Origin of the sequence: Mesorhizobium sp. LjNodule214 (assembly GCF_964252735.1) — a bacterium.
Taxonomy (GTDB): domain Bacteria; phylum Pseudomonadota; class Alphaproteobacteria; order Rhizobiales; family Rhizobiaceae; genus Mesorhizobium.
Window position 1 is genome coordinate 657285 of sequence record NZ_CAXUPE020000003.1, and the last position, 110547, is coordinate 767831.

Here is a 110547-nt window from a genome sequence, read left to right on the forward strand (position 1 = left end):
CGTAAGTCAACGACCATAAACGGCAGCGCCTTCGTTGACTGCATTCGTGATCTCTTCGGAAAGGACTAACCGATGCCAATTCTGAACAAAATGAAGCGCGCCGTTGCCGACGTTCGTCCTGTCGCTAGGGTCGCAACCCGCAAACTCAGCTTTACGGCCCTGTCGCCGCGAGAGGCGTTACCCGATCTGGCTGAGGATGAAGACCGTCGCGAAGCCATTGTCAAAGACCGCGCCGCGTACGTCGCCGAACGCAAGGCGCTGCAGGCGAAAATTGAGGCGGACACGTCTCTAGACATCGCTCCGGAAGTCTCAGCCCTCATTGGCGAGCAGCCGTCTGCCAAGGCGCATATGCGCCAGCGGGTTGCTGAGTTGCGTCGCATGGAGGCTGTAGCCGGCCAGGCAATCGAATTGATCGAAAAGCGCATTGCCGCCGCGAAGCCAGCCGCCGAACGCGCCGTTTGCGCTGCGGCTCGACCAGAGGCTGAGAAACGAGTTGCCGCCCTTGTTGCCGCCCTGCAGGCCACTGACGTCGCGCACGCCGAGTTGAACGACCTATTGCTGGCCATCGAGGCACAGGGCGCGTCGACCGATGGGCTGGGCCAGATTCGACCTCACTTCCTTGGCGCCCGGGATCCGCAACGGCGTATTGCAGGGTATCTGCGCGAGGTGCGGGAGGCTGGTTATGCAATCTGAACGGCGCGAGTACGAGAAGGCGCAGGACAAAGGCCGACCATCTCAGAGGATGGTGAAGCTGCCAGGCGAAACGCTGCATGCAAAGCGTGGTGATACAGCCAAGGTGATTGCTCGCCGCATTGCCTTAGACAAGGCAGAGAAGCGGCTGCAGAGGCTCACGAATGGCTGAGCCTTTCATATCGGGATACGCTCTCCAATGGGGGCAGCCCGCAACCATCGCAGGGCTGTTTGTTGAGCGGTTCGCGCGTGGCTCGCTGGACAAGAGCCTGCGCGATTACCCCGACGTTTGCGCGTTGTGGTCTCATGATGAATCCCGGCCGCTAGGCCGTGTCTCCAACGGTTCGCTGGAGATTCGCTCGGACGCCATCGGGTTGTTTTATGCTCTGACTCCAAACCCGGATTCACCCAACGGCCAGGAGGCTCTTGCTACTGTCGGTAGGTCAGACGTCGGCCAGGTGTCGGTCGGCTTCTGGGCTGAAGTCGAAGAGTGGGACGATAGGCAGGACATGCCTCAACGACTGATCACTCAGGCTAGGCTGTCGGAGATCAGCCTGGTGCTGCACGGAGCCTACGGTGACTCAACCTCGGCCGCACTGTCCAGAGCCTCGGAGAACGCAGCAGCGGCCGTAAGGCGCAAAGCAGAAGCGGCACACCGATTGCGTGGCATCCGATAGCCTCGCGCGTTTGCGCGCACGCGAGGCAAAACCTGTATTAGCGCTATCGCTGGGCGGGCCGACCGGTCCTATGGCAACCGCCGCCAAGTCGATCATGCCCCTCCGGGGGTGTCGAAGGACTCGCCACAATCGTTTTTGCCACACCGGTCTGGCCCCGTTATGCGCAGTGCCGACTCCCCCGTTCAATCCATATTTCCATAGGTGAAACGATGGCCGAAAAAGCCCAAAAGCCGCCCGCGCATCTGTCGCCAGCGGCGAAGAAATGGTTTCGATCTGTCATCCAGAATTTCGATTTGGACGAGCATCACGTGCTTCTCTTGGTGCTTGCCTGCGAAGCGCTGGACCGCGGCGAACAAGCGCGCATCACGCTTGCTGCGGAGGGTGTCACGTTCATAGACCGCTTCGGGTCTCCTCGCGCGCATCCGTGCGTAGCCATCGAGCGAGATTCGCGGACGGCATATGCGCGGCTGCTGCGCGAGCTTTCGTTAGATTTTGAAGACGACGATGCAGGAACACGGCCACCCGCTCTTGCCGACAATAGGGGCTATTAATGCCAAGAAAATTCCGCAAATCGAAGCGAAAACAGACCGTTTCCGATGCCTGGATTATATGGGCTTGCGATGGCGATATTCTGCCTGAGCCTGACCCTCGTCGCGGCGATTGGCTCGAGTTCGAATATTTCGCGAGTGATAAGGAACTAGAGGAGTGCTGGCGCCAGGACGGCGAGCGAGCCATCAGGGAGTGGTTGAAGACGAACCCTACCGGCACGCGCCCTGCCAATTGGTGGCGCTATGCTCTGCCCTATGCCGGGGAGCGCCGTTATGGCGCGCCCCTGGCATCTCCATTCTTGGAGGACGAGAGCGAGGCTGAGTACCTAACGCGGCATGGGTTGTTGTTGAAGGGAGAGCGGGTGTGATGCCAACGACTCAGCAAATTGAGATCACTTCCGGGATGATTTCCGCTGGAGCTCGCGCCCTCGTTGCTTCCGGGAGAGTTCACTGGAATCTGCCTGATTGGGAAGCAGCAGTAGTTTCCCGTGACATTCTTGAAGCCGCGCTTTCCGCTCCTTTGGAGCGATCTTCCCTCGGGTCAGTAGCCAAGCCTTCCGATTGATCCTGCCTAGATTGGCATAATTATCGCAGATGATTGCGAGGTGAGCCCCCAAGATCGGAGTGCCCGAAAGGAAGGGGTAAGTTCCACCTTCGTGTAGTTCAACGATATGAGATTGATCACTGCTCGCGTTGATCACGGGAACGCGATGTGCAACTCGGTTACGAACCTGGCTATAAGCGATGCTTTTATTCAGGGAATCGCGAACGAATTCCGAAACCCAAGGCTTTCCATTTGGCACATCGAGCAATGCTGATAGCATATCAGCGCGCGCGGCAAAGCCTCGAGCCGAGAAGAATACTGCCCGCGCTTGTGGTGGTTTCATTCCAGAAATGTAGTGGAACCACTCGCACAAACAGTCCTCAATATTTGACCAGTTGAGCATAGCCTGTCCATACAAAGGATAGAGCCGTTCGAGCGCTTCATTGGTAAGACGCTCGTGCTTTTCTGACGATGATTCACTCATTTCGATCCCCCGCTGAGACAAGACATGGACAGTAAGTCGCCACCGTGTCCCCGTCGACTCTGCGATTAGAAATTTGACCGCAAACCTTTTTAAGGATCCCCCCAACATGACCACCACCCAACGCGCTCCGGCGCGCCCGCGAAGCCGTGCTCGATGCCAGGCGACGTCGTCGCAAAACCAGATTACGGTCAAGGAGCAGTAAGAATGGCCATCAATTTCGCTGGCGGGACGGACGGGATCAGCTATGGCGCAGGTTTTTCCTGGCCACAGGTCGGATGTTTCTCTTTCAGGATGAAGACCACGCAGACGACGGCCAACGCCACTCCGGCATCTATTTGGAATTCGAGTTCGCGTTGGGGTTTCGGCTTCACCATGAACGGCGTCGCGAACAAAATTCGAGCGATGGGTGTCGGGGTCGATGCCTCGGCAATTGCCTTCCAACTCTACAGCACAACCGACATCAACGACGGCAGCTGGCACACCCTCGGTTTCAATTACAACACGAACAGCGGTGGCGCGAACTCGTTCTATGTCGATGGCGTCTCGGAGGCATCCGACAACTCGGCGGTTACTTGGACGATTGGGTCAGGCTCGCCGCCGCTGCTTCTCGGATCGCAACCGTCATTTTGGCCATCTTATGTAGGCGATCTTGCAGAGGTCGCGGTGTGGAATAGGCAGTTGGACGTGGCCGAGCATGCCGTCATCGGCAAGGATTTGTCACCCAGCAAGGTCGCTGGCAACGTCCTGAAGTTCCATGCCCCTCTTGTCCGGCCGGCACGCGATCGGTATGGCGCCACCATGACCGGCCCAACCGGAACAACAGTCACTCAACACGGTCGGGTCGTGTACCCGGCGTTCTAGCCGGCCAATGCCAGCCCAATGGCAATTCCCAGCCCGATAGCAAGGCCGCCAGCAAGCTTTCCGGCCCTGGTGCGGCCAGCCACGCAATGGGTCAAGCCGGGGTTGATCGTCCGTGTGAAGCACCTGCGGGGCGAAGGAAGACCTGCGCCATGCATCGCTGCAGGATTTCAGGGAGACAAACTGACCGCGTTTCCTATGCCGCCGGGCTATGGGGGCTGAAGCACAAATTGGAGCTAAGCGCCCGATTGTGTTATGATTCGCGCCGTGGGCAAGAAGGCAAAGAAAAGCCGTGAAGAGCCAATCGACCGCGAAAGGGTGGCCGAGGCTGCTTACTACGCCCGCAAGTTCGGCCTCACCAAAGAGGAGGCTCTGCGAATTCTCAAGGATGCTTACACCCCGAAGCCTCTCGCCAGTTCCCGAGATCATTCAAAGCGCCGCTAGGGCGTCAGATTTCACTACCTTGGGACCTTGCCTGCAATGCAAGTCCTTGCCATATAGCTGCCTTGGGAATGGTGTCTCCCCCAAAACCGCGCTGATGCTGATGACGCCTACTGACGAACGCCTTAGGGGCGCGCAGGAGGCTGTCATGGGGTTCTTTCTCGTGTTCATCGGATCGGGTATCGGAGGCGCTTTTCGCTACGGCGTCGGGCTTCTGTCGCTCAGGCTGCTTGGCCCCAACTTCCCCTTCGGAACGCTTGCCATCAACATTGTCGGATCGGGCTTGATGGGTCTTGTAGTCGCCCTGTTCGCACTATTCGATGCCAGCGGGCAGGACGCCAGGCTGTTCCTGACGACAGGTATCATCGGCGGCTTTACGACCTTCTCGACGTTCTCTCTCGACGCCGTGACGCTATGGGAGCGAGGCCAGCACTGGGCAGCCATCAGCTATGTATTCGCGAGCGTGGCACTGTCGTTGACCGCTTTGGTGGCAATTCTCCTGCTCATGCGCCGGTGACAGTCCTTCACCGTCTTCCACACAGGGCTAAAAGGTGTTTGTCGCTTCCTTTGTTGCGCCAGTGATTGGTGAGCAAGTCAACAGCTTGTGAAGCGCTAGAAAGATTCAGGATTTCGCCGGTTATGCCGGTGGCGACGGATACCGGCTTCAAAAACCGCGCCTCGTACATGGCAGTGCCTCGGGGACGACGCTTCGGACGGCCCAGCGGCTTGGGTAAGAGAGACTGGCAGCCAGGGCCGCTGGGCCTTGACCAGATGGCTTGATGAGACGCCGTGCTGACGGACGAAAGCATGCGCTCACGCTAATTTGGACGCAATCGGCATCGCCGCGTACATTCGCTTTCCAGCCTCAGCCAATAGGCTTAGATCTGACCAACGCATTCAGTGTTCGCCGGCATCCTCTAAACGCAAGCTTCGCCCCCGCAAGGGCGCGCTTGGCGGCGTCAGCCGAAAGAGAAAGCCGGCGCTGCTCCGGTTGGTCAGGCGGAAATGAGCACCCGCTCCGCCCTGAGGTCCGTCAATGGTCGATAATGTGAGGTGGCCGTTCTCCGAATCCGCGCAGGTCGATATAGCGCGCAGGCTTGACCACAAAGGCCCGCTATCGACATTCACAAGAGGGATGCGCGCGCTAGCGCGAGCGATATGACGTTATCCTCGACTATGTCCGGCAAATCGAAGAGCATCGGCAGTTGCCGCGACGTGGCCATCTCAACAACCAGCTCTTCAATGGATTCTACCGGCATCTCGGTCTTGACAATATGCCCGATCATCGAGGCAAGCTTATGAACCGGTACCGGTGTCAACTTCGGACGGTCATCTAGGCATCTGCTGATTTCGATTACAAGGTCTGCGTCAATGCTTTTGGACAGTTTGCGCATTAGCATTCTCCCTGCCTGCATCTTGCGCGCGAGAGCTAGCAGTCCGGCGGTCGAGGGCGGGGGGCGCTTGGTCGGCCGCCGGGCCTAACCGGCGGGCAACATTCGCCGACTGGGGCAGCAGCATAGCCTCTGCATGCATCACTGCTAATTTAGTAAAATGGTCATGATCCGTTCCCCTAGCCATCTATCCGGCGGACCTTAGAGTCGAATTGTGCGTAGAAAGGTTCTGAAATCGCTGAAAGGCCCGACGCGCCGGCAGCAACAAGGCGCGCCGGTTTCCCCCCCCCAATTGGCTGCGCAGCCTGTGACCGCTGATACTTGCGCGACTGCTAAAATAGTGAAACTTTCGCCTGGAGCCCGTTGGAGAATGGGAAGCGGATTGGGGCGATGTATTTTCCGCAGTTTCTGGTGGGAATGGCGGCGACGTCGGGCGTCGTCGGGGCTTGGGCCTATGTGGCCACGGGATCTATCTGGAAGGCTGTTGCCTGGGGCATCATCGCCGCGGCTTTGTTGCAGGTCGGGTATTTCGCGCTTGTGTTAAGGCTTGTCTATGGGCGGCGACACACTGAGCAGGCGGAGGAGGAGACTATTCCGGACGCCAGCAAACAACCGGTCGTTCCGCATCAGCCACTTCACAGAGACGGTCGCTAAAGAGGCTGACTTAGGTGTGTCAGGAAGGCTTCACGATATCGGCCAGCCGATGCATTGCGCGGCGCATCGGCGGCGTAGGACAGCGGCCAGCCAGAACGCGTGCTGGCAGGGCGCTATCGCTGCACGCGTCATCCCACGTAAATTACCTTCCGCCGGCCGCCTTCCTCAGATTATTTTTCCGGCATGCATCCGATGGAATTCGAAGGCGAACGGGCACATAGACGAAAGCTGGCTTCGGCGGTAGCACGCCGGCTTCCGCAGCATGAATTCGCAATCCATGAACTCATGGAGAGGAGCGAGTGCTTTCGTGACATGTGCGAAGAACTGTTAGCCGCAGAGTTGGCGCTCTCGAAAGTCGACGACGCTCCACCCCTCCAACGCGAGGCGAGAAGATCCGAGTGGCAGGCATGCGTTGAGCGGTCGCTGGGCGAGATAGAAGCCGAGGTTCGGAAGCGCTAGGAACCTCTAGCCGCCACCGTCTATCCCGCCACCCTTCCGCAGCCTGACCCCGGCGCCGCCATTCTCAGGTGCAAGGCAGCAGCTAGCCGAAACGCGCGTTGGCGGGGATCCTCCTGTGGAACCTAATGCCTACCGTCGGCTTAATGGCGGAATGAGCACGCGCGGCATTGACTTCATCCATCTGTGGATCACCAACAACGTGCCGGAGGCCGGCGGTGCCGATGTCATCTCGGTAAGCGAAATGACCCACAAGCTATTTGCCGACGCTGAAGCGTTGGGAATCGATAGCTTCGAGATCGAGGAAGACGCTGACAGCGCCTATGAAGATAATCCTCGACGCGATCGTGCACCACGACGCCGGCTTGGCTGACTGACCGACGTCGCGCTCCTACGGGCAAGACAAAGGATAGGCGATGACCGACAAACCGGGGATGACCTACGTCGTGAGCGTGTTTGAGAAGCCAAATTGGCGCACGGTGATTACCACGAAGGACAAGGCCGAGGCGGAAGCGATGGCGGAAGCGATCGGCAAGGGCGCCCGGATCGAAGAAATCAGGCCGAAGCCGAAATGGCGGTGATTAAGTCGAAGAGGCCCCGTCCTGTTCCTTGCCCAATGTAACCGCGAGTACCATGAAGACGGAGACCATCGCGTCGTCGAGCAAAGGATCGTGAAAGGCCTTCTTTCCAAGCTCCGAGATCAATTCAAAATTGCCGTCCGCCTTATTGTACAAGTCTTCGATCTCCAGCGCGGTATCGCGGGCCTGAGTAAGGTTCAGGCCGTGTTTATGAATTAGACGATGTATGATGTGGACAAGAATTCTGCTGAAGCCATTAGTCGCAAATTTCTCAGTCTGAACGTATTCGTGAAAAAAGCCCCATAGGAATTGCAGTTCGAACCATTGAAAGGTGTCCCGCAATCCATCGCCTTGGTCGTCAACGAATTTCCCGAGGATTTCGTTGGTTGTCGCTATTGGCACGAAAGTCGCAAGCTGTCGTTTATATGCCTCGTCGGCAAGGCGAGCGCCTTCTTCTAGGAATTCCTTTGCGACCTCAGCCTCCTGCGACTTCTTCCTCCGAAAGATCGACAACATGACAGGGCCTCATCCTTATAGGATGAATATAGCCGCAATTACGGAACCAGAGAAGATCGGATGCCGGGCGCCAACTCGTTCTGGAGGGCCGCTCTTTAGGCCGACAAAACCGTCACCCAGCCAACGCCAGGCCGATAGCGAAACCTATGCCCATCACCAGCCCTGCGGTGAGCTTGCCGCCATACTCGATGGCAATGGCGAACGCCATCCGGCGCCAGTCTCTCCGCGGCCCTGCAATGAGTTTGGAAATGTCATCGAAGATCAGCGCGTCATGCATGGGTCCAGCCCCCGTGTGTTTGCTGCTGGTATGGATTCCATAAAATAAACAGGGAGTCCAGTTGTAAAATTACGGCAGATTGAAAAGGCGCGTTTGCATATATCGTCAATATGAAAAAGGTAAACGTGCATATATTGCAAATGTCTTATAGGCGCTTTCGCCTTACAGCTATTGACTTGCTAGGCGAAAACGCCTTGCGACTGCAGGCAGCAAAAATAAAATGTTGAAGATACTTGCAGCCGCCCCGATTCTCGGCCATGTTTTGCGGCAAGGGTTTAAGGGGTTTTTCCTGCAAATAGGTCGACGCGGCGGCGGACCAAGGTCTCTTGGCCGGGGTGGCACAGCTATGTCCAAGGCTAACGCCCAAAAGCTTGCCGGCGATCTCCAGTCGCCTCTCATCCCCCGGCTGCCGGGCCTATCCGGCATGGCATGAGAAGCCTAACTGGAGAGACTAAAATGGGCATTCCAATAGTGGTTGATGTCGCGTTGGCAGCGCTAGCGACTGCCGAATCCTGGCAGTTCAAACTAGGGCAGTGCATATCGCATAAAGACCAGTCAATGCCATCGCTGGTTATGACGAGGCAGAAGGCGGGACGACTAGGAGAGGTTTACGGTGTGCGATCATTCGCCGTAGAGGATCCGAACCGGGATAGGATGATACTAGGCGATAGCCTGGTGCATGTCGTAGTGGGCAGCACGCCGTGCGGGGAGTGTCTGCTGTTTAGGACGAGTATGTGTGTGGGCGCGTTGACGGACGGCTAAGCTTTTCCGCACCGCCACGACAGAAGCCCGCTTCGTGCGGGCTTTTTGTTGCAAGGTTGCCAGGCACGGAATTTTCAGCGGGCTCACCTAAGATGGTTCGACGCAGCGCTCAACATGGCGCTGCCCGTTTCGAGAAGGGAAGCTTCAATGATGACTTCGACATTGCCCCTCCATGGTGGGCTAGCGGAAATTGCGGGACAAATCGCAGTGACGCCAGATCGGCAGCGACGTCTTGCTACCTGCGAGTCGGTAAGAGATGGGCACGCCTGGTGCCCGAAGTGCCACATTCAAGGCGCCACAAAACCATCGAAACTCATGGCCGTTGAAGACGACGACCCCGCCGAAACACGCAGCTATGTTTGCTCCGTGTGCGGCCAAGGGTATCGAGTTGGTACGTGATTGACCGCGGTGCTCGCTACAGGCTTAGGCTGGCTACAGGGAGGCTATTTTCCGTATAGCCAGTTTGGGGGATGCTGGCTAAGCCTTTGTTTTAAATGGTCGGAGTGGCCGGATTCGAACCGACGACCCCTTGACCCCCAGTCAAGTGCGCTACCGGGCTGCGCTACACTCCGGACCGGGTCGCGATGTATCGTGATAACCCGGTGCGGGTCAACCGAATTCGGCGGCTATCCTATCGATGAAGTCGGCACTGCCGCGGCGGGTGCCGGCGCTTGTCGTAACTCTTTCTGATGCCGGTATTCGAGCGCAATCGCCCCCCAGATCAGGCCGAGCAGCAGATAGACGTGGCGCCAGTGGTCGATGTCGATGAAGGTGCCGAGCCCGATATTGCCGATGAAGGCGACATAGGCGCACAAGAGATAAGGTTGCCATGGCCGGTCGCGCAAAAGGATGCGGAAGCCGGCGACGATGGTCCACACGGTCAGCGCCAGGAACGAGACGAAGCCCAGCCAGCCATAGTCCATCAGCAACTTCAGCCAGATATCGTGCGTGTCCTCGCCGAAGATCGTGCCGAAGACCAGCGGGCCGATGCCGAACGGATGCTCCAGCGCCATCTGGAAGCCGATCGCATAGCGCGCGAATCGGCCGAGGCGGGCGGTGTCGTAGCTCTGTTCCAACTGGGCGCGGCTGGAAAACATCTCCGCCACGCCCGGCAGTTGCAGGATGATGATCATCGCGATGACCAGGAGCGCAATGGCCGCGATGGTCATGACCACGACCCGCAGCCGGAACATGCCGCTGGCGCTTTGCAGGAACAGGCAGCCGGTGAGCAGTACCGCCGAGACGGCGAACATGCCCCAGGCGCCGCGCGAGAAGGAGAAGAAGATGCCGGCGGTGATGATCAGCAGCGGCACGGACAGCAGCGGCATGCGCGCGATCGATCCCGTCAGCAGGAGATAGAGCAGGTAGATGCCGGGCAGCACCAGGAACGGGCCGAACACGTTCGGATCCTGGAAGGCGCCGGCGGCGCGGTCGTATTTGGTGAAGATCTCCGCGCCTGGGAAGGCGTGAAAATAGCCGGCGATGCCGAGCAGCGAGGTCAGCACCGCCGACACGACATAGGCGATGAAGATCAGCCTGTAGAGGCTGGGCTGGACTGCGGTCACCGAGGCGAAGAACACCGCGGTGAAGGCGAGGAACATCGAGACGGCGAGATAGAGCGGCGTGCTTGCCAGGTCCGACATCTGCGTCATCGCAATCATGCCGCCGATGTTCATCGTCACCAGCAGCACCAGCAACGGCGTTGCCGCGCGCGAGATGCGCAGGCCGAACAGCGCCCACACCGCGATCAGCCCGACCATGAAGAGATCGTAGGGCGCCGGCTCGTCAATGACGAAGCCGGACAGGAAAATGCCGAAGAACACCGCGCTGGACGCAATCAGCGCGATCAGCTTGGCGTTGACCGCGCCCGGCGGCAACTCATGGGCGACGGCGCTCAATAGGCGTTTTCCGTGTTGAGCAGGCGCACCGGTGTCAGGAACAGGATCCGCAAGTCGAACAGCAGCGACCAGTTCTCGATGTAATAGAGGTCGTATTCCGTCCGCATGCGGATCTTCTCATTGGTGTCCATCTCGCCGCGCCAGCCGTTGATTTGCGCCCAGCCGGTGACGCCGGGCTTGACCTTGTGGCGGGCGAAATAGCCGTCGACCACCTCATTGTAGAGAAGGTTGTGCGACTGGGCGGCGATGGCATGCGGACGCGGGCCGATCAGCGACAGCGAGCCGAACAGCGAGTTGAAGAACTGCGGCAGTTCGTCGATCGATGTCTTGCGGATGAAGCGGCCGACGCGGGTGACGCGCGGATCGTTCTTGGTGACCGTCTGCTTGGCGGTCGGGTCCGACCGGTCGGTGTCCATCGAACGGAACTTGTAGACCTCGATGGTCTCGTTGTTGAAGCCGTGCCGTTTCTGCTTGAACAGCACCGGCCCCTTGCTGTCGAGCTTGATGGCGATGGCCGTCACCAGCATGACCGGCGAGAAGACGATGATGCCGATGATCGAGAAGATGATGTCGAAGGCGCGCTTGGCAACCGAATCCCAGTCGTTGATCGGCTTGTCGAAAATGTCGAGCATCGGCACCGAGCCGATGTAGGAATAGGCGCGCGGGCGAAACTGCAGCGCGTTCGAATGCGCCGATAGCCGGATATCCACCGGCAGCACCCACAGCTTCTTCAACAACTGCAGCACGCGCGATTCGGCGGTCAGCGGCAGCGACACGATCAGCATGTCGATGCGGGCGATTCGGGCGAACTCGATCAGCTCGGAAATCGTGCCGAGCTTGGGGTAGCCGGCAACGATGGGCGGCGAACGCTTGTCGCCGCGGTCGTCGAAGATGCCGCAAATGCGGATGTCGTTGTAGGGCTGCTTCTCGACCGAGCGGATCAGCACCTCGGCTGCCTTGCCGCCGCCGACGATGACGGCGCGGCGTTCCATGCGCCCGTCGCGCGCCCAGCGCCGGATCAGGTTCGACATCACCAGCCTCAGGCCGAACTGCAGCAGGAACCCGACGACGAACCAGGTGCCGAACAGGAGGCGCGAATAATCTTCCGACATCTTCATGGCGAAGGCGGTCAGTGCCATCAGCGCGAAGGCGCCGGCCCAGACCAGCAGCATGCGGCCGAAATTGGCGATCGGCCGCATCAGCGCCGATATCTGGTAGCAGTCGCAGACGTCGAGCAGCACCACCGCGAGGAACGAGGCCGAGGCGATCGCCAGCGGGTACTGCCAGGGGAGATAGGTGAAGAAGCCGACATAGTGGAAATAGAGGTAGAGGCCCGACAGGAACAGCAGCGCGAATTCGACCATGCGCAGCACGCCGCTGACCATGATCGGCGACATCGTATCGCGCCGGTACTGCGAGGCGACCTGGCGCGCGACCTCACTCATGCCGCCAGCCGTTTGGCTCGCGGCCGCACCGTCGAAATTGCGCACCGCATCCAGGGAAAAGCGGCGCGCGGGATCGATTTCGTTCATGGGATTGTCCGCAGCTTCGCTCAGGCGAATAGCAAAAGAGAGCTAAGAAACCCTTGAAACAACGGGTGGCTTTGAAGCGGTCTGCGGTTTGACTGGCGCAATCGGTGCTACCGCCGCAGCGCGGCGAAATAGGCCTTCTCGATCTCGGCGGCCATGACGTCGGCGCCGAAGCGCGCCTTCAGGTCGGCGGTCCCTGGCATCAGGTTTCTGTAGGCGCCGGGGTCGGCCAGCGCCTCGCTCACCTTGTCGCCGAGCTGGTTCGGGTCGGGGCGGATCAGGGCAGGCGACGTCTCGCCAAAGATTTCGGGGATGCCGCCGACGGCGGTGGCGATCATCGGCTTGCCGGCGGCCAGTGTCTCCAGCACGATGTAGGGCATTGCCTCCGCGCGGGACGGAACAACGACCAACCGCGCCAGCGCAAAGGCATCTCTGGCCGGCATGGGTGGCAGGAAGCGGACATGGCCGTCGAGCCCAAGCCGCTTCACCTGCGCATGGTAGCGCGGCAGGTCGTCGCCATCGCCGACCATCACGGCGCTCAAGCGACGGCCAAGCCTTGCGCCGGCCAGCACGAGCGCATCGATGAAGATATCGGGACCCTTGAGGTCGCGCATCATGCCGATATAGAGCAGGTCGGCCGCTCCCGGCGCGGTCGGCACCATCTCGAATTCGGCAGCGCGCAGGCCGTTATAGACCACCGTGTTCGGGATCGGCGGCTCGCCGACCTTCCTGCGGTAGGTCTTCCTCTCATAGTCCGAAACGAACAGCAGGCAGTCGGTGAAACGGCCCATGAAACGTTCGAGGGCGAAGAACAGCTTCCCGGTGGCCGTCGTTTCGTCATAGTGGAGGGAGCCGCCATGCGGCGAATAAAGGCGGGCTACGCGAGACCTTGATACCCGCAACAATGAGCCGAACAGACGGGCATAGGCGCCTCCCTTGGCGCCGTGCCCGTGCAGCACGTCCGGCCGCAATTCCTTGATGATCCTGTAGGTGCGCCAGGCCGAGGCGAGATCGCCCGGTCCGACATGACGCTGCATCGGCGTGCGATGGATGCCGAGCGCCAGGCTGTCCTTCATCTGCCTGAACAGGCGTTCCTCGAACTCGCCGCCGGTGGTCGAATCGCAGACAATGCCGACGGAATGACCGGCGGCGAGCTGTGCCTCGGTCAGGTCGCGCACATGCCGGAATATCCCTCCGACGGGTGAGCGAAAGCAGTGGACGATCCTGAGTCGGTCCGCCACGTTGATTGTCAGAACAGGCGTTCGCGGACGTAGACGGTGTCGCCGGGCAGCAGCGGGTCCGAGGTGACCACCCGACCGGTCATCACCTTGCCGTTGATGTCGCGGGTGATGTCGACGCTCTCCTGGTTGGCGCGCGGCGTAAAGCCGCCGGCAATGGCGATGGCCTTCTGCACGGTGAGGCCCGGCACATAGGAATATTGGCCGGCGGCGCCCACTTCGCCCATGACGAAGATCGGCCGGTAGCGGTCGATCTCGACCGATACGTCGGGATCGCGCAAATAACCTTGCCGCAGTTTGTCGGCGATCTCTTTCTCCAGCTGCTGGGCCGTGTGGCCGCGCGCCGGCACCGAGCCGACCAGGGGGAAGGAGAGATAGCCGGACTGGTCGACGCTGTAGGTGTTGGTCAGTCCGTCCTGCTCGAACACGGTGACGCGGACGCGGTCGCCGGCGCCGAGTCGGTAGGGCTGGTCGAGCACTTCATGGAAAGCCGCCGGCGTTGGCCGGTAGCTGGAGCAGCCGGCAAGCATCGATACGGCAAGCAGAGCACGAAAGAGGGAAGCAGTGCTTTTCATGACCGGATACGAACCTTCATCGCTCTGGCCGCCAGGTGCTGCGGCAAACCCCAGGGAACGGACCCGTTATCATCCTGTTAGGGTTAATGGCCGGTAAAGGACTGCAACCCAAGGCGGCGGCAAATGGCAAAAGCCATACTGTTTTATATGGTTTTACAGCCTCTGTTTGCGGCGGCGCAGTAAACCCTAACGGTTGCTTACCGCGATCTTAACGGCTGAGTTACCATAGTTGTTTACGGTGCGGCGGACTCAAGTACCGGAGCAGAAATGCATGTCCGTCCAGTCCGCGGCCGCAGATGTCGATGTCGATCTCAGGCAGCTCTTCGCCAGCCTGGCGAGGCACTGGTTGCGCATCCTTGTCGTAGCACTTGCCGTCACCGGCCTGGCGTTCGCATTCGCTTCGCTCGCCACGCCGCATTACAAGGCGCAGACGAAACTGCTGATCGAAACGCGCGAATCGGTCTTCACCAGGCCTGATGGCACCGCCGACAACGACAAGCCGATTTTGGACGAGGAGGGCGTTGCCAGCCAGGTCGAGGTCATTTCCTCGACCGACATCCTCAAGCAGGTGGCTTCCAAGCTCAACCTGTCGCGGCTGCCCGAGTTTGATGAAGCGGCCAACATGTCGGCGCTCGGCCGGCTGCTCGTCATCGTCGGCCTGAAAAGCGATCCCAACGAAATTGCGCCGGAAGAGCGCGTGCTGAAAAAGATGCGCGAGAAGCTCAACGTCTACAGCGTTGAAAAATCACGCGTTATCGTCATCGAGTTCTCGTCGGAGGATCCCAGGCTCGCTGCCGACATCCCGAACGCCATCGCCGACACCTACATATCCGTCCAGGGCAACGCCAAGCAAGAATCGAACGCGGCCGCCACCGACTGGCTGGCGCCCGAGATTGCCGACCTGTCGAAGCGCGTCAAGGATGCCGAGGCCAAGGTCGCCGACTTCCGTGCCCAGTCCGACCTGCTGATGGGCGGCAACAATTCGGTCCTGCCCACCCAGCAGCTTTCCGAACTGTCGAGTGAACTGTCGAAGGTGCGCGCCAACCGCGCTGCCGCGGAGGCGACCGCCGACGGCGTGCGCAAGGCGCTGCAGAATGGCGGCTCGCTCGATGCCGTGCCGGAAGTGCTGTCGTCGGATCTGATTCAGCGCTTGCGCGAGCGGCAGGTGGAGCTCAGGACCAACATTGCCGACCTCTCCACCACTCTGCTCGGCAACCATCCGCGCATCCGGGCGCTGAAGTCGCAGCTTGCGGATATGGACGGGCAGATCCGCAACGAAGCGGAAAAGATCATGAAGGGGCTGATGACGCAGGCGCAGACGGCACAGGCGCGCGAAAACCAGCTCGTCGCCGACGTCAACACGATGAAGGCCGCATCGGCCCGTGCCGGCGAGCAGCAGGTCGAACTGGACGCGTTGCAGCGCGACGCGAACGCCCAGCGCCAATTGCTTGAATCCTATATGACCCGCTACCGCGAGGCCTCCTCGCGCAACGACCGCAACTACCTGCCCGTCGACGCCCGTGTCTTTTCCCGCGCCGTCGTGCCATCGGAACCCTATTTCCCGAAGATCGTGCCGATCGTCAGCGCTGCCTTCGTCGGTGCGCTGCTGCTGATGGCGATCGCGACGCTGTTGGGCGAACTGTTTTCGGGCCGTGCCATGCGTCCGGCCACCGGCGCCCGGTTCGGGCGAATCGAACAGGTTGCGATGCCGATTGCCCGGCAGGAGCCTTTGGCTGCCGAGACGAGGGCTGTGGTGCCCGCGGCTGAACAATCGCAAGCCGAACCGGACGCCGCGACGGTAGCGGATGCGCCGGCGGAGGAGGCCGAACCGGCCCGCTCGACGCTCGGCGAGGTCGACGTCGACAAGGCGGCTGAAAAACTGATCGCATCGGGTGCGGCGCGCGCCATATTCGTGTCGCCGGAAGGCGACGAGGCGGCCGCCTCGGCGGTGCTGGTGGCTCGCGAGGTTTCCGACGCCGGCCTGCGCGTGCTGCTCCTCGATCTCACCGCTTCGGGTGCTGCCTCGCGGCCGATGCTGGACAGCGGGCTTTTCCCGGGCATCACCGACCTGCTGGCCTCCGAGGCGCAGTTCAGCGATGTCATCCATGCCGACCTCTATTCCGACTGCCACGTCATTCCCGTCGGTACCGCCGATCCAGCGCGCGCCATGCGGGCCGCCGATCGGCTGCCGATCATCATGCAGTCGCTGACCACCGCCTACGACCTCGTCGTGGTCGAATGCGGCCCGGCCGACGCGCAAGGCATCGGCAGGTTGGTCGGCGAGGCCACGGAAGTCTTTCTCTCGATGCTCGAGGCGGACGACGAGGTGACGCAGGCGGCGGTCAAGCTGATCGAGAACGGCTATCCCGAACTGACGCTGGTGACGCCGCTCGGCCACGAGACGCCGGGTAACCCGGTGCCAGGACGGCGCAGCGCCGCCTGAGGCGGAATCGGTCCGCGCAACGGTGCAGGATTTTCGCCGCTGGATCGGGTGAGGGCAGTTCGTCAGCGGTCGTCGCCGGTGGCGGCAGGCGCCGCCTGGCCCACTGCCTTGCGGCGGAGCTTCTTGGTCAGCTTCCAGACGAGCGGGCTGTTCTTGATGAAGGCCTTCGCCCGCGCGCCCTGCCGCATCACGACGGCCAGCGCGCGGCCCTTCAGCGTCAGCGGCAGAAGAACCTCGAAATGCTGGGTTTCGATATCGCACCACAGCCTTTTGTAGGGCTCGTCGCCGACCGAGAAATCATAGAGGCCGAAGCCGGTCTCGCAGGCTTCCTGGATGTTGTCGAAAAACAGGAAGTCGCCGGGGCTGGAGTGGGCGAGGTCGTCCTCGGCGATCGCCCCGAACTCGCAGATCAGCCGCTTACCCGAGCGGCTCGATCCGGTGACCGCGCGCAGCTTGCCGGCGACCTCGAGACCATGCAGCATGAAGGATGGCTTTTCCTCCGTCAGCGCCTCGCTGAACAAGGCGCGGAAGAAAGCGCGAACCTCCGGCTCGCCGAAGACATTGGCGATGCCCATCTTGCGGAAGCGGAATTCCTTCATTTCGAAGAAGGCGTCGAGCAGCCGGTTCACCTCTTGCGCCGTCTTCGCCTCGATGCGGCGGTGGCTGCCGACCACCTCGAACTTGCGCGTCTGCGAGCGGTGCTTCTTGCGCTTGCGCTTGCCGCTCGCGCGCGACAGCAGCGCATCGAAGCCACCGTCGAGATCGACAGCGAGCGACAGGTTCGGGCTCGGAAAACCGGGCAGCGCCGCGAACGGGTTGGCGACGCCGTCGAGGTCAGGCAGCAGCCGCTCCAGCGCGATGAGGTCGATGTCCGGCCGCGCCTTGGCGATGGCCGTCACCATCGTGCGAATGGCCGAAGCGTCGGCCCTCGGCAGCCAGTCCTGCGCGGCGACGGCGAAATTGCCGTTGGCATGGCGGTCGCCGATGAAGCGGGCGACACGAAATGGTCCACGGCGGGCAGTTTCGAGGGCCAGCGAAAGCACCGGCGCGCCTTGAGCGCTCAGCGTCGCCACGACAATGTCGGTGTGAACCTCGTTCGCCCAGTTGCGGATCCAGGTGGCGCTTTGCGCCGGCGCAAACAGTGCTGAGCCGCAGAATTCCGCGTAGGAGGCAAGTGCCTCGCCGTCGGCCACCGCGACCGACAGGCTGGCCTGATTGTCCGGCAACGCGCGCGGCGATGCCGTGCTCGCGGCGAGCCGATTGCCGTCAAATGACGCGGTGGCGTCAACCATACCTCAATCCTTAAGGCGTATTCATCCCCATTGGGGGTACGCGTAGGCGCATTCCGTGCTTGGATGAGCCTAGGCGCAAAAGGTGAAGGAATGATCGACGGGGGCGAGGCAATCCGGAAACTGGCGCTCAACGTCGCCCGCTACACCGGCCTGGCACCGCTGGCAAAGCCGTTTGTCGGCGGCATCGGCGCCATCCTGATGCTGCACCGGGTCACCGCGACGCCGGAGAAGCCCGATGGCGTCAACCGGCATCTCAACATCGCCCCCGGCTTCCTCGACGCCGTCATCGCCGACATGAAGGCGGACGGTTACGCCTTCGTCTCTCTTGAAGAGGCGATCGAGCGCATCAAGGCCGGCGGCAAGGGCGGCCAGTTCGCCACCATCACCGCCGACGACGCCTATCGCGACAACATGACCGAGGCGCTGCCGGTGTTGGAAAAGCACGGCGCGCCGATCACCATCTATGTCGCGCCGGGGCTGATCGACGGCGCCGCCGATCTGTGGTGGGACGTGGTCGAGGATATCGTCAATGCGCGTGATCGGCTGACTCTGGCGACGCCGGATGGCCCGGTGACGATCGACTGTTCGACGCGAGGAAAGAAGCTGCAGGCCAACAACCGCCTGCATACCTGGCTGACGCTGGAGGTCCGCGAGGAGGACCTGCGCGCGGCGCTGCACGAATTCGCGCGCATGAACGGCATCAGGCTGGACGGCCAGCAACCGAGCACGCTCATGAACTGGGACGAGATCCGCACCATGGCCGCTCATCCACTGGTGACCATCGGCGCCCATACCATCAACCACGTCAACCTGAAGCGGCTTTCGGAGGCCGATGCGCGCCACGAGATCGGCGACGTCAGGCGAATCCTGCAGGCGCGACTGGGCGAGGAGCCGCGCCATCTCGCTTATCCCTATGGCTATGCCAGCGCCGTCGGCTGCCGCGAGGTCGGCTTTGCCCGCGATGCCGGCTATGTCTCGGCGGTGACGACGCGCCATGGCGTGCTGCGTGCCGAGCATTCCGGCTTCCTGCTCGCGCTGCCGCGCATTTCGGTCAATGGCCGCTACCAGAGCGTGGCCCATATCCGCACTATGCTGTCGGGCGTGACGACGCCGCTGGCCAATGCCGGCAAGATGGTCGTCACCATCTGAGGCGACAGCCCTTCGGAACCGGACGGCCCCGAGACGTCAGCATTTGTGGAAGTAGCGCGTCAGCCCTTCGGCCGCGGCTCCAGGATCAGCCATTTGATGATGCCCATCGCCGGCAGCACCCAGAGCAGGCCGCTGAACAGGAAGAACAGGAAATGCACGAGAGGGCCCGACTCCGACAGTTGGGCGACCGCCACGATCGACGCCACTAGCGCATAGATGATGACCAGCGCCACCAACAGGAAGGTTCCGATCAGCTTTTTCAGGCGAATGGGCATTTCGCGCTCTCGTTGACCGCTATCGCTTAGGACGATTGAGGGATGCGCGCAACCTTGCAGCCTGGCGCGACGGCGTGCCGCGCCGCCCTGTCTTGCCAGCAAGCATGCTATGGTTCACCAATCCGCGACTTCAACCGGGACGAGCCCATGGCTGCCATAACCGCTGCGGCACCTTACGCCACCCGCGACCGCGACCTGCTCAACCGGGCACTGGTGCGCGGCTGGCTCTATGTCGTGCTGCTGGTGCTGTTTGCGCTGGTGCTGGTCGGCGGTGCCACCAGGCTTACCGAGTCCGGCCTGTCGATCACCGAATGGCAGCCGATCCACGGCGTCATCCCGCCGCTCAACGACGCCGAGTGGCAGGAAGAATTCCAGCGCTACCAGCAGATCCCGCAATACACCGAGCTCAACAAGGGCATGAGCATCGAGGCGTTCAAGTCGATCTTCTGGTGGGAATGGGTGCATCGCATCCTGGCGCGCAGCGTCGGTGTGGTCTTTGCCTTGCCGCTGCTGTTCTTATGGGCGACACGCCGCATCGAGAGCGGCCTGGGGCCGAAGCTGGTCGGCATTCTGCTGCTTGGCGGGCTGCAGGGCGCGATCGGCTGGTGGATGGTGGCGTCCGGTCTGGTCGACCGCGTCTCGGTCAGCCAGTACCGGCTGGCGACGCATCTGACGCTGGCGGCACTGATCTTCACTGCCACCATGGTGGTCGCGCGCGGGCTCGCTCCCCATTCCGAACCGGCCGCCGACCGTTCGACGCAACGGCTGGCCGGCGTCATCGTGCTGCTGGCGCTGGTGCAGATCTATCTCGGCGGGCTGGTCGCCGGGCTTGACGCCGGCCTCAGCTACAACACCTGGCCGCTGATGGACGGCAAGGTGATCCCCGGTGATCTCTTGCTGCTCGAGCCGGCCTGGCGCAATTTCTTCGAGAACCCGAAGGCGGTGCAGTTCGTCCACCGGCTCGGCGCCTACACGATCTTCGCGGTCGCGCTCTGGCACATGATCGCCACGCGCATCCGCCTGCGAGGCACGACGCATGCCCGCCGCGCGACACTGCTGTTCCTGATTGTCCTGGTGCAGGCCTCGATCGGCATCGGCACGCTGTTGATGCAGGTGCCGCTGCACATGGCGCTGACGCATCAGGGGTTTGCGCTGATCCTGCTGGGCTTTGCCGCCGCGCACTGGCGCGGCACCAAGGGCGCGTATCCGCTACCCCACGAGATAGCCGTCGGAACCTGACGCCTATTATCCGGGAAGGTTACATCCAGAATTCGTTCGATGTGGTCTTGGTATCGCCATCGAATTCGGCCTGACGGACGACAGCGTCGGACGGTGCCGACTGCTCCTGCTGTGCGGCCTTGTCGGCAGCCTTGAGCGCGGCGAGCTTGGCCTTCAGCGCGGCGATCTCCTGCTGCAGCTTGGCGGCCTGAACCTGGTCCTGGACCGTCTTGGCCTCTTCTTCCTTGGCCTGGATCTGCTTTTCGAGCGCGGCCTCCTGCGATGCGTTGCTGGATGCGCTGGACGAAGAAATCTGCGTCGCCTGAGATGAACCTGAAACCGCGCTGACCATGCCCCGAATCCCTTGTGGTTGCCGGATTCGTCTGTAGGCGATCATGGTGAACAGTTAGCGAGGCGGAAGACCGTCGTCAAAGGCCAAGCATCAGATCCATGTTCTGCACGGCCGCGCCCGAGGCGCCCTTGCCGAGATTGTCATAGACGGCGATGAGCAGCGCCTGCGCTCGCTCGTCATTGGCGAAGACATAGACCTTCATCCGGTTGGTGCCGTTGTACACTTCCGGGTCGATCTCCGGCATGCGCTCCAGATGGGCGTAGGGGGCCACCTCGACAACGCCGCCCTCGATTGCGGCGTAATGGTCGGCGATCGCGGCGTGAAGTTCGGCACCCGTCGGCACGCGGTCGAGGCCGCCGAGCTGCAGCGGCACCACCGTGATCATGCCTTGCGCGAAATTGCCGACCGCGGGCTGCATGATCGGGTCATGCGACAGCTTCGCATAGGTCCTGAGCTCGGGTACATGCTTGTGCTGGAGGGTCAGCCCATAGGGCAGGAACTCGGAGGCATCCTCGCCCTTGGCGACGTAGTCCTCGATCATCGGCCGGCCGCCGCCCGAATAGCCCGAAATGCCGTTGACGGTGACCGGGAAATCCGGCGGCAGCAGGCCTGCCGACACCAGTGGCCGCAGCGTCGCGATCGGCCCTTGCGGCCAGCAGCCGGGATTGGCGACGCGCTTTGCCGAAGCAATCTTCTTCGCCTGATCCTTGTCCATCTCGGCAAAGCCGTATTGCCAGCCCTCGGCGACGCGAAACGCGGTCGAGGCGTCGATCACCCTGGTGGTGTCGTTCTCGATCAGCGAAACGCTCTCTTTGGCGGCAGCATCCGGCAGGCACAGGATCGCGACATCGGCGGCGTTGAGAAATTCGGCGCGGGCCGCCGTTTCCTTGCGGCGCTCGGTGGGGATCGAAATGATCTCGAGGTCTCTGCGCTCGGCAAGCAGAGCCCTGATCTGCAGACCAGTCGTGCCGTGCTCGCCGTCGATGGAGATTTTCGGTTTCATTGCCTGATCAAATTCCCTGATATTTCAAAGCTATATGCCGTGACCGTGATTCGCTGCGCCAGGATTGCCGTTGCTCAGCTCTTCCTGACGGGCCTTCCGTTCCGCCACCAGGCCGAGATAGTGCATGGCGACCATCGAACCCGCGATTGCCGTTATATCGGCGTGATCATAGGCCGGCGCAACCTCGACGACATCGGCGCCGACAATATCGACCTGGCCGAGCTGGCGCAGCGTCGACAGGATCTTGGCCGAGGATGGGCCACCGGCGACCGGCGTGCCGGTGCCGGGCGCGAAGGCCGGGTCCAGGCAGTCGATGTCGAAGGTGAGATAGGTCTTCCTGCCGCCGGTGCGGTCGACAATGGCATAGGCGATGTCGGACGCCCGCATTTCCTCGATCTCGTGGCCGTATAGGATCTTGATGCCGAACGTATCGGGCGCATGCGTGCGGATGCCGATCTGGATCGAACGGTCGGGGTCGATGATGCCTTCCTTGACCGCGCGGCCGACGAACGAACCATGGTCGATGCGCTTGCCGTCATCAGGCCAGGTGTCCTGATGGGCGTCGAACTGCACAAGCGCCAGCGGGCCGTGGATGGCGGCATGCGCCTTGAGCAATGGCCAGGTGACAAAATGGTCGCCGCCCAGCGACAAGAGGAAGGCGCCTGATTTCAGGATCTTCATCGCTTCGCGCTCGATCGTGCCGGGCGTCTTCTGGTGGTTGCCGCTGTCGAGCAGGCAATCGCCATGGTCGACCACCGCCAGATGCTCGAAAAGGTCGCGCGAGAACGGATATTGCGGGTCGTTGTCGAGGATGGCCGAAGCGCGGCGGATCGCCTGCGGCCCGAAGCGCGCGCCGGGCCGATTGGTGACGGCGGCGTCAAAGGGAATGCCCCACACCACAGCGTCCGCGCCCTTCACGTCCTTCGTGTATTTGCGTCGCATGAACGACAGCGCGCCGGCATAGGTCGGCTCGAAGGATGCGCCCGTCTTGGAGCGGGCGGTGAAGGCGTGGTCGATGTTCTGGTTCGCCATTATGGGTCCTCGGTTTGTCGGGCTGCCACAACTACAGAACCGGCACGCAACATGCCAGTCACAGCTTGGGGAGACGCATTGGCGCTCGGTGAGTGCCGGGGCAACACAGGATTTGTCTCATCATGACGCAGATCGCCTTTCTCAATCCAGCTGATGTTCCCGTGGCGACCCGGGGTGGCACGAAAGCGGGCGAGCGCTTCCTGGTGCTCGATTCCTGGCGCGGCATCTGCGCGCTGCTGGTGGCGCTGTTCCACTTCCCGACCAGCTTGATGATCTCGCAGAGCGCTTTCGTCGGCGGCTCCTATCTTTTCGTCGATTTCTTCTTCGTACTGTCGGGCTTCGTTATCGCCAGTTCCTACGCCAGCCGGCTGAACGAGCCGGACGAGGTCGCTCGCTTTGCTATCGTCCGCTTCGGTCGCCTCTATCCGCTGCATCTTGCGATGCTCCTGGCTTTCGCTGCCTTCGAGATGCTGCGGCTGCTGCTTCCGCAGTTGCACGGCGCGGGTGCCGCGCCCTTCACCGGTGGATTCGACGCCAAAAGCCTCGTGACCAACATCTTCCTGCTGCAAGGCATCGGGCTCGAGGATCATCTCTCCTGGAACGCGCCGAGCTGGAGCATTTCGGCCGAGTTCTTCGCCTACCTCATGTTTGCCGGCGTCGTCTTCACCTCCGGCCGACGCGCGTGGATCTGGTTCGTCACCGCGGCCGTCACCGCTCCATTGTTCCTGCTTGCCTTCTCCAACAGGCATATGGACGTATCCTTCGATTTCGGCTTCATTCGCTGCCTCTACGGCTTTTCGCTAGGCGCACTTCTGGCATGGTTTCAGCACGATTCCATTGCAGAGGCGCGACAGTCGCTGGCCGGCGGCCGTGCTCGGCTGGCGTGGACGGTTGCCGAAATCGTCATGATCGCGGTGATCGGCCTGTTTGTCTCGTTGGCGGGAAACAATGACGCCGACATCGCGGCGCCTTTCGTCTTTGCGCTGGCGCTCCATCTCTTTGCTCATGAACGCGGGCTGATCAGCGCCTTGCTGCGCAGCCGGCCGATGCTGACGCTGGGTGCGCGCTCCTATTCGATCTACATGGTCCACATCTTCGTGCAGGCGCGCATGATCAATGTCGCCGGGCTGATCGAGCGCAAGCTTGGTCTTGGGCTGGTCGGTGATATCACCTTGCGTGACGAGGCCGCGATCGGCTTCGGCGCCGCCTCGCCATGGCTCGGCTTTGCCGCGATCGTTGCCATGCTCGTCGCCACGATCGCCGCCTCCTGGTTCACTTGGCGTTTCGTGGAAATGCCGGCCTTGGCGTGGTTCCGCCGGCTCGCAAAGCGCATCTGACGCGCTGTCGCGGCCGATCCGCTAGCCGGCTTCGTTCACCGGCCTGTCATGGGCATCGCCTATCCGGGGTCCGATCCGGAACGGAGCGATTCTCGATGCAGGCTATTTGCCGAAGCCTTCTTCTGCTTACCGTGGCGCTTGCGGTCTCGGTCGGCCACGCCTCGGCCGGCGAAACGCGCGCCAGGCAGATCCTCGACCGCTTCGAGCACGCCAACCAGTGGCGCGACCATGTGATGGTGGCCGCGCACCGCGCCGGCAGCATGCAGGCCGGCAAGACGCTTTACCCGGAAAATTCGATCGCTGCCGTGGAAGGCTCGATCGCCCTTGGCGCCGAAATCGTCGAGGTCGACATAAGGCGCTCGAAGGACGGCGCGTTCGTCGTCATGCATGACAGCTGGCTCGACCGCACGACGAACTGCAAGGGCGAAGTGGTCAACTACACCGTTGCGGAACTCAAGCGCTGCAGGCTCGTCATCGAAGGCACTGGCGCCGTCACCAAAGAGACGGTCTCGACGCTGCGCGAAATGCTGATGGCGACCAGGGACAGGATCCTGATCAACCTCGACAACAAGCTCGATGTCCAGGCTCTGCCGGGCATGATCGCGGCCGCCCGCGAACTCGGCATGGCCGAGCAGGTGATCGTCAAGGAAAACCTCTGGAGCCAGCAGCGGCTAGACAGTGTCAAGGTGACCATGGCCCAGACCGGCGGCGGCTTCCAGTTCATGCCGATCATCGCCGACGATGCAGTGCATGACGCAGCCTTCGCCGAGAAGGTCGGCAAGGCCTTTTCGCCCGATGCGATCGAGCTGATCAACTGGCGGGCAGGGGCCGAGACGCTGACCGAGACCGGCGGTCCGTTGTTCAGCACCCGCATGCGCGCCGTGTCGGTGCGGGGTGGCTGGCACATCTGGGCCGACACCTACGCCATCGTCAACAAGCCGGGCGGTTTTCTCTCCGGCGGCCGTGGCGACGAGCTGGCGGTGCAGGCCAGCCTGCCAGCCGAGACCTATGGCTTCTGGGCCGAGCGCGGCGCCACCATCATCCAGACCGACGAGCCAAAGGCGGCGATCGGCTGGCTGGCGGCGAATGGTTTTCGCGTGCCCTACGCCGGGGCGGGCGAACGCATCGAACCCGCTGACACCGCCAGCATCAACTGATAAAGCCAGTCTGAAAAGAAGAAAGCCGCCCGGAGGAGGCTTCTTTTTTGTCATGCGAAGATGCGCAGCGTTTAACGCTTGGAGAACTGGACGAAGCGTCTACCATGTCCTCTGTTTCGTAGAGAAGTCTGGATGTGGGTAGGGATGGGATAGGCCGAATTGTCTGTCTTTTCCTATGACAGCGGGAAATCATATGTTTGAAGCCAATACAATGATGGTGGTTGGTGCCGGAGCAAGCAAAGAGGCTAGCTTGCCTACAGGGGCCGAATTAAAAGAAAAAATAATAGAGCTTCTCGACATGAAGTTTTCAGACACAGGTCAGCAAACAAGCGGTGATACTGTTATATTTCAAACGTTCCGTAAGATAGCCCGTGAGGATGGCGAAGAGTCTGCGGTGAACTATTTTATCTCCGCGGCGCGCAACATGAGTGACGCACTGCCTGTGGCGCGTTCAATCGACAACTTCCTTGATTCACACAAAGGAAATAGACGAATGGAAATGTGTGGAAAGCTTGCCATCGTAAGGGCGATCCTCACAGCCGAAAGAAGCAGTAATCTTTATGTTTCTGGCACAAACATATATAATAAGTTACACTTGGATAGGTTAAAAAATACGTGGTACCTAAAACTTGGAGAGCTTCTATTCTCATGCCAGAAGGATGAACTTCCTGAGCGTCTGGCGCAGATTTCCTTTATTGTTTTTAACTATGACAGATGTGTGGAGCAGTTTCTATATTGGGGTATAAGAATTTATTTTGGGCTGGAGAGCGAAGAGGCGGGGCAACTAGTCGAGCGAGTCAGAATCTATCATCCTTATGGCACGATTGGCCGATTGCCTTGGCAGGACGATGGAAAAGGCTCCGTTGAATTCGGGGCAGAAGATTCCTTCGACCTTCTAGCTCTGTCCAAGCAGATAAAAACTTTTACGGAGGGCACAGACCCCGAGTCTAGTGAAATTGTGGCTCTACGCAGAGACTTAGACGAAGCTGAAACCGTTGTTTTTCTGGGATTTGGCTTTGACACGCTGAATATGCAACTCATTGAACCGAAAAGAGGCGTAGCCGGCGAACAGGTGGTGAAAGCATACTATGCAACAGCGGTAGGACTGTCCGAGAGTGATGTGGAAATCGTAAAGGGCGAATTGGCTCACCTTTGCACGGCGCATGCCACCGCCCTCAATATCCGGAATGACCTGTATTGCTACAAACTTTTTGAGGAATTCCGGCTTAGCTTGGAGCAAAGGTAATTTCAAAGATAAAAATCCTTGAGGCTCTTCTTAAGGAATTGGTTTGCCACCAAGGGTCGAGCGTGGTGCCACCATCATCCAGACCGACGAGCCAAAGGCGGCGATCGGCTGGCTGGCGGCCAATGGCTACCGCGGGCCTATACCGAATACAGCAAGCATCAACTAGGCTGGTTTACAGCGGGCGAGGGACCCGCTTACCTTGGATGGCTGCTGGCCCACCTTCATGCGGCCATCGCCACACCATCCAGTTCCCGCAGCACTTCCTGTGGCAGTTCGAGATCGCCTGCCGCGAGGTTCTCCCTGAGATGCTGGACAGACGACGTGCCGGGGATCAGCAGGATGTTGGCTGCGCGACGCAGCAGCCATGCGAGCGCAACCTGCATCGGCGTAGCGCCGAGGCGCGCGGCGACGTTCGACAAGGTCGACGATTGCAGCGGGTTGAAACCGCCAAGCGGGAAGAACGGCACATAGGCGATGCCCTCGCGGGCAAGGTCGTCGATCAGGGCGTCGTCACCGCGATGTGCCAGATTGTACTGGTTCTGCACGCAGACGATCGCGGCGATCCGGCGTCCTTCAGCGATCTGCGCCGACGTCACGTTGCTCAGTCCGATGTGCCTCACCAGGCCCCGCCGCTGCAGCTCGGCCAGGACGGCTAGCGGCGCCTCGATCGAGCCTTCGGCAGGGCCATGCGTATCGAGCATGATCCGCAGGTTGACCACATCCAGCACATCCAGCCCGAGATTGCGCAGGTTGTCGTGTACGGCTTCGGTCAGCGCTTCCGGCGAGAACGCCGGTAGCCACGAGCCATCCGCGCCGCGGCGGGCGCCGATCTTGGTGACGATGACGAGGTCGTCGGGGTAGGGCGCCAGCGTTTCGCGGATCAGCTGGTTGGTGACGTGCGGACCGTAGAAGTCGCTGGTGTCGATGTGGTCGACGCCGGATGCCACGGCCTCGCGCAGCACGGCCAATGCCGCGTCGCGATCCCTGGGCGGGCCGAAGACGCCGGGGCCTGCGAGCTGCATGGCGCCATAGCCAAGCCGTTTCACGGAGTGGTCGCCGAGAGCAAATCTAACGGACTGGTCGATGCGGGACATGATCGATCTCCTTTTCAAGTGAAGCAGAGATAGGCGTTGGTCCGTGCCGCGATAATACGGTACAATCCGCACAGCTTGTGCAGGAATACGAACAGTGAATATCGAACTGGGTGATCTCAATGCCTTCCTGGCAGTGGCGCGTGCCGGTGGTTTTCGTGAGGGTGCGCGTACCAGCGGCGGCAGCGCGTCGGGTCTCAGCGAGGCGGTCCGTCGTCTGGAGGCACAGCTCGGCGTCAGATTGTTCAATCGCACAACGCGCAGCGTCGCGTTGACCGACGCCGGTGCCGGTTTGCTGGCGCGGCTTGGCCCAGCCCTGAACGAGGTAGAGGCGGCACTCGATGTGGTGAACGGTTTTCGCGACCGGCCGGCCGGCACGTTGCGCCTCAACGTGCCGGTCAGTGCAGCGCGCCTAGTGCTGCCCGCAATCGTTCCGCAATTTCTCGCTGCCTTTCCCGGTATCCGGCTGGAGGTGATCGCCGAAGAGGGCTTTGTCGACGTGCTGGCCGCCGGCAGCGACGCCGGCATCCGCTATGACGAGCGGCTGGAGCAGGACATGATAGCGGTACCGATCGGCCCGCGCGTGCAGCGCTTCGCTGCAGCCGCCAACTCGGCCTACCTTGATCGCCATGGGCGGCCCGAGCATCCAAGTGACCTGCTCGGCCACGCTTGCCTGCGCGGCCGCTTCGCCAGCGGCGCGATGCCGCCGTGGGAGTTCGAGCGCGACGGCGAGGTGGTGCTGGTCGATCCAACGGGGCCGCTTCTCGTAACCCTCGGCGGGGCGGCCGATCTCGCCGTCGATGCAGCGATCGCCGGGACCGGCATTGTCTGCCTCTTCGAGGACTGGCTTCGCCCTTACTTCGACAGCGGCGCGCTCGAACCCGTGCTCGAACCCTGGTGGCAGAACTTTTCGGGACCGTTCCTCTACTATCCCGGCCGGCGCCTCGTGCCGGCGCCGCTGCGCGCGTTCATAGACTTTATCAAGGATGGCGGGGCCTGAGAGGCACGCCAAAAGGAAAGGCCGCCCGGAGGCGGCCTTTGGATAGCCCGAAACGTCGTAGCGCTTAGCGCTTCGAGAACTGGAAGGAGCGGCGGGCTTTCGCCTTGCCGTACTTCTTGCGCTCGACGACGCGGCTGTCGCGGGTCAGGAAGCCGCCCTTCTTGAGCACGGAGCGCAGCGTCGGCTCGTAGTAGGTCAGCGCCTTGGAGATGCCGTGGCGCACGGCGCCGGCCTGGCCGGACAGACCGCCGCCGACAACGGTGGCGACGATGTCGTACTGGCCGGCGCGGTTGGCCGCGATGATCGGCTGGTTGAGGATCATCTGCAGGACCGGACGCGCGAAATAGGTCGCGAATTCCTTGTCGTTGACGACGATCTTGCCGGAACCCGGCTTCACCCAGACACGCGCGATGGCGTTCTTGCGCTTGCCGGTGGCATAGGCGCGGCCCGACTTGTCGAGCTTCTGGACATGGACGGGTGCTGCGGCTTGCGTGTTGGTGTTGCCGGTAGCAGTTCCGAGTTCTGCGAGCGAGGAAAGCTCAGCCATCTTACGAAGCCTTCTTGTTCTTGGCGTTCAGCGCGCCGACGTCGAGGGTGACGGGCTGCTGGGCGACATGCGGATGTTCCGTGCCTGCATAGACGCGGAGATTCTTCATCTGGCGACGGCCGAGCGGGCCACGCGGGATCATGCGTTCGACGGCCTTCTCGACGACACGCTCGGGGAAACGGCCCTCGAGCAGCTGGCGCGCGGTGCGCTCCTTGATGCCGCCGGGGTGGCCGGTGTGCCAGTAATAGACCTTGTCGGTGAACTTCTTGCCGGTGAACACCACCTTGTCGGCGTTGATGACGATGACATTGTCGCCGTCGTCGACATGCGGGGTGAAGGTGGGCTTGTGCTTGCCGCGAAGATGGTTGGCGATGACAGTGGCGAGGCGGCCGACGACGAGACCTTCGGCGTCGATCAGCACCCACTTCTTCACCACATCCGCAGGCTTCTGCGAAAAGGTTGGCATGGATTTATCGCTTTCGGTTTGACCTTCCCCATACACGAACGACGAGGAAAGGCGTTTCTTGTTGCTTGGATTGGCGACAGGCACGTGCCCGCGGCCAATAACAAAACGGCGGCCTTTGCGGGCCGCTGCTTCGGGAGGGCTTATAGGCGAGGGTGCTTCGCGCGTCAAGGCGATCGGAAAACGAGATATCGTGCAAAATATAGCAAAAACAACATCTTAAGAAAAAGGTATTATTTTACCACATCGCCTGCCCGCTTCGGCGGGATCGAATAGGTGCCCGTGGCATGCGCGACCGTCTGTCCGTCCGGTCCGGCGACGATGTCGATGTCGAACACCATCAGGCTCTTGCCCAGCTTCAGGATACGGCAGTGGCCGTCGATCGGCCCGGCCTCGGCCTTGCGGACGAAATTGATGTTGAGGTTGGTGGTCACCGACAGCGCGTCCGGCCCGGCATGCGAGAGCACGCAGACATAGCCGCCAATGTCGGCCAGCGTGAACAGCGACGGGCCTGACACGGTGCCGCCGGGGCGCAGATGCCGCGCGTCGGCATTGAGCCGCACCGTGCAGCCGCCGGGAAACACCTCGAGCGCCTGGTAGAACGCAAACTGGTCGTTGAGTTGCGGGTAGACGGTTCCCATCAGCGCATTGACTTCCACCGCCGTCAGCACCGGTTTGAGATTGTCTTGGGCGGGCATCGGCGGTTTCCTATATGGAGCCGGTATGGGCTCAATCTGTGCAACTGGGCCAATTGTCGGGTTCGAGAAAACACGTCTCGTGGCTTTTCTTCAATCGGCAGCATGCTAGTTCTTTTGTTCCATGGCTCGCGAATCCACCGAGCGGACAAACAGAGCAGGCAGACAGAGAGGTTTGGACCCATGGCCGAAATCGTTGCCATCAAGCCGGTCGTCGCCGAGGGGCCGGTCGTCCCACACTTGGACAAGGGCGTGCTGCGGCTGACGCTCGCCAGCCCACCGGCCAATGCCTTGTCGCTTGCGGTGATGGCGGCTTTGACGGCGGAGCTCGACCGCGCGAAAGCGGACAAATCCATCCGCGTCATTGTCCTGGCGGCCGCCGGAAAAGTGTTTTGCGCCGGGCACGATCTCAAGGAACTGACCTTGCATCGCGCCGACGCCGACAAGGGCAAGGCGTTCTTCGCGCAGACGTTCGCCGCTTGCGCGGCGCTGATGCAGACGATCGTGCGTCACCCCAGGCCTGTGATCGCCGAGGTCGACGGCCTGGCCACGGCGGCCGGGCTGCAACTGGTCGCCAGTTGCGACCTGGCGATCGCCTCGCATGAGGCGACCTTCTGCACGCCGGGCGTCAATATCGGCCTGTTCTGCTCGACGCCGATGGTGGCGCTGTCGCGCAACGTATCGCGCAAGCGCGCCATGGAGATGCTTCTGACCGGCGAGACCATCGACGCGGCGACGGCCAAGGAATTCGGCCTCGTCAACCGAATTGTGCCGCGCGAATACCTGAATCAGATTGTCACCAAATACGCGCAAACCATTGCTTCCAAATCATCTTTGGTCGTGAAGACCGGTAAAGAAGCCTTCTACGCGCAGGCCGAGATGGGGTTGGCGGATGCCTATGCCTACACCGGCCGCGTCATGGTGGAAAACATGCTGGCCCGCGACGCCGAGGAAGGCATCGGCGCCTTCATGGGCAAGCGCAAGCCGGAATGGAAGGAGGACTAGACGTGGAACCGCGCATCTCCATCATCACCGTCGCCACCGACGATCTTGAGCGGGCCGCGCGCTTTTACGAAGCGATGGGGCTCAAACGCCATGCCGGGATCACCGAGGGCGTGGCGTTCTTCCAGATGGGCGGCGCCATCCTCGGCCTGTTCCCACGCGCCAGCGCAGAGGAGGATTCGGGCGTCACCTTCGCCGGGGCGCCGTCGGCGGTGTACCTTGCCTACAACACCCGCTCCGACGCCGAGGTCGACGAGGTGCTTGCCACGGCCGAGAAGGCCGGCGGCCGTGTCGTCAAGGCCGCAAGCCGCGCCTTCTGGGGCGGTTGGTACGGCTATTTCGCCGATGCCGACGGTCATGTCTGGGAAGTGGCGCACAATCCGGCCTTTCCGATCGCGGAAGACGGATCGATTTCCCTGCCGGCCTGACCGCTTCCGCATGGCGCCTCGCAAGCAACTGACGCGGCTGAAGGCGCCTTACCTCAAGCGCATCCTGCTCGAGCCGGCGCGGGTAGAGGACTGGGAAAAATACCCCTGGAACCTGCCAATCTTCCGCGGCCAGGAATTCCAGCTCGAATTCACCACGCCGATCACCATCATCGTTGGCGAGAACGGGACCGGCAAATCGACGCTGCTCGAGGCGATCGGCGCGCTCGCCGGCTATGACGAGGCAGGCGGCGGCAAGGGCTACAGGCCGGTTGACCACTCCGCCGCCATCGACAAGAGCGGCGCCGCACTGGCCGATACGCTGCGCGGCCACTGGCTGCCCAAGGTCACCGCCGGCTGGTTTTTTCGCGCCGAATCCTTCTACTCCGTCGCCCGCTATCTCGATCAGGCAGCGCTCGATTCTGGCGGGGCGCCACCGGATTTCCTGTCCTGGTCGCATGGTGAGGGTTTCATCCGCTTCTTCGAGGAGCGCTGCCGCCGGCAAGGCATCTACATCCTCGACGAGCCCGAAAGCGCCTTGTCGCCGACGCGCCAGATCGAACTCCTCAAGCTGCTCAGGCGGATGGATCGGTCGGGCACGGCGCAGGTGATCATGGCGACGCATTCGCCGCTGCTGATGGCTTGTCCCGGCGCGCGTCTCTTCCGCATCAGCCGCTTCGGGCTGGATCCGGTCGATTTTCAGGATACCGATCATTTCCGCATGATGCGCAATTTCTGCAGCGATCCTGATGGTTTTCTCACCGAGGCATTGTATGAGGACGAGGCATGAATCACGACAGCTACGACAATGCCTACATCGGCGGCATCCTCAATTCGGTGAAGACCATCGCCATGGTCGGTGCGTCGCCCAATGACGTGCGGCCGAGCTATTTCGTGCTGAAATACCTGCTCGCCAAGGGGTATTCGGTGTTCCCGATCAATCCGGGACACGCCGGCAAGGAGATCCTCGGCCGGACGGTCTATGCCAGGCTTGCCGATCTCCCTGAGCCTGTCGACATGATCGACATCTTTCGCGGCTCGGCGTCCGTGCCTGGCGTTATCGAAGAGGTTTTGCGGCTCGACCCCTTGCCGAAAGTCCTCTGGATGCAGCTCGGCGTGCGCCATGACGAGGCCGCCGCCCGCTGCGAGGCCGCCGGCATGAAGGTGGTGATGAACCGTTGCCCCAAGATCGAATACGGCAAGCTGTCCGGCGAGATCGGCTGGACCGGCGTCAACTCGGGTGTACTGTCGTCGAAGAAGCCGCTGATGCGCCCGGGATTCCAGAGTTTTGGCGTCCGGCAAAAATAGAAGGAAAATTATTCCGTAGACTGGCGCATTTTCTCGCTCACGCGGCGCCGATCATTCGCCGAAAGGCATTTTCTTCTTTGCATTCGCACGCGCGCTTCGCCAAGAATGCCCGGCGATTTTGAGAGATTTCAAAGGGAGGTTTTCGATGACTCGTGCGCCCGGTTTCAACACGCTCGCCGTCCATGCCGGCGCCAAGCCCGATCCGGCAACGGGGGCACGGGCGACCCCGATCTATCAGACCACCTCCTATGTCTTCGATGACGCCGATCATGCCGCCTCGCTGTTTGGGCTGAAGGCCTTCGGCAACATCTACACCCGGATCATGAACCCGACACAGGCGGTGCTCGAGGAACGCGTCGCAGCACTCGAGGGTGGCACGGCAGCACTTGCGGTCGCATCGGGTCATGCCGCGCAGATCCTGGTGTTCCACAACCTGATGCAGCCAGGTGACAATTTCGTCGCCGCGACAAGGCTTTACGGCGGCTCGATCAACCAGTTCGGTCACGCCTTCAAGAACTACGGCTGGCAGGTGCGCTGGGCCGATACCGACGACGTCTCGACCTTCGAGAGCCAGATTGACGACAGAACCAAGGCGATCTTCATCGAGAGCCTGGCCAATCCGGGCGGCGTCTTCGTCGACATCGAGAAGATCGGCGATATCGCCCGCAAGCACGGCCTGCCGCTGATCGTCGACAACACTTTAGCCTCGCCCTATCTGGTGCGGCCGATCGAGCATGGCGCCGACATCGTCGTGCATTCGCTGACCAAGTTCATTGGCGGCCACGGCAATTCGATCGGTGGCGCCATCGTCGACGGCGGCACCTTCGACTGGTCGAAGTCGGGCAAATATCCGATGCTGTCGGAGCCGCGCCCCGAATATGGCGGCATTGTCCTGCACGAAACCTTCGGCAATTTCGCCTTCGCCATCGCCGCGCGCGTGCTCGGCCTGCGCGACATCGGCCCGGCGATCTCGCCCTTCAACGCCTTCCTGATCCTGACCGGACTGGAAACCTTGCCGCTGCGCATGCAGCGCCACTGCGACAACGCGGTGACCGTCGCCGGCTGGCTGTCCAACCACCCCAAGGTCGCCTGGGTGAACTATCCCGGCCTGCCCAGCGACAAGAACAACGCGCTGCAGAAGAAGTACTCGCCGCTCGGCGCCGGCGCGGTGTTCACCTTCGGCCTCAAGGGCGGCTATGCGGCGGGCGTCAAGTTCGTCGAGGCGCTCGAACTGTTCTCGCACCTTGCCAATGTCGGTGACACCAAGTCGCTTGTCATTCATCCGGCCTCGACCACGCATCGCCAGCTTTCCGACGAGCAGAAGGTCAAGGCAGGCGCTGGGCCTGACACGGTCAGGCTTTCCATCGGCATCGAGGATGTCAACGACATCGTCGTCGACCTGGAACAGGCGCTGGACAAGGTCTGAGATCATGACCGCGCCGAACTTTCTGTCCGTCGATATCGACAGCGTCGAGCCGGAAGCCGGCGCGCCGGCGTCGGATCGCCTGATTTCGGGCGCTCCTCGATTCCGCACCTGGAATGTCGAGGAACGCGATGGCGGCCTTTATGCCGGCATCTGGGAATCGACCCCGGGCAAATGGCGCATCGTCTATGACGAGTGGGAGTTCTGCCACATCCTGTCAGGCGTCTCGGTGATCTCCGAGGAGGGCGGCGAGGCGCGCACCGTCAGGGCCGGCGACAGCTTCGTGCTCCGGCCCGGCTTCAAGGGCAGTTGGGAAGTGCTTGAAACCACTCGCAAGGAATATGTGATCAAGCTTTAGACCATGATCCCGAAAAGTGGAGATCGGTTTTCGGTAAAGATCATGGTCAAACAACAAGGTCGGCCGGATCACAGGCGATCGATGTCGGCATCGGAAAATCCGTATTCGCTCATCATCTCCCGATGCCATGTGCTTCCCAGCAGATGGCCAAGACAGGAATCAATGCCTTGAAGCAGCGCCGCATTGCCCTTGGCCAGCGCGAAAGCGCCGGTCGCCGGTTGCTTCTCCACTGCCGGAACGTCGATGACCGCGAGAGCTGCCTCGGGGTGCCTGCCCAGATAGCCGCGATGTGCCATGGCGACGCTGGCATAGGCATGCACCACACCGGCCGCCACCGCGTCAGCCGCTTCGGCCTGCGTGGCAAAGATCCTGATACGCTCGGGCGGAACACCGTTTTGCAGGGCTGTTTGATGCTGGATCTGGCCTGATATGACGCCGATCAGAGTGGCCTGGTCTGCGGCAACGGATCGATAGCCGTCGAATGCGCGCGGATTGCCCTTGGCGACCAGAAGCCCGTCCGACAGCGTCCAGATCGGCCGAGTGAAGTCGACGAGCTTCAACCGTTCGTCCGAAATGAGCAGGCCGGTCGTCATGTCCCACCGGTCCCGGGCCAATCCGGGCAGCAATTCAGCGAATTCGGTCTCGACGGGCGAAAAGGTCTCCAACTCCAACAGCTGGCAAACCCTCTCGGCGAGCATGGCGTCGCAGCCGCGCAGGTTTCCAGAAGTGTCTGTGAAGCAGAAGGGCGGTTCCTGCAGGAACGCGAATCTCATTGTCTCAATCATCTGGTCCTGTCGCTGGTCAGAAAGCCACCGCGAGCCTGTCCAGGCCATGGAAATGAAAGGTGTCGCGGAAGCGCGGCTCCTCCGCAAGATGGAGTTGCGGCTGTCGCTCGAACAGGGTTCTCAGCGACACCTGCAATTCCAACCTCGCCAGAGGTGCACCGATGCAGAAATGGATGCCGGCGCCGAACGAGACGTTCTTCTGGTCCCTGCGTCCGGGCCGGAAAGCAGCGGGTTCGGCAAAGGCCAGGGGATCGTGATTGGCCATGCCGAGCAGCAGCGCGATTTTGTCCCCGGGCTTGAGCACGATCCCGGGTCCGGCCTCGATCTCCTCATAGGCATAGCGCAGGAACATGTGCAGCGGCGCGTCGAAGCGCAGGCATTCCTCGACTGTTGCCGCAGTCGCCTCCGGCGACGGGAAGAAACGGCTGGGGTCACCGCCTTGCGCCAGGATCGAACGCACGGCATTGCCGGTCTGGTGTACGGTCGCCTCATGGCCGGCATTGAGCAGCAGGATGGCCGAGGACACCAGTTCGTCCTCCGAAAGTTTCTGGCCATCCTCCTGCGCCGCGATCAGCAGCGACAACAGGTCATCGCCCGGCTGCTTGCGCCGCTCGGCGACATAGCCGCGCAGGAAGTCGGAAAAGTCGCGCGCGGCGCGATTGGCCGTCTCCTCGATCTCGCGCGTGCGGCCATGCATGTACATGGCGACCATCTGGTGCGACCAGTCGAGCAGCTGCGGCCCCATCGCGACCGGCACGCCGAGCATTTCGGCAATGATGGTGATCGGCAAGGGCGAAGCGAAGGACGGCAGCAGGTCGACCCCATCAGGCTCGAACCGGTCGATCAATTCGTTGGCTAAAGCCTCGACGCGCGGCCTGAGCCGCTCGACCTGGCGCGAGACGAAAGCGCGGTTGACCAGTGTCCGCAGCCTGGTGTGGACCGGCGGCTCCAGCTCCAGCATCGAATTGGCCTCGATGCCGTCGAAGGCGGCGAGATGCGAGCGGTCCGCGCCGACACCGCGGCTGTCGGGAATGCCGGCCGGGTTCTGGCGGCCAAACCGGCGGTCGCGCAGCAGCCGGTTGACGTCGTCGAAACCGCCGAAGCACCAGAAGCCGTAATCCTCCCAGAAGAAGGCGCTCGATGCGCCATGCAGGAAGCCATAGGCCTCGTAAGGATTCTGGAAGAACGCCGGCTCATGCGGGTCGAGCCGCAACCGGCGGCTGGCTGGATCAAACACGAGATAGGAAGGCATCAATTCGGTCATGCCAGATGATTAGCGCGCCTTGCCTGCCCGCTGCCAGACCGTATGTTGGCGCCCGGCAACCCAATGTATTGAGCCAGAAGAAGCGGCTGCGGAAGGATGGTCTCGATGAACGTGATTGTGGTCGGTGCGGGCATTGCCGGGCTTTCGACGGCATGGTCGCTGGTCAAGGCCGGCCACAGCGTCTCGATCGTCGAGCAGGGGCCGATCCCCAATCCGCTCGCCGCATCCGGCGATCACCACCGCGTCATTCGTCGCGCCTACCGTGCCGGAACCGGCTATGGCCGGCTGATCACCGAAGCCTATGAGGCCTGGGACGAGATGTGGGCCGATCTCGGCGAAAACCATCTCGATCCCAGAGGCTTTCTCTGCATCTCGCGCGCGCCGGGCGACGAGGCCGAAGAATATCGCGAAGGGCTGGAAGAGGGGAATTTTCCGTTCGAATTGTTCGAGCCCGACGCTGCGGTCGAGCGCTGGCCGTTCCTCGAACCCGGCACGTTCCGCTACGCCTATTTCTCGACCGAAGGCGGCGCCTTGCATTGTCGCAGGATCGCTTCCGGTCTCGCCAAGTGGCTGCGCGAGAACGGCGCCAATGTGTATGAACACAGCAAGGTGACGGAGGTCGACGCCGAGGCCGGCCGCATCGTGCTGGCTTCAGGCGAGACGATGCGGGCCGACCGCGTCGTCGTCACGGCCGGTGCCTGGGTGCTGAAACTGTTTCCGGAACTCGGCGGCGAACTGAAGACGTACCGCAACGCACTCGCCTATGTCGAACCGCCGGCGGATCTGAAGGCTGCCTGGGAGGCGGCCCCCGTCGTCCTCGATGTCGGCGGCACGACCGACGGCTACATGATCCCGCCCAGCCGCGGCGCCGGGATGAAATTCGGCTCCGGCCTGCACAAGGTGCCGACCAGCGACGCCGACTGGAACCGTGAGCCGGTGCCGGGCGAAGGGGAGGCGATCCGCAACCTGTTTTCGCCGCCGATCGCCCGCATCGAGGAATACGAGGTGACCGAAGTCGTCACTTGCGCCTACACCTTCACCGCCGACGAGAAGTTTCTGGCACATGAAAAGGGCAAATGCCTGATCGTCTCGGCCTGCTCAGGGCATGGCTACAAATTCGGCGCCGCGGTTGGCCGGCGCGTTGCGGCGGCAGTCGGCGATGGCGACATTGCCGGCCTGAAACGCTGGCTGCGGGCGGAGGTGGCCTAATCCTGGCAGTGCCGCGCAATATGCACGCGCCGCCATTTGGTGGAGCCTTCTTGCACCAGCACCCGGCGCGCTACCCTCTGGTATGAAGGTGCAATCTCGGTGATGCGGCGTCGTTCCGGCCGCACCAGTACTTCTCGGGCGACACTTTCATATTCAGCCGGAAGGACCACGCGCCGCGTGCTCTCGGGCTCGACGACCACCGTTTCGGCAACGTGCGCATATCGCGCCTTGCGCCAGACCTTGCACAGCACCTTGCGGCCGTGGATGACGCGCCACTCCCAGGCATAGCCGCCATCGTCGACCTTGACCGTGTGGTAGATGGTACGCGTGATGGCCGGCACGACCTCATAGGTGACGCGAGGCGGCGCGATCTGCTCCACGCTCTCGCGCGTGCCGTAGATTGGCGGATCGTAGTCAACCAGCTGCCCGCCCGGGCTCACCATCACGTCCTCATAGACGGTGTCGTAAAGGGCCGGCCTGTGCACCGGTTCATAACACTCAAGCGCGCGGCCGCCGGCCGCGGTTTCGGACGCGGTGGCAAGAATTGCGAGGCCGGCAACGGCGAGCGATGCAGGGCTTTTCTGGATCATGACACTCCCCCTTCGCGAACTCGTGGTACAGTTCAACGCAGAAGTGTATCGGAAGGCGCATCGCGGGGAAGTGTTTTTGCCGCGTTTCGTTAAGCGGCGCGGTTAAGGAATTGCTACCGGGCGCCGGCCGCAATTCCTTGCGCTCAACGCTTGATTCGACTTAACCAGATGGTTAGGAGGGGCGGCCTTGCGCTAGGGTGAGCCGGCATCCTATTTACAATGTAACCGTCAAGAACCGATTCTGCCCGACTTGCTCATCTCCCGGCGCCGGAATCCCATCTCCAAAAAGGGATAGTCATGAAGAACCCCGTCGAAACCTACATGAACCTCGTTCCGATGGTGGTCGAACAGACCAATCGCGGCGAGCGGGCCTACGACATTTTCTCGCGCCTGCTGAAGGAGCGCATCATCTTCATCACCGGCCCGGTCGAGGACGGCATGGCGACGCTGGTTTGTGCACAGCTTTTGTTCCTCGAGGCCGAGAACCCGAAGAAGGAAATCAACCTCTACATCAATTCGCCGGGCGGCGTCGTCACCTCGGGCATGGCGATCTACGACACCATGCAGTTCATCAAGCCGGCGGTGTCGACGCTGTGCATCGGCCAGGCTGCTTCGATGGGCTCGCTGCTGCTCTGCGCCGGCCACAAGGACATGCGCTTTGCCACACCGAACGCCCGCATCATGGTTCATCAGCCTTCCGGCGGCTTCCAGGGCCAGGCGTCCGACATCGAGCGCCACGCCCAGGACATCATCAAGCTGAAGCGCCGCCTCAACGAGGTCTATGTCAAGCACACCGGCAAGAGCTACGACGAGATTGAAAAGACGCTCGACCGCGACCATTTCATGACCGCCGACGAGGCCAAGGATTTCGGTCTCATCGACAAGGTCATTTCGTCGCGCGAACCGGTCGAAGGCGTTGCCGCATAAGCCGCAATGGCAGCTGGATGGCGGGGATAACGCGCTTTTGGCGCGGTTTGCGGCATTTCGGCCACAATTGGCTGTTCCCTCGACGGTTGGGATTGCCTACGTTAAGGCTATGTTGATTTTCGACGGCTTAGCTTTGCGTGGGGTTTGTGCGAATCATTGCGACGTTTTCTGATTTGTGTTTCGTTCGGAATACGTTGTGTGAGCTGGGACACTGGCGGCGGCGAATTCCCGCGATAGATTGAATATGCGCCCTTTCAGCCAGACCATCGGCGGGCGGCCATGAAAGGACTGGAAAATGAGCAAGGTCGGCAGCAACGGCGGCGATTCCAAGAACACGCTCTATTGCTCGTTTTGCGGCAAAAGCCAGCACGAAGTGCGCAAGCTGATCGCCGGTCCGACGGTCTTCATCTGCGACGAGTGCGTCGAACTCTGCATGGACATCATCCGCGAGGAGAACAAGACCTCGATGGTGAAGTCGCGCGAGGGCGTGCCGACACCGCAGGAGATCCTCAAGGTTCTCGATGACTATGTCATCGGCCAGCCCTACGCCAAGCGCGTGCTGTCGGTGGCCGTCCACAACCACTACAAACGCCTCGCGCATGCCGGCAAGAACAACGACGTCGAGTTGGCGAAGTCCAACATCCTTTTGATCGGCCCGACCGGTTGCGGCAAGACGCTGCTGGCGCAGACGCTGGCCCGCATCATCGACGTGCCCTTCACCATGGCCGATGCCACGACGCTGACCGAGGCCGGCTACGTCGGCGAGGACGTCGAGAACATCATCCTGAAGCTGTTGCAGTCGGCCGACTACAATGTCGAGCGCGCCCAGCGCGGCATCGTCTATATCGACGAGATCGACAAGATCTCACGCAAGTCCGACAACCCCTCGATCACCCGCGACGTGTCGGGCGAGGGCGTGCAGCAGGCGCTGCTGAAGATCATGGAAGGCACCGTCGCCTCCGTGCCGCCGCAGGGCGGCAGGAAGCATCCGCAGCAGGAATTCCTGCAGGTCGACACCGCCAACATCCTGTTCATCTGCGGCGGCGCCTTCGCCGGGCTGGACAAGATCATCTCGGATCGCGGCAGAAAAACCTCGATCGGCTTCGGGGCCATCGTCGCTTCGCCCGAGGATCGCCGCACCGGCGACGTTTTCCGCCTGGTCGAGCCCGAGGATCTGCTGAAGTTCGGTCTCATTCCCGAGTTTGTCGGCCGTCTGCCGGTCCTGGCGACGCTGGAAGACCTCGACGAGCCGGCGCTGATCCAGATCCTGACCGAGCCGAAGAACGCGCTGGTCAAGCAGTACCAGCGCCTGTTCGAGATGGAGAATGTCGACCTGACCTTCCACGAGAACGCACTGTCGGCGATCGCCAAGCGCGCCATCGAGCGCAAGACCGGCGCGCGTGGCCTGCGCTCGATCATGGAAGCCATCCTGCTCGACACCATGTTCGAGCTGCCGGCGCTGGAAGGCGTGCGCGAAGTGGTTATTTCGGAAGAGGTGGTGTCCGGCAATGCCAGGCCGCTCTACATCTATTCCGAACAGAAGGAAAAGAAGGGCAACGTCAGCGCCTGACGTGAGCCTTGGACAGGATTTTGAAACGGCGCCCGCGAGGCGCCGTTTTGCTGTGGCGGCCGTTTCATGCCGCGCAACGAGGGATCGGATGGACCAGCCGGTGTTAACCCTTGATCTTTGCCCCTCGGGCATCCAACTAACAGCAGAAGGCCGTGGTGCCGAATTCTGTGCTGTAAAACTCCCGTCACAAACGGTGGTAGGCGGAACGATCCCCGGTCGTTAATATGAGATTCGCGGTTGGCCGATCGGTGGCCGCGACATGAAAGGTTGGACAATGGCCAAATTATCAAAGGCTCCCAGCGACGGCGTCTTCGCGGTTCTCCCGCTGCGCGACATCGTGGTGTTCCCGCACATGATCGTTCCGCTCTTTGTCGGGCGCGAAAAGTCGATCAAGGCGCTGGAAGAGGTGATGGGTCAGGAAAAGCAGATCCTGCTTGCGACCCAGATGAATGCCGCAGACGACGATCCCGAGCCCGATGCCATCTTCGACATCGGCACGCTCGCCAACGTGCTGCAATTGCTGAAGCTTCCCGACGGCACCGTGAAGGTGCTGGTCGAAGGCGCCTCGCGCGCGAAAATCGTGTCGTTCACCGACCGTCCCGACTTCCATGAGGCCCGTGCTTCGGCGCTGGTCGAGCCGGAAGAGGAAGAGGTCGAGATCGAGGCGCTGGCCCGCTCGGTCGTCACCGACTTCGAGAACTACGTCAAGCTGAACAAGAAGATCTCGCCCGAAGTGGTTGGCGCCGCCAGCCAGATCGACGATTATTCCAAGCTCGCCGATACCGTCGCCTCGCATCTCGCCATCAAGATCCCCGAGAAGCAGGAGATGCTGGCCACGCTTTCCGTCAAGGAGCGGCTGGAAAAGGCGATGGGCTTCATGGAAGCCGAAATCTCCGTCCTGCAGGTGGAGAAGCGCATCCGCTCGCGCGTCAAGCGCCAGATGGAGAAGACCCAGCGCGAGTACTACCTCAACGAGCAGATGAAGGCGATCCAGAAGGAACTCGGCGAAGGCGAGGACGGCCGCGACGAGGCCGCCGAGATCGAGGCGCGCATCAAGAAAACCAAGCTCTCCAAGGAAGCCCGCGAGAAGGCGGAAGCCGAATTGAAGAAGCTGCGGACGATGTCGCCGATGTCGGCTGAATCGACCGTCGTGCGCAACTATCTCGACTGGATCCTGTCGATCCCGTGGGGCAAGAACTCCAAGGTCAGGCATGACCTGGCCTTCGCGCAGAACGTGCTCGACACCGACCATTTCGGCCTCGACAAGGTCAAGGACCGCATCGTCGAATACCTCGCCGTGCAGAGCCGCCAGAAGAAGCTGAAGGGGCCGATCCTGTGCCTCGTCGGCCCTCCCGGCGTCGGCAAGACCTCGCTCGGCAAGTCGATCGCCAAGGCGACCGGCCGCGAGTTCATCCGCATGGCGCTGGGCGGCGTGCGTGACGAAGCCGAGATCCGTGGCCACCGGCGCACCTATATCGGCTCGATGCCCGGCAAGGTCATCCAGTCGATGAAGAAGGCGAAGAAGTCCAATCCGCTCTTCCTCCTCGACGAGATCGACAAGATGGGCCAGGATTTCCGTGGCGATCCGTCGTCGGCCTTGCTCGAAGTGCTCGATCCCGAGCAGAACTCGACGTTCATGGACCATTACCTCGAGGTCGAATACGACCTGTCGAGCGTGATGTTCGTGACGACGGCGAACACGCTGAACATCCCTGCGCCCCTGATGGACCGCATGGAGATCATCCGTATCGCCGGCTACACCGAGGACGAGAAGATCGAAATCGCCAAGCGGCACCTGATGCCGAAGGTGATCCGCGATCACGCGCTGCAGCCGAAGGAGTTCTCCGTCAGTGAGGACGCGATCCGCGGCATCATCCAGACCTACACCCGCGAAGCGGGCGTCAGGAGCCTGGAACGCGAGCTGATGAAGCTCGGGCGCAAGGCGGTGACCGAGATCCTGAAGACGAAGAAGAAGACGGTGAAGATCACGGCGGACAATCTCGCCGACTATCTCGGTGTTCCGCGCTTCCGCTTCGGCCAGGTCGAGGCAGACGATCAGGTCGGTGTCGTCACCGGTCTTGCCTGGACGGAGGTCGGCGGCGAGCTGCTGACGGTCGAAGGCGTCATGATGCCTGGCAAGGGCCGCATGACGGTGACCGGCAATTTGCGCGACGTGATGAAGGAATCGATCTCGGCGGCGGCCTCTTATGTCCGCTCGCGGGCCATCGATTTCGGCATCGAGCCGCCGCTGTTCGACAAGCGCGACATCCACGTCCACGTGCCGGAGGGGGCAACCCCGAAGGACGGGCCGTCGGCCGGCGTGGCGATGGCGACTGCGATCATCTCCGTCCTGACCGGCATTCCGATCAAGGCCGATGTCGCGATGACCGGCGAGATCACGCTGCGCGGCAGGGTGCTGCCGATCGGTGGCCTGAAGGAGAAGCTGCTGGCCGCGCTGCGCGGCGGCATCAAGAAGGTGCTGATCCCGGAAGACAACGCCAAGGATCTGGCGGAGATACCGGACAATGTGAAGAACGGCATGGAAATCATTCCGGTCGCACGCGTCGGCGAGGTGCTGCGTCATGCGCTGGTGCGCATGCCGGAGCCGATCGAGTGGGTCGAACCGGTCAATCCTCCGGCCGCCGCCGATACGACGGACGACGCCGGAAAGTCGCTTGCGCATTAGTTTCAGCTAAAGTTGCAACGCACAAAACGAAAGCCGGGCCTCGCGCCCGGCTTTTTCATGTGAAAAACCCCGGAATTCCGGGCTTTTTTCGACCTTTTGCTGCTTTTTCGACTTGGTTGCAGGAACGCTTCTTTCTAAAGTCCGTTTCCTGCCGGATGAGTCGAGTGTTCCGGTTTTCTCATGGAAGGGAATTTTGATGAACAAGAACGAACTGGTGTCCGCTGTCGCCGACGCTGCAAGCATTTCGAAGGGTGACGCACAGTCTGCCGTCGATGCGGTGTTTTCCGTGATCACTGGCGAACTGAAGAAGGGCGGCGATGTCCGGCTTGTCGGCTTCGGAAATTTCACCGTGTCAAAACGCGCTGCTTCGACCGGCCGCAACCCGCAGACCGGCGCGGAAGTGAAGATTCCGGCGCGCACCGTGCCGAAGTTTTCGGCCGGCAAGGGCCTCAAGGACGCGGTCAACTAAGACCTTTTTCTTTAGAGATCAGAAGAGCCGGGCTTGCCCGGCTTTTCTTTTGCCTTTTGATAAGGCCGCCTCTGCCGAGAGGAAAGCCGCCCTATGCGGTTGGCGCATCCGCGCGCATCAGCCCTTCCTGCTTGAGATCGGCCCACAGCGCTGCTGGTAGCGTGGCATCGAGCAGCGAGCGGTTGCTTTCGACCTCGCTCGGCCGCTGGCCGCCCGGGATCACCGAGACGACGGAGGGATGCAGCAGCGGGAACTGCAGCGCCGCCTCGATCAGGCGCACGCCGTGGCGTGTGCACACGGCTTCGATGCGGGCGACGCGGTCCATGACATCCTGCGGCGCCTCTGAGTAGTTGTAATAGGCGCCGGGCTTCGGGCCCGTCGCCAGTATGCCGGAATTGTAGGGGCCTCCGAGAACGATGCCGATGCCGCGTTTCTGGCAGAGCGGCAGGAAGGAGGCCAGCGCCTCCTGTTCCAGCAGCGTATAGCGCCCGGCAAGCAGGAACAGGTCGAAGTCGCCACGCTCGGCCAGCGTCTGGCAGACCTGCCATTCGTTGATGCCGCCGCCGAACGCCTTGATCGCGCCCTGGTCGCGCAGCGAAAGCAGCCCGTAATAGCCGGAGGTCATGAACTCCTCGATGCGCTGGTCCGCGGCTGCCTTGCTGCCATGGGTGAAGATGTCGACATCGTGCACGAAGAGGATGTCGACGCGGTCGACGCCGAGCCGCTCCAGCGAGGTCTCGAAAGAGCGCATGACGCCGTCATAGCTGTAATCGTAGACCTCCTGGCGCGACGGCGTGTCGAAGAACTTGCCGATGCCGGTGCGCTGTTCGGGCGGACAGGCACGCATCAGGCGCCCGACCTTGCTCGACAGCACATAGTCGTCGCGCTTCTTGCCGCGCAGGAACGGATTGAGCCGCGTTTCCGACAGGCCGAGCCCATAGAGCGGGGCGGTGTCGAAGTAGCGGCAGCCGGTCTGCCATGCCGCTTCCAGCGTGGCGTTGGCATCCTCGTCGGAGACTGCGCGGTAGAGGTTACCGAGCGGCGCCGTGCCGAAGCCGAGTTCGGTGAAGGCGATGCCGCCATTGCCGATGCGGTCGAAATGCCGTGTCTTCATGTCCTGCCATTTTCCCGGGCTGATTTGTCTGACATGACACTATCATGCCGGTGGCACAGCAAAAGCACCGAGGGCCGTTGGACACGCATTTTCACGGTGATAGCATGAACAAAAACAAGCTGTTCGGGGGAAACGTGAAGAAGAGATCGCGATTGCTTTTCGGGTCCCTCGAGCAGGTGGAATGCGTATGACCGGCACCGGCACGAACCTGTTCGACACCGCACTGGGTGAACTCGGCAAGGTGCTTGCGCCGGTCGACGAGAGCCAGATCGATGCCGCTTGCGCCATGCTTGCTGGCGCCGGAAAAATCGCTGTCTATGGCTGTGGCCGCGAGGCGCTACAGGTCAAGGGTTTCGCCATGCGGCTCTATCACCTTGGCCTGCCGGTGTCGGTGGTCGGCGACATGACCACGCCGCCGCTGGGTGAGGGCGATGTCTTCCTGGTCAGCTCCGGGCCGGGCGAGACGACGACCGTGCTGACCCTGATGCAGGTCGCCCGCGATGCGGGCGCCACGGTGCTGCTGCTCACCGCCGAGGCGGCAAGCAGCGCGACCAGGCGCGCCGACTTCACTTTGCTCATCCCGGCGCAGACCATGGCCAGCGATCAGGGCACGGCAAGGACCTCGGTGCTTCCCATGGGTTCGCTGTTCGAAGGTGCGCTGTTCCTGCTCTTCGAAGTGATGGTGCTGAAGCTCAAGGATCTGACTGGCGCCTCGCCCGAAGCGATGCGCGCCCGCCACACCAATTTGGAGTAGGGGCATGCGCTATGAGTTGATGCTGCCGCACCAGATCCGCAGAGCGATCGAAGAGAACTGGCCGGTGGTGCTGCCGCTCGGCGTGCTCGAATACCATGGCGAGCACATGGCCGTCGGCATGGACACGCTGGCCGTCGTCAAGACGCTGGAACTGCTCGAGAAGGAAGCCGACATCGTCATCCTGCCGCCTTTCTATTATGGCGCGGCGAGCTATGCCGTGGCGCCGCCGGAAGGCAACGGTTCGGTGCAGGTCGGCGGCAACACGCTGGCGCCGTTCGCGGAGGAACTGTTCTACAGCCTGCTGCGCGTCGGCTTTCGCAACATCCACGCCATCATCCATCACCAGACCGAGAATTTCGCCGCCGGCATGCCGACCGATCTCGCTTTCAAGAGTGCCGGCCGGCAGGCGCTCTTCCGCTTCCTCGAAAGAGAGCGCGGCGAGGGCTGGTGGGGATCCGAGGCGATGGCCGGCTACTATGCCGAACACGCCGAAGGCGGCAACTTCTTCAACTGGGTGCAAGTGCATCCGCTGATGCCGGCGGTGATGAACGGAAAATACCCGTTCGACCATGCCGGCATCGGCGAGACCTCGCTGATGTTGGCGCTCTGCTCCGAAGCGGTCGACGCCGGCCATTTCGCCGACAACACCCGCTGGTACACGGCAAGCGCGCCGGCCGCTTCTGCGGAACTGGGGCAGAAGGGTGTTGCGATGATCCTTGATCATCTGCGGGCGATACTGTCGGCCTAGCCTGGTCTAGCGCGGCTTCTCCCACAGGCGGAGAAGGAAAACAGCGCCGCCTACTTCACCGCACCCGCCGTCATGCCCATGATCAGGTAGCGCTCGAGCGCAATGCCGATGACGGCAAGCGGCGTGATGGCAGCGGTGGCGAGCGCCGCCATCGACCACCAGTTGATGCCTTGCGAGCCGGTCTGGCTGGCCACCATGACCGGAATGGTCTTGGCGTCGGTCGAGGTCAAAAGGGCGGCGAAGAAATACTCGTTCCAGCACAGCACCATCGCCAGGATGAAGGCGGCGACCATGCCGGGCAGCGCTATCGGCATGACGATGCGGAAGAAGGCGCCCCAGATCGTCAGGCCGTCGACGAGTGCGGCTTCCTCCAACTCGACCGGGATCGAGTTGAACTGGTCGCGCATGATCCAGATGACGATTGGCAGCACCATCAGCGTGTAGAGCAGGATCAGCCCGACGCGCGTGTCGAGCAGGCCGACTTCGCGGTAGAGCACGAGGAAGGGGAGCGCGAGCACGACCGGCGGCAGGATCAGTTGCGACAGGAAGAAGAACGAGATGTCCTCGTTCTTGAACCAGGCGAAGTGATAGCGATAGCGGGTCAGCCCATAGGCGGCGAGGCTGCCGATGATGATGGCCAGGCTCGACGCGCCGACCGAGGTGATGACCGAATTCATGAAGCGCTTGAGGAATTCGTCGCGCACCGTCGAGGTTCGGAAGATCGAGTCCGGCGACAGGCCGAGCGAACGCCAGCCCTTCCAGTCGGGCTGGAAGTCGACGAAGGGGATCAGATGGCCCTGGGTGACGTCGACCGCGGTCTTGAACGAGGTGGTGATCGTCCAGTAGATCGGGAACAGGCAGATGAAGGCCCAGAACACCAGTGCGCCATAGATGAAGACGCGGTTGGCGATAAAGCCCGCCGGGGAGCGGATTTCGGAAGCGGCATAGTCGGTGGTCTGGACGCTCATGGTACCTGCCGGCTCAGTTTACATTGCGCACGAAGCGGTTGGCGAACTTCAACAGCCAGGTCACGAACACGACGATGATGATGAGATAGGCCATGGCCAGCATGGTGCCGTAGCCGACATTCGAACGGTCGCGGTACTCGCGGTAGATGAAGCTCGACACTGAATCGGTGGCGCCGCCGGGACCGCCCGAGGTGACGGTGATGATGATGTCGGCCAGCTTCAGCTTGAAGATGATGCGCAGGATCACCGCCGTCACCGACACCGGCAGCATCAGCGGGAAGGTGACCTGCCAGAAGGTCTGCCAGGGCGTGGCGCCGTCGACGCGCGCCGCCTCCAGCACCTCGCGCGACATTGCCTGCAGGCCGGCCAGCAGCATGATCATCATGAACGGGATGAAGGTCCAGGCATCCAGCACCATGATCGAGATGCGGGCGGTGATCGGGTTGGAGAAGAAGGCAGGATTGTCCCAGCCGAGAGTGCGCGCCAGCGTTGCGGCCGGCCCGAACCGGTATTCCATCAGTGACTTGCCGATCATCCACGACACTGCGACCGGCGACAGCATCAGTGGCATCAGGAAGACAACGCGGAAGAATTTTCGCGCCCGGATCTGGGCACTGAGGAGCAGTGCCAGGCCGAAGGCGATGACGTACTCGACCAGCACGGCGAGCACATAGAATACCATGTTGAGCAACGCATTGCGGTAGTAGGGATCGCCCAGCATCTGCCAGAAATTGTCGAGCCCGTTGAATTTCCGGCCGGCGAAGGAACTGAGGTTCCAGTCGGTCAGCGCGATGTAGAAACCGAACAGCGTTGGGAAGATCACCATGGCGATGGTGAACAAAAGCGCCGGCAGCAGGAACAGCGCGCGCTGGCCGTCTTCGCCGCGCGTCAGCACCTGGCCGGCGCCGAGCGCCACGCCCCACAACACATAGGCATAGACAATGGGGCGCCAGGTTTCGAAACCGAGCGTGGTGACTTCCGTCTTGTAAAGGATCTGCAGCGCGATCACGGCCATCAGGCCGAGTGTCGCCGCGGCCATCAAGGCAAAGCCGAGCCGTTTGCGGCCCGGCGCGATCAGATCGGATGGAACGCCGTTTGCCGGCCAAGCATTGGTGGGCAAGGTCTGTTCAGCCACGCGTCCCGTCCGTTTACAAAAAAACTCCCTGACCGGCCTAAGGCCGGTCAGGGTTCACTATAGTATCAGGCTACATGCCAAGCGAGGCCTTGTAGAGCTTGATCTGGTTCTCGCGACCGATCTGGTCGGTCAGCTTCTCCCAGGCGGCGGCAATCGCGTCGGCGCCTTCCTGCGCCTTCATCTTGCCGGCAAAGGTGTTGGCCAGGATATCCTCGGCGGCGCTGTAATACTGGAAGATGCCGGGAATGCGTGGCTCGATGGCGGCGTTCGGATGGTTGTAGCTGTCGGCTTCCGACTTGAGGTACGAGGTGATGAACGCCTCGTCGTAGCCCGCCGCCACCCATTCCGGAATGTTGAAATGGCTGTTGCGGTAGGGCTGGAAGCCCGACGGATACGCCGCGCACCAGAGCGACAGATCCTTGCCGCCGAGATGGGCTGCCGCGGACCAGGCGGCCTTCTTCTTCTTTTCGTCGCTGTCGACGCGGGCCATGACATAGACGCCCCAGCCGAGATAGGCGCAGTTCGGCGAAAAGTTCGGGCCGCTCGCAAGCTTGTCCCAGGCGCCCGTCTTGGAATTGTAGACATCGTCCGAGCCGGGCAGGATCGAGAAGCCGACCGTATCTCCGATGACCGAAGAATCGTTGGTCTTGGCGTTGGAGCCGATGTCGCCCCACCACGGGATCATAGAGCCGGTGCCGGCGAGGAACTGGCTGAAGCCCGTTGTGTTGGGATCGGCGTTGATCTGGTCCGGCGGCTCCGACGGCAGCGCATCGATCACGTCCTGGATGGCGCGCACCCAGGCCGGATTGTTGATGCGAGGCTTCATTGTGTCGGCGTCGAACAGCCAGGCTTTGTCGTCCGGATGCTTGGCATAGGCGGTGGCGCGGCTGCCGAGGAAGTAGAAGCCGAAGCCACCCCAGCCCTTGGGCGCGTCGAGATAACCGTAGACGTCCTGGCCGTTGAACTTCTTGCCCTTGAGGAACTTGGTCACGGCCTGCACCTGCTGCCAGGTGGTCGGCACGCCCCAAGGGGTTGTATTGCCGGCGGCCTTCCACTCATCGGCGAGACCCTTGTCGGCGAAGACATCGGTGCGATAGTTGAAATTGTGCGCGTCGCCGTCGACGGTCACGCGGTACTGCTTGCCATCCCAAGTGCCGACCGGCGGCTGCAGATAGGCCACGACATCTTTCATGTCGATCTGTTCTTTGACCCAGTCCGGCATCTCGGAGGCCAGCCCCTTGCCGCAAACGTCGCCTTCGAAGGGCGCCCCCATCTCGATGACGTCGAAGTCGACGGTACCGGTGGCGATCGACTGTTGCAGACGGGCGCCGTAATCGGCCTGTGCCAGGTCGATCCAGGTGAATTTGGCGCCGGTATAGTCTTCCCACGCCTTCAGGAAGCCGCGGTACAGCACATTGTGCAGGTTCTGGTTGTTGAGGCCCATGAAGGTGAGCTCGACACCGGCGAACTCTCCTTGCTTGACACTGGCCTTGGTGGCGCCAAGGCACATCTCGCCGACCTTCTGGAAGTCGGCGTCGGTCGGTTGACCCTTGCCGACGCCGGGCACCTGCAGGATCTGCGCGCGCAGATCATCGGCGGCGAAAGCCGGACGCGTCAATGCGCCGAGACCCACGCCCGATGCCGCTGACAGCGCAGCCATGCCGGCCGCTCCCTTCAGCACATCGCGGCGACTGGCACCCGCGCGCATAAGTTGGTTGAAAAGGCTGACTCTCATCTCGTTCCTCCCAGAAGATCAATGGTGACAGTTTTCGGATAGTGGAGCGCTGACGGTGTTCCCCAACGACGCGACTCCCGGAAATTATGGCCCCAGCTTCCTCCCGTAACGCGTCGACTTCCGATGTCCGGACAAGCGTGCCGACGCGCGGAAGAGGGCCATGAACCCTGACGCCTTCACTATTCGCACAACCGATTGCCGTGTCAACGACAATAGGTTTTTTATCTATAAGAGACTGACTTGCCCTTGCCGTCAGCGTTGGTTAGCTTCACGGCAAACGAAGGGCCTGCAGGTCCAAAACCCCAGGGGGGATGATGGCTCAAGTCGCGATCAGCAATGTGGCCAAGGCGTTCGGAACCGTCAAGGTCCTGCACGACGTCAGCGTCGATATCGCCGACGGCCAGTTCGTCGTGCTGGTCGGTCCCTCGGGGTGCGGCAAGTCCACGCTGCTCAGGATGGTGGCGGGGCTGGAGACCGTTTCCGGCGGCACGATCGCCATCGGCGAGCGCGTCGTCAACAATTTGCCGCCGGCCAAGCGCGACATCGCCATGGTGTTCCAGAACTACGCACTCTATCCGCACAAGACGGTCGAGCAAAACATGGCCTTCGCGCTTAAGCTGCGCAAAACAGATCCGGCCGTCGTCGCCGAACGGGTCAAGCGGGCGGCCGACATCCTTGACCTCAATCCCTATCTCAAGCGCTACCCGCGCCAACTTTCGGGCGGCCAGCGCCAGCGTGTCGCCATGGGCCGCGCCATCGTGCGCAACCCGCAGGTGTTCCTGTTCGACGAGCCGCTGTCCAACCTCGACGCCAAGCTGCGCGTCCAGATGCGCACCGAGATCAAGGAACTGCACCAGCGGCTGAAGACCACCACCATCTATGTCACGCACGACCAGATCGAGGCCATGACCATGGCCGACAAGATCGTGGTGATGCGCGATGGCCGCATCGAGCAGATCGGCGCGCCGCTGGAGTTGTTCGACCGGCCGGCCAATCTCTTCGTCGCCGGCTTCATCGGCTCGCCCTCGATGAACCTTCTGAAGGGCATCGTGAAGAAGGGCGACAGGCCGGTGGTCGACATATCGGGCGCGCCGTTCCCGATCTCCGCGAACAGCGCCGCGCAGGACGGGCAAGCCGTCGTCTACGGCGTACGGCCCGAACACCTTGAAATCCATCCCGACGGCGTTGCCGCCAAGATTTCCGTGGTCGAGCCGACCGGCTCGGAAACCCTGGTCTTCGTGCGCTTCGGCGAGGGCGAGATGGTGGCGCTGTTTCGCGAGCGCCACGACTTCAAGCCGGGCGACACGCTGCACCTGCGGCCGCGCCTCGACCAGGTCCACCTCTTCGACGCAGAGACCGGCAAGCGGCTCTGATTTCCAACCGACTTTCCACGAGGAATACCATGCTCAAAGGGATCAATCCGCTGCTCAATGCCGATGTGCTTCAGGCGTTGCGGGCGATGGGCCACGGCGACGACCTGATCGTCTGCGACACCAATTTTCCGGCCGATTCCGTGGCCCGCCAGACAGCACTTGGGCGGCTGCTGCGCATCGATGCTTCGGCTGCCGACGTGGCCAAAGCGGTGCTGTCGGTCTATCCGTTGGACACCTTCGTCGATGACGCCGCCGCGCGCATGGAGATCGTCGGCAAGCCGGACGAGGTCCCGCCCGTCCAGAAGGAAGTGCAAAAGGAGATCGACGCTGCCGAGGGCAAGGCGTGGCCGATGATCTCGGTCGAGCGCTATGCCTTCTACGAACGCGCCAAGAAAGCCTATTGCGTCATCCAGTCCGGCGAGCGCCGCTTCTATGGCTGCTTTGCCTTCCGCAAGGGCGTCGTTCCGCCGGATGCGGAGTAGCGACATGGCGGCCGGCAAGCCTGTCGTCATCCTTGGTGTCTTCGTCGCCGACACCGCCTATCGCGCCGATCGCCAGCCGCGCATGGGCGAGACGATCCTCGGCAACTCGTTCAAGCTCGGCCCCGGCGGCAAGGGTTCGAACCAGGCAGTCGCGGCCGGCCGGCTCGGCGCCGACATAACCTTCCTGACGCGCCTCGGCGTCGATGCTTTTGCCGACATGGCCAAAGGGACCTGGAAAGAGGCCGGTGTGAAGAGCGCCGTCATCGATACGCCCGACAGCTATACCGGTGCCGCCTACATCTTCGTCGAGGAAACGACCGGCAACAATGCCATCATCGTCAGCCCCGGCGCGGCCATGCTGATCTCGCCCGACGACATCGAGGCCCATGCCGATCTGATCGGCTCGGCGGGCGTTTTCGTCACCCAACTCGAACAGCCGATCGAGGCGGCGCTGAGCGCACTCGAGATTGCGCGCGGGGCAGGGGTGACGACGATCCTCAACCCGGCGCCGGCAGCAAGCCTGCCTGACCGCATCTACGCGCTCTGCGACTATGTCACGCCCAACGAGACCGAGGCCGAGGAACTGACCGGCATCAAGGTCTTGTCGGTCGACGATGCCCGCCGTGCCGCCGACAGCTTGCTGAAAAAGGGAGTCGGCGCGGTAATCATCACGCTTGGCGAAAAAGGCGCGCTGCTGCACACGGCCAGCCGTTCCGACCATGTCGGCGCGGTCAATGCCGGCCCGGTGGTAGAAACCACAGGTGCCGGCGATGCCTTCAATGGCGGCCTCGCCGCCGCACTGGCGAAGGGCGTCGAGCCGCTGCAGGCGGTGCGCTTCGCCTGCGCCGTCGCCGGCATTTCCGTGACCCGACCCGGCACCGCCCCGTCGATGCCGACGCTGCGAGAGGTCGAGGCGCTGCTGGCGAGGGGTTGAGCTCGACAGCGTCGCTTCAGCCTTACCAGTCCGGATTGTCGTCGAGCCAATAGGCATCGAGGCAGCCGAGCTGGCGCGGGATGCCTTGCCGCTCGACCAGGGTGGCATATTAGCCACAGGTAATGTTAATCGGCAGTCTGGTCTTGCGCCATTGCCATAGGTGTCCCGTAATGGGCCACTGGGTCTGGCGCGGCAATTGCACTGACAGCAATGCCGGGCTCACTCATCAGCCCGGCAATCCGGGGGGCAAATTGGGGGCCCCGCCGCTCCGCTAATGGAGCGGCGGGTCTTTAGCGGCTGAAAGGCGCTGAACCGCCAAAAAATGGGAGCTGGGTGTCATGTATTTTCCGCAGTTTCTGGTGGGCATGTTCGCGACGTCGTTGATCGTGGCGATCTGGGCTGAGATGGAAACCGGCTCCGTCTGGAAAGCCCTCGGTTGGGCTGTTCTTGCTCTGATCATTCTTCAGGTCGGATACATCGGCGTGATCCTCGGCCTGATCTATGGACGGGGGTCGAAGGGCGCCGAGGCGGACCTGGCATCGGCAAATTCCATGCCCGCGCTCCGTGGGGAGTTGGGTAAACTTCTGCAGCGATGGAATCGAGCGCGTCCGCGGTAATTGGTTCGCGCGCCGTCCGTCCATAGCGACCTCTGTTTGAGAACGTCGCCCCACTAGGACAATATTTCCTTGCGTCGGTCGGCAGAGTCAACGGCACGAGTTTAGCCGGCAGGCATGCGCGCCAGATTCATCGCTTTGCGGCGTTCGATTTTTTGCCAGACTTCATGCTCGGAGCAGGCGGAGACTGTGCCGACATCGGGATCGAATACGATGATTGTTCCTTCATGCGTCCAGATGGCGACGCATTTGCGTAGAGCACGAAACATCACAGCGCCCCCCGGCGCAAGGCTCTCAGTCGCATCCGATAGAAAGATGCGCCCATGCCAGATGGTCCCGCAAGGCGGACCCATGGCCCCATTGCCGCGGCCACTTGCGCATGCCGATTTGGACTTCAGTCGGACGAAACAGTTGGTCATTGACCGCTCCCCACCGCAACCTTGCCTTACGCCAGCCATCCGAAGACGCCAGACCGCAATGGCGCTGAGCGGAGCGGCCCGGCACTCGCGAGCGGGGTAGGCCAGCAAATACCGGGCCTAGCCGGCGGGGCTCTGTTGGGGGGCGGCGCCGGCTGCCCTAATATATGCGCAAATGCTAATGTGCGTGAGGCGTGCAAATGAGGTAGGCGGACCCACTGAAATCCGGGGGCTTGGCCGATGGGAGATGGCCGGCGCCCATTGGGCGGGGGGCTTTGGGGTAAAGGCGCCGGCCAGGCGGGCAATCAAGTCCGCCGCCTGAGCAAGCTAGCAGATGGGCCGCCGCTGCGTATGGCGTGATCGCGGAAGCTAGTGCACGGGCGGCAGCGCCAGCCTCACCACCGCGGCAACGGCCATCAGCAGACAAGCGCACCTTCCGGCGGCAAGGTAGAGATGGTTCACCAAGCGTTGGACTTTTCGGCGGCGAGGCCAAAATATCCGTACTGAGCCTTAAGTTTTTGCCGCGCCTCACGGTGGCGGGCTTTTTCATGCCCGCTGCTTACATGACGCCTACATGGCGGGAAATGATCTGACATTCGTCGGCATCAACCTCTAAAAAGATAAGACTTTTCAGAGAGTTAATGGCGCGAGTGACGGGGCTCGAACCCGCGACCTCCGGCGTGACAGGCCGGCACTCTGCCTTTCAATTACGCGAATAGTTTCAACTTTTCTTGTGCCTTAACGGGCGCCAACAACGGCGAAAGTTGAAACCGAATACCGGGACAACCGGCCGACTTTTCGTGACTAAGAAACTCCCGGAAAAGGAAAACCAGTGCAAATTCTATCAATCCGGCCGGAAGCGGGCGGACGAACCCTTGCGCGATTCGACCTTCAGTTGGTCGACGGCGTGCGCATGTACAATTTGAAGCTCGCGGAAAAGCCAGACGGCTCGCGGCGTGTTTTTGCGCCAAACGCCTTCGGCGGTCCCGCCGCCACCTTTACGACCGAAATTGCCGAACAGATCGTGCGCGCGGCTAGCGACGCACTGGGAGAGAATCCGAGTGAACAATCCGCAGCCTGAAGTAGACAACCCATACAAAGTTGGCGACCGCGTGCATCACGCCACCTGGCAAGCCGGGACCGTCGAGCAGATCAAGGGAAACCGCATTTACGTCGGTTTCGACAGGGGCGTCGGGAAATTCATCCATTGGGAATTTCTTCGCTCCGGGCCGCCGAAGGCCAGCAACGATAATGACCTCCCTCTCATCAACCCGGCAGATTGGCACGGCATGCCGGTTCCGCCGCGAGAATGGTGGGCAGAGGGTTTGGTACCAATGCGGCAGGTGACGTTGCTGTCTGGTGACGGTGGCGTCGGCAAATCATTGCTGGCGTTGCAGTTTGCCGCGGCCGGGGCGCTTCAGTGCGAAACGCTTGGCCTTTGCCCGCTACCTGGCCGCGTCATATATCTTGGCGCGGAGGACTAATCTGCCGAATTCCATCGACGCCTCGCCGACATCGTGTGGGCGCAGCAACGGAAGCTTTCCGACCTTGCTGATTTCCGCCTGCTACCGATGGCGGATGCCGATGCTCTGCTCTCCGTTCCGAACAGAACCGGTCAGTTGGAGCCAACTCCGCTTTGGCATGCCTTCGCCGCGGAAGCGCTTGCTTTCCGACCGCGGCTTATTGTGCTCGATACTGCAGCCGACTTGTATGGCGGCGATGAAATAAAACGCGGCCAGGTTCGGCAATTCATCGGTATGCTGCGGAAGCTCGCGATTGAGATTGACTGCGCAATCGTGCTGCTAGCGCATCCGTCAATCCAAGGCATGCAATCAGGAACCGGCCTTTCCGGCTCCACCGGCTGGGGCAATTCCGTGCGCTCTAGATTGTATCTCACCGCCGACAGGGACGATGCAAACCTACGCGTCCTGACCAACAAAAAGGCGAACTATGGAAAGGTCGGTGGCGAGCTTCGTTTCCGCTATCTCGATGGCGCCTTTGTGCTCGATGACGGCAAACCCTCACCAGTCGCTTGGCTGCTGAATAAGCAAGCGGATGAAATCTATGTGGATCTGTTGTCCAAGCTCAACCATCAGGGACAGCGCCTGAGTCCTAGTCCTAGCCAAACTTACGCTCCGAAGATCATGGCTGCGCACGCGGAAGCCAACGGACTGACAAAGCGCCAACTTGCCGATGCGCAGCAGCGCCTCCTCGACAAAGGATCCGTCAAAATAGTTGAGGAGGGCTCGCCGTCACGTCGATACCGTCGCCTTTTGGTGGCGTCGGAAATCTATGGGGAGGCGCCTTCGAACTAGGCTTCGAACTACCTTCGAACTGCTTCGAACTATGTGCTTCGCACACCCCCTTATACCCCTTGCGAGTGCGAAGGTTCGCACACGGGTTCGAACCCGTGCGAATCTTCGTCACTCAAAAACAAAAGAAACCAGAGGAGAGAACACTAATGGAAGAAATCGAAATGATCCCTTTATCTAACCCGATCGACGCCATCCATCCTGACAACGGCAAGAGCGTCAAAGTCGTGGGCGTCGATCTCTCAAGCGCGTTCGGGCCGAAGATGATTGTCTTGGTGACCGACGTCCATGGCACACACGTCGATGTAGTCGACCACGTCAAGAATCGTCGGCCGAGCGCCTAAACGATGGGAGGCGCTGATGGATCTGGCTCGCTCTACAAGCACCACCACCAACGAGTCCGCCAAGCCATTCAGGGGCAGGCGGATGAATTGGGAGGAGTTCTATCAACTGCGGCCAGATCTGCGACCGACGGCCGTAGCCACGACTCTCCACCTAGGAAAAGCCGTGGCCACTGCGCCCCCGCATTCTCTATCCGTCTAGACAGCTAGGCGACTCTGAGTTCCTTGACCGCCTTCTCGAAAGCCGTCTTCATCGGCTTAGAGACGTCTTCAACGGCCTTCGTCGTGACGGCCTGGAAGTCTTTTGCCTGCTCGACGGCCTGTTCAACCTGGCTGCGGACGAAGGCGGTCTGCAGTTCAACGAATTCGGAAGGCGACTTAACGGCGATCAGTGCTTCAAAGTGCGAGAAGGCGGCGTCGGCGTTGGCGCGCAGAACGGCGATGGTCTTGAGCGACAAGTCGCTGGAAACGGTCTTGGCGGTCTTGTAGGTCGACTCCAGAACCTTCTGGGTTTCCTCGGACCCTGCCTTGAATTTGGCGAGAACTTCTTTCGACTGCTCGACGCCTTTTTCGGTAAAAGCACTGACCTGCTCAATGGCCTTGGACGCATCAAAGGCGGCGTTGTCGATAAATTCTGCGGTCTTTTCGGTGGTCTTGGACATCGTTACCCATCCTTGGTTTGGGGGGGGCAGCTTTAAGAAGCCCCTTCGCATTTGCATTAGCATTACCTAACGGAAGTTTTTGTGCAATGCAACATATTTGTTGCACTGCACCAAGGAATGTCACTGAACGACGTGACACACATACGACGGTGGGTCACATTTTTCCGCCGAACCGAATCCTTGACGCACGCAAACCAGCCGCCTTTCATAGGCCATACAGTCTGCATGTCGGGGTTGATAAAATCGCCCTCCAAACCTAATTTAGTGTTTGCAGGTAGGTTCGACGCTAGATACTGCCGAATGAGACCTTCGCCGCGTTGGTGATGATGACGACCGGCCCCGCCGGAACCGCGCCTCGAGCGCCCAAACAAACCTAGATAGTGCATACCCGCTCGAGGGAGCGGCATTACGGCCTTCGGGTCGCCACCACCTGGGGAAACTTCAAAAATGACCATCGATAAATCGCCGGCTTCGCTGGCGGATGCGCTTGATGCGTGGACCCGGCCCACCTGTCTTAGGAAGGGTTTTCGCTTCTATTCGTCAGTGAATTGGTTTCGCTGGTTTCGCGACGAACCGGACCCAATCGGGAAATACCAGCAGGAACAACAATCCCTCCTGCCGGAAATGCCAAGCCAGTTCTATGTGCTTGACCTTGAGACCGATACGCATGAGTCGCTCACAGCCCGCTTGCAGCGTTATTTGGATATCAAAGGGGCACGGTTCCACAGCCGCCGCCCGCGCCCTGTAGGCATGCCCCACAGGCGGGAAACCGACTGTCCGCCTATCGGGTGGCTCGAAAAGGCTGCCGCTATCTGGGCTGCCTTGCCTGGCAATGACAGTGACATCTTTCCGCGCGCGGCCAGCACGGAAAGTCCGAAGCACAGAAAACTGTCAACGCGCCTTGCACCACTTCTCAAATGGGTAGGAGGGCGAGTGGGGTTGTCGCTGGACGCCACAAATTGGTTGCAGGCTGACAACGACTCATACTTCGACGGAGAGGAAGCCACACCGCCACCAGCGTCAAACCGGGAGCGCCGCATGCGTCCCGGTTCATCGGATGCGGAACTTCTTTCGTTTATTCAAAAGGCTGGCCCGTCAACAGTATGGAAGCACGCCAAGCTAGACGGTGGGGGTGCTTGGGAGTTGATGGCGACCGATGCCGACTGGACAACGGTGGTCGACAAGCGGGACAGGCATGGCAAAGTCGTCAAGAGCCACCAGACGATAGCCCGCGCCGGCAAGTTGCGGATTGCCAATGGTAAGACTGAGGCCGAGGGCGTGCGAGTTGAGGAAGGGACAATCCTTTATCAGCCGGACAAGTTCGGCGAGCTACTAGGTGCAGAGCCAGCCCCCGCGGAAGCCAAGCGACGCATTGGCTACTGGACTTCGCTGTTCGATACGGCTCGAGCGTTCGATGCCGACCACTTCAGCAAGCAGGAAATAGAGCCTGTGCGTCACAAGAAGACCGGCCGAGTCCGCCGGAAAGTTCTGCTTACCGCTGCCGAACAAGCGAACATACTGGCCACCCAACCGCATCCGCCAGTTACCTATTGCAAGCCCGGCCTTCCCTGTGGACATGATGATATCGGTGCACAGTTCGTCGGCGGCTGGATTTCCACGACGAAGGGCGTGCAGCCTCCCGAACGATGGCAGGACGTTTCCGACGAACTTGCACGGCAGGCCGAATTCGAACGATGGGCTGCGGCTTTGCCGCCTGAACAGCAGGAGGCGCTCAACCTTGCCTGCACAGCGGCGAACTTCAAGGAAATTGGCGAGGCGTTCGGTAGGAATGGCAAGGCCGCTGAGCGGTATGGGAAAAAGATTGTGCTGACGGCCAACGATAATGTGAAAAAAGTTATGGCGGCATAGTCCCCTTTCTACATCTCGGCGGCAAATAGAGTAGAAGGGCACAGCGTATGGCTTCGGCTGCGCTACCCTTCCCCCCCTTTGCGGCGTTCTCCCCAGGTCGCCGCCAGCCGGTTGCTGCCCCTCACAGCATCGGCAACCCGTCTTTCTGGAAGTACCAGAGGCGGGCTCAATTGCGCACGCGTTGCCAAGCTGACGTGCGCCTTTCGCCGCTCTGCCCAACCGCAGAGCGGCTTTTTTTATAAATCTCAACATGCGGGAAATTCCAAATTCCCAAATTCATCGAAGGAATATCCATGCCCAATACCAAGCAGACCTGCAGCGCGCTTGTGCGCCGCGTCGGCTATGACCCTGGCCGCACGAAAGAGGCGGCGCGTTCGCTCACCGAATCCGGCTTGCTGCCTTCCGGCGCGCCGGGACTGTCGCCTGAACTCACCCCACAACATGTCGCTACGCTTATGCTTGGAGCAGCCCTAGACGTGCCGCTACGCGCCGTCGCCGACACCGTGCGAAGTTACCGTGCACTGCGCCTCGAGGGCGTACCTCAAGGCGCTCCGGCCGCCATCAGCGGCACTGCCGGAGACGAACTCGACGTCATGGCAGAGATCGCCGCTACAGGCTCGCCCGAGGAAATTTCGCGATGGGCCAAGGGCACTGTTTCCGTGGTGTCGACCTGGCCGGAGGTTGCATTCACATCAGTCGGTAGGACGCATCGTTTTAGCACCGGAGAGCCTGGCCGGTGGCAAGCTTACGGCCATCGTAAGTCGGTTGAGATCAACAACTCCGCATTCATTGACGTAATCACCGACCTCTTCTCAAAGGACTAAACAATGCCCATTTTCAACAAAGCGAAGCCGCGCCCCGTCAACGACCCGCGCCCCGCGCGCGCCGCGCCTATCAAGTTGAGTTTCGTCGCTCCTGCGCCGCGGGACGCCTCGCCAGAACTGGCGGATGCCGAGGATCGGCGAGAAGCCATTGCCAAAGACCGCGCTGCCAGCATAGCCGAGCGCAAGCGCCTGCAGGCCGAAATCGAGGCCGACAAGACGCTGGACGTCGATCCCCAAGTTTTGGCCATGCTTGGCGAAGCTCCATCCGCAAAGGCACAGAAACGCCTGTTGGTTGCAGACCTAAGGCGTAAAGAGGCGGTGGCCGGATCCGCTCTCGAGTTGATTGAAAGGCGTGTCGCCGCGGCGAAGCCAAAGGCCGAGCGAGCCGTATGTGCAGCGGTTCGCCCTGAGGCCGAAGTTCGCGTTGCCGCGCTCTGTGAGGCGCTGAAAGCGGTCGACGATGCGCACGCCGAGCTGGAAGACCTTCTGCTCGCTGTTGAGGCGCAGGGCGTGTCGACCGACGGGCTTGGCCAGGTTCGACCGCATTTTCTTTCAGGCGCCCGGGATCCGCAACGGCGTATTGCAGGGTATCTGCGCGAGGTGCGGGAGGCTGGCTATGCGGGTTGAGCATCTCGAATACGAGAAGGCACAGGACAAAGGCCGACCATCTCAGAGGATGGTGAAGCTGCCAGGCGAAACGCTGCATGCAAAGCGTGGCGATACGGCCAAAGTGATCGCCCGCCGCATTGCATTGGACAAGGCCGAGAAACGACTGAAGAGGCTCGCTGGTGGCTGATCCGTTTATCAGTGGATATGCTTTGCAATGGGGACAGCCCGCAACCGTCGCGGGGCTGTTTGTTGAGCGGTTCGCGCGTGGCTCGCTGGACAAGAGCCTGCGCGATTACCCCGACGTTTGCGCGTTGTGGTCTCATGATGAATCCCGGCCGCTAGGCCGTGTCAGCAACGGTTCGCTGGAGGTTCGCTCGGATGCCATCGGGTTGTTTTATGCGCTGACTCCAAACCCTGATTCGCCTAACGGCCAGGAGGCACTCGCTACTGTCGGTCGGCAAGACGTTGGCCAAGTGTCGGTCGGATTCTGGTCCGAGATAGAAGAGTGGGACGACAGGCAGGACATGCCTCAACGACTGATCACTCAGTCCAGACTATCAGAGATCAGCCTGGTGCTGCACGGAGCCTACGGTGACTCAACCTCGGCCGCACTGTCCAGAGCCTCGGAGAACGCAGCAGCGGCCGTAAGGCGCAAAGCAGAAGCGGCACACCGATTGTGTGGCATCCGATAGCCTCGCGCGCTTGCGCGAGCGCGAGGGCAAAAAACTGTAATTGCGCTGACGCGAGTTGGGCCGACCGGTCCTATGGCAACCGCCGCCAAGTCGATCATGCCCCTCCGGGGGTGTCGAAGGACTCGCCACAATCGTTTTTGCCACACCGGTCTGGCCCCGTTATGCGCAGTGCCGACTCCCCCGTTCAATCCATATTTCCATAGGTGAAACGATGGCCGAAAAAGCCCAAAAGCCGCCCGCGCATCTGTCGCCAGCGGCGAAGAAATGGTTTCGATCTGTCATCCAGAATTTCGATTTGGACGAGCATCACGTGCTTCTCTTGGTGCTTGCCTGCGAAGCGCTGGACCGCGGCGAACAAGCGCGCATCACGCTTGCTGCGGAGGGTGTCACGTTCATAGACCGCTTCGGGTCTCCTCGCGCGCATCCGTGCGTAGCCATCGAGCGAGATTCGCGGACGGCATATGCGCGGCTGCTGCGCGAGCTTTCGTTAGATTTTGAAGACGACGATGCAGGAACACGGCCACCCGCTCTTGCCGACAATAGGGGCTATTAATGCCAAGAAAATTCCGCAAATCGAAGCGAAAACAGACCGTTTCCGATGCCTGGATTATATGGGCTTGCGATGGCGATATTCTGCCTGAGCCTGACCCTCGTCGCGGCGATTGGCTCGAGTTCGAATATTTCGCGAGTGATAAGGAACTAGAGGAGTGCTGGCGCCAGGACGGCGAGCGAGCCATCAGGGAATGGCTGAAGACGAACCCAGCCGGCACGCGCCCAGCCAACTACTGGGAGCATGCGCTCCCTTATGCTGGCGAGCGACGGTACGGTGCCGATCTTGCATCGCCATTCTTGGAGGACGAGAGCGAGGCTGAGTATCTCAATCGGCACGGATTGCTGCTGAAGGGTGAGCGGGCGTGAAATTCCTCGCTAAAGTCGGGGTTTGATAGTTTCATAAACTTGGTCAAGTTCGTGCAGAGTATGCCCACGCCACTGACGATAGTCTGCCGGACCCGGTTCTGTAACGTCGTCCCAACGATCGTGCCAATCGGATGCGGACTCAACAAAAACCGCAGGCATCCCATCCATAAACTGATCCGCGGTAATGTCGATAATCAGCCCTTCACCTACCAGCCACGCGTGCGATTCGTTGCCGCCATCCTTGTGAGTGAGGCCGCAAACATATCGAAAATTACCAAGCGCTTTGTCTTGCAATGCCGCGCCAAGGATAAGACATGCATCTCCGCACGCTCCGCGTGGGAACAACTTCAGACCTATAGGCAATTCCTCTGGCTTTAGGCGTGCCAGCGCTGCACGTACACGCTGGGCGCATTCTCGGATGTGTTCGACGGACATTATCGCTCTTTCGACCGCTAAAAATGAAGGATTCGGCGGCAAAATATTTTAGGTAAGGGCATGGTTTGCAATCGTCAGCCTGCGGCCTCTGGCGGACGGCGCCCCTGCTTTTGCGGCTGCGGTTCAACGGGCGGCAACTCCAACACAGGAGTTCCGGCCATCTTTGGAAACATAAGGCCGTCAGCCACTTGTTTCAAATTGTCGTACTTAATGTTGGCTCCTGCTGCGCCGTCATCTCCATCGTCAATTTTTGGTGGAAGGAGCCGGATTTCGACTGTCATGCCGCGTTCGACGCGAGCCAGAATGGAGTCCAGCGCCCACTTCATGTCCGTGGCTTGCTCGTGCTTGCGTCCGGCTTTGCCGTCGACTTCGCGCAAAATCTCCTCAACCTTGGCGTCAACTGATTGGTCGACCACCTTTTTTATTTTCTCGTCGAATAACTCAGCGATCGGATCATCCTTGAAGTCGGCGATTTTTTCGGTTTCTGCGCGTATTTTGCGGATCTCCTCAAGTTGCTTCCAAGTGTTTATGGCCAAAGTTGCAGCAAAGCCAAGCAGTGCGATGGTCTCAGTTGAGAGCCAGAAAAAGAATTGGGGATCCGAGGTCGAAATCTGACGGACCTCGATCGGTTCTGCCGATCCAGTTGCTGCTTCGGAAAACTCCAGAGTCGCCATTTTTACAAACCTTAGCTCGTCGATAAGCTTATCTAGTTGGTTGTTAAACAAGTCTCTCGGTAAAAGGAAGCCAACTTCCGCTTGGCCCGCCTCCAGTTCGTCCTTTTTGATGCCGACAGATTGCAATGATGCTTTGAGATTTTTCAGGTGCGTAATGTAAGCGGAGCGTCGTTTGATAAACTTCGCCAGCTTGTCCTGAGCGACGGCTGGTGTTGCCGGGCTTTCAGATATCCATTTGCGAATTCCACCAACGATATCTTCCACAAAGTATGAACCCGCACCAATATCCTCTAAGAGTTTTACTTGAGCGGGCTGGAAAGGTCGCCGAAACAAATCCAGCGATTCTGCTAGCCTGTCGAGCGCATCAGAGAGCGCCTGTTGGTGGGTTGGCTCCGCCGGCGATGTGACGAGTTGGCCCAATGCCGATGACAAATCGCTGAGACGGGACTCTGTGGCTGCCTGATCTTCCGACTGTAAGAGAAAATCGACAATTTCAAGTAACCGAGATGCGTTCAATTTAACCCCCCAAGCCCAAATTATTTCAGCATCAATCTCGCTGAATCAGCTCTAGTCGCACATCTTCATCAAAACAATACCGCATGCGGGTGCGGCGGCCCTTCCAAGGAAATCAACAATGACCACCACCAAACGCGCCTCGGCGCGAACGCATAGTCGTGATTGATGCCAGGCGACGTCGTCGCAAAACCAGATTACGGTCAAGGAGCAGTAAGAATGGCCATCAATTTCGCTGGTGGCACGGATGAGATCAGCTATGGCGCCGGGGTCTCTTGGCCACAGGTCGGATGTTTCTCTTTCAGGATGAAGAGCACTCAGACGACGGCCAACGCCACTCCGGCATCTCGTTGGAATTCGAGTTCACGTTGGGGTTTCGGCTTCACCATGAACGGCGTCGCGAACAAAATTCGAGCGATGGGTGTCGGGGTCGATGCCTCGGCCATTGCCTTCCAACTCTACAGCACAACCGACGTCAACGACGGCAACTGGCATACGATCGGCTTGAACTACGACACCACGATCGGTCAGCCAAATGCACTGTTCGTTGACGGCGTCTCGGAGGCGTCAGGCAACTCGGCCAATGATTGGACCATCAGCAGCGGCTCGCCACCGCTGCTTCTCGGATCGCAACCGTCATTTTGGCCATCTTATGTAGGCGATCTTGCCGAAATAGCATTATGGAGCCGACAGTTGGACGTTGCCGAGCACGAGGCGCTCGGGCTGCCCCGCAACGGCATCTCGCCTAGCAAGATCGCTCCCGGATTCCTGAAGTTCCATGCCCCGCTGGTTCGGCCGGCGCGGGATCGGTATGGCTCCACCATGACCGGCCCAACCGGAACGACGGTGAGCGATCACGGTCGGGTCATCTATCCGGTCGTCTAGCCTGCCAATGCCATACCAATGGCGATGCCTAGGCCGATTGCGAGGCCGCCAGCAAGCTTTCCGGCAAGGTCGAGGGCGATGGCGCGGGCGGCGGGGCGCCCGTTCCTACGGGGCTGTGAGAGAACTCTGGAGAGGTCGTCAAACACCGTATCCATGCCCAGATTCTAGATCGGAATCCGGCGAATGTGAATCCCCACTGTCATGGCGTTATCGCACCAGTGCTTAGCGACCGCTAATTTAAGCCGTGTTGTAGGACAGCGGCCAGCGGGAACGCGCGCTGGCGGGCTTCCCCGTTACGCGCTATAGCAGGTACGCTTCACGACTTGCCTGCCGATCGAGCGTCGAGCCCATTTTCGTAAATCCGCGTCAGCACGTCGCGGGCAGTCTCGGCGCGCTCCCGTGCGCAGCCGACAAGTACGCTTCCGCCCAATGTCGCAGGCGCACCTGCAACGTCGTCCCATACCGTCCATTTACCAAACAGCCCAGCGACGCAGCTAAATCTAGGTTGGCGATTTTCCATAGTTGGGTAAACGCCAAAGACGCCTGATGGTTCAACAGCGCACTCTATTTGTGGGGCAATAAGCGCGGCCGGCTGATCTATGCCTCATAAAAGATGCTCGCACTTTGAAGCCCCTCGCCAATGGGACAGACCGGGCTAAAGGCCACTAGGCTACCCAGCCGCAAGGACTAAAAAGCCCCGGCGCAGGGGTCGATGCTCCGGGGCTTTGGGCATGTACGAGCTACACCAGCATGTCCGCTTATGAACGTGCGCTAAAAGGCCGGTGCAGCGCCCTAGCCAAGCCCCAACTGCACCGGCCCCCTGCGAGACTAGCAACCTCGCTCTGGACGCATTTTATAGCGGATTAGCAATCTCTAAAAGGAGACCGAAGGCTTAAGGTCGCTAGGCACAAAGACGTAAGGCGAGCCAGCGCTACCCAGCCGGTAAGAGAATGGCCGGTGCAGTTGGGATGCTTGGGTGCGCACTGCACCGGCCTTTGCGGGATTGGGTATGAAATTCCCGCACTGCCTAACTTATAGGCACATTAGAACCCGCTCAATTTAGACTAAGTGCCCTAGTTCGCCGGGCCTTAAGGGCTGCACTGTCCCTGTCCCTTTGCAGCGGCCCGGCGGGCTGGGGGCTGGGGCGCTTTGGCTTGACCGCCGGGCCTAGCCGGCAAGGCTAGCCGGCTGGCGAGGTTATAGGCCGCCCTCGCCTTATTGGTAATTTGGCTAAAGGGGGCACGTTCCCCTCCCTCAAATCGGATGAGCCCAGGCTCGGTTGAACCGATTGCGCGGATCGATGACTGTTCACATAGCAGCATCGGCCTCTAACCGGTGCTGCATGTTGGGGGTGACCCAATCGGCCCGCGCCCCGCTAGCCTTTGAGGGCGCGGGCGCGGCTGTGAATATAAGTTATTTCTGATATAAGGCTTCCCCGTTGAGTGGGAGTAGAGCGTATGTCTGATAAGTCTGGGTTCTCGGATAAGGAAGTTCAGGACTATCTCAAGAGACGCAGCCACACGGCCTCTGAGGGACGGTATGAGCCTGTTGGCAAGATCGAATGCATCCATTGCGGCCAGCCATTTGATCCATTGCTTGCATCTGCTAGCCACCTTGGCCTCTGCAATTACTGCTTCGACAAGGACTAGCCTGTCACCGGCCCCTGCAGGTTCGTGATCACAAGGCCGGCGCTGCATTTGTGGTCGCGACTTTCGCAGTCGCAGTCGTCGTCGTTGCGGCGACCCCTTAACCTGAGATCGCCTTTCGAAGCTCTGTCAGCCTGGACAGGATCCCCTCGCACGTACGGCTGTATGCCATTGGGATCTGATAAGGGTGCCAGCCATGCCGGGACGCGGGGCGCCCTGATCGCAATCTTGCTTTTACCAACCATGCCTTGACGCCCGAGCAGCGGCGCTAGCCACGGCCCTATCAGAGCGGCAAAGCCAAGGGCGGATGAAAACAGCGGTCCGGCAGCCTTGGGGAGCGAGGGGGGGGCTCGGTATAGGCCGCCGGGCCTGGCCGGCGGGTTGGGGGGTGCCGGCTGACATAAAATATGGTGTTGAGCTAATATGAAAGCAATGCCACTAGCCCGGAGGCGGCTAGACTTATGTCTTCCGCCGCATTAGCTTTTGCTAATGGACCAGAAGCCGCCAACAACCTTCGTCGTGTCGGTGTTCGAGGCGCCTCACTGGCGCACGGTGCTGACTACCAAAGACAAGGCCAAGGCTCTGGCCTGGGCGAGAGAGATCGGCGATAAGGCCCGAGTCGAAGAGATCACGCCGAAGGTGAAGAAATGAACTTTGCCACGATCAAAACGTGGGCGGGCTCAGGGCCGTTCCCCTCAATTCAGCCTGGGACGTTCTTCGTCTATGTAGCGGGCGAGAAAGAACGCTATGGCCGAGAACACCTGAAAGTCAGGAATAGCCGCCAACGAGGCGCCAGCGGGATCATTGGCCCGGCCAATGATCGGGATCAAAGAGAAATCCTCGTAACGACCTGGTCCAAAGGTCGTGACGACGAATTTGAAGCCGGCGAATTCAACCATCAGCTCCTCCTCGATACGCATCTGGAGGGATAAGTTGTCGAACTTGGCACCGTGCGGCGGGACAACGACGAAACTGCGGCATGCCTCCATGTGAACTGCCTCCCCTTTTTGGTTTCCAAGGAGTAAGCGGGCATATGGGCCGCCGCGCAAATCACACTCTGTGGTCGTCCACCGGTAAATGGCGCCACCGCGGGAGCGGAACAGCAACTGGAAGCCGACTTTCGATAGCGCCCGCTGAAGCGGCCGGATATATCTTTCAGCCGACGGAACGTTTGTACCCGCCCGCTGTTATCACCATGATCCCCGCATAGGGATCATAAAGGGCCTTGCCCCTCTTGGCCCTAGTTTGAGTCCGCTGTCTCCCGGAAGTGTCCAGTTGCGCAACGTTCGCGCTTTTGGAGCCGTCGGCAGCGGACCCGACGCATTCAGCGATCCTCTAGAAGTCAGCTAAGCCGTTGGTTTTCGCGGACGACCGCTGGTCTGCCCCTTCGATCTGATCCTGGCAAGATATTGTCGCCCACCAGACGGTCATCGGACGATAGTCTGGGCGGTATGAAAGGACCGGTTGCGCCGATCTCGCCTAGCCAATCTTCATAGCCATCGTTCATCTTGGCTTTCAGAGCGTCAGGCTCAATTACCCCGGATTGGAACAGGCTCATAAGCCACCGCCCGAAGTGTTCCCTTGCCGGGTGCCATTCGGGGATTCCTGCTTCGTCGCAGTAGCCTTTGAGTACGGCAGCGAGCATTGAAAGCTGCTTGGAATCGATTGAAGTGTCGTGTGACATTCGCTTTTCCCTTATTATGGGCGAAAGCGTGATCGACTCTTCCAAGCGCCAGCGCCCGTTCTGTTGGCTGGCGACGATCCTTCTGTACGCTTCCGGACGAACTTAGCGAGTCAAATCCGCGCGTCTTTCATTTCCTCAGCCTCACCCCGGCGCCGCCGCCATTCTCGGCGATGAACTCGACGCCGCGAGAGGTATTGTCTCAGCGCACGTAATCCCCGTCGACGATCGCGCCCAGCCCTTGATAAGCGCCACGCCCTTTCCACGCGCGTCGGCCACACTGCAATAGGCTGCGATGGCGATGCTCATTTGTCCCTTTGTAACCAGCCGCAGCCCACTTCTTCGTCCGGACATGCACGGCGGCCGTGTGGTCGTCTACTCGGTTGATGGTGTCGATTGTGCTTCGCCAGGATGCAAGAATCTTCTGTGTGTCGAGCGACTTGCAGCCGGTGGCGACCTCGTGATTGACGGTGGCTGCCAAGCCGGGCTTTTCGCTAGAACCAATATTAAATAGCTTCGGAAAAAACAGATAGGCCACGATTAGACCGGCGAGCGCCCAATACTTATACCTGTCCAAGAGTCTTTCCTCCAACGCCAAACGTCATCTTGCTCTAGCAAAATGACGGCGTCAAAGCCTTCGACCAGAGTAGCGCGGTGCTTGACGATTTCTGCGAATGAGCAGCTTTCGCTACATTTCGTTGTTTTCGATGATGCCGGCTTCGCCATCGGGCAAGTGGGTGGCCTGCGGCGATGACTTCTTAAGCCTCACTCCTGGCCCGCCTTCGGCAGTCTCACCGTCGGCTAGGAAGATGATGCCTGCAGATTCGAGTGTGGCGCGGATAGCCTCCAACGTTCTCGGCAACAGTTCCTCGCCGCGTTCGAACCGCGTTACCGTGTTGATAGCCACGCCAGCCGACTTCGCCAAATCGCGAACACCCAAGCCGAGCGCTGCTCTAGCCATTTTGCATTGGACTGGATGCATTTGTGATTTCGCTTGACGTCCCATGAGGCTTGCGTATTGTTGATACATTGTAGCGATTCCGCTACAAACAATCAACAAGGGGTTTGGGATATGAATCAGATGATAATAAACAAAGCGAAGGGCGAACAGGTAGGCGCAAACCATATTGCGTGTGAGCCGGAAAGGCCACCAGCAGGTACGTTTTGGGGGAACGAGAATTACAAGGTGGCTGGCTACTATTTTGGCCTACTGACGGACCGTCGTGATCTTTCATACATTGCCGAGCCGATCGGCTGGTATCCGGAATATGAAACCGCAGTGTTCGCGGCCCAACAAGCCGGAGACGGTTTCGCGGTCGGTATGAGTGTCAGCATCGTAGATTTCGCGCGCTGAGATCACGTTTCTGTAAAAAGTCAAGCGGTAAATGAGATTTTGCTTGACTTTTTCGTAAAAAAGGCGCGTAATGCGTTTTGAGGATTTACGACTCGAAAGGGTACTGCCGCTCGCGCTTTGTCGCGGGCGTTTTTGCGCATGAGGGAGATGTGCGCGTGAAGCCAGATAACGATAACAATCCTATTTCGGGCAACATACGGTTCTCAGTCGAGCCACGTTTAGTTCCCCCGACCAAGGCGGCGAGGCGACTACACCTCACACTTTCGGAGTTCGATGCCAAGCGCGAGGCTTTGTATCGTTCGGGATTCCCGGCTCCCTGCGATATCACGGGCAATTACGACCTTCATGCCATTGAAGCATGGCAGGACAACCGCTCAGGGTTGGCCTCGCCAGCAGTCACAACCTCCAACGCCGCCGGCATCTTCGCGGCGAGGCTGGCTGCAATTGGCTGATGTCAGACTGAAACACTACCATGTGCGCAAGGGCCGCGGATATTGGCTCGTTACGCCTAAGATGCGTACCTATGGGTTTGAGAACGTTCGCTGTGGCGCTGACGGCCCCGTGGCATGGGCGATCGCAAAGGAATGGGAGGACAGGTGGCAGCGCGCCCGGAAAGGGCTTGAGGCTCCACTCAGGAAGGTCTTCCCGAAGAACAGCGTTGGCGACGCTTTCGAGCGGTTTCGCCGCATGGATGAATGGGCGAAGAAGCCCATTCGCACTCGAGAGGATTGGGAACGCGGCTGGAAGTATATAGAACCGCTATTCGGCGACTTCCCGCCAGCCGTCGTGACCATGGAAATGATGGACGGCTGGTATTCAGCTCTCGTCAAAAAGAAGGGCCTAGGTGAGGCGGGTCGCGCCATGAAGACTTGGCGGGCGCTTTATACCGTAATGGCGGCAATGAAGCTCTGTCAGCCTGGACAGGATCCCTCGCTGGCCATCCGCAAGACCGCTGTGCCCGGCCGCACTCAGACATGGACGGAAGGTGAAACCGTGCGCATGGTCAAGGGCGCCTGGCGCGCCGGATTCCGTGGGCTGGCTTGCATCATTGCGGTTGCTTGGGACACCAGCTTTTCGCCAGTCGACGTACGCACGTTGACGCCTGCTCAGGTGATGCAGACGGCACAGGAATGGGGCTTCTTGATCGATCGCACCAAGAGTGGCGAGGCGGCCTTTGGTACGCTGTCGTCGCGCACGCAGCGCCTCGTTATCGCTTACGTCAAATCGCTTGGCGTTACGTTGCTCGATGACGCACCAATCTTCCGTTCGCGTGGATTCGCCCCCGGACCTAAAGGCGGCAGACCGCGAGCCGGCGTGCCATACACAAAAGATTCGCTGATCGATGACTTTGCGGATATGCGCAGACTGGTGTTCGGGGCAGGGGAGAAACGCCGTTTGATGGACATGCGGAGATCTGGCGCTGTCGAAGCTAATGCAGGCGGCGCTTCCGTCGAGGCGATCTCGGCCAAGATGGGCAACTCGATTGACGACAACAAGGCGCTGCAGAGGACTTATATGCCGGTGAATCTCGCGGCGGTTCGTTCAGCCGATGCCAGTCGGCGTACGGGGCGCAAACTGCTCTGCCAGGAACAGAATGAATACAAAAAGTTGAAACTCGGCGGAGAAAAAAGTTGAAACTCGGATGAATTTCATTTCAGCGCCACTCCCTTATATCCCTTGTAAAAACAAGAGATTGAGAGTGGCGCGAGTGACGGGGCTCGAACCCGCGACCTCCGGCGTGACAGGCCGGCACTCTAACCAACTGAGCTACACCCGCGCATGAGACGAGCACGTGTCAGCCGTGTTCGTCGTTGGGGCGCTGGATAAGGGGTTCGTTACCGGGTGTCAAGCGTGGCGAGACAGCATAACAGCAAACAGGAGAAGGTTTTTTGACAAGTGCGCCCGTGCCGTCGAAAACCACTCCGCGGCGAGCATGCCGCGTGTTCATTTGGCCTTGCGAAGCCGGTCCTGACCGCTTAAAGGTCCGCGCCGGAGCGGGCGATTAGCTCAGTTGGTAGAGCGCTTCGTTTACACCGAAGATGTCGGCGGTTCGAGCCCGTCATCGCCCACCATATAACTGATTGAAAATATTGCGAAATGTGTCCTGTTCTTTCTGACCGAAACTGAGGCGCTCTCGTCCAACAGGTAAATAGCAGGCAAGTCAGCCAAGGTCGCATGACCTCACAGGATGCTTGAACTGTGTAGTCGCGCAGCCACAAACTGGGCCGACAACGCCGATTTCGAGCGTCTGTCGAAACCTTGAGTCTTCATCCTGATTGAGCCTTTCGCTTGCTGCCAAAGACCCGGCGGTTATGGTGAGAGTGCATGTATAGCGCTACGCACGCTAGTTTGAGGTGCTGAAAGGTGAACCATCCTATGATGGTCGGTGCGGCCAAGCTTCCCATGAATGAAGGCAGCGCCTAATGCCGCTCGATCATTTCGTATCGCAGGTGCATCTGCGCAACTTTTACTCTGCGGATGAGCGGGGGCGACTTGTGGCCGTCAAGAAAGACGACCTCAAGAAGTTCTATCCCTGGTCGGAGAATGTCTGCCGCAGGCCGGACGGCAGCACGAACGACTATCTGCGGGAGCCGCGCGCGATCGAGGCGTTCCTCAAGCGCATCGAGCCGAACTACAATGCTGCGCTCGAGGCTGTGCGCCGCCGCGAGCCCGATGTGGACGAAATCTATGTCATCGCCGGCTTTGTCGCCTACGTGATGTCTTGCTCGCCCACTGCCATGCGTATTGGCACACCGCACATCGCTGCCACCGTGCAGTCCGCGGCCAAGATTCTCGATGCTCAAGGCTTGCTTCCGCCTTCGCCGGATGCGCTCGGAAAGAAAAGCATGACCGATCTACTGGGTGACGGCTCGGTTCAAATCAAGATCGATGAGAAGTACCCCCAAGCGATCGGCATCTCCCAGATAGAAGGGCGGGTGCATATTTTCGGCAATGCCCACTGGGATGTCATGTTCGCTAACCCTGCTGACGGCGCGTTCTTCACAAGCGATTTTCCTGTCGCGCTTGGCCCATCCTATGACGATCGGGTGGTGAGCAAGACGGTGCCGCTCGCTCCCGATGTCGCGGTTTGTATCCACCCGAAGCTGCGCGAGCGGGGGAGGGAGCCCGACTTCTCTTTCCCTGGGTTCCGCGCTCGCTTCCGGCGCCTCAAGGGAAACGAGATCCGCGAGGTCAACCGCAGTCTCGCGCGCGCCGCCGAGACGGTGGTTCTTTTCAACCGTGACGCCGAATGGCTGGTCCCGTTCGTTCGCAATAACCGGAATTTTCGTGCGGATTCCGTCGTATCGCAAATACCCTCGCCATCAGGTGGCAGCATCATCGTCGCGCGCCAGGAGATTGTACCCTACGCGCGACCGATACTGCCGCCATCATAGCCGGCAGATGGCAAGCACATCCGGCGACACCCAAGCACCGATCAAGCTTGCTTTGCGGTGAGAAGTTCGCGTAGAGATTTCAGCTTCGCGAGAAGCTCATCGAAGGTGATAATCGATAGGCCCGACAGAGCATTGCGGTACAATTCGAAAGCGCGCTTGCGCTCGGCATCAGGAATAATGCCCGCCAGCAACACACCCTTGATGCCGTAGGACTCCAGCTTGTGTTGCGGATTGTGCACCTTGAGTCGGTAAATGTCGCTCTGCAGCTTATTAACCTGATCCAGGATCTGCGCGACCGCCCCGACAAGCTCGGAGGAAGGCGCAAAAACACCGCCCCGGTATTGCCTTTTGCTGATGAGTTCCATGCCCGGCGTTCTTATTTCCAAGACAGCGATATTGTCGGTCAGCTGGTTGGTGAACAGGAAATCGGCGATCTTTTCTCCTGATCCGTCGAGGACCTTGCCGCCGACATGTGCCTGACCCTGCAGCAATAGAACGGGCACGTTGAATGCCATGTCCAAGATGAACGGGTTGGCTTTAAAGAGCCCCTGCCACTGGGGTTCTGTTGCTTTCGCTGCGAACTGCGTCTCCATGTGTGCTATGAGCTCATCGCGAGGGACGCCAGTTCGATCTCATCATTTCGATCTCATCATGAAGTTTTACAAGCGCGCCGCGTAGGGACTTCAGCGACTTGCGCACCGTCGCGCCGGCAAGGCCGACGACAGCCGCGCGATCGAATATCGACCAGGGGGTACGGGACCTCGTCAATGACATCCATGGCTTGTCGCGCAAGCCTGTGCTCGGCCCGGTGCCTAGCAGTGTAGCCCTGCCGGCTACTGGCTATTCGAAGACGGCGACGGCGATCGCCAAGGTCTTTGTTGAGGAAAGGCTGGATGCCATGTTCTCGCATCCCCAGAAAGGTGTAGACGAACTTGCGGCCGTCATCGGTGCTTCAGAAGACAACGTCGAGGATGCGCTGCATGAAATGCGCGATCTCGTGACGGTCAGCTTCGGTCGCGTTTGGCCGAATGCGGACCTTTTCGCCGCGTTCGACAAACATTTCATGCCTTGGTCGCCCGAGGAGGACGCACTGCGCATCGCCGCCGACCTGATTAACGGTCCGTCGATGCCGCACGATACCGCGCAGGCCAGTACGCCCGGCAGATGAAGGACGAGGGCCTGCGCAAGGCGGCGCAGCGCGTACAGAGCCGGAGATGATCCGGTCGGGGGAACTGCTGATGCAGCTGGAGGCCGAGAAGGGTGGCAGGCCGAAAACTGGATCGGAGCCGGGCGCGGTTTCCTCTCGCCGAAGCGCGTCGACCCTGGCTCGAACTAACGGGTTGCATAGCCTACTATCCGTGCAGCCGATGTCCGCAACTACGCCGCTACTGACCAATATCCGACGCGACCGACATCATCGCCTCAGAGTTCGGGCGGGCGCCCAAGCCGCCATCGAAAACCTCGGAAAAAGTCCAGCGAACGACGCCGTTGCAATCGAGCAGGAACTGGCCCATGAGCTGGCCCACGCCGGTCGCAATCATTTGCTGGTCCGCTTCAGTGATGTCGTAGTTGTCTTTCTTGTTCAGGTATTCGAGCGCCGAAAACGGGTCCATCGGCTCCGGCATTTCTCCGGGCAGGTCGATCCTCATCGCCTTCACATCGCTCATCGAAACCTTTTGCGGCCATGCGCTTTCACCGTCGATGATCTGCATGTTCGGCAATCCAAAGGCCCGGTGTGACGCCCGCTCCGGATCGGATGCAGCAAGCAAGCTAACCATCGGATGGTACCGGAGATAAAGGCGCGCCCGTTCGATGGGCGTGTTCACCACCGTGAGGCTTTCGATGCCCTTTGCGTTGAGGGCGGGTGTGAGCAGCGAAACCGTGGCGATATGACGCCTGCAAAACGGACAATGCAGACCTCGATACAGTCCAACCAGCACCGGCTTCTGGCCCCGGAAATCGTCGATGGCTATCTTGCCCTCGCGAGTAATTGCGTCGAGCACGACATTGGGGGCTCGTTCGCCCAGTCGCAGAGGGCCTGTATCGACACGGTCTGACATGCTTAATCCTCCTCACCGGTCAATCGAGTACGGGAAGCGCGGCGGTACTTCCGGCTCCAGCCGAGTTCGGCACACACTTCCTGTGCGTGTTGAAATTGCAATGTAGCACAGAGATGGGCGGACGTTGGGGCGCTACCTTAGTGTCGGCACTTTCTGAGCTTGATTTCCGGGCCATTTTCGCGTCATGTTTAACGGGCGGTAGGCCATGAATGGCAAGGCTTTGAAGCCAGCGGTGGCCTATCTTCGTACTTCATCCGCAGCCAACGTCGGCGCCGACAAAGACAGCGAGCGACGCCAGGGCGAGGCGGTGGGGGCGTTTGCCCGTTCAACCGGCTACGAAATCATTGAGAGCTATTACGACGCGGCGGTGAGCGGTGCCGACGCGGTTACAACCCGCCCGGGTTTTTCCGCAATGCTCGAGCGCCTTCTGTCGAATGGCGTGCGCACCATTCTCGTCGAAACCGCCTCCCGCTTCGCCCGTGATCTGATCGTTCAGGAGACCGGCTACGAGATGCTGAAATCACACGGGATCGAACTGATCGCTGTCGACAGCCCTGACAGTTTTGTCGGCGACACCCCGACGGCGAACCTGATCCGCCAGGTGCTCGGCGCGGTCTCGGAGTTCGAGAAGGCGATGCTGGTGGAGAAGCTAAGGGGTGCCCGCGAGCGCAAGCGCCGGGAGACCGGCAAGAAAGTCGGTGGGCGCCGAAACTATTCCGAGATTGATGGCGGACTTGAGCTGATTGCGCTCGCAAAGAAGCTGCACCGATATCCGGTCAACGGCCGGCAACGGACCTTGGCCGATGTTGCGGAGGCCCTGGCCGAGGCAGGATATCTGTCGAGCGCCGCAACTCCTTACACGCCCACTGCCGTCTCGCGAATGCTGGCATCAAGGAGAAGTGAGCGCACCACGCCTCGAAAGGTCGACGTCAAATCATCATCGTCGACGTTCGAACCAATGGCCGTAGTGTTGCAACAAGAGGCCGCCGAGCCAGCAGCGCGGACACCGCTCGGGTCGCGCTGGTAGCCACCGGCACCTCCGGGGGGTTGTCGGCGGCGGGGGGCGGGGATGGGTTTGTGGGGCCCCTACATAACCTACGCGGCGCGTCGTTGAGCGAGGTGGAAACCCGAACGGGCTCGACGAGGGTCGACGGCGGTCACGATGCTGTGGTGGTGATCACAGTAGACGCGATCCGGCGAAGTTGGCCCAGCGCAAAAACGGTACCCGCCGGGTACCGACGGGTCTTCGCTCACCGGGAAGCGGCACTGATGGACGCCTAGCTTAATGAGGGGGACGTCTCTCGAAGTTAGTCTGATATTTTCAGGCATGATGGTTTTCAGGTTCCTGGTTCATAGCCATTGCCGGCTGACGGCCGCAGTGCGACCGCGTCAGGCCGAGTTTCTCTCGTTTTGGAAGGCTATGGTTCACCATATGGTGTTGGTCGCACCGTCAATGAAGCCCGCCGCCCTGCTTCTGAAGCCAATAGTTTGCGACCTAAGGCCACACCTGCGCGGGTAAGAACGTACAGGCAAAGTGCCATCGTAGGCTGCCCCGAGGCACCAGCCCCGCCGGGGTTCGTCGGTGGCGAGGTGGGGGGTGGATTTGTGGGGCCCCTATCAGGCGCGCCTAGCCGTTCACGTTCAGAACTCTGATAGCCGACGCTCTCGCCCCCCAAAACCCAAATCGCTCCGAAAGACGGAGTTCGACCCAACGGTGACCTTCTTCATTGTCCGCGTCGCGAATGGCAGCAATGCGCCGCATTCCGGTCATTGCGCTGACTACGTCCGCATTCTGTAAGCGGCGATCGTCTATTACCACCCTTGGAGGCCGCTCAGACAAGAAGCAGACTTCCCAAACTGATGCAAATAGGCGGCGGGCGCTTGGTGGGGGGCAATGCGCAGTGACTTCGGCCGCCCAGGAGTCTAGGCTAGCAGGACTTCTGCCAGCACGAAGACTGCCGCATGCCCCGCTTTCTTGCGGTCTACACTATGAAGCCCGAAGACCTCGCCCGCTTTCGGAGCCTGCCTAAGCCCGAGCAGAATGCGATTGATGCCGTCGGCTTACAGCAGTGGGCGGACTGGGAGGAGAGAAATGCCGCGTTTTTCCCCGATCGCGGCGGCATGGTCGGTAGGACGACGCGCGTAACCAAGGACGGCATCGCCGACGCCGTGAACCCTTTCTGTGGCTACATTGTCGTCGAGGCCGATACCATCGATGCTGCCGCCCGCCTGTTCGAGAACCACCCGCATTTCACGGTCTTCCCGGGAGATGGCGTGGACATCATGCCCTTCCTCACCGGCCCTGCGCCGACTTGAACATCCGCCAATCGCTTGCTGATGCCAGAAGCCGTCTGCCCGCTATCGGCTAACTGCAGCATTTTCCACTTTGAGGCGAAATAATTCTCAACTATGGTCCGTCAGGCTTAAGGCATGGGGGATTGCCGATGGTTTTGTCGCGCAGGGGTGTCGTGCTCGGCGGCCTGGCGCTGGTCGCGGTCGGTGCAACCGGCAATATTGTTCAAGCCGCGACGGCAAAATCCTTTTTCGCCGGTACCGCCAGCGACAACAATTTTGTCTATCGCAAGACCAACTTCGCCAAGATCGACAAGAGATGGCATCGCCAGATCGTCAAGTATTTCAGCAGCGAGCCGGTCGGCACCGTCGTGGTCGATACCCGCCACCACTTCCTCTACCTCATCATGGAAAACAAGACCGCCATCCGCTACGGCGTCGGCGTAGGCAAGGACGGCTTCAAATGGTACGGCCGCGCGACGATCGACCGCCGCGCGCTGTGGCCGCAATGGGTTCCGCCCCCCGAAATGCGTAAGCGCAAGCCGGACCTACCGCCCATGGTCGCAGGCGGCGCGTCCAACAATCCGCTCGGGCCGCGCGCGCTCTATCTGTACCGCGACGGCGCCGACATCGGCTACCGCCTGCATGGCACGCTGGAGCCATGGAGCATCGGCGCCGACGCTTCCAGCGGCTGCATCCGCATGTTCCCGGAAGACATCATCGACCTCTACCAGCGGTGCCCGATCGGCACCGCGGTGGAGGTCCTGCCGCACATCGCCGACCAGGCGCCCGCTTCCACCACTGTCGAATGATTGGCGCATCATGAACCGCATGATTGAAAACACGCGCCGGCTGCTCGCCGCCGGCCTGCTGGTGCTGGCCGCATCCTGCTCGACCAGCAACACGCTGGCCCCTCCCACCCCCGACGTCACCAACACCGAGATTGCCGGCTTCCAGAACGTGCAGCCGGGCAGCGAGGAGGATTTTATCCTCAATGTCGGCCGCCGCACCTATTTCACGCAAGGTTCGGCCGCGCTCGATTCTGTCGCCAAGGCCACCCTCGACACCCAGATTGCCTGGTTAGCAAAGCATCCGCGCTGGCTGCTCAAGCTGCAGGGTTTCGCCGACGATCCGCGCGCAAGCGAAACGGCGCTGTCGCAGCAGCGCGCCGATGCGGTGATGGACTACCTCGCCGCCGGCGGCATAGACCGCAACCGCATGTGGGCCAAGGGCTACGGCAAGGACAGACTCGTCCGCGACTGCCCCGACGCCGCCTGCAGGTCGCAGAACCGCCGCGTTGTATCTAATTTGCGCGATGAGAGGGACGAGTCGTAGGGGGCTGCTGTTTTGCTTGTCACCAAATCAGAGTCTCACACGCGACGGCGGCATGGCTGCTTTGCGCCTCGTTTCGGTCATTCCATCGGCTATCGCCGTCCACCAAAAGCCGACATCGGTGGTCCAAGCGCTAACCGGCTACTTCGCGCCATGTTCGGACCTACGCGGGGACAAGCGTGAACGTCTCATCTCAACCATTCCTTACATTCCAGTCCAAGCGAACGAACGCGCGTCTCGGGCGCGCAATGAGCCAAGCTTGCATCAAATCGACTTCAAACTACGTTGTCGGAACCGACGCAGATGGTGCGACCTCAACGGCTCAGGGCGTCCAGCGCCCTTTGTGCCGAGATGAGGTCGACGATTGGATACCTAGTGTTAAATGTGTCGACCAACGCTTGCAGACGCGTCGCGGCCTCATGGACACGACCTTGCCGTGCCAGAACCGATGCTAGTTGCGTTGTGGCGCGAAGCTCGAAGAGTCTCGCTTGCTGACGACGGGCAGTGGCAATTGCTGTTTCGAATAGGTGCGCGGCACCCGTCAGGTCACCTCTATCCGCGGCAATCTGGCCACGAAGGCGGATACATTCTGCTAGATAGCTCGCCTCGTCCGTGTCGAAAATGAGGGTATCGACATCATCAAGCATTTGCGATGCGTCTTCGATGCGACCGGCCCGCAGGAGAAGATCACAAAGTTCGCATGCTTTCTCAGGGGTATGAAATACGACGCCGTGCCCACGCCAAAGAACCAAACTCTCCCGGACGTCATCGATGCCGGCATCCAGTTCGCCTAAATGCGAGCGGGCATGACCACGCCACCTAATGCCGCTGCTTCGACGCGCCGTGTAGCCATGCCGTTCGCAAATTTCGACGATCTTCGTAGCGTTATCGAGTAATTCCTTGTATTGGCCGAGTAGCGCGCACAATTGGCACTGCACGAGAAGATGCCACGCAAAGTCGAAAGGTTTATCGAGCTGGTCAAAATTTCGCATCAGGCGCTCTTTCTCTTCGACTGCAGCTTCAAATAAACCCAAGATCATCAGCGATTCGCTAAAATATGCCTGGGCAGACACACGTTGATCCGCACCGGCGAACGAAATACGACGACTTGGGGCAACACGATCAATCAGGCCCAGGGCCTTGCGCAAGGCGTCCGCTGCCAGTCGTTGCTCTCCCCGGTTGAAATGAGCCATCCCCCTAGTTGCCAAAAGGGCACTCAAATAGGCTGGAGGAAGGAGATCGGCGCCTTTTGTTAGCTGTTCATCGGCGAGCATCAGATAGTCGCGATTGCGCCCAGTGGCATAAAGAAATGGAGCGAGTGAAAGTGCAACGTCACACTGCAGCTCGGCCAATGCAGTGTTCGCGGCGGCAAGACGTGCATCATCAAGCGTCTTCCCAAGGCGCTCAGAACGATACCCTTCAGCCTGCATCAAGGCATTGGCCATCGCAAGGTGGAGACGTGTCATCCGTTCGGCGCCGCCGGACACATCGCCAAGTCTCCTGCTGCAGTCAATGGCACTGGCAAAGTGCGACACGGCTTCCCGAGTGGCAGCTCTCTCCACGGCGGCCCTTCCAGCCTTTTGCCAGTGATCGAGCGCGCCCGCCCAATCCCCGGCTTCCTGAAGGTGGCGCGCGAGGAGCTCGGGTTGCGCTTCAGTGATTTCGGTCCACTTTTCCTCCAACACATCTGCGACACGCTTATGGAGCTCCTGGCGCTTAGCGCGCAGCAACGTGCCATACGCTGCGTCCTGAACGAGCGCATGCTTGAAAAGGTAAGTGGCCAGTGGCCGCGTCCCGCGGCAGAACACCAGACCGGCGCCGACGAGTTGATCCAGTGCGCCATTTAGATCAGCGGTATTTCGCTGTGCGACCGCTGCCAGCAATTCGTAGGAGAACTCCCGACCGAGAACCGCGCCAACCTGTGCGACCTCCTTAACGGTTGAGCCGAGGCGATCGAGCCGCGCCATCAACGAGGCATGCAGCGTGGCGGGGACGTTCAACGCCGTCGCAGCAGCTCTTGAGAGCACTGTCCTGGTGTTGCCGCCCTCCAGCACCGCCTTGGTCAGCTCCTCGACGAACAGTGGCACCCCATCCGTGCGCTCGATAATCTCCGCGACAACGTCGCTCGGCAGCTCCTCGGTGCCGACGACCCGCTGGACCAGCGCGGCGCCTTCACGACGGTCGAGCCGGTTGAGGACAAGAACCGTGACGTGCGCCTGCCCGGTCCACGGCGGTTGAAACTCGGGGCGGAACGTGAGGAGAAGCAGAACTGGCAGGCGCGGAACTCGCTCGATGACCAGGTCGAGCAGCTCGCGCGAGCTGGGGTCGATCCAGTGGACATCCTCGAAGAGCATCAGCACCGGACCTTGTCGCGCCAGGTCTTCGAGCCGCCGGAGCAGCGCATCGAAGGTCTTTTCTTTCTTACGCTGGGGCGTCAGTTGGAGAGGCGGGAAGCGGCCTTCGGTCGGCAACGACAGCAGCTCGGCGAGCAGCGCGACGTCCTCCGGCGAGACCGGGGCAAACAGGGCCGCAAGCTTATCCAACTTCGCCTCAGGCGGGTCGTCGCGCTCCAACCCGGCGGCACGTTCTAGCTGCGCAATGGTCGGGTGGAGCGCGCTGTCTTGATGGTGCGGCGAACAGAAATACCGCAAGCGGGTGTGCGGCTCATTCTGGATCCGCTCCTGCAAGGTGACGGTGAGGCGCGACTTTCCAATGCCAGGCTCGCCTGAGAGCAGCACCACACGACCTTCACCACTTTTCGCGCGATGCCAGTGGCGCTGCAGCAGGTCGAGCTCCTCCTCACGCCCGACCAGCGGCGTGGGCGTCGTCCCATGCAGCGCCTCGAACCGGCTTTCGACAGCGCTCTCACGAACCACTTGATAGGGATGGATCGGCTCCGGAAAGCCTTTCACCTCGACGGCGCCAAGATCGCGATATTCGAAAAGACCGCCGACCAGCTGCCGCGTTTGCGGCCCGATCACGACCGCGTCGGGTTCGGCAAGAGCTTGCAGGCGGGCGGCGAGGTTCGGCGTCTCGCCCACCACGCCGCGCTCTTGCCCTTCGCCGGCAGTGATCAAATCGCCAACGACGACCTGCCCGGTGCCGACGCCGATACGAACCCGCAATGGCTCGGGCTCTTGGAGCCGCCTAACAGCATCGACGAGAGCAAGGCCAGCGCGCACCGCCTGCTCGGCGGCGTTCTCGTGCGCTTGCGGGTAGCCGAAATACACCAAAACTCCGTCGCCCATGTATTTGGCGACAAAGCCGCCGAAGTGAGCGACCGTATCGGCGACACAGCGGTGATACGCTCCGATGATCTCACGCAGGTCCTCGGGATCCAGACGCGACGCGAGCGCCGTCGACCCGACGAGATCCACGAACATGACGGTCAGCTGTCGACGCTCCGCGCCTAGCTCCTGGGTGCGGATCTGAGCCGCGATGTCATCGGTGCTCGCGTTGGGATGGCTTGACGATGGCCCCAGCCCCACTATTGCCTTGCGGAGTCGCTTGCGATGACCGAGGAGCATACCGAGCTTCTCGAGGTCGGCATCGGTCAGCTCCGGCAGGACTTCCGCGTCGATCGCGTTGTCGCGAAATGCCTGCTCGTATTGCTGGAGCCCGAGGCCTCGCAACCAAGCGGCAACGTCCACACCAGCTCTCCTAAGGCTGAACCCGGGTCCCTCGGCCACAATATTAACTCAGATGCCAGGGAAATGCTGTAGACCCGGATTTCTGTCGAAGCTGGAGGTCCTCTGGAAGACTTGGGGGCTCGGAGTCCGACATGGTTGCCGCGGCCGTGACAGCTTTTGGCAGCAAAGCGGACGATACGCTCCTAGTGATCAAGCGTCCGCATCGGGTCAACTCACGACATCGGACATTGGAAGTTCAACCTCCGCTATCGTTGTTCCCTCCACCACAAGCGGACCTACTGCTTCCGGCCCCATTGCGGTCAAATCCGGGGCTCGCTACGGAGTGACCGCTCATGGCGGCGCTCAGCCGACCATCGAAGTCGCTGAACATCATTTAGGAACGGTACTCGTGGCTCAAGCTCAAAGCTCTGTATCGCGCGCGGCATGCTCCGGCAGCGATGTGATGCACATAGCCGCCAGCGCCAGGACAAAGAGGCCCTTCGACATTCAGCACACCGCAGGCTAGAGAACGAGGCAATCCGCTCGATCAGAAATGGACCCTATGTCACGCTAGTCAAGGGTGCGCGGTTTCCCACTTGCTTGCGTGTCAAATCGCCAGCTGCTCTAGCCCTAGATCAGCCCGCGCATCGTCAGTTCATCCTTCAGATAGGCATAATAGATCGGCGCGGCGACAAGACCCGGCACACCGAACCACGCCTCCATGAAAACCATCGCCAGAAGAAGCTCCCAGGCACGCGCATTGATCCGCGAACCGATGATCTTGGCGTTTACGAAGTATTCGAGCTTGTGAATGACGATGAGAAAGGCAAGCGATCCGAGCGCTGCAAGGAAGGAGATGCTGAGGCTGACAACCACGATCACCGTGTTGGAGATCAGATTGCCGATGACCGGCAGAAGGCCGGCGACGAAAGTCAGCGCTATCATCGTCCTGATGAATGGCAGATCGATGCCGAAGGACGGCAGAACAGCGACGAGATAGATCGACGTCAGAAACGTATTCAACGCCGAAATCCGGATTTGCGAGAACACGATGTTGCGAAAGGCCTTGCTCAATATGTTGACACGATCCGCCAGCGCGTCCGCCAGTGGGCCGGGCTCGCCTGATGGCGCCGCCGAACTCACCGCGATCAAGCCGCCGATCACCATGCCGACGATAATGTGGACCACCAGGACGCCGACATCCCGACCGACGAGTTGAAGCTGGCCGGCATGTTCGCGGAGCCATCGGGCAGCGAAGACTTCCAGTTCCTCGATGTTCGACGGAAAATAGTCCATCGCCCAGGTTGGGAGATGGACGCGCGCGGTATCGATGATCTCGGCCATCTTCTTGAGGAGCGTCACGACGTTCTCCGAACCGCCAGTCAATTGCGACACGCCGCTAAAGATAGCGGCGGCTATCAGGAGCGTGAAAATCAATGCCACCAAGGTCAGCGCAAGGCTTTTCGTCAGGCTGCTGGAGACCCCGATTCGATAGAGCATCGGTGCGGCGAAATGAACAAGGTTGAACACGAGAAGGCCCGAAAGCAGTGCCGGAAGCAGGCCGAGCGCGAGAACGGCGACGAGCGCAACAAGCGCGAGCAGGCACGACGCGAGATAGAACCCTGGGAAAGTCAGCACTTTTCACCTGCAGAGGCAGCCAAGTCCTCTCCGGTTTCAATTAATTTGATACCCGGTGATGCGCAAGCGGACACGCGCCCAATACGTGTGTGAAGCTAACCGCCAACATTTCCTTCCGGATGGTTGTCGTCCATACTTTGATCCATGTGACACGGTCCATCAGGGTCGAATAGGCGCTTCATCAGGAAGTGGGTCGCGCCCATTCTCGCCTTGATGGTCCCGAAGGGATGTTCGGGCACAAAGACATTGCGGCGCATCTCTCGCACCTCGTGCTCGAAATCGACCTCGATCCCGGATGGCCCACTGGCGAAGCCCGCACGCTCAACGTAATGTTGCCGCGCGCCGCTTGCGTGGGGAGGGCGCCACGATGCTTCTTCGAAGCTGGATAACCTTCTCGGCAGTCATCGGCCTGCTGCAAGCCGTCGTGGGTCTGCTTTCGGTTCTCCAGCACGATGCAGTGCTTTCCGACCTTCTAAGGCAGCGAATTTCCGTCATTGCCCAGACGACCGCAACGTCGTTCAAACCGATCATCGACCTTGGCCTGCCGCTCTCCATGATCCGCAACGGCGACGCCATCGTCGCGCGGGCGCTGGAGATCGACGACCAGGTCAAGGCAGTCCACGCGCTCAACCCGTCGGGAATCATCCTCTACACCACCGATGCGTCACGGCCAAAGGAGGTTCCGCACGAGGTGCTGCAAGCGATGCAGTTGTCGAGAAGCGTCAAATGGAGCACAGAGACAGCCACGCAAATCTACAGCGGGTTCAACGTGGTGGGCCGTGATGGCGCCACCAGCGGCGCCGTGGTTGTCGCCTACCCGAAAGACCGGCTCGAAGCGGCTTCACAGGCAATAGTGAGAAAAGTTGTCCGCACCGCCCTGCTGATCTGGGCCGCGTTCTCGGCGATATCCTATCTTCTATTGAACCTGCTTCTTAGAACCCCGCAGCGTCGACTTGCCCGCCTGGAGAATGTCGTCCGTGGCGAGCCCGATGCGGAGATAGGCACCGACAGCAACTTGAGATCCAGTGGCCCCGGCGCGTTCTGGCGCGACCTTTTTGGCCCCCAGATCCGGCAACTCGGCGCAAACCTTTCAGACGCGAGACAGCAGTATGACGAGGCCAGCCGGGAACTCGGCGCCTTCGCATCACCGGTTGCAGAGGACAGGCGCCCCGAGGGCGACGACACGCTCGTTGCCACCGGGCCTACTGCCGAGACCGAGATTGCGGCCAACCCCTTGCGCTCGCTCGCCCGGCAGATCGCATCGCGCCTGGCGCCGCTGGCGGCGGTGCTGATGGTGAGTTCCGCCCTGATTTTGGGCGTCATCACCCTGGGCAATGTCAATCGCTCCATTGAACCTGAGATGTCGGCCCGCACAAACCTGATTGCCACGGTCGTTGGCGAAGACGTCCAGCGCGCACTGGCGACGGGCGTGCCGCTGGATGGTCTCGTCAACGCCGAGGGGTTCTTCGCCGATATGCTCAAGCAATTGCCCGAGATCGCATACGTTGCCGTGGCGACAGGTCGGGTGGTGCTGGAAGTCGGCGAACGGATAGACCCTTACCTCGCTCCGCCGCGCGAACGCAAAGGCGTGCGCAGTCATCCGATCATGCACAATGGCGAGGAGATCGCCTACGTGGTGATCGATGTCGACCCCGCCTTCATCTCCAAGAAGTTCCTCGACGTCTTTCTTGATATGGGCGTCGTCGTGGTGGTGGCCGTGCTGATCGCCTTCGAGATCATGGTGCTGATGAGCAGCCGCTCACTGACTGCCGCTCTCGACCGATTGCAGCGGCTGGCGGCGATGCAGGCGGCCGGAGACTTCTCCAAGCGGGTGGTGGTGGGCGCCCGCACCGCCATCGACCGCGCCGCCCAGATCCTGGTCGAGCGCACCGAAGGCCTCAGTGCACAGTTCGCCACGGCATGGCAAGGCGTCGATGGTTCGGAAGCGAGGGGAGCCAGGCTCGCCACATTGCAGGCGCGCTACGGTCTTTCGCTGAATGGACCGGCGACCCTGCGCTTTTCCTATTTCACCGATCTGCGGCTGGCGCTGTTTCTGTTCGCGGCCGCTGACGAGCTGCCGCTTTCCTTCATGCCGCTTTACACGAGGGCGGCACGCAATCCCTTTCCGTGGCTTTCCGAGAGCGTGCTGATCAGCCTGCCGCTTGCCGGATACTTGCTCGCAATCGTGCTGGTGTCGCCGTTTTCACGGCCGCTTGCCCGATGGCTCGGACCGCGAAGACTGCTGATCCTGGCGGCGGCACCGACGATTGCCGCCCATCTTTGGCTCTATTGGGCCACCAGCGTGCCCGAGATCGTGGCATCCCGCACAATCCTTGGGGTGGGCTACGCCTTCGTGACGCTCGCCTGCCAGGATTACGTCATCGACAACACGCCGCGCGACGAGCGAGACCGGTCGCTCGGAATGTTCTCGACGGTATTGTTCGGGGGAATATTCTGCGGCACGGCGCTGGGCGGGGTGCTGGCAGACAGGCTGGGCAAGGCCAATGTGTTTCTGCTCAGCGCCACCTTTGTCCTGGTCTCCGCGCTTCTGATCTTCTCGCTGGTCGCCGATACCGCGAGCCGGAATGATGGGCCGCGCGCCAAGGCAGCTCGACCGCCGCTGCTGGCCTCGTTGCGCAACTGGCATTTCGCCGCGCTGGTGTTCGGCATCGCCATCCCCGGCAACATCTGCCTGCAGGCCTTCATTTCCTATCTCGTGGCTTTGACGCTCGATTCCCTTGGTGCCTCGCCGGCGGATATCGGACGCACGTTGATGGTCTACTTCCTCGCGATCGCCCTGGTCAGCCCGCTTGCGGGGCGCGCGGCGGAGCGGGGGATTCCCGTCACGGCCGTAGCCTTGTCCGGGGGAATTCTCTGCGGCATCTCGCTCCTGACGGCCGCCGTCTGGCCGAGCCAGATAGCCATCTTCCTTGCGGTGCTGGGCTCAGGAATCGGCAGCGGTATGGTTCGGGGAGCGCAAGTTTCGCTCTCGATGTCGATTGCTGAAACGGAGTTGAAGCATCTGGGGGCCGATGCGGTTCTGGGTGCATTGCGAACGGTCGAGCGGTTCGCCAGCATCGCCGGGCTCCTGATGGTCGCAGCTGTCGCGGGCCTCTATGGCTACGCCGTGGCGACGGCCACCGCGGCGACGCTCGCGCTTGGTGGCGCCATGCTGTTCGGGCTGTCGGTGTTGGGCAAGCGAGCGGCGCGGGGCCCGGTAGCCGGCGCATAGAATTAGTCGGAAGTAATTTAGCTGGCAGTGAATTGGTTTGCCGGTCCGAACCTGACGGCGTTAAACTGGCGGCTGGCGCCTCGGGGCGCATCATGGGGGAATCGTCGTGAGATCGATTGCACGCGGACTGCTGACATTGGCCGTATGCGTTGTGCTGACCTCTCTGGCCCATACGGCGGACAGGAAGCAGATCTTGGGCATCTTCTACGAAGGGTGCGAAAACGTCTGCGAAGGGTTCAAGGCGGGGATCGCAAAGAGTGGCTTCGCCGCGGACGTCACGATCGTCGATCTGGCTCAGGACAAATCGCGCATCCCCGCCGCAATTGCCCAGGCCCGGGCGATGCCAGCCGATCTGGTGCTCACCTACGGCACGAACGGGACGCTTGGCGTCATCGGCACGCTGGACGATGCGGACAACCCTGCATTTCTCACCGAGATTCCCGTGGTCTTCGTGAAAGTCGCCGACCCCTTCGGCACGCACATCGCCAAGGGCTTCGAAGGCAGCGGACGCGCCAATGTCGCTGGAACCTTCAACCGGGTGCCGGAAGCGATCAACATCGAGATCGTCCGCCAGTACGATCCGACGTTCGACAAGCTCGGCCTGCTCTTCAACTCGAACGAACGCAATTCGGCGCTCACGGCGGAAGAACTCAAGAAAGTTGCGGCGACGCTCGGCATCGGGCTTGTCGCGCTCGAAATCGACCCCGGCAACGACGGCGTACCGGACGTCGCCCGCATTGCAGAGCGCATGGCCGAGTTGCGCAAGCAGGGGGTTCGCTGGCTTTACGTCGGCTCGAGTTCGTTCCTGAACGCCAATGGAGAGTTGTTCACCAAGACGGCGGTCGACAACGGCATCGCCGTTGTCAGCCCGTACGAGCCGCTGGTGCGCGAGCACCACGCGATGCTCTCCATTGCGGCGCGGCTGGAAGATGTCGGGCGTCTCGCGGCAGAACAGGCGCTCAAGATCCTGCGCGACGGCGCGACCCCCGGCGACCTTCCGATCGTGCGGGCAACCGACTTCGCCTATGTCGTGAACATGGAGGTCGCCAAGAAGCTGGGCCGCTATCCGCCGTTTGCCTTTCTCCAAGTGGCCGAGGCCGTGAACAACTGACCCCAGGAGCAGACGAATAGCACCACGAGATTGGAGCGCCCACTTCTGGCGCAAAGCGACCAACGCGGTGCCCAGTCGAAGTGTGCTTTCGGACAACGCCAAGCAACGTTCGTTGCGGCGAAGATTGGGTCGTCAGCGGAGTGGCGGCTTGTCGACGCGATTATCCCGAAAGCTGACGGACCGCTTCCGGCCTCTTAGCTGCCAGGCAGCAGTGCGCCGCATGTCGGCCGTTGAAGTCAGCTTTTCTATTTTCCGCAAGCAGTCATCGATTGTGATTGCTGGATCGGCATTTGCCCTAGAGGCGGACTTTGGACGAAGATGATTGTCGGAGACAGATCGGAGTCACCTATCCCGTCGCTTTTGGCGCGGCGAAATAAGTTACCACCAGCGTCAGCACGGTCAGGATCCCGGCAACGACACTGGCCGCTGTAACGCCACCAGCGTAGAGGGCGGCTGTGCCTGCCCAGCCGACCGACGAAAACCCTTCGGCGAATGTAGCGATCCGCGAGGAGGTCTGGCGACGATGAAATTGGGCACGCCGCGCCTGCGCGCGGAACCAAAGCTGGATCATCGTCGCCGAGATCGCCGCCAGTGCCGAGCCGGCTGCCAGAACCAACGCGTGTCGAGTCGAAACCATTGCGAAAGCCAGGACGAATGGGGCGACGACGACTATGATTGCGCGCAAAACCGCCTCGACCTTTGCGCGTATGATGCTTGTCGCGGTCACCGGCGCGGTCGCCACCAGGTCGGGTGCATCCTCACCGGAAATGGCAAGCCAAGCCAGGCCGCCGGCCAACTGCCCGGATGCCATCACCAGCACGGGGATGATCAGAACCAGCGCGTCCGTGCCGTGGCCATAATTCTTCCACAGCAATATCGCGGGTGGCAGCATGTAGAGCAGTTGCATCAGGCTTTGCGACATGAGCCAGGGATCGCGCAGCAACAATGTCCATTCCTTGCGGCGCAAGGCGTGTCCCGGCGACGTCAGACGAAACGACGCTGCCTTGCCTTGGCGGATCGAACCGCTCTCGCCAATGTTGGCGGCGAGCGCCGTGTAGCGCACGAAGCGCCATGAGAAAATTGCAATGGCGGCGGCGGCCAAAGCCACCGCACAGCCAAGCACCCAGGCCAGCCTCACGCCGTCGCCAAGGGCGGCTCGCGCCGGCCACCACACCAAGCTGTCCTCGGGCGGTGAAAGCGCGATTACCCACTCGTCCCGCAAGACCGCCAAATGCGAGAGCGTGTCGGTCGTGAAGATAGCGATGACCTGCAGAGAGATGACGAACAGCGCGCCGACGACTGCGGCCACAAATTGGGCGGCAAAGCGCGTGCGCCGCGGGCCGACGACGTTGAACAAAAACGCGGTTAGCGTGATGGCTAGGGCAGCTGCAACGCACCCCGTCGAGAACACCACGCCATAGGCGGCCAGCCATTGAGCTCCCTCGCGCCAAGCTAAGACGTTGATGAAGGGCGATGCGATCAGCATCGCCATGGTGCCGATCGAAATCGCGATCATCGTCAGGCGCACGACAAAGACCCGCCGCAGCGCCACCGGGGATGAATGCAGCAATTCCAGATCGGCGCGGGCATACAGCACACGGGTCGCCGCCTCCATCGCCTGCGAGGTCATCAGGAAGAAATAGAGCAGCACGCCGCTGGTCAGCAGCAGATAGTTGGCGCGCGAAACGGGAAAATCGGCGGCGGTGAAACGTCTAATCACAAACAGCGCAAAGGCATGCGCGAGCAGCACGCCGACTATCAAGAATATGCCTATCCTGCGCGAACGCCCCTTCTTGCCCGCAGTGAAGAGATAAAACCAGTCGCGCCAGGAGAGGCGCAATTCATGTGCCGCTAGCCAACCGATCGTTGCGGGATGGGCGCTCATGCCGCTTCGGCTACCAGAGCCAGGAAGGTATCTTCGAGGGTTCCGGCGCCATGGCCGGCCTGCCGCCGCAGTTGCTCGAAAGTGCCCTCAGCGATCAGCCTACCCTTGGCAATGACTCCGATGCGTTCAGCCATGCGCTCGGCCACCTCCAGAATGTGCGTCGTCATTATGACCGTTGCGCCGGCATCGACGCGTTCGCGCAACACCCGCTTGACCTGACGCGCCGAGCCGGCATCAAGGCCGGTCAGCGGCTCGTCAAGGACGATGATTTCCGGGTCATGGACCAACGCTCCGGCCAACGCCACCTTCTGTCGCATGCCCTTCGAAAAGCCGCTGCAATGCGTGTGTGCATGCGGCGTCAGGTCCAGCAGATCGAACAGCTGCCTTGCCCGTTCCTGTGCCGTGCTTGCCTTGACGCTCCACAGACCGGCGACGAATTCGAGATATTCGAATGGCGTGAGCTTGTCGTAGATCATCGGTTCGTCCGATATCCAGGCAACGATGCGCTTGGCTTCGACCGGGCTTCGGAGCGCGTCGCGACCTGCAATGGTGATCGTTCCCGCATCCGGTAGCAGCAGCCCCGCGACCATGCGCAGCGTCGTTGTCTTTCCGGCGCCATTTGGGCCAAGAAGGCCGTAAAACTCGCCCGCCCTGACGGTCAGGTCGAGGCCAGCCACCGCGGGCTTGTCGAAGCTTTTGTAGAGCCCACGAATTTCGAGCGCGTTCGCAGTGGTCGTCTCATCGGCCATGGCAGTCTCCAATGGATGGAGTTGGTAGCCCGGCAACGGTTTCCCAGGGGTGAAGGCCGCACCCGTGCGTGAGACGCCGTGTCCCATTGGTTAACGAACGGTAATCGGACCCCGTGCACGCCGATCATCCGGGCTAGGCTACCCTGGCAGGGTAGCGGATAAGCACGCTGCAGCGCGCGGTGTTGGCTGAGAATCAGTCTGGAGGCCTCGGCGCAGCCGGACAACGGATCGCCATCCGATAGAATGCTTGCCACCTGAACCAAGGTCAGTTTTTCGGGATCATTTGCCGTGAAGCGGACAGTCAGCAACCGGCCCCAAAAAAACGCGATGTCCGAGTAGTGCTTGGCGATGTCCGTAGTTGGCGCAAGCCGGATCTAGGGAGCGATGGAATAGTTGTGGTCTTGTTTGGGCAACCACAGCGGCGACTCCGACTCCACGGGTTCCATCACGGGCAACTTCGTGGGTACCTGATATGGGCCGGCGGCACTGCCGAATGAGCAGCCTCGAGCGGCATGGGGAGCGTTCGATTTCCTTCCCGCACGCGCTCATTTCGAGTAAAGCTATGACTGGGCGCCTTCCGATCGCGCGGGGACGGCGCTGTTAGGTGGCGGCGTGACTGTGATCGGCTTTGATTGCAGCGTTTGCCATCTAAGATTACGTGCTTCGAGGCTGGAACATGGAACACAGGCTCGCGGCGGTGCTGGCAGCCGACATGGCTGGATACTCTCGGCTCATGGAAGCCGACGAGAGCGGCACCCTTGCGCGGCTCAAAACGCACCGGATCGAACTCATTGATCCGGCAATCGCCAAGAACCAGGGCCGCATCATCAAAACCACCGGTGACGGCATGCTGGTCGAGTTCCAGAGCGTGGCAGATGCCGTGCGCTGCGCCGCGGAGGTGCAGATCCGCATGCGCCGCCGCAACGCCGACGTGCCGGATGCCGGGCGCATTCAGTTCCGGATCGGCATCAATCTCGGCGACATCATCTTCGATGAGGGCGACATTTATGGCGACGGCGTGAATGTCGCCGCCCGGCTGGAGCAGATGGCCGAAGTCGGCGGGGTGTGCGTCACCCAGGCCGTGTACGAACAGGTTTTCGACCGGCTCGAAATCAGGTTCGAGGACCTCGGCGAGAAGGCCCTCAAGAACATCTCTCGCCCGATACGGGTCTGGCGCGCGGTGCTAGACGATGCAGCCGATCCGCGAGCGGGGGACGGCTCGGCCCGGCGCAGCGTGGTGAAGCCGTCGATTGCGGTCCTGCCATTCGCTAATATGAGCGGCGAATCCGAACAGGAATTTTTCGTTGATGGTCTGACCGAGGATATCATCACGGAACTTTCGCGCCGGCACGAGCTGTTCGTCATCTCGCGCAACTCCACCTTCGTCTACAAAGGGCAGTCGGTAAACCTCCGTGAAATCGCCCGGAAGCTGGGCGCGCAATACCTGGTGGAGGGCAGTGTCCGCAAATCGGGCGGTCAGCTCAGGGTGACGGCGCAGCTGATCGATACTGCCACCGATACGCACATCTGGGCCGAGCGATACGACCGCAAGCTCGACGATGTTTTCGCCATTCAGGACGAACTAACCGCAGCGATCGTGGCCACGCTGCCAGGCCGCGTCGAGGCCGCACAGCAGGACCTCGTGGCGCGCAAGACACCTGCCAACATGGCAGCATACGAATGTGTGCTCGCGGCCAAGGTCCGCCACCATCGCAGCACTCGAGCCGAGAATGAGGAGGCGCTGAAGCTGGTGACCCGAGCGCTAGAACTCGACCCCGAATACGCGCATGCCCATGCTTGGCGGGGGTGCATCCTGGGGCAAGCTTGGGGCTACGGCTGGTGCGCTGATAAGGACGCCACTTTCGACGAAGTCGTCCGTGAGCTTGAGTTGGCGCAAGCACTTGACATCAACGATGCGGACGTCCAACGGATATTGGCGGCCATTAGCATCAGCCGCAACGATCTGACGAAGGCTCGGCACCACCAGGAGCGGGCTCTCGCACTCAATCCAAACTACGATCTCGTCGTGGTCCAGCACGGCGAGCTTTTGACTTGGCTCGGTCGCCCTAAGGAAGGAGCCCACTGGATTCACAAGGCGATGCAGTTGAATCCTCACCACCCGGAACGCTTCTGGAGCCATCTTGGGAAAGCTCACTTTACAGCCCACGAATATTCCGAAGCAATCGAGGCCTTCATGCATCTGTCGAAGATGGATGCCAACCAACACGCCTTTGTCGCGGCGGCCTATCACTGGCTGGGCGATCGGACCGCTGCGTCCGCTCACCTCGTTCAAATAGACAAGGTCGATCCGGAATTTACGATTGATGCGTTCGTCTCGACCCTGCACTACGAGAACGAGGCGGATCTTCATCATCTAGTTGATGGACTGAAGTCTCCCGAAGCGGCGCAGGTGAAAGCATAGTATTCGAATCTCGCGAGCGGGCGATTTTAGGTAGCCTGCAACATAGCAGCGGAGGAGCCTGGCGGCGCCCCCACTAGAGGGAGCGACTATTGTGGTTGTGCGGTTGGCTCTGGCATCCCGCGGGCACGTGTAGGTCCGAACTTGCTGCTCGGGCTATCGTGCGTTGACTTGACCGCTCTATGCCGAGACGGGGCGGCTCTGATCGGGCTATGGTGCTCGGCTGGATTGCCGGACTGAACGCATGATCTCCTATATTGGCGCAAAGCCGCCCGCGATATGCTGGACGCGAAGGTCGGCTTTTCAGTCCAATCACCCCAAAAGCGGATCTTCCGCTGTCGGCCCCAAGCTGAAATCTCTGCCCAGCTAGGTGGCCGGTCGGCCGATGGCCACCCGCCGGGGTCTGTCGGCAGCAGGGCAGGGTGGCTTTTGTGGCCTACCACCAGGCAAGTTTTCAGTTTTCAGGCGGGCTCAATCGGCGAGCATAGGCGGGAGGATCAGTTTCTGAAGCGGAAACGTTTTGTCAGCAGACAATATGATCGCGTTGCAGAGCACCTCTGCGAACCGCTGCGCAAGTGCTAAAGTGTGCCGGCGCTCACTAAACGGCAAGGATATAAGGCATGCCCGCAGTCACCCGCCGTACGCTTCTTGCGTTCACCGCCGTTGCATCTGTCGTTGAACCGACGTTTGCTGAAGGGGAGGGCATCTCACGCGAATTGCAGGCGCTGATCGCAACCCATGAGGTCACCTACAACGCGCTCCATAGGGTTGTCCACCGAGCGGACAGCAGCTGGCACGACCGCAAGAGTGCAGGCCGAATTGAGGAGGAAGCACTGCTGGCCATTTGTTCCTATCCTGCGACCAGCCGAGGCGACCGCCGGGCCAAGGCCGAGTACCTGTCGAGGAACGGGGCGAACTCGACCTGGAAGAGCACATGCAGGCAATCTTGCACTCCATGATGCAGGGCTGATTGCGCCTCGACCCAGTTCATCAATGCCATGCAGGCCTCGGTGGTCGGCGAAGAATTCGTCGTCGGCGCCACCGCCGTCATTCACCTCGAGGCGCCGACGGGCTGGAGATCAAGGCGCAGAAGAGCCATGATGAACTGGAGCGGCTCAAGGAGACTTGTGGGTGGAGGGAAGGACTGTCCCGATGGCTGAAGAAACGAACCGGCCTGTGCTGACTTTCGTACTATTCTTTGCCCGGGAACATTCGTCATCACAATGAAGGGCGACAAGAGTCTGTGGGGTCGGGTATAAGCAGAACCGGCGGCCGCGTCAGAATTTTCGCGACATCGAATAGATGTGTTGGGTGGGAGATAGCAAAGTTGGCGGGTCCGCGAAAGCGGTTGCTGAGGCTGAGAACGCCGAACGCGCCGCCAAAGACGGCCAGGTGGAAATCACTTCGTGTGACGTGCGGCAACTGATCCGTATGCTGCCTGCGGGCATCACTGTCAGAAAAATGGTGGGCTGGTCATGATGGCCGGCGTTTGGAAACAGCAAAGGGGTAAGAGCATTTGTTCCGCGGATCAAATGTAAGTAGCGCTGTCCCTTTGTGCAACGCACAATCTCCCTGGATGCTTTCAAGTTAACCGTTAACGCCGTTTCTCATTGACACTTGCGTGAAATCATATTCAACATCATTAATAAAAGGTTAATTTTTGGGGCGTTGGGGAGGAAGTGTTATGGGCGCGAATGGCGACAGCAATTATATTGGCACGTCCACTGACTACGACGACAAATTGATCGGGGGTTCTGGGGCCGACACGCTTTCAGGGGGCGGAGGAAACGACGTTCTCAATGGTGGTTCCGGTGCAGATATCCTAGATGGCGGCAGCGGGATTGATAGCTTGCTAGGCGGCTCCGGCGCTGACACCCTTATTTTCGTATCGTATGAGAATCAGTACAAACTCCAGGGGACCATATATGACAATGGTATCGCGCAAATCGGCGTAACGACCTTCAGCGGGTACGATAGTTACGATGGTGGAAATGGTACTGTAAAAGGTGGTACCACCGAGATTGACACGCTAAAAATTGTGATCAGCGTACAGCAGTCTAACGATGTTGCCTTTATGGCAGCCCTAAATGCCGAGATTGATTATTTTAACAATGTTTGGCTACCGGCCCATGTCAACAAAAGCACAGGGCAGGCAGATCAATCGATTTATGAATTCAAGAGCATAAATCTGAAAATTTCTGCAATCGAAAAACTCTCGCCCGTCGTGATCGATCTCAGCACCAATCATGCACCGGTGAACACCGTACCGTCCGGGGTACAATTGACCGATGAGGACGTATCAAAGGCAATTGCAGGGGTTTCGGTTGCAGATCCTGATGGCGGCACGCTAACCACTACAGTGTCAGTTCTGCACGGCACTCTAAACGTATCGAGCAGCCCGCTTGTGACCGGCAACGGCACCAATTCTGTGACCATCGTTGGCTCCGCAGCCGACATCAATTTGATTCTGACCGGTCTAACTTATACGGGAATTGGGGATTTTAACGGGTCGGATACGCTAACGATCACCACAGGCGATGGACTAGCCTCTGATACGGACTTGGTAGCAATCACGGTGGACGCGGTCGCCGACATCGTCGACGACACCGCCTCGGGCAACGAGGACACGGCGATCACCACCACAGTGCTGGCCAACGACACGTTCGAGGGCACGCCGGCGGTCACGGCGGTCACCCAGGGCGCCAACGGCTCGGTCGTCGTCAATGGCGACAACACCGTCACCTACACGCCGAACGCCGACTTCAACGGCACCGACAGCTACACCTACACGGTGACCTCGGGCGGCGTCACCGAGACCGCCACGGTCAACGTCACGGTGGACGCGGTCGCCGACATCGTCGACGACACCGCCTCGGGCAACGAGGACACGGCGATCACCACCACAGTGCTGGCCAACGACACCTTCGAGGGCACGCCGGCGGTCACGGCGGTCACCCAGGGCGCCAACGGCTCGGTCGTCGTCAATGGCGACAACACCGTCACCTACACGCCGAACGCCGACTTCAACGGCACCGACAGCTACACCTACACGGTGACCTCGGGCGGCGTCACCGAGACCGCCACGGTCAACGTCACGGTGGACGCGGTCGCCGACATCGTCGACGACACCGCCTCGGGCAACGAGGACACGGCGATCACCACCACAGTGCTGGCCAACGACACCTTCGAGGGCACGCCGGCGGTCACGGCGGTCACCCAGGGCGCCAACGGCTCGGTCGTCGTCAATGGCGACAACACCGTCACCTACACGCCGAACGCCGACTTCAACGGCACCGACAGCTACACCTACACGGTGACCTCGGGCGGCGTCACCGAGACCGCCACGGTCAACGTCACGGTGGACGCGGTCGCCGACATCGTCGACGACACCGCCTCGGGCAACGAGGACACGGCGATCACCACCACAGTGCTGGCCAACGACACGTTCGAGGGCACGCCGGCGGTCACGGCGGTCACCCAGGGCGCCAACGGCTCGGTCGTCGTCAATGGCGACAACACCGTCACCTACACGCCGAACGCCGACTTCAACGGCACCGACAGCTACACCTACACGGTGACCTCGGGCGGCGTCACCGAGACCGCCACGGTCAACGTCACGGTGGACGCGGTCGCCGACATCGTCGACGACACCGCCTCGGGCAACGAGGACACGGCGATCACCACCACAGTGCTGGCCAACGACACCTTCGAGGGCACGCCGGCGGTCACGGCGGTCACCCAGGGCGCCAACGGCTCGGTCGTCGTCAATGGCGACAACACCGTCACCTACACGCCGAACGCCGACTTCAACGGCACCGACAGCTACACCTACACGGTGACCTCGGGCGGCGTCACCGAGACCGCCACGGTCAACGTCACGGTGGACGCGGTCGCCGACATCGTCGACGACACCGCCTCGGGCAACGAGGACACGGCGATCACCACCACAGTGCTGGCCAACGACACCTTCGAGGGCACGCCGGCGGTCACGGCGGTCACCCAGGGCGCCAACGGCTCGGTCGTCGTCAATGGCGACAACACCGTCACCTACACGCCGAACGCCGACTTCAACGGCACCGACAGCTACACCTACACGGTGACCTCGGGCGGCGTCACCGAGACCGCCACGGTCAACGTCACGGTGGACGCGGTCGCCGACATCGTCGACGACACCGCCTCGGGCAACGAGGACACGGCGATCACCACCACAGTGCTGGCCAACGACACCTTCGAGGGCACGCCGGCGGTCACGGCGGTCACCCAGGGCGCCAACGGCTCGGTCGTCGTCAATGGCGACAACACCGTCACCTACACGCCGAACGCCGACTTCAACGGCACCGACAGCTACACCTACACGGTGACCTCGGGCGGCGTCACCGAGACCGCCACGGTCAACGTCACGGTGGACGCGGTCGCCGACATCGTCGACGACACCGCCTCGGGCAACGAGGACACGGCGATCACCACCACAGTGCTGGCCAACGACACCTTCGAGGGCACGCCGGCGGTCACGGCGGTCACCCAGGGCGCCAACGGCTCGGTCGTCGTCAATGGCGACAACACCGTCACCTACACGCCGAACGCCGACTTCAACGGCACCGACAGCTACACCTACACGGTGACCTCGGGCGGCGTCACCGAGACCGCCACGGTCAACGTCACGGTGGACGCGGTCGCCGACATCGTCGACGACACCGCCTCGGGCAACGAGGACACGGCGATCACCACCACAGTGCTGGCCAACGACACCTTCGAGGGCACGCCGGCGGTCACGGCGGTCACCCAGGGCGCCAACGGCTCGGTCGTCGTCAATGGCGACAACACCGTCACCTACACGCCGAACGCCGACTTCAACGGCACCGACAGCTACACCTACACGGTGACCTCGGGCGGCGTCACCGAGACCGCCACGGTCAACGTCACGGTGGACGCGGTCGCCGACATCGTCGACGACACCGCCTCGGGCAACGAGGACACGGCGATCACCACCACAGTGCTGGCCAACGACACCTTCGAGGGCACGCCGGCGGTCACGGCGGTCACCCAGGGCGCCAACGGCTCGGTCGTCGTCAATGGCGACAACACCGTCACCTACACGCCGAACGCCGACTTCAACGGCACCGACAGCTACACCTACACGGTGACCTCGGGCGGCGTCACCGAGACCGCCACGGTCAACGTCACGGTGGACGCGGTCGCCGACATCGTCGACGACACCGCCTCGGGCAACGAGGACACGGCGATCACCACCACAGTGCTGGCCAACGACACCTTCGAGGGCACGCCGGCGGTCACGGCGGTCACCCAGGGCGCCAACGGCTCGGTCGTCGTCAATGGCGACAACACCGTCACCTACACGCCGAACGCCGACTTCAACGGCACCGACAGCTACACCTACACGGTGACCTCGGGCGGCGTCACCGAGACCGCCACGGTCAACGTCACGGTGGACGCGGTAAATGCAGCGCCAGCGGCCGTGAATGACAAGCTTGTTATATCCAATGACACGACGGCAATATTTTCTGCCGCTGTGCTTCTGGGCAATGATACGGACGGCGACTCGGATAAATTGCAGATAGTATCTGTTTCTGGGGCGAATGTTACGTACAACGCGGTCAGTCAAACCATAACGTACAATACAGACCCTCTATCGAACAACACGGTCAATGCTGGATCGTTTACCTACCAGTTATCAGATGGAAACGGAGGGCTTACCACGGGCACTGTATCGATTGATACTGTCAATGGAGACAATGTAAATCTGCTAACTCAGTACGCAACCCCAGCGTCTTATCAGGCATCCTATATCGATAGCGGAAATGGCACTGACGTCGACGACGGTGGTCCCTCAATTGACATACTCATTGGAGGCGCTGGTACAGATACCCTTCGAGGCGGTGCCGGGAGCGACATACTTCGAGGCGGTGCCGGAAGTGATACAATCGATGGGCAAGGTGCCGGGACCGATATCGACCTCATCGATTTTTCAGACGGAACGGGGGCAGGGCTCAATTTCACCTTGGTTCAGAGCGCGAGCAACACAGTTTTCAACGCTAGCGCCGCGAGCCTTGGAACCGACACATACAGAAATATCGAAGGTGTGATCGGGACGAATTTAGCCGATACACTGAACGGGTCGGCTTTCAACGACGTGCTCATCGGCGGCGGCGGAAACGACACGATCAATGGTAACGCAGGAGCGGACCGCATCCAGGGTGGCCTCGGCAAGGACACCATGACCGGCGGCGCCAATGCGGATACTTTCGTTTTCCTTGCGCCGAATGAAATGCCGATTGGATCCGGCAACCGAGACGTGATCGTCGATTTCAGCCATGCGGAAAGCGACAAGATTGATTTATCGACCATCGACGCAAAGACACAGGGGGGATTTGTTGGCGATCAGGCATTTACTTTCGTCGCCAATGCGACCCCTGCAATCGATCCCGGAGTCCAGGCAAACAGCATCACTTGGTATCAGGATACCGTCAACAATGTCACAATCATACACGGCGATGTAGACGGGAACACAACGGCCGATTTCGAGATCCAGCTTTCGGGCCTCGTTACTCTCACGGCCGACGATTTCAACCTGTGAAACGAGCACCGACGATGACCCGTCTGGGCCCGCTTGGGATGCTACGCCAGCAAGTGCGCAAGCCCATCTACGCACTTGCCCTGTTCAGCTGTGTGGTCAATCTTCTACTGATGACCGGCCCTTTGTTCATGCTGCAGGTCTATGACCGCGTGCTTTCCAGCGGCAGTGTTCAAACGCTGGTAGCACTTGTAATCCTGGTCGTCGTGCTTTTCGCGTTCATGGGGACGCTTGACGCAATGCGATCGCGCGTTCTTGCCCGGCTTGCCGGGCGACTTGACGAAATTCTGCGTGGACCAGTCTTTTCTGCAGTTCAATCGGATGCGTGGCGGGGCGCGGGAAACGCCGGCCCGTCGATCCGCGATCTCGAGACCATTCGCAGTTGGATCTCCGGCCCTGGCCCGGCGATGTTTTTCGATGCGCCGTTTGTGCCGCTTTATATCGGCGTGATTTTTCTGCTGCACATATGGCTCGGATGGTTCGCGGTGGGCGCTGCATCGGTGCTTGCTTGTTTTGCAGTTGCAAATGAATGGCTTACCCGTGGACCGCAACTCGCAGCCTCCACGGCAGCCGAGTCAGCCCAGCGCCTGGCGGAAGAAAGCAGGCGCCAGGCTGCACCTGCCGTAGCACTAGGCATGGAATCCAATCTGCGGTCGCTCTGGGAATTGAAGGTCGAAGAAGCGGTACTTCTGTCGAACGGACTTTCCGACAGGCTCGGAACCCTGTCCGCGATGTCGAAAGCGACACGGCTCCTGTCCCAGTCCGGCATACTGGCCATCGGGGCCTATCTTGCCATCGGCCAGGAGATCAGCGGCGGAGTGATGGTTGCCGCGTCCATACTGCTTGCACGGGCACTTTCACCTGTCGAGCAGGCCATCGTCCATTGGCGGAGCGTGCTGGGGATGGTGCGTTCGTCCCGCAGGGTCTCGCAGGTGCTCAATGCCGCCGAAGTAACGGCATCCGACCCAATGGAGCTCCCGCCACTCAATGGAACGGTGTCGGTTTCGGATATTGTCTGTGTGGCTTCCTCTCGGAAGGAACCGCTGCTCGCCGGCATCTCCTTCAAGGTGAACCCGGGTGACGGCCTTGGCATCATCGGGCCCTCGGGCGCGGGCAAGACGACGCTTGCACACGCTATACTTGGAATTGCGCCTCTCGTCAGAGGCGAAATCCGGATAAGCGGTTCGACGCACGGCCAGTGGAATCGCGACATTCTCGGGCGCCAACTCGGCTATTTGCCGCAGGATGCGGTGTTGTTTCCAGGTTCGGTAGCCAGAAACATTTCGCGATTCGAGCCGAATGCAGATGCGAAGGCCGTTCTTCACGCGGCTAAACTCGCCGGCGTTCACGAACTGATCTTATCGTTATCCAACGGATATGGCACCTTGGTCGGCCAGGGCGGCGTAGCGCTTTCCGCGGGAGAGCGACAAAGAATCGCGCTGGCCCGCGCACTCTATGGTGATCCTGCACTTGTTGTTCTCGACGAGCCTAATTCGAACTTAGACGCCGAAGGCGACCATGCCCTCTCGCAGGCGATTAAAGCGACGCGCGATCGCGGAGCAACCATCATTGTGATTGCCCACCGCCCCAGTGCGATCAATGCGGTCAACATGCTGCTCTATCTGCGCAGCGGCAAACAGATCGCCTTCGGCCCGAAAGACGAGGTCCTTCGACAAGTCACCCAGGTGGTCGCACCAGAGCCGCACCAAGGTAACAATGTTACTGTGATGAGGGCCAGCAATGAGTGACGACCGCGAAAGCAATTTTTCTATTTCGCTCAGACGGACACAACGAGCCGGAATTGCGGTCGTAGCAACTCTCGTTCTCGTTCTGGGCGGTTGGGCCGCAACCGCAAGCATTTCGGGCGCCGTCATCGCTCCAGGTCAAATCGTTGTTCGTTCAAACGCGAAAAAGGTACAGCATCTCGAGGGCGGAATTGTCCTTGAACTGAACGTGGAGAATGGCCAACGGGTGCATGCAGGCGAAGTGATCATGAGGCTTGACCCATCTGAGCCCCGTGCGCGGCTTGCAATCATTATTGCACAGTTGGCCGAATTGGAAGTCGAACTAAAGAGGCTCGAAGCGGAACGCGACGGACATTCCGTGTTGGAGTTTCCTTCAGAACTTCTAAAGTTGATGCCGAAATCTGAACTTGATCGTATATTTGACAGCCAGCAAAAGCTTATTGCGTCGCGCTTGGAAGTTGTTGCAGGGAAAAAGCGTCAACTTGCTGAACAGGTTAATCAAATCAAAAACCAGATCAGTGGCATGGAAGCCCAACTCGAAGGCAGAAAACGGCAGCTGTCGATCGCGGCTGCGGAGCTCGAGACAATGCAAGGTCTGCTAAAGGACGGGCTCGTTCAGAAAAACCGTGTCCTGGAGCTTGAACGCGAACTGGCAGACGTGGAAGGCGACATCGGCAGGCTAGTGGCCGAAATAGCGAAGCTGAGAGGGGCCGTCAGCGAAGTGGACCTTAGAGCAATACAAGTCGACGACGATTGGCGTTCCGAAGTACTCACCGCGATTGCGGAAGTGCGAACAAAAGTTGGATCACTTCGCGAGCAACGCCAAGCCGCACAGGAGCGTATTGACCGGATCGATGTTATCGCGCCGCAGTCGGGATTCGTGCACGAACTAGCTATTCACACGGTCGGCGGAGTGGTCGGGCCAGGCGAGGCGCTCATGCTTATTGTCCCAGAATCGGATCCGTTGGTTCTTCGTTCACGAGTCCGTCCGCGTGATATCAACGCGATCCGGGTCGGCCAACCCGTTCGGGTCCGCCTATTGTCTTTTAATCAGAAGACCACGCCGGAGGTGAACGGACAGGTCGCTATGATCGGTGCCGACCTCTCGACAGATCCGCAGTCCCGTCTTCAATTCTTCGAAGTCGATATTGTGCTCAACTCTGCGGACTTAGCGCGGCTAGATGCCAATGAGCCGATCCGCCCTGGGATGCCTGCTGAGGCTTTCATTCAATCGGGTGAGAAAACTGCCTTAGCTTATCTGCTCAACCCGTTGACTGAACAGGTCAACAGAGCCTTCAGAGAGTAATGTAAGGGCGCCGATAGCGTCAAAAGCTGAAGCCGCAGGCAATGCGGGAGGCAAGGCGCTATGCGCTCGCTGCCCTCGACTTCTCGTCACTTGCGGATGGGATTCCGCTCAATTACGGTCGAGGCCGCCGGAAGCGCCTTCCATTGCAGGTATCTCCAACTTCGGTTTGTGACCTCCCAGAACCAAGCTGGGGCTTCCGGCAACCTAGTCCCAGAGATCGATGGAGAAACGACGAGTCTCTGGCGGAAATAGATAAGCAGTGCCGGACGTGGAGTAGGGCGTCTTCCTGCGGTTTATTCTCGTGCGGCGAAATTGCATGGCCATCAGGCGATAGCTCGCGCGGCCCAGCGTCGCCGTTGCGCCTCGGCAATCCGTTCCCGCCCCTCCGGCGACTTTGGGCCAGTGGACATGCCACCATGGAGGCGGCACCGATGTTTCCCAGGCACCACTCTCATTTGGCAAAGGCTCTTCGCCCTGGTGTTCGCCCCGCATGTGGGACGTTGATTCTTGGGGAGCGGATCGCCGCTACCGAATAGGCCCTTGTCGTTGAGTGCTTGGCATCGTGACCCAAGATAACAGTCTGGGTCTTGGCAGAGGTACTTCTTGCCCTCACTGGGGCAAACAAACTGCTTGTGCTTGCACCATAGTTCCCACTGTGATTGTTCGATCCGACAGTCTGGCGGGCCAGCGGCAACAAGCGCTGCAAAAGCCTCCGCTCTTCGGCGGTCTTCGATGACCTGCTGCGCAAAAATTTCGGCATAGAATTTTTTCAACCGCCTGCCTCGGTTGTAGACCGGTTGCCAAACGCATTCCGTAGCCGCTCGTCCTCCATTCGGTACACCTCGTTCTCAAATCAAATTAGCGCGTCGCTGCGAGTCTCACCGCATCCTATAACCAGGGGTCTCCCTGTCCTAGTGATCGCAAAAAAGATGGCATGCTTCTTCCCAATCCGACCCGTAAAAATACTTAACATTCCTCAACATGCGAACTAATACCCCACGACGAGCGATTGTGATGCTGGCGGGTCCAACGCGACTTCGACCAATTGTGAGGCTCGACCGAGCGAGTGTGGTGGAAATATCGGCATCTCTGGGCACTGCAGATCAATCGGACAAATTGGAATCCGGGTGGTGTGCCCGTTAGGCGTTTCCCGGGCCTCCTGGGCAGCCTCCAGAGCACGGCAAGAGTCAAAGTGAAAATCGCGGCCGCCTTTCTGTTGGAAGCGGGGGTTAAGGCCGGCGACATTTAGAGGCAACGGCACTCTGCCTTCGCTGCCCACAACACCCTCATTGCCTAGCGGTTGGGTCCGGCGAACGCACTCCACATGTCAACGCCGCAAATGCTACTCGGTAGATTCCTACAGCCAGGTCCATCATGGCTGCTCGCGGACTCAAATCGCTAATTTTTTGGCGTCATTCGCTAACAGGATATGTCGAAGAACAATCGGCTCTCCAAACCATAGGAACATGGTTTGGAGAGCAATATCCACGTCAAAAAGGCATTTTGGGCAGGGTATTAAGGGCATCTAAGGCAGTGTAACGATAGTTGCCCTTACCGAGTGGGGGGATAAGGCCGGTTTTCAGTTTGCGATGAAATGCCGTCTCATGTGGAGGCGTCTTCGACCGCACCAGGACCCCGTGGCGCTCCTTCTGCTCCCGCCTATCCCTTTGCACCTCGATCTCGACATAGAGCTCGGTTGCAGTCGGCGCAAACTTCATGCTCGCGTCTTTGACCTTGCCCTTCGCGAACGCGTCGATCGCGGTGAGAATGTCCCGAATGTCAAATTCCTTTATTGCCACAAAGTAGAAATTCAAACGAGCTATCATCTCCATCCGAGCCGACTGAGCGAACCCGTTGAACATTCGTTCCAACGCGGTGAAGACCAACATCATATCGCTGCTATTCAACGCGGAACTCCTTGCACATTTCAGCTGCAAGCTCAGCGTAGCTCCGGGTCGGCTCAGGTGACCCTGTTTGATGAGAAGATTTCCGAAAGGGATAGACTCGTCCTTTGGATGTGGGATCTGGATTATGGAGGCTTCCGTCTGGGTTATCCGAGACAGAACCGTTTGCTTCAGCTAAGCGATTGTTAATATTGGAGGGACGGCCTCCCTTTTTGCCATTGGCAGTATTGATCTTGCGCTTGGTGCTCACATACTCCCATTCGATTTTGAGCCGCTTTTGCGTCAGATACGTCTCTTCGACCAACAGGAAAGGGAGCAAGCGCAATTTCATTTTGCGCCACTTTGCGAGCGTGAGCTTTACGATGCGGGCAAGATCTGGGTCGTAGTTGGAGACCTTGCCTTCACGTCGCCACATCGCCATAAGGAGCAAGACGTATGCGCCTTGCTCCTCGGTCGTCAGATGCATTGTGTCCGCCAGGTGAGCGTCGACAAAAAACGGCATGTAGGGGGCGGCGCTCATTGCTGCGCGCCTTTCACGATCCATTTTGAGATGCAACAGGTGTCGCAGACCGGTAGCTGGCCTTCGAGCGGTTTGGCCAGGACCGAAGCAGATACAGGTCGGTGCGCATTGCGGCTGATGCCACGTCGCGTTATAGTTGTCATGCAATAGACTTTCTCAAGGCTCGCCCCTGCCAGGGGGTGAGCTTTTCTATTTCAGGGCTTGAGTTTGAGTGCGCGCGTCCGCCACCGAATCTACCCGGTTGCGGGGGAAACGACCATATCGGACGTCGAGCGGCGAGGGGCGCTGATGCGCGCTGCTGCCCAGACGTTCAGATCAGCGGGAGAATAGATCGGGAAACGGCCCGCCATTCGAAACGTTGGCCCGCCGCCAACACACGCGAGTTTTGCAAGCCAGTTGGTCGAGCACGGAATGCCCCACATATCGCGGACATGTTGGGCGGCATCATCGCGACGAAGGTAACGTTTAGCATCGGTCATCAATTCGACTCCTCACCGGAATGATTCCGGCTAAGTCGAGAAATGACGGAACGAAAAAACGAAAAAAGCCTCGGCTAATTTTCAATCAAACTTTTCGGATAGAATTGCGCGAGCTTGGGATTTTCTGCGGCCCATTTGTTGAATTGCGGCCGAGGCAGTCCGAGAAACAACTTTTGAACCGGCGGAGGTTGAGGAAAGTGGTCCCTGCGAGCTGCGGAGCTTTTCCCGATGGGCGCGTTGGGTAGCGTATTTAGGAGGAACCGTTTCACCTCGTGAAACCTGAGCGCCGCAAATCGAGCGTCTATGGGCTTAGGTTTCCTCGATTTCCAAGCGTCACTTTTGGCAAGGTTGGCGCAAACATTCGGAATAGACATCTCACTAGCCACGTAAGAAGCGAGGATCTCGCTGTACAGATCCATATAGTCCTTGCGAGGCCTACCCGGCCCGGGGGACTCCTCGACGAGGAGGCGAAAACCCTCGACGTGAGTGTTGGCAAGCGCGCGCGCAAGAACCTCCCATCTTATTTTTCCGTCGCTGAATGCACCGTGATGCTGTGCCAATAATCCGAGCTTCCGATCTAGGGTCTCCTTGTCCCTGATTCTCGCTTGTTTGAAACGCTCGGTACCAAGCTTGGTAATTCCGCTGGTGTTTGGCGCTGACATAATCATCGGTTTTCCGAGCTCTCCCGGATATGTGTAAACGGCGGCCAGCTCTCGCTTTTCCATTTTGCTCCTAAAATTGCTAAACTAGATGTCGGACCTCTAGTCATGACACTCGCTACTCCTTGGGCCGGCACTATTCACGAGATGTGACGTTTAGGCTTTGTCGTATCGCCTCCGATACGTCGTTGGCTGCAGCTATCAACACTGCGTCGATGCGACGAATGTAATGCCGCTCAGTCACGCCCTGGCGCGCGTGCCCGAGCATGTCGCTGATGGTCCCCCCGGAGAAACCCATATCGCCGGCAATGCTCGCAAAAGTGCTGCGCAAGACTTTCGGTGTCGCCACTATTTTCGCTCGCATCAACAGTTGGTTTAGCGGCTTCTTGAAGCTGGAATTCCCATCTCCCCGCGTAGCAGGGAAAAGCCACTCCTCGGAAAGCTTTGGAAGGTTTTCGATCAGTTGGGCTGCAGCTTTTCCGATGGGACGCGTACTCCTTCCAGTCTTGCTGTCGCCAAGCGCAATGGTTTGAGCCGCAAGATCAATCTCGGCCCAACGCAACGATGCAGCCTCACCAGGACGCAATCCTGTCATCGCCAGAATCTTGCAGACGAGCACCGCGGAAGGCGAAATGAGGCCCTTGGGCGCCACCGGCCCGCGCATACCGATGCTATGGGCCGACTTTCGGGCAGCTTCGAATTCAATCCATTCACGTTCGGCTTCGCCCAGCACAACGCCCAGAGCTCGAAGCTCCTCGATAGACAGGCGGCGGTTTGTTGGGTCACCTTTGATGCGGTCAGTTCCAGCTGAGGGACTTGGTCCTGAGACGTGCCCCCGCTTTTCTGCCCATCGCCAAATTCCACCAAATAATTCTGCAGTGCGCGTTGCGATGCCCGTTCCCCCTGTGACCCGTGCGCGCCCTCTGGGCTTGGTGGCCTCAGTCACGGCTGTCTTACCAGATGCAATGCTGTCGATCATTTTCTGCACATCTGCGCGGCTTAATCGGTCTGTGCGGACGTCTCCGATCAATGGTTTTATGTGACGCTTTATCATTCCGCGGTCGATCGCGAGGGTGCTCGCCTTTTTTGGCTTCTTAAAGCGGGTTGATACCAGCCCGGCCTCTGCAGCCCCCATGTAAAGATCACAAATTTTCGCGACAGTTGGGATGTCGGATAGGGTTCGCTTCTCAGCCGTTGGATCGCGACCCTCTGCCACTTCGGTCAAACGATCGTTCGCAATCTTCCTAGCCATGTCCAGCGTGAGCGGTCCGTAACGACCTAGGGTCAACCGGCGGGTCTTATTCGCAATGCGCACGTCGACGAAAAAGACCTTTCGGCCGGTTGGAAGAACCTTGACACCAAAGCCGGGAAGCCGACCGCGATCCCAGAATATGTATGCCCTGACACCTGGTTTGAGAGCATCGAGCTTTGACTTGCTGAGTTCGGCCACACGTCTTCCCCCTCGCGCTACAGCAGGCAAATAGCAGGCGCGTGTCGGTAAGTCGAGGATTAGAGCGGAAAACCGCGGAAATAATTCATAGAGAAAATGAATGTGATATCAGGTATTTAGGTCGACGCGGAAAGCTCTGTCTAATGGAGGTAACGCCAGAGCGCTTCGTTTACACCGAAGATGTCGGCGGTTCGAGCCCGTCATCGCCCACCATTTTACAGATCGATCTTATCCTTTCACTTGACCCCGAGGTTGGCGGTCAGGCCGCCGTCGATCTTGTAGTCGGCGCCTGTGCAGAAGCCCGCCTTGGATGAGCACAGAAACGCGATGAGTTCCGCCACCTCTTCCGGTTCGCCGATGCGGCCAAGCGGGTGCGCCTCGCCGAAGCGCTTGTAGGCGGCTTCGACATCGGCTTCGGTGCCGTCGTCGCCGCGCGCCGCCTTTTCCAGGATCGGCGTGCGGATCGATCCCGGGCTCACCGAATTGACGCGAATTCCCTGGCGGGCGTAGTCGAGCGCCAGCGAGCGCGTCAGCGTATGGATCGCTCCCTTCGTCGTCGCATAGGCGGCGACGTTCTGCTGGCAGGCGTGGCCCTGCACCGAAGCGACGTTGACGATGGCGCCGCCGCCCCGCTTGATCATTTCGGGAATGCCGAAATGAGCGGTCAGATAGATCGAGCCGACATTGACGGACATCGCCCGGTTCCAGGTTTCGAAATCCGTGCTCGTTGCCGTGCCATAAGGGTGCACGGCGGCCGAGTTGACGATGATGTCCAGCCCGCCGAAGCGCGCGACGCCGGCGGCGACCGCCCGGGCAACCTGATCCGGCACGGAAACGTCCGTCGTCACCACCAGCGCCTTGGCGCCCGAGCGATCGAGTTCGGCCTGCATCGCCGCGTTCGCGCTCGTGTCGATGCCGCAGGCGATGATCGCGGCACCACCCGCCGCCAGGCGTCTGGCGCTTGCCAGGCCGATCCCGGTTGTTCCCGTCACCAGGGCAACCTTGCCGCCGAAATCGTCCATTGCTCAAACTCCGTCATGCGTCGTTGGGATTGCCGAAGTCTCGACTCCGACTATGGTCCAACAATACGGTTTTGGCTCCGCTTCGGAAGGCATCTTTATGGAACAATGTTGGCGCTGGTACGGGCCGGACGATCCGGTCACGCTCGATCATGTCAGGCAGGCAGCGGCGACGGGCATCGTGTCGGCCCTGCACAACATCTATGACGGCCGTGCCTGGCCCCTGGCCGACATCCTTGAACGCAAGCGCATCATCGAGGCCGCCGGGCTGACCTGGTCGGTGGTGGAGAGCATCCCGGTCCACAATTCGATCAAGATCGGTTCGGCGGAGAGGCAGCGCTACGCCGGCTTCTACAAGGACACCATTCGCGCCCTCGCTGAGGCCGGCATTGCGACCATCTGCTACAATTTCATGCCCGTGGTCGACTGGACCCGCACCGATCTCATGTATCGGATGCCGACCACCGGCTACGCCTTGCGCTTCGACGCGATCGACTTCGCCGCCTATGACCTGTTCGTGCTGAAGCGCCGGAATGCCGAGGCCAGCTACAGCCCGGCGCGCATCACTGAGGCTCAAGCGCGGTTGAAGGCCTTGAGCGACGAGCAAATCGACACGATCGAGCGCAACCTTATTGCCGGACTGCCGGCCACCGAACGCAAGTACAACCGCGACACGATGCGCGAGGCGCTTGCCGACTACGACGCGATCGGCCCGGCCGAACTGCGCGCCAACCTTGCCTGGTTCCTGAAGGAGATCATTCCCGTTGCCGAGGAGGTGGGCGCGCGCATGTGCATCCACCCCGACGATCCGCCTTTCTCGCTGTTCGGACTGCCGCGCGTCGTCTCCACCGCCGAAGACGCACGCTTCATCCTGAAGACGGTCGACAGCCCGGCGAACGGCCTGACATTCTGCACCGGCTCCTACGGCGTGCGCGCCGACAACGACCTTGTCGCGATGATCGAGGAATTCGCCCCAAAAATCCATTTCGCGCATCTGCGCAACGTGACGCG

110 protein-coding genes, 3 tRNA genes, 3 pseudogenes and 1 riboswitch (2 of these 117 running past the window's edge) are annotated in these 110547 nt (G+C 60.6%); of the genes and pseudogenes, 68 read left to right on the forward strand and 48 right to left on the reverse strand.

The window, feature by feature from the left end; all coding sequences use genetic code 11:
• The 6 genes from ACSQ3Z_RS28485 to ACSQ3Z_RS28510 form a co-directional block, all read left to right on the forward strand.
• Positions 1 to 69, forward strand: partial view of a hypothetical protein gene (locus tag ACSQ3Z_RS28485; protein WP_436174591.1) — the 3' portion only. It extends 465 nt beyond the left edge of the window; only the last 69 of its 534 coding nucleotides appear in the window; its start codon lies beyond the left edge, outside the window; its stop codon occupies positions 67 to 69.
• A gap of 3 nt (positions 70 to 72) precedes the next feature.
• Positions 73 to 693: a hypothetical protein gene (locus tag ACSQ3Z_RS28490; RefSeq protein WP_436174592.1), complete on the forward strand. Its 621-nt coding sequence runs from the start codon at positions 73 to 75 to the stop codon at positions 691 to 693.
• Positions 683 to 862, forward strand: a complete 180-nt coding sequence (locus ACSQ3Z_RS28495) for a hypothetical protein (RefSeq protein ID WP_436174593.1) — start codon at positions 683 to 685, stop codon at positions 860 to 862. The genes ACSQ3Z_RS28490 and ACSQ3Z_RS28495 overlap by 11 nt, the downstream gene beginning before the upstream one ends.
• Positions 855 to 1367 (forward strand): HK97 family phage prohead protease, encoded by a 513-nt coding sequence (locus tag ACSQ3Z_RS28500; protein ID WP_436174594.1) that lies wholly within the window; start codon positions 855 to 857, stop codon positions 1365 to 1367. The genes ACSQ3Z_RS28495 and ACSQ3Z_RS28500 overlap by 8 nt, the downstream gene beginning before the upstream one ends.
• Before the next feature lie 209 nt (positions 1368 to 1576).
• Positions 1577 to 1918 carry a P27 family phage terminase small subunit gene (locus tag ACSQ3Z_RS28505; protein ID WP_436174595.1) on the forward strand — a complete coding sequence of 114 codons (342 nt, stop codon included), beginning with the start codon at positions 1577 to 1579 and terminating at the stop codon, positions 1916 to 1918.
• Positions 1918 to 2283 carry a hypothetical protein gene (locus tag ACSQ3Z_RS28510; protein ID WP_436174596.1) on the forward strand — a complete coding sequence of 122 codons (366 nt, stop codon included), beginning with the start codon at positions 1918 to 1920 and terminating at the stop codon, positions 2281 to 2283. Before ACSQ3Z_RS28505 ends, ACSQ3Z_RS28510 begins: the two co-directional genes overlap by 1 nt.
• A gap of 24 nt (positions 2284 to 2307) precedes the next feature.
• Here the strand turns inward: ACSQ3Z_RS28510 and ACSQ3Z_RS28515 are convergent, their stop codons facing one another.
• Positions 2308 to 2943, reverse strand: a complete 636-nt coding sequence (locus ACSQ3Z_RS28515) for a hypothetical protein (RefSeq protein ID WP_436174597.1) — start codon at positions 2941 to 2943, stop codon at positions 2308 to 2310.
• Between the two features lie 204 nt (positions 2944 to 3147).
• On the opposite strand from ACSQ3Z_RS28515, the gene ACSQ3Z_RS28520 reads away from it, so the two are divergent.
• The 3 genes from ACSQ3Z_RS28520 to crcB all read left to right on the forward strand — a co-directional run bounded on the left by ACSQ3Z_RS28520 (position 3148) and on the right by crcB (position 4759).
• Positions 3148 to 3804: a LamG-like jellyroll fold domain-containing protein gene (locus ACSQ3Z_RS28520; RefSeq protein WP_436174598.1), complete on the forward strand. Its 657-nt coding sequence runs from the start codon at positions 3148 to 3150 to the stop codon at positions 3802 to 3804.
• 264 nt (positions 3805 to 4068) lie between these two features.
• A complete protein-coding gene (locus ACSQ3Z_RS28525; RefSeq protein ID WP_436174599.1) occupies positions 4069 to 4245 on the forward strand; it encodes a hypothetical protein in 177 nt (58 codons plus the stop codon).
• Between the two features lie 55 nt (positions 4246 to 4300).
• Positions 4301 to 4362: riboswitch (Fluoride riboswitch) on the forward strand.
• Positions 4363 to 4390: 28 nt separating this feature from the next.
• Positions 4391 to 4759 carry a fluoride efflux transporter CrcB gene (crcB, locus tag ACSQ3Z_RS28530; protein ID WP_436174600.1) on the forward strand — a complete coding sequence of 123 codons (369 nt, stop codon included), beginning with the start codon at positions 4391 to 4393 and terminating at the stop codon, positions 4757 to 4759.
• Between the two features lie 607 nt (positions 4760 to 5366).
• Here the strand turns inward: crcB and ACSQ3Z_RS28535 are convergent.
• Positions 5367 to 5636: a hypothetical protein gene (locus ACSQ3Z_RS28535; RefSeq protein WP_436174601.1), complete on the reverse strand. Its 270-nt coding sequence runs from the start codon at positions 5634 to 5636 to the stop codon at positions 5367 to 5369.
• 387 nt (positions 5637 to 6023) lie between these two features.
• Between ACSQ3Z_RS28535 and ACSQ3Z_RS28540 the strand changes: the two genes are divergently transcribed.
• The 3 genes from ACSQ3Z_RS28540 (at position 6024) to ACSQ3Z_RS28550 (ending at position 7324) form a co-directional block, all read left to right on the forward strand.
• The gene (locus tag ACSQ3Z_RS28540; protein ID WP_436174602.1) at positions 6024 to 6287 is read left to right on the forward strand and encodes a hypothetical protein; all 264 of its coding nucleotides are present in this window, start codon (positions 6024 to 6026) and stop codon (positions 6285 to 6287) included.
• A gap of 610 nt (positions 6288 to 6897) precedes the next feature.
• Positions 6898 to 7116 (forward strand): DUF768 domain-containing protein, encoded by a 219-nt coding sequence (locus ACSQ3Z_RS28545; protein ID WP_436174603.1) that lies wholly within the window; start codon positions 6898 to 6900, stop codon positions 7114 to 7116.
• A gap of 43 nt (positions 7117 to 7159) precedes the next feature.
• Positions 7160 to 7324 (forward strand): hypothetical protein, encoded by a 165-nt coding sequence (locus tag ACSQ3Z_RS28550; protein WP_436174604.1) that lies wholly within the window; start codon positions 7160 to 7162, stop codon positions 7322 to 7324.
• Here ACSQ3Z_RS28550 and ACSQ3Z_RS28555 read toward each other — a convergent pair whose 3' ends face one another.
• From ACSQ3Z_RS28555 to ACSQ3Z_RS28585, 7 genes are all read right to left on the reverse strand, one after another.
• Positions 7325 to 7837: a hypothetical protein gene (locus ACSQ3Z_RS28555; RefSeq protein ID WP_436174605.1), complete on the reverse strand. Its 513-nt coding sequence runs from the start codon at positions 7835 to 7837 to the stop codon at positions 7325 to 7327.
• Positions 7838 to 7949: 112 nt separating this feature from the next.
• Positions 7950 to 8114 carry a hypothetical protein gene (locus tag ACSQ3Z_RS28560; RefSeq protein WP_436174606.1) on the reverse strand — a complete coding sequence of 55 codons (165 nt, stop codon included), beginning with the start codon at positions 8112 to 8114 and terminating at the stop codon, positions 7950 to 7952.
• A 1257-nt stretch (positions 8115 to 9371) separates the two neighbouring features.
• Positions 9372 to 9448, reverse strand: a tRNA-Pro gene (locus tag ACSQ3Z_RS28565).
• Positions 9449 to 9502: 54 nt separating this feature from the next.
• Positions 9503 to 10774 carry an O-antigen ligase family protein gene (locus tag ACSQ3Z_RS28570; protein ID WP_436174607.1) on the reverse strand — a complete coding sequence of 424 codons (1272 nt, stop codon included), beginning with the start codon at positions 10772 to 10774 and terminating at the stop codon, positions 9503 to 9505.
• Positions 10771 to 12306, reverse strand: a complete 1536-nt coding sequence (locus ACSQ3Z_RS28575) for an undecaprenyl-phosphate glucose phosphotransferase (protein WP_436174608.1) — start codon at positions 12304 to 12306, stop codon at positions 10771 to 10773. Before ACSQ3Z_RS28575 ends, ACSQ3Z_RS28570 begins: the two co-directional genes overlap by 4 nt.
• A gap of 107 nt (positions 12307 to 12413) precedes the next feature.
• A complete protein-coding gene (locus ACSQ3Z_RS28580; RefSeq protein ID WP_436174609.1) occupies positions 12414 to 13544 on the reverse strand; it encodes a glycosyltransferase in 1131 nt (376 codons plus the stop codon).
• An 8-nt stretch (positions 13545 to 13552) separates the two neighbouring features.
• Positions 13553 to 14116, reverse strand: a complete 564-nt coding sequence (locus tag ACSQ3Z_RS28585; RefSeq protein ID WP_006201875.1) for a polysaccharide biosynthesis/export family protein — start codon at positions 14114 to 14116, stop codon at positions 13553 to 13555.
• Positions 14117 to 14387: 271 nt separating this feature from the next.
• Here ACSQ3Z_RS28585 and ACSQ3Z_RS28590 point away from each other — a divergent pair, with 271 nt between their 5' ends.
• Complete coding sequence (locus ACSQ3Z_RS28590) at positions 14388 to 16559, forward strand: GumC family protein (RefSeq protein ID WP_436174610.1); 2172 nt, start codon at positions 14388 to 14390, stop codon at positions 16557 to 16559.
• Positions 16560 to 16621: 62 nt separating this feature from the next.
• On the opposite strand, the gene ACSQ3Z_RS28595 is transcribed toward ACSQ3Z_RS28590, so the two are convergent.
• A complete protein-coding gene (locus tag ACSQ3Z_RS28595) occupies positions 16622 to 17851 on the reverse strand; it encodes a GNAT family N-acetyltransferase (RefSeq protein WP_436174611.1) in 1230 nt (409 codons plus the stop codon).
• Positions 17852 to 17941: 90 nt separating this feature from the next.
• Between ACSQ3Z_RS28595 and ACSQ3Z_RS28600 the strand changes: the two genes are divergently transcribed.
• On the forward strand, positions 17942 to 19000 hold the full coding sequence (locus ACSQ3Z_RS28600) for a polysaccharide deacetylase family protein (RefSeq protein WP_436174612.1): 1059 nt from the start codon (positions 17942 to 17944) through the stop codon (positions 18998 to 19000).
• A gap of 59 nt (positions 19001 to 19059) precedes the next feature.
• Here the strand turns inward: ACSQ3Z_RS28600 and ACSQ3Z_RS28605 are convergent, their stop codons facing one another.
• Complete coding sequence (locus ACSQ3Z_RS28605; protein ID WP_006201870.1) at positions 19060 to 19275, reverse strand: DUF2842 domain-containing protein; 216 nt, start codon at positions 19273 to 19275, stop codon at positions 19060 to 19062.
• A gap of 147 nt (positions 19276 to 19422) precedes the next feature.
• Here ACSQ3Z_RS28605 and ACSQ3Z_RS28610 point away from each other — a divergent pair, with 147 nt between their 5' ends.
• A complete protein-coding gene (locus tag ACSQ3Z_RS28610) occupies positions 19423 to 20514 on the forward strand; it encodes a COX15/CtaA family protein (RefSeq protein WP_436174613.1) in 1092 nt (363 codons plus the stop codon).
• Between the two features lie 19 nt (positions 20515 to 20533).
• Here ACSQ3Z_RS28610 and ACSQ3Z_RS28615 read toward each other — a convergent pair whose 3' ends face one another.
• The 3 genes from ACSQ3Z_RS28615 to speB all read right to left on the reverse strand — a co-directional run bounded on the left by ACSQ3Z_RS28615 (position 20534) and on the right by speB (position 22880).
• Positions 20534 to 20845, reverse strand: a complete 312-nt coding sequence (locus tag ACSQ3Z_RS28615) for a hypothetical protein (protein ID WP_436174614.1) — start codon at positions 20843 to 20845, stop codon at positions 20534 to 20536.
• 76 nt (positions 20846 to 20921) lie between these two features.
• On the reverse strand, positions 20922 to 21848 hold the full coding sequence (gene argC / locus ACSQ3Z_RS28620; RefSeq protein WP_436174615.1) for an N-acetyl-gamma-glutamyl-phosphate reductase: 927 nt from the start codon (positions 21846 to 21848) through the stop codon (positions 20922 to 20924).
• Between the two features lie 30 nt (positions 21849 to 21878).
• Positions 21879 to 22880, reverse strand: a complete 1002-nt coding sequence (gene speB, locus ACSQ3Z_RS28625; protein ID WP_436174616.1) for an agmatinase — start codon at positions 22878 to 22880, stop codon at positions 21879 to 21881.
• Positions 22881 to 23002: 122 nt separating this feature from the next.
• Here speB and ACSQ3Z_RS28630 point away from each other — a divergent pair, with 122 nt between their 5' ends.
• The 4 genes and pseudogenes from ACSQ3Z_RS28630 to ACSQ3Z_RS28645 form a co-directional block, all read left to right on the forward strand.
• Entirely contained in the window at positions 23003 to 24217 is a 1215-nt protein-coding gene (locus ACSQ3Z_RS28630; protein WP_436174617.1) for an acyltransferase family protein, read from the forward strand.
• A gap of 95 nt (positions 24218 to 24312) precedes the next feature.
• Positions 24313 to 25374 carry a glycerophosphodiester phosphodiesterase family protein gene (locus ACSQ3Z_RS28635; protein ID WP_436174618.1) on the forward strand — a complete coding sequence of 354 codons (1062 nt, stop codon included), beginning with the start codon at positions 24313 to 24315 and terminating at the stop codon, positions 25372 to 25374.
• Between the two features lie 193 nt (positions 25375 to 25567).
• Positions 25568 to 26620: a hypothetical protein gene (locus ACSQ3Z_RS28640; RefSeq protein WP_436174619.1), complete on the forward strand. Its 1053-nt coding sequence runs from the start codon at positions 25568 to 25570 to the stop codon at positions 26618 to 26620.
• 58 nt (positions 26621 to 26678) lie between these two features.
• A pseudogene (locus ACSQ3Z_RS28645) lies at positions 26679 to 26786 on the forward strand (glycerophosphodiester phosphodiesterase family protein); the annotation flags it as partial.
• Positions 26787 to 26841: 55 nt separating this feature from the next.
• Here the strand turns inward: ACSQ3Z_RS28645 and ACSQ3Z_RS28650 are convergent.
• Positions 26842 to 27714 (reverse strand): aldo/keto reductase family oxidoreductase, encoded by an 873-nt coding sequence (locus ACSQ3Z_RS28650; protein WP_436174620.1) that lies wholly within the window; start codon positions 27712 to 27714, stop codon positions 26842 to 26844.
• 94 nt (positions 27715 to 27808) lie between these two features.
• On the opposite strand from ACSQ3Z_RS28650, the gene ACSQ3Z_RS28655 reads away from it, so the two are divergent.
• On the forward strand, positions 27809 to 28711 hold the full coding sequence (locus ACSQ3Z_RS28655; protein WP_436174621.1) for a LysR substrate-binding domain-containing protein: 903 nt from the start codon (positions 27809 to 27811) through the stop codon (positions 28709 to 28711).
• 64 nt (positions 28712 to 28775) lie between these two features.
• Here the strand turns inward: ACSQ3Z_RS28655 and rpsI are convergent, their stop codons facing one another.
• The 3 genes from rpsI to ACSQ3Z_RS28670 all read right to left on the reverse strand — a co-directional run bounded on the left by rpsI (position 28776) and on the right by ACSQ3Z_RS28670 (position 30419).
• Entirely contained in the window at positions 28776 to 29258 is a 483-nt protein-coding gene (rpsI, locus tag ACSQ3Z_RS28660) for a 30S ribosomal protein S9 (RefSeq protein ID WP_436174622.1), read from the reverse strand.
• A 1-nt stretch (position 29259) separates the two neighbouring features.
• Positions 29260 to 29724 (reverse strand): 50S ribosomal protein L13, encoded by a 465-nt coding sequence (gene rplM / locus ACSQ3Z_RS28665; protein WP_006201860.1) that lies wholly within the window; start codon positions 29722 to 29724, stop codon positions 29260 to 29262.
• Between the two features lie 230 nt (positions 29725 to 29954).
• A complete protein-coding gene (locus ACSQ3Z_RS28670; protein ID WP_436174623.1) occupies positions 29955 to 30419 on the reverse strand; it encodes a PaaI family thioesterase in 465 nt (154 codons plus the stop codon).
• Positions 30420 to 30599: 180 nt separating this feature from the next.
• Here ACSQ3Z_RS28670 and ACSQ3Z_RS28675 point away from each other — a divergent pair, with 180 nt between their 5' ends.
• The 6 genes from ACSQ3Z_RS28675 to ACSQ3Z_RS28700 all read left to right on the forward strand — a co-directional run bounded on the left by ACSQ3Z_RS28675 (position 30600) and on the right by ACSQ3Z_RS28700 (position 34932).
• A complete protein-coding gene (locus ACSQ3Z_RS28675; protein WP_436174624.1) occupies positions 30600 to 31421 on the forward strand; it encodes an enoyl-CoA hydratase in 822 nt (273 codons plus the stop codon).
• A 2-nt stretch (positions 31422 to 31423) separates the two neighbouring features.
• Positions 31424 to 31846: a VOC family protein gene (locus ACSQ3Z_RS28680; RefSeq protein WP_436174625.1), complete on the forward strand. Its 423-nt coding sequence runs from the start codon at positions 31424 to 31426 to the stop codon at positions 31844 to 31846.
• Positions 31847 to 31856: 10 nt separating this feature from the next.
• The gene (locus ACSQ3Z_RS28685) at positions 31857 to 32633 is read left to right on the forward strand and encodes an AAA family ATPase (RefSeq protein WP_436174626.1); all 777 of its coding nucleotides are present in this window, start codon (positions 31857 to 31859) and stop codon (positions 32631 to 32633) included.
• Positions 32630 to 33151: a CoA-binding protein gene (locus tag ACSQ3Z_RS28690; protein WP_436174627.1), complete on the forward strand. Its 522-nt coding sequence runs from the start codon at positions 32630 to 32632 to the stop codon at positions 33149 to 33151. The genes ACSQ3Z_RS28685 and ACSQ3Z_RS28690 overlap by 4 nt, the downstream gene beginning before the upstream one ends.
• Before the next feature lie 145 nt (positions 33152 to 33296).
• Positions 33297 to 34577 carry an O-acetylhomoserine aminocarboxypropyltransferase gene (locus tag ACSQ3Z_RS28695; RefSeq protein ID WP_436174628.1) on the forward strand — a complete coding sequence of 427 codons (1281 nt, stop codon included), beginning with the start codon at positions 33297 to 33299 and terminating at the stop codon, positions 34575 to 34577.
• Between the two features lie 4 nt (positions 34578 to 34581).
• Positions 34582 to 34932, forward strand: coding sequence for a cupin domain-containing protein (locus ACSQ3Z_RS28700; protein ID WP_436174629.1), 351 nt, complete (start codon positions 34582 to 34584; stop codon positions 34930 to 34932).
• Positions 34933 to 35000: 68 nt separating this feature from the next.
• Here ACSQ3Z_RS28700 and ACSQ3Z_RS28705 read toward each other — a convergent pair whose 3' ends face one another.
• Positions 35001 to 35705 (reverse strand): transporter substrate-binding domain-containing protein, encoded by a 705-nt coding sequence (locus ACSQ3Z_RS28705; RefSeq protein ID WP_436174630.1) that lies wholly within the window; start codon positions 35703 to 35705, stop codon positions 35001 to 35003.
• 28 nt (positions 35706 to 35733) lie between these two features.
• Positions 35734 to 36981 (reverse strand): cytochrome P450, encoded by a 1248-nt coding sequence (locus tag ACSQ3Z_RS28710; RefSeq protein WP_436174631.1) that lies wholly within the window; start codon positions 36979 to 36981, stop codon positions 35734 to 35736.
• A gap of 105 nt (positions 36982 to 37086) precedes the next feature.
• Here ACSQ3Z_RS28710 and ACSQ3Z_RS28715 point away from each other — a divergent pair, with 105 nt between their 5' ends.
• Positions 37087 to 38190 carry an NAD(P)/FAD-dependent oxidoreductase gene (locus tag ACSQ3Z_RS28715; protein WP_436174632.1) on the forward strand — a complete coding sequence of 368 codons (1104 nt, stop codon included), beginning with the start codon at positions 37087 to 37089 and terminating at the stop codon, positions 38188 to 38190.
• On the opposite strand, the gene ACSQ3Z_RS28720 is transcribed toward ACSQ3Z_RS28715, so the two are convergent.
• Complete coding sequence (locus tag ACSQ3Z_RS28720; RefSeq protein ID WP_436174633.1) at positions 38187 to 38780, reverse strand: hypothetical protein; 594 nt, start codon at positions 38778 to 38780, stop codon at positions 38187 to 38189. The genes ACSQ3Z_RS28715 and ACSQ3Z_RS28720 overlap by 4 nt on opposite strands.
• Positions 38781 to 39077: 297 nt before the next feature.
• Here ACSQ3Z_RS28720 and ACSQ3Z_RS28725 point away from each other — a divergent pair, with 297 nt between their 5' ends.
• The 4 genes from ACSQ3Z_RS28725 to ACSQ3Z_RS28740 all read left to right on the forward strand — a co-directional run bounded on the left by ACSQ3Z_RS28725 (position 39078) and on the right by ACSQ3Z_RS28740 (position 44432).
• Positions 39078 to 39707, forward strand: a complete 630-nt coding sequence (locus ACSQ3Z_RS28725; protein ID WP_436174634.1) for an ATP-dependent Clp protease proteolytic subunit — start codon at positions 39078 to 39080, stop codon at positions 39705 to 39707.
• A gap of 295 nt (positions 39708 to 40002) precedes the next feature.
• On the forward strand, positions 40003 to 41277 hold the full coding sequence (clpX, locus tag ACSQ3Z_RS28730) for an ATP-dependent Clp protease ATP-binding subunit ClpX (protein ID WP_120015555.1): 1275 nt from the start codon (positions 40003 to 40005) through the stop codon (positions 41275 to 41277).
• Positions 41278 to 41551: 274 nt separating this feature from the next.
• Positions 41552 to 43963 (forward strand): endopeptidase La, encoded by a 2412-nt coding sequence (gene lon, locus ACSQ3Z_RS28735; RefSeq protein ID WP_436174635.1) that lies wholly within the window; start codon positions 41552 to 41554, stop codon positions 43961 to 43963.
• 196 nt (positions 43964 to 44159) lie between these two features.
• On the forward strand, positions 44160 to 44432 hold the full coding sequence (locus tag ACSQ3Z_RS28740) for an HU family DNA-binding protein (RefSeq protein WP_006201846.1): 273 nt from the start codon (positions 44160 to 44162) through the stop codon (positions 44430 to 44432).
• Positions 44433 to 44523: 91 nt separating this feature from the next.
• Here ACSQ3Z_RS28740 and ACSQ3Z_RS28745 read toward each other — a convergent pair whose 3' ends face one another.
• On the reverse strand, positions 44524 to 45546 hold the full coding sequence (locus tag ACSQ3Z_RS28745; RefSeq protein WP_436174636.1) for an aldo/keto reductase: 1023 nt from the start codon (positions 45544 to 45546) through the stop codon (positions 44524 to 44526).
• A 187-nt stretch (positions 45547 to 45733) separates the two neighbouring features.
• Between ACSQ3Z_RS28745 and hxlB the strand changes: the two genes are divergently transcribed.
• Both hxlB and ACSQ3Z_RS28755 read left to right on the forward strand, forming a co-directional pair.
• On the forward strand, positions 45734 to 46300 hold the full coding sequence (gene hxlB, locus ACSQ3Z_RS28750) for a 6-phospho-3-hexuloisomerase (protein ID WP_436175178.1): 567 nt from the start codon (positions 45734 to 45736) through the stop codon (positions 46298 to 46300).
• 4 nt (positions 46301 to 46304) lie between these two features.
• Positions 46305 to 47048, forward strand: coding sequence for a creatininase family protein (locus ACSQ3Z_RS28755; protein WP_436174637.1), 744 nt, complete (start codon positions 46305 to 46307; stop codon positions 47046 to 47048).
• A gap of 50 nt (positions 47049 to 47098) precedes the next feature.
• Here the strand turns inward: ACSQ3Z_RS28755 and ACSQ3Z_RS28760 are convergent, their stop codons facing one another.
• From ACSQ3Z_RS28760 to ACSQ3Z_RS28770, 3 genes are all read right to left on the reverse strand, one after another.
• Complete coding sequence (locus ACSQ3Z_RS28760; RefSeq protein ID WP_436174638.1) at positions 47099 to 48016, reverse strand: carbohydrate ABC transporter permease; 918 nt, start codon at positions 48014 to 48016, stop codon at positions 47099 to 47101.
• A 13-nt stretch (positions 48017 to 48029) separates the two neighbouring features.
• Positions 48030 to 49151: a carbohydrate ABC transporter permease gene (locus tag ACSQ3Z_RS28765; protein WP_436174639.1), complete on the reverse strand. Its 1122-nt coding sequence runs from the start codon at positions 49149 to 49151 to the stop codon at positions 48030 to 48032.
• 70 nt (positions 49152 to 49221) lie between these two features.
• Positions 49222 to 50886 (reverse strand): ABC transporter substrate-binding protein, encoded by a 1665-nt coding sequence (locus ACSQ3Z_RS28770; protein ID WP_436174640.1) that lies wholly within the window; start codon positions 50884 to 50886, stop codon positions 49222 to 49224.
• 314 nt (positions 50887 to 51200) lie between these two features.
• Here ACSQ3Z_RS28770 and ACSQ3Z_RS28775 point away from each other — a divergent pair, with 314 nt between their 5' ends.
• From ACSQ3Z_RS28775 to ACSQ3Z_RS28790, 4 genes are all read left to right on the forward strand, one after another.
• Positions 51201 to 52259, forward strand: a complete 1059-nt coding sequence (locus ACSQ3Z_RS28775) for an ABC transporter ATP-binding protein (protein ID WP_436175179.1) — start codon at positions 51201 to 51203, stop codon at positions 52257 to 52259.
• Positions 52260 to 52288: 29 nt separating this feature from the next.
• On the forward strand, positions 52289 to 52741 hold the full coding sequence (locus ACSQ3Z_RS28780) for an RbsD/FucU family protein (protein ID WP_436174641.1): 453 nt from the start codon (positions 52289 to 52291) through the stop codon (positions 52739 to 52741).
• A 4-nt stretch (positions 52742 to 52745) separates the two neighbouring features.
• A complete protein-coding gene (gene rbsK / locus ACSQ3Z_RS28785) occupies positions 52746 to 53675 on the forward strand; it encodes a ribokinase (protein WP_436174642.1) in 930 nt (309 codons plus the stop codon).
• Positions 53676 to 54013: 338 nt separating this feature from the next.
• The gene (locus tag ACSQ3Z_RS28790) at positions 54014 to 54292 is read left to right on the forward strand and encodes a hypothetical protein (protein ID WP_436174643.1); all 279 of its coding nucleotides are present in this window, start codon (positions 54014 to 54016) and stop codon (positions 54290 to 54292) included.
• A 101-nt stretch (positions 54293 to 54393) separates the two neighbouring features.
• On the opposite strand, the gene ACSQ3Z_RS28795 is transcribed toward ACSQ3Z_RS28790, so the two are convergent.
• On the reverse strand, positions 54394 to 54558 hold the full coding sequence (locus tag ACSQ3Z_RS28795; RefSeq protein ID WP_436174644.1) for a hypothetical protein: 165 nt from the start codon (positions 54556 to 54558) through the stop codon (positions 54394 to 54396).
• 1060 nt (positions 54559 to 55618) lie between these two features.
• Here ACSQ3Z_RS28795 and ACSQ3Z_RS28800 point away from each other — a divergent pair.
• The 3 genes and pseudogenes from ACSQ3Z_RS28800 to ACSQ3Z_RS28810 all read left to right on the forward strand — a co-directional run bounded on the left by ACSQ3Z_RS28800 (position 55619) and on the right by ACSQ3Z_RS28810 (position 57361).
• Positions 55619 to 55786 carry a hypothetical protein gene (locus tag ACSQ3Z_RS28800; protein WP_436174645.1) on the forward strand — a complete coding sequence of 56 codons (168 nt, stop codon included), beginning with the start codon at positions 55619 to 55621 and terminating at the stop codon, positions 55784 to 55786.
• Between the two features lie 31 nt (positions 55787 to 55817).
• Positions 55818 to 57020, forward strand: a pseudogene (locus tag ACSQ3Z_RS28805) (AAA family ATPase).
• 146 nt (positions 57021 to 57166) lie between these two features.
• The gene (locus ACSQ3Z_RS28810; protein WP_436174646.1) at positions 57167 to 57361 is read left to right on the forward strand and encodes a hypothetical protein; all 195 of its coding nucleotides are present in this window, start codon (positions 57167 to 57169) and stop codon (positions 57359 to 57361) included.
• Between the two features lie 203 nt (positions 57362 to 57564).
• On the opposite strand, the gene ACSQ3Z_RS28815 is transcribed toward ACSQ3Z_RS28810, so the two are convergent.
• The gene (locus ACSQ3Z_RS28815; RefSeq protein WP_436174647.1) at positions 57565 to 58020 is read right to left on the reverse strand and encodes a phasin; all 456 of its coding nucleotides are present in this window, start codon (positions 58018 to 58020) and stop codon (positions 57565 to 57567) included.
• Between the two features lie 447 nt (positions 58021 to 58467).
• Here ACSQ3Z_RS28815 and ACSQ3Z_RS28820 point away from each other — a divergent pair, with 447 nt between their 5' ends.
• From ACSQ3Z_RS28820 to ACSQ3Z_RS28850, 7 genes are all read left to right on the forward strand, one after another.
• On the forward strand, positions 58468 to 59889 hold the full coding sequence (locus ACSQ3Z_RS28820) for a hypothetical protein (protein ID WP_436174648.1): 1422 nt from the start codon (positions 58468 to 58470) through the stop codon (positions 59887 to 59889).
• 293 nt (positions 59890 to 60182) lie between these two features.
• Positions 60183 to 60713 carry a hypothetical protein gene (locus tag ACSQ3Z_RS28825; protein WP_436174649.1) on the forward strand — a complete coding sequence of 177 codons (531 nt, stop codon included), beginning with the start codon at positions 60183 to 60185 and terminating at the stop codon, positions 60711 to 60713.
• 3 nt (positions 60714 to 60716) lie between these two features.
• Positions 60717 to 61340: a hypothetical protein gene (locus tag ACSQ3Z_RS28830; RefSeq protein ID WP_436174650.1), complete on the forward strand. Its 624-nt coding sequence runs from the start codon at positions 60717 to 60719 to the stop codon at positions 61338 to 61340.
• The gene (locus ACSQ3Z_RS28835; RefSeq protein ID WP_436174651.1) at positions 61330 to 61509 is read left to right on the forward strand and encodes a hypothetical protein; all 180 of its coding nucleotides are present in this window, start codon (positions 61330 to 61332) and stop codon (positions 61507 to 61509) included. The genes ACSQ3Z_RS28830 and ACSQ3Z_RS28835 overlap by 11 nt, the downstream gene beginning before the upstream one ends.
• The gene (locus ACSQ3Z_RS28840; protein ID WP_436174652.1) at positions 61502 to 62014 is read left to right on the forward strand and encodes an HK97 family phage prohead protease; all 513 of its coding nucleotides are present in this window, start codon (positions 61502 to 61504) and stop codon (positions 62012 to 62014) included. The genes ACSQ3Z_RS28835 and ACSQ3Z_RS28840 overlap by 8 nt, the downstream gene beginning before the upstream one ends.
• Before the next feature lie 211 nt (positions 62015 to 62225).
• Complete coding sequence (locus ACSQ3Z_RS28845; RefSeq protein WP_436174595.1) at positions 62226 to 62567, forward strand: P27 family phage terminase small subunit; 342 nt, start codon at positions 62226 to 62228, stop codon at positions 62565 to 62567.
• Complete coding sequence (locus ACSQ3Z_RS28850) at positions 62567 to 62932, forward strand: hypothetical protein (RefSeq protein WP_436174653.1); 366 nt, start codon at positions 62567 to 62569, stop codon at positions 62930 to 62932. The genes ACSQ3Z_RS28845 and ACSQ3Z_RS28850 overlap by 1 nt, the downstream gene beginning before the upstream one ends.
• Before the next feature lie 9 nt (positions 62933 to 62941).
• Here ACSQ3Z_RS28850 and ACSQ3Z_RS28855 read toward each other — a convergent pair whose 3' ends face one another.
• Both ACSQ3Z_RS28855 and ACSQ3Z_RS28860 read right to left on the reverse strand, forming a co-directional pair.
• Positions 62942 to 63367, reverse strand: a complete 426-nt coding sequence (locus tag ACSQ3Z_RS28855; protein ID WP_436174654.1) for a hypothetical protein — start codon at positions 63365 to 63367, stop codon at positions 62942 to 62944.
• A gap of 74 nt (positions 63368 to 63441) precedes the next feature.
• Positions 63442 to 64557, reverse strand: coding sequence for a hypothetical protein (locus ACSQ3Z_RS28860; RefSeq protein ID WP_436174655.1), 1116 nt, complete (start codon positions 64555 to 64557; stop codon positions 63442 to 63444).
• A 216-nt stretch (positions 64558 to 64773) separates the two neighbouring features.
• On the opposite strand from ACSQ3Z_RS28860, the gene ACSQ3Z_RS28865 reads away from it, so the two are divergent.
• Positions 64774 to 65439, forward strand: a complete 666-nt coding sequence (locus ACSQ3Z_RS28865; RefSeq protein ID WP_436174656.1) for a LamG-like jellyroll fold domain-containing protein — start codon at positions 64774 to 64776, stop codon at positions 65437 to 65439.
• Positions 65440 to 67574: 2135 nt separating this feature from the next.
• Positions 67575 to 67736 (forward strand): hypothetical protein, encoded by a 162-nt coding sequence (locus tag ACSQ3Z_RS28870; RefSeq protein WP_436174657.1) that lies wholly within the window; start codon positions 67575 to 67577, stop codon positions 67734 to 67736.
• A 44-nt stretch (positions 67737 to 67780) separates the two neighbouring features.
• Here the strand turns inward: ACSQ3Z_RS28870 and ACSQ3Z_RS28875 are convergent, their stop codons facing one another.
• The 4 genes from ACSQ3Z_RS28875 to ACSQ3Z_RS28890 all read right to left on the reverse strand — a co-directional run bounded on the left by ACSQ3Z_RS28875 (position 67781) and on the right by ACSQ3Z_RS28890 (position 69796).
• Complete coding sequence (locus tag ACSQ3Z_RS28875; RefSeq protein WP_436174658.1) at positions 67781 to 68074, reverse strand: hypothetical protein; 294 nt, start codon at positions 68072 to 68074, stop codon at positions 67781 to 67783.
• A 353-nt stretch (positions 68075 to 68427) separates the two neighbouring features.
• On the reverse strand, positions 68428 to 68769 hold the full coding sequence (locus ACSQ3Z_RS28880; RefSeq protein WP_436174659.1) for a hypothetical protein: 342 nt from the start codon (positions 68767 to 68769) through the stop codon (positions 68428 to 68430).
• Positions 68770 to 68968: 199 nt separating this feature from the next.
• A complete protein-coding gene (locus ACSQ3Z_RS28885; RefSeq protein WP_436174660.1) occupies positions 68969 to 69343 on the reverse strand; it encodes a hypothetical protein in 375 nt (124 codons plus the stop codon).
• Positions 69344 to 69454: 111 nt separating this feature from the next.
• Positions 69455 to 69796 carry a transcriptional regulator gene (locus ACSQ3Z_RS28890; RefSeq protein ID WP_436174661.1) on the reverse strand — a complete coding sequence of 114 codons (342 nt, stop codon included), beginning with the start codon at positions 69794 to 69796 and terminating at the stop codon, positions 69455 to 69457.
• 42 nt (positions 69797 to 69838) lie between these two features.
• Between ACSQ3Z_RS28890 and ACSQ3Z_RS28895 the strand changes: the two genes are divergently transcribed.
• From ACSQ3Z_RS28895 to ACSQ3Z_RS28905, 3 genes are all read left to right on the forward strand, one after another.
• Positions 69839 to 70120 carry a hypothetical protein gene (locus tag ACSQ3Z_RS28895; RefSeq protein ID WP_436174662.1) on the forward strand — a complete coding sequence of 94 codons (282 nt, stop codon included), beginning with the start codon at positions 69839 to 69841 and terminating at the stop codon, positions 70118 to 70120.
• A 155-nt stretch (positions 70121 to 70275) separates the two neighbouring features.
• Complete coding sequence (locus tag ACSQ3Z_RS28900) at positions 70276 to 70572, forward strand: hypothetical protein (RefSeq protein ID WP_436174663.1); 297 nt, start codon at positions 70276 to 70278, stop codon at positions 70570 to 70572.
• Positions 70565 to 71755, forward strand: coding sequence for a hypothetical protein (locus ACSQ3Z_RS28905; RefSeq protein ID WP_436174664.1), 1191 nt, complete (start codon positions 70565 to 70567; stop codon positions 71753 to 71755). The genes ACSQ3Z_RS28900 and ACSQ3Z_RS28905 overlap by 8 nt, the downstream gene beginning before the upstream one ends.
• A gap of 65 nt (positions 71756 to 71820) precedes the next feature.
• Here the strand turns inward: ACSQ3Z_RS28905 and ACSQ3Z_RS28910 are convergent.
• Positions 71821 to 71897: transfer RNA gene (locus ACSQ3Z_RS28910), tRNA-Asp, on the reverse strand.
• A 219-nt stretch (positions 71898 to 72116) separates the two neighbouring features.
• Between ACSQ3Z_RS28910 and ACSQ3Z_RS28915 the strand changes: the two genes are divergently transcribed.
• Together ACSQ3Z_RS28915 and ACSQ3Z_RS28920 are read left to right on the forward strand one after the other, a co-directional pair.
• A tRNA-Val gene (locus ACSQ3Z_RS28915) sits at positions 72117 to 72192 on the forward strand.
• Between the two features lie 351 nt (positions 72193 to 72543).
• Positions 72544 to 73515 (forward strand): DUF4238 domain-containing protein, encoded by a 972-nt coding sequence (locus ACSQ3Z_RS28920; protein WP_436174665.1) that lies wholly within the window; start codon positions 72544 to 72546, stop codon positions 73513 to 73515.
• A gap of 41 nt (positions 73516 to 73556) precedes the next feature.
• Here ACSQ3Z_RS28920 and ACSQ3Z_RS28925 read toward each other — a convergent pair whose 3' ends face one another.
• Positions 73557 to 74108 carry a Shedu immune nuclease family protein gene (locus tag ACSQ3Z_RS28925; RefSeq protein ID WP_436174666.1) on the reverse strand — a complete coding sequence of 184 codons (552 nt, stop codon included), beginning with the start codon at positions 74106 to 74108 and terminating at the stop codon, positions 73557 to 73559.
• A 98-nt stretch (positions 74109 to 74206) separates the two neighbouring features.
• On the opposite strand from ACSQ3Z_RS28925, the gene ACSQ3Z_RS28930 reads away from it, so the two are divergent.
• Positions 74207 to 74683, forward strand: coding sequence for a hypothetical protein (locus ACSQ3Z_RS28930; protein ID WP_436174667.1), 477 nt, complete (start codon positions 74207 to 74209; stop codon positions 74681 to 74683).
• A gap of 217 nt (positions 74684 to 74900) precedes the next feature.
• Here the strand turns inward: ACSQ3Z_RS28930 and ACSQ3Z_RS28935 are convergent, their stop codons facing one another.
• Entirely contained in the window at positions 74901 to 75575 is a 675-nt protein-coding gene (locus ACSQ3Z_RS28935; RefSeq protein ID WP_436174668.1) for a redoxin domain-containing protein, read from the reverse strand.
• A 205-nt stretch (positions 75576 to 75780) separates the two neighbouring features.
• On the opposite strand from ACSQ3Z_RS28935, the gene ACSQ3Z_RS28940 reads away from it, so the two are divergent.
• Positions 75781 to 76602 carry a recombinase family protein gene (locus ACSQ3Z_RS28940; RefSeq protein WP_436174669.1) on the forward strand — a complete coding sequence of 274 codons (822 nt, stop codon included), beginning with the start codon at positions 75781 to 75783 and terminating at the stop codon, positions 76600 to 76602.
• Between the two features lie 68 nt (positions 76603 to 76670).
• Here ACSQ3Z_RS28940 and ACSQ3Z_RS28945 read toward each other — a convergent pair whose 3' ends face one another.
• The gene (locus ACSQ3Z_RS28945; protein WP_436174670.1) at positions 76671 to 76904 is read right to left on the reverse strand and encodes a GcrA family cell cycle regulator; all 234 of its coding nucleotides are present in this window, start codon (positions 76902 to 76904) and stop codon (positions 76671 to 76673) included.
• A 633-nt stretch (positions 76905 to 77537) separates the two neighbouring features.
• Here ACSQ3Z_RS28945 and ACSQ3Z_RS28950 point away from each other — a divergent pair.
• From ACSQ3Z_RS28950 to ACSQ3Z_RS28960, 3 genes are all read left to right on the forward strand, one after another.
• Complete coding sequence (locus tag ACSQ3Z_RS28950; protein WP_436174671.1) at positions 77538 to 77891, forward strand: hypothetical protein; 354 nt, start codon at positions 77538 to 77540, stop codon at positions 77889 to 77891.
• A 128-nt stretch (positions 77892 to 78019) separates the two neighbouring features.
• On the forward strand, positions 78020 to 78679 hold the full coding sequence (locus ACSQ3Z_RS28955; RefSeq protein ID WP_436174672.1) for a L,D-transpeptidase: 660 nt from the start codon (positions 78020 to 78022) through the stop codon (positions 78677 to 78679).
• 10 nt (positions 78680 to 78689) lie between these two features.
• Entirely contained in the window at positions 78690 to 79202 is a 513-nt protein-coding gene (locus ACSQ3Z_RS28960) for an OmpA family protein (protein ID WP_436174673.1), read from the forward strand.
• 311 nt (positions 79203 to 79513) lie between these two features.
• On the opposite strand, the gene ACSQ3Z_RS28965 is transcribed toward ACSQ3Z_RS28960, so the two are convergent.
• Entirely contained in the window at positions 79514 to 82849 is a 3336-nt protein-coding gene (locus tag ACSQ3Z_RS28965) for an AAA family ATPase (RefSeq protein ID WP_436174674.1), read from the reverse strand.
• 609 nt (positions 82850 to 83458) lie between these two features.
• Positions 83459 to 84466, reverse strand: a complete 1008-nt coding sequence (locus ACSQ3Z_RS28970) for an AI-2E family transporter (protein WP_436174675.1) — start codon at positions 84464 to 84466, stop codon at positions 83459 to 83461.
• A gap of 367 nt (positions 84467 to 84833) precedes the next feature.
• On the opposite strand from ACSQ3Z_RS28970, the gene ACSQ3Z_RS28975 reads away from it, so the two are divergent.
• Positions 84834 to 87698 carry an MFS transporter gene (locus ACSQ3Z_RS28975; protein WP_436174676.1) on the forward strand — a complete coding sequence of 955 codons (2865 nt, stop codon included), beginning with the start codon at positions 84834 to 84836 and terminating at the stop codon, positions 87696 to 87698.
• Positions 87699 to 87891: 193 nt separating this feature from the next.
• Positions 87892 to 88809 (forward strand): ABC transporter substrate-binding protein, encoded by a 918-nt coding sequence (locus ACSQ3Z_RS28980; RefSeq protein ID WP_436174677.1) that lies wholly within the window; start codon positions 87892 to 87894, stop codon positions 88807 to 88809.
• A 346-nt stretch (positions 88810 to 89155) separates the two neighbouring features.
• Here ACSQ3Z_RS28980 and ACSQ3Z_RS28985 read toward each other — a convergent pair whose 3' ends face one another.
• Both ACSQ3Z_RS28985 and ACSQ3Z_RS28990 read right to left on the reverse strand, forming a co-directional pair.
• The gene (locus tag ACSQ3Z_RS28985; RefSeq protein ID WP_436174678.1) at positions 89156 to 90694 is read right to left on the reverse strand and encodes a permease; all 1539 of its coding nucleotides are present in this window, start codon (positions 90692 to 90694) and stop codon (positions 89156 to 89158) included.
• Positions 90691 to 91443 carry an ABC transporter ATP-binding protein gene (locus ACSQ3Z_RS28990; RefSeq protein ID WP_436174679.1) on the reverse strand — a complete coding sequence of 251 codons (753 nt, stop codon included), beginning with the start codon at positions 91441 to 91443 and terminating at the stop codon, positions 90691 to 90693. Before ACSQ3Z_RS28990 ends, ACSQ3Z_RS28985 begins: the two co-directional genes overlap by 4 nt.
• Before the next feature lie 676 nt (positions 91444 to 92119).
• Between ACSQ3Z_RS28990 and ACSQ3Z_RS28995 the strand changes: the two genes are divergently transcribed.
• The 6 genes and pseudogenes from ACSQ3Z_RS28995 (at position 92120) to ACSQ3Z_RS29020 (ending at position 103505) form a co-directional block, all read left to right on the forward strand.
• On the forward strand, positions 92120 to 93865 hold the full coding sequence (locus ACSQ3Z_RS28995) for an adenylate/guanylate cyclase domain-containing protein (protein WP_436174680.1): 1746 nt from the start codon (positions 92120 to 92122) through the stop codon (positions 93863 to 93865).
• Positions 93866 to 94482: 617 nt separating this feature from the next.
• Entirely contained in the window at positions 94483 to 94821 is a 339-nt protein-coding gene (locus ACSQ3Z_RS29000) for a hypothetical protein (RefSeq protein WP_436174681.1), read from the forward strand.
• A gap of 725 nt (positions 94822 to 95546) precedes the next feature.
• Positions 95547 to 95729, forward strand: a pseudogene (locus tag ACSQ3Z_RS29005) (calcium-binding protein); the annotation flags it as partial.
• A 693-nt stretch (positions 95730 to 96422) separates the two neighbouring features.
• Positions 96423 to 100457 carry a beta strand repeat-containing protein gene (locus tag ACSQ3Z_RS29010; RefSeq protein WP_436175180.1) on the forward strand — a complete coding sequence of 1345 codons (4035 nt, stop codon included), beginning with the start codon at positions 96423 to 96425 and terminating at the stop codon, positions 100455 to 100457.
• A 53-nt stretch (positions 100458 to 100510) separates the two neighbouring features.
• Positions 100511 to 102202 (forward strand): type I secretion system permease/ATPase, encoded by a 1692-nt coding sequence (locus ACSQ3Z_RS29015; protein WP_436174682.1) that lies wholly within the window; start codon positions 100511 to 100513, stop codon positions 102200 to 102202.
• Entirely contained in the window at positions 102195 to 103505 is a 1311-nt protein-coding gene (locus tag ACSQ3Z_RS29020) for an HlyD family type I secretion periplasmic adaptor subunit (protein WP_436174683.1), read from the forward strand. Before ACSQ3Z_RS29015 ends, ACSQ3Z_RS29020 begins: the two co-directional genes overlap by 8 nt.
• 323 nt (positions 103506 to 103828) lie before the next feature.
• Here ACSQ3Z_RS29020 and ACSQ3Z_RS29025 read toward each other — a convergent pair whose 3' ends face one another.
• From ACSQ3Z_RS29025 to ACSQ3Z_RS29055, 7 genes are all read right to left on the reverse strand, one after another.
• The gene (locus ACSQ3Z_RS29025; protein ID WP_436174684.1) at positions 103829 to 104278 is read right to left on the reverse strand and encodes an HGGxSTG domain-containing protein; all 450 of its coding nucleotides are present in this window, start codon (positions 104276 to 104278) and stop codon (positions 103829 to 103831) included.
• A 717-nt stretch (positions 104279 to 104995) separates the two neighbouring features.
• The gene (locus tag ACSQ3Z_RS29030; protein ID WP_436174685.1) at positions 104996 to 105412 is read right to left on the reverse strand and encodes a hypothetical protein; all 417 of its coding nucleotides are present in this window, start codon (positions 105410 to 105412) and stop codon (positions 104996 to 104998) included.
• Entirely contained in the window at positions 105405 to 105929 is a 525-nt protein-coding gene (locus ACSQ3Z_RS29035; RefSeq protein ID WP_436174686.1) for a YdaU family protein, read from the reverse strand. Before ACSQ3Z_RS29035 ends, ACSQ3Z_RS29030 begins: the two co-directional genes overlap by 8 nt.
• A 233-nt stretch (positions 105930 to 106162) precedes the next feature.
• Complete coding sequence (locus tag ACSQ3Z_RS29040) at positions 106163 to 106408, reverse strand: hypothetical protein (protein ID WP_436174687.1); 246 nt, start codon at positions 106406 to 106408, stop codon at positions 106163 to 106165.
• Between the two features lie 74 nt (positions 106409 to 106482).
• Positions 106483 to 107133, reverse strand: coding sequence for a hypothetical protein (locus ACSQ3Z_RS29045; protein WP_436174688.1), 651 nt, complete (start codon positions 107131 to 107133; stop codon positions 106483 to 106485).
• A gap of 70 nt (positions 107134 to 107203) precedes the next feature.
• Complete coding sequence (locus tag ACSQ3Z_RS29050) at positions 107204 to 108517, reverse strand: tyrosine-type recombinase/integrase (RefSeq protein ID WP_436174689.1); 1314 nt, start codon at positions 108515 to 108517, stop codon at positions 107204 to 107206.
• Positions 108518 to 108753: 236 nt separating this feature from the next.
• Complete coding sequence (locus ACSQ3Z_RS29055) at positions 108754 to 109539, reverse strand: SDR family NAD(P)-dependent oxidoreductase (RefSeq protein WP_436174690.1); 786 nt, start codon at positions 109537 to 109539, stop codon at positions 108754 to 108756.
• A gap of 97 nt (positions 109540 to 109636) precedes the next feature.
• Between ACSQ3Z_RS29055 and uxuA the strand changes: the two genes are divergently transcribed.
• Positions 109637 to 110547, forward strand: partial view of a mannonate dehydratase gene (gene uxuA, locus ACSQ3Z_RS29060; RefSeq protein ID WP_436174691.1) — the 5' portion only. 274 nt of this gene lie beyond the right edge of the window; the window shows 911 of its 1185 coding nt (coding positions 1–911); the start codon lies at positions 109637 to 109639; its stop codon lies beyond the right edge, outside the window.

Coding starts and splice junctions, on each gene's coding strand:
- ACSQ3Z_RS28630 (WP_436174617.1), top strand. CDS start 23,003: ATGACGCAGATCGCCTTTCTCAATCCAGCTGATGTTCCCGTGGCGACC.
- ACSQ3Z_RS28725 (WP_436174634.1), top strand. CDS start 39,078: ATGAAGAACCCCGTCGAAACCTACATGAACCTCGTTCCGATGGTGGTC.
- ACSQ3Z_RS28830 (WP_436174650.1), top strand. CDS start 60,717: ATGCCCATTTTCAACAAAGCGAAGCCGCGCCCCGTCAACGACCCGCGC.
- ACSQ3Z_RS28775 (WP_436175179.1), top strand. CDS start 51,201: ATGGCTCAAGTCGCGATCAGCAATGTGGCCAAGGCGTTCGGAACCGTC.
- ACSQ3Z_RS28560 (WP_436174606.1), bottom strand. CDS start 8,114: ATGCATGACGCGCTGATCTTCGATGACATTTCCAAACTCATTGCAGGG.
- ACSQ3Z_RS28985 (WP_436174678.1), bottom strand. CDS start 90,694: ATGAGCGCCCATCCCGCAACGATCGGTTGGCTAGCGGCACATGAATTG.
- ACSQ3Z_RS28815 (WP_436174647.1), bottom strand. CDS start 58,020: ATGTCCAAGACCACCGAAAAGACCGCAGAATTTATCGACAACGCCGCC.
- ACSQ3Z_RS28685 (WP_436174626.1), top strand. CDS start 31,857: ATGGCGCCTCGCAAGCAACTGACGCGGCTGAAGGCGCCTTACCTCAAG.
- ACSQ3Z_RS28610 (WP_436174613.1), top strand. CDS start 19,423: ATGGCTGCCATAACCGCTGCGGCACCTTACGCCACCCGCGACCGCGAC.
- ACSQ3Z_RS28710 (WP_436174631.1), bottom strand. CDS start 36,981: ATGACCGAATTGATGCCTTCCTATCTCGTGTTTGATCCAGCCAGCCGC.
- ACSQ3Z_RS28500 (WP_436174594.1), top strand. CDS start 855: ATGGCTGAGCCTTTCATATCGGGATACGCTCTCCAATGGGGGCAGCCC.
- ACSQ3Z_RS28540 (WP_436174602.1), top strand. CDS start 6,024: ATGTATTTTCCGCAGTTTCTGGTGGGAATGGCGGCGACGTCGGGCGTC.
- ACSQ3Z_RS28585 (WP_006201875.1), bottom strand. CDS start 14,116: ATGAAAAGCACTGCTTCCCTCTTTCGTGCTCTGCTTGCCGTATCGATG.
- ACSQ3Z_RS28760 (WP_436174638.1), bottom strand. CDS start 48,016: ATGAGCGTCCAGACCACCGACTATGCCGCTTCCGAAATCCGCTCCCCG.
- ACSQ3Z_RS28640 (WP_436174619.1), top strand. CDS start 25,568: ATGTTTGAAGCCAATACAATGATGGTGGTTGGTGCCGGAGCAAGCAAA.
- ACSQ3Z_RS28515 (WP_436174597.1), bottom strand. CDS start 2,943: ATGAGTGAATCATCGTCAGAAAAGCACGAGCGTCTTACCAATGAAGCG.
- ACSQ3Z_RS29045 (WP_436174688.1), bottom strand. CDS start 107,133: ATGGAAAAGCGAGAGCTGGCCGCCGTTTACACATATCCGGGAGAGCTC.
- ACSQ3Z_RS28590 (WP_436174610.1), top strand. CDS start 14,388: ATGTCCGTCCAGTCCGCGGCCGCAGATGTCGATGTCGATCTCAGGCAG.
- rplM (WP_006201860.1), bottom strand. CDS start 29,724: ATGCCAACCTTTTCGCAGAAGCCTGCGGATGTGGTGAAGAAGTGGGTG.
- ACSQ3Z_RS28975 (WP_436174676.1), top strand. CDS start 84,834: ATGCTTCTTCGAAGCTGGATAACCTTCTCGGCAGTCATCGGCCTGCTG.
- speB (WP_436174616.1), bottom strand. CDS start 22,880: ATGGCGAACCAGAACATCGACCACGCCTTCACCGCCCGCTCCAAGACG.
- ACSQ3Z_RS28920 (WP_436174665.1), top strand. CDS start 72,544: ATGCCGCTCGATCATTTCGTATCGCAGGTGCATCTGCGCAACTTTTAC.
- ACSQ3Z_RS28740 (WP_006201846.1), top strand. CDS start 44,160: ATGAACAAGAACGAACTGGTGTCCGCTGTCGCCGACGCTGCAAGCATT.
- ACSQ3Z_RS28855 (WP_436174654.1), bottom strand. CDS start 63,367: ATGTCCGTCGAACACATCCGAGAATGCGCCCAGCGTGTACGTGCAGCG.
- ACSQ3Z_RS28495 (WP_436174593.1), top strand. CDS start 683: ATGCAATCTGAACGGCGCGAGTACGAGAAGGCGCAGGACAAAGGCCGA.
- ACSQ3Z_RS28670 (WP_436174623.1), bottom strand. CDS start 30,419: ATGCCCGCCCAAGACAATCTCAAACCGGTGCTGACGGCGGTGGAAGTC.
- ACSQ3Z_RS28870 (WP_436174657.1), top strand. CDS start 67,575: ATGGACCAGAAGCCGCCAACAACCTTCGTCGTGTCGGTGTTCGAGGCG.
- ACSQ3Z_RS28745 (WP_436174636.1), bottom strand. CDS start 45,546: ATGAAGACACGGCATTTCGACCGCATCGGCAATGGCGGCATCGCCTTC.
- ACSQ3Z_RS28555 (WP_436174605.1), bottom strand. CDS start 7,837: ATGTTGTCGATCTTTCGGAGGAAGAAGTCGCAGGAGGCTGAGGTCGCA.
- ACSQ3Z_RS28550 (WP_436174604.1), top strand. CDS start 7,160: ATGACCGACAAACCGGGGATGACCTACGTCGTGAGCGTGTTTGAGAAG.
- ACSQ3Z_RS28795 (WP_436174644.1), bottom strand. CDS start 54,558: ATGTTTCGTGCTCTACGCAAATGCGTCGCCATCTGGACGCATGAAGGA.
- argC (WP_436174615.1), bottom strand. CDS start 21,848: ATGAAACCGAAAATCTCCATCGACGGCGAGCACGGCACGACTGGTCTG.
- ACSQ3Z_RS28695 (WP_436174628.1), top strand. CDS start 33,297: ATGACTCGTGCGCCCGGTTTCAACACGCTCGCCGTCCATGCCGGCGCC.
- hxlB (WP_436175178.1), top strand. CDS start 45,734: ATGACCGGCACCGGCACGAACCTGTTCGACACCGCACTGGGTGAACTC.
- ACSQ3Z_RS28995 (WP_436174680.1), top strand. CDS start 92,120: ATGGAACACAGGCTCGCGGCGGTGCTGGCAGCCGACATGGCTGGATAC.
- ACSQ3Z_RS28845 (WP_436174595.1), top strand. CDS start 62,226: ATGGCCGAAAAAGCCCAAAAGCCGCCCGCGCATCTGTCGCCAGCGGCG.
- ACSQ3Z_RS28690 (WP_436174627.1), top strand. CDS start 32,630: ATGAATCACGACAGCTACGACAATGCCTACATCGGCGGCATCCTCAAT.
- ACSQ3Z_RS28800 (WP_436174645.1), top strand. CDS start 55,619: ATGTACAATTTGAAGCTCGCGGAAAAGCCAGACGGCTCGCGGCGTGTT.
- ACSQ3Z_RS29035 (WP_436174686.1), bottom strand. CDS start 105,929: ATGAGCGCCGCCCCCTACATGCCGTTTTTTGTCGACGCTCACCTGGCG.
- ACSQ3Z_RS29055 (WP_436174690.1), bottom strand. CDS start 109,539: ATGGACGATTTCGGCGGCAAGGTTGCCCTGGTGACGGGAACAACCGGG.
- ACSQ3Z_RS28810 (WP_436174646.1), top strand. CDS start 57,167: ATGGAAGAAATCGAAATGATCCCTTTATCTAACCCGATCGACGCCATC.
- ACSQ3Z_RS28615 (WP_436174614.1), bottom strand. CDS start 20,845: ATGGTCAGCGCGGTTTCAGGTTCATCTCAGGCGACGCAGATTTCTTCG.
- ACSQ3Z_RS28700 (WP_436174629.1), top strand. CDS start 34,582: ATGACCGCGCCGAACTTTCTGTCCGTCGATATCGACAGCGTCGAGCCG.
- ACSQ3Z_RS29020 (WP_436174683.1), top strand. CDS start 102,195: ATGAGTGACGACCGCGAAAGCAATTTTTCTATTTCGCTCAGACGGACA.
- ACSQ3Z_RS28505 (WP_436174595.1), top strand. CDS start 1,577: ATGGCCGAAAAAGCCCAAAAGCCGCCCGCGCATCTGTCGCCAGCGGCG.
- ACSQ3Z_RS28770 (WP_436174640.1), bottom strand. CDS start 50,886: ATGAGAGTCAGCCTTTTCAACCAACTTATGCGCGCGGGTGCCAGTCGC.
- crcB (WP_436174600.1), top strand. CDS start 4,391: ATGGGGTTCTTTCTCGTGTTCATCGGATCGGGTATCGGAGGCGCTTTT.
- ACSQ3Z_RS28820 (WP_436174648.1), top strand. CDS start 58,468: ATGACCATCGATAAATCGCCGGCTTCGCTGGCGGATGCGCTTGATGCG.
- ACSQ3Z_RS28755 (WP_436174637.1), top strand. CDS start 46,305: ATGCGCTATGAGTTGATGCTGCCGCACCAGATCCGCAGAGCGATCGAA.
- ACSQ3Z_RS28490 (WP_436174592.1), top strand. CDS start 73: ATGCCAATTCTGAACAAAATGAAGCGCGCCGTTGCCGACGTTCGTCCT.
- ACSQ3Z_RS28605 (WP_006201870.1), bottom strand. CDS start 19,275: ATGCCCATTCGCCTGAAAAAGCTGATCGGAACCTTCCTGTTGGTGGCG.
- ACSQ3Z_RS29000 (WP_436174681.1), top strand. CDS start 94,483: ATGCCCGCAGTCACCCGCCGTACGCTTCTTGCGTTCACCGCCGTTGCA.
- ACSQ3Z_RS28510 (WP_436174596.1), top strand. CDS start 1,918: ATGCCAAGAAAATTCCGCAAATCGAAGCGAAAACAGACCGTTTCCGAT.
- ACSQ3Z_RS28990 (WP_436174679.1), bottom strand. CDS start 91,443: ATGGCCGATGAGACGACCACTGCGAACGCGCTCGAAATTCGTGGGCTC.
- ACSQ3Z_RS28945 (WP_436174670.1), bottom strand. CDS start 76,904: ATGCCTGAAAATATCAGACTAACTTCGAGAGACGTCCCCCTCATTAAG.
- ACSQ3Z_RS28545 (WP_436174603.1), top strand. CDS start 6,898: ATGAGCACGCGCGGCATTGACTTCATCCATCTGTGGATCACCAACAAC.
- ACSQ3Z_RS28950 (WP_436174671.1), top strand. CDS start 77,538: ATGCCCCGCTTTCTTGCGGTCTACACTATGAAGCCCGAAGACCTCGCC.
- ACSQ3Z_RS28600 (WP_436174612.1), top strand. CDS start 17,942: ATGATCGACGGGGGCGAGGCAATCCGGAAACTGGCGCTCAACGTCGCC.
- ACSQ3Z_RS28705 (WP_436174630.1), bottom strand. CDS start 35,705: ATGAGATTCGCGTTCCTGCAGGAACCGCCCTTCTGCTTCACAGACACT.
- ACSQ3Z_RS28875 (WP_436174658.1), bottom strand. CDS start 68,074: ATGGAGGCATGCCGCAGTTTCGTCGTTGTCCCGCCGCACGGTGCCAAG.
- clpX (WP_120015555.1), top strand. CDS start 40,003: ATGAGCAAGGTCGGCAGCAACGGCGGCGATTCCAAGAACACGCTCTAT.
- ACSQ3Z_RS28880 (WP_436174659.1), bottom strand. CDS start 68,769: ATGTCACACGACACTTCAATCGATTCCAAGCAGCTTTCAATGCTCGCT.
- ACSQ3Z_RS28635 (WP_436174618.1), top strand. CDS start 24,313: ATGCAGGCTATTTGCCGAAGCCTTCTTCTGCTTACCGTGGCGCTTGCG.
- rbsK (WP_436174642.1), top strand. CDS start 52,746: ATGGCGGCCGGCAAGCCTGTCGTCATCCTTGGTGTCTTCGTCGCCGAC.
- ACSQ3Z_RS28835 (WP_436174651.1), top strand. CDS start 61,330: ATGCGGGTTGAGCATCTCGAATACGAGAAGGCACAGGACAAAGGCCGA.
- ACSQ3Z_RS29040 (WP_436174687.1), bottom strand. CDS start 106,408: ATGACCGATGCTAAACGTTACCTTCGTCGCGATGATGCCGCCCAACAT.
- ACSQ3Z_RS28650 (WP_436174620.1), bottom strand. CDS start 27,714: ATGTCCCGCATCGACCAGTCCGTTAGATTTGCTCTCGGCGACCACTCC.
- rpsI (WP_436174622.1), bottom strand. CDS start 29,258: ATGGCTGAGCTTTCCTCGCTCGCAGAACTCGGAACTGCTACCGGCAAC.
- ACSQ3Z_RS28575 (WP_436174608.1), bottom strand. CDS start 12,306: ATGAACGAAATCGATCCCGCGCGCCGCTTTTCCCTGGATGCGGTGCGC.
- ACSQ3Z_RS28715 (WP_436174632.1), top strand. CDS start 37,087: ATGAACGTGATTGTGGTCGGTGCGGGCATTGCCGGGCTTTCGACGGCA.
- ACSQ3Z_RS28825 (WP_436174649.1), top strand. CDS start 60,183: ATGCCCAATACCAAGCAGACCTGCAGCGCGCTTGTGCGCCGCGTCGGC.
- ACSQ3Z_RS28955 (WP_436174672.1), top strand. CDS start 78,020: ATGGTTTTGTCGCGCAGGGGTGTCGTGCTCGGCGGCCTGGCGCTGGTC.
- ACSQ3Z_RS28940 (WP_436174669.1), top strand. CDS start 75,781: ATGAATGGCAAGGCTTTGAAGCCAGCGGTGGCCTATCTTCGTACTTCA.
- ACSQ3Z_RS28675 (WP_436174624.1), top strand. CDS start 30,600: ATGGCCGAAATCGTTGCCATCAAGCCGGTCGTCGCCGAGGGGCCGGTC.
- ACSQ3Z_RS28535 (WP_436174601.1), bottom strand. CDS start 5,636: ATGCGCAAACTGTCCAAAAGCATTGACGCAGACCTTGTAATCGAAATC.
- ACSQ3Z_RS28850 (WP_436174653.1), top strand. CDS start 62,567: ATGCCAAGAAAATTCCGCAAATCGAAGCGAAAACAGACCGTTTCCGAT.
- ACSQ3Z_RS28780 (WP_436174641.1), top strand. CDS start 52,289: ATGCTCAAAGGGATCAATCCGCTGCTCAATGCCGATGTGCTTCAGGCG.
- ACSQ3Z_RS28895 (WP_436174662.1), top strand. CDS start 69,839: ATGAATCAGATGATAATAAACAAAGCGAAGGGCGAACAGGTAGGCGCA.
- ACSQ3Z_RS28925 (WP_436174666.1), bottom strand. CDS start 74,108: ATGGAGACGCAGTTCGCAGCGAAAGCAACAGAACCCCAGTGGCAGGGG.
- ACSQ3Z_RS28935 (WP_436174668.1), bottom strand. CDS start 75,575: ATGTCAGACCGTGTCGATACAGGCCCTCTGCGACTGGGCGAACGAGCC.
- ACSQ3Z_RS28790 (WP_436174643.1), top strand. CDS start 54,014: ATGTATTTTCCGCAGTTTCTGGTGGGCATGTTCGCGACGTCGTTGATC.
- ACSQ3Z_RS28520 (WP_436174598.1), top strand. CDS start 3,148: ATGGCCATCAATTTCGCTGGCGGGACGGACGGGATCAGCTATGGCGCA.
- lon (WP_436174635.1), top strand. CDS start 41,552: ATGGCCAAATTATCAAAGGCTCCCAGCGACGGCGTCTTCGCGGTTCTC.
- ACSQ3Z_RS28890 (WP_436174661.1), bottom strand. CDS start 69,796: ATGTATCAACAATACGCAAGCCTCATGGGACGTCAAGCGAAATCACAA.
- ACSQ3Z_RS28865 (WP_436174656.1), top strand. CDS start 64,774: ATGGCCATCAATTTCGCTGGTGGCACGGATGAGATCAGCTATGGCGCC.
- ACSQ3Z_RS28720 (WP_436174633.1), bottom strand. CDS start 38,780: ATGATCCAGAAAAGCCCTGCATCGCTCGCCGTTGCCGGCCTCGCAATT.
- ACSQ3Z_RS28960 (WP_436174673.1), top strand. CDS start 78,690: ATGAACCGCATGATTGAAAACACGCGCCGGCTGCTCGCCGCCGGCCTG.
- ACSQ3Z_RS28595 (WP_436174611.1), bottom strand. CDS start 17,851: ATGGTTGACGCCACCGCGTCATTTGACGGCAATCGGCTCGCCGCGAGC.